This is a genomic window from Rhodococcus sp. OS5, from assembly GCF_056837585.1.
The window spans coordinates 1,016,751-1,132,093 of record NZ_CM166368.1; the positions used below are offsets into that span (position 1 = coordinate 1,016,751).

Here is a 115,343-nt window from a genome sequence, read left to right on the forward strand (position 1 = left end):
TCGATGTTCCGGTCGTCGTCCACGATCTCCGTGAACTCGACGACTCGGTTGCTCGTGAGCGTGCCGAGGCCGTCGCCGCCCAAGACCGAGTGACGCCATTCGACCTGACCGCGCCGCCGCTGTGGCGTATGAGTGTGCTGCATCTGCCTGGCGGCCAGGATCGTCTGGTGATCAACAGGCAGTTCCTGCTGTGGGACGGCTGGTCCAACGGCCTTGTCGTCAGTCAGCTTCTGGCGCTTTACGATACCGGCGGCGACGACAGCGCATTCGGCGAACCCGAGGGGTCGTTCGAGACATACCTCGCTTGGTTGGCCGATCGCGACGGTGCAGCCGCCGACGAGGGGTGGCGCGGAGCGCTCGCAGGACTCGAGGAGCCGACGCTTGTTGCCGAGCCGATGCCCGGCGTCGAAGTTCAGCTTCCGGATCGCCGCGATGCGGTTCTGTCGGAAACGCTTTCGCGTGCGTTGCGTGAGCGCGCTGCCGCGTCCGGCGTCACGTTCAACACGGTACTGAATGCAGCGCTGGCCCTCGTGCTGGCGTCGGCCACCGGTCGACAGGACGTCGTCTTCGGCTCCACGGTTGCCGGAAGGCCGCCGGAGGTACCGGGAATCGACACCGTGGTGGGCATGTTCCTCAACACCGTTCCCGTTCGGCTGCAACTGGATCCGAACGAGAGCGTCGAGGAACTTCTTCGTCGGACACAGGCGGATCGACTTTCGCTGATGCCGTTCGACTACCTCGGTTTGGCATCGATCCAGCGTGTTTCCGAGCATCGTCAACTCTTCGACGTGCTGATGGTCCTGCAGAACTTCGTGGACGAGAAGCAAGTCCACGCGCTCAACGCCGCTCACGACGTGAGTGGAAGCGACAGTATCGATCACACGCACTATCCGCTGACCGTCGTGGTCACACCGGGTGCCACCGTCAACGTCAAGTTCGAATTTCATCCGCATCTGGTGACCGCGCGCCGGGCCGAGGACCTACTGGGTCACTTCGTCGACCTGCTGCAGAGTTGGTCGCAGGACATGACGGGATCGGTTGTTGCGTCTCCGGTTCCCGCAGTAGCGCAGCAGACGCAGATCCGGGAGTTGCCGGAGCGCACCATTGCCGACCTGTTCGAAGAAGTCGCGTCGGCGCAACCGAACGACACGGCACTCGTGTTCGGGAAGCGCCGGATGACCTACGCCGATCTCGACGGCGAGATCAACCGGATGGCGCGGTTGCTGATCAATTACGGCGCCGGCCCGGAAAAGATTGTCGCTCTTGGCCTACCACGTTCGGTGGACATGGTCGTCGCGCTCTTCGCGGTATTGCGCACGGGTGCTGCCTACCTACCCCTCGAACTCGACCATCCGGCCGAACGGTTGGCCGTGATGATCGACGACGCGGATCCTGTCGTGTTGCTGACAACCGTTTCGGCCTCACCGAGGTTCGAAGGTGCGGACGTCCGCACTATCGTGATCGACGAACCCGATACAGCAGCAAGGAGACTGACGATCTCGGCGCGGGCACTCTCCGCGTCGGAACTCGGAGCATTCGCCCCGGGGGCACCGCATCGACTCGACCACCCCGCGTACGTCATCTACACCTCCGGTTCGACCGGCAAGCCCAAGGGCGTGGTCACCGGTTACCGCGGCTTGACGAACATGCAGTTCAACCACCGCGAGGCGATTTTCGAACCCGTGATCGCCGCGGCGGGCCGGCGCCTGCGGATCGCGCACACCGTGTCCTTCGCCTTCGACATGTCGTGGGAGGAACTTCTGTGGCTCGTGGAAGGCCACGAGGTGCACATTTGCGACGAAGATCTGCGTCGTGATGCCGAGGCGCTCGTTGCATACTGCGACGCACTGGACATCGACGTCGTCAACGTGACACCGACCTACGCGACGCACCTGATCGACAGCGGGCTTCTCGACGACGGTGTGGGACACCACCGCCCGCCGTTGGTCCTGCTCGGCGGTGAAGCCGTTCCGGATTCGGTGTGGAACAGGCTGCGCGACACCGAGGGAACCGTGGGCTACAACCTCTACGGTCCGACGGAATACACGATCAACACGCTCGGTGGCGGAACGTTCGACAGCGACACCCCGACCGTCGGCAAACCGATCTGGAACACCGCCGCGCATATTCTCGACGGCTGGCTGCGTCCGGTCCCCGATGGAGTTGCCGGCGAACTGTACATTGCCGGAGCCGGTTTGGCTCGCGGCTACCTCGGACGCTTCGCGCTCACGTCCGAGCGCTTCGTCGCAGATCCGGCTGGGACCGGTGGACGTATGTACCGCACCGGGGATCTCGTGCGGCGACGCGGTGACGGCAACCTGGACTTCCTCGGCCGCACCGACGATCAGGTGAAGATCAGAGGTCACCGCATCGAACCGAGCGAAATCGTCTCCGTTCTCGAATCCGACGAACATGTGCGGCAAGCGGCAGTGGTGGTCGACGTCGGGGCAGGTGGAGTCAAGAGGCTCGTCGGCTACGTGACGCCCGTGCGACTCGGCGCCGGGCACGACTACCGCGCGCAGGCGCGAGTTCTCCTACCCGACTACATGGTTCCGGCCGTGGTGATCGAGGTGGAGACGCTACCGATGACCGTGAACGGCAAGCTCGACGTCAAGGCACTGCCCACCGCTGATTCGGTGCTGGGGGAGCGGAGTGGGGAGTCGATCGCACCGCGTAACCACACGGAAGAGGTCCTCTGCGACCTCTTCTCCGACGTACTCGATGTGGGCGATATCGGGGTCGACGACAACTTCTTCGACCTCGGTGGGCACTCGCTTCTGGCCACCAAGCTGATCAGTCGAGCTCGGATCGCCATTCCGAACAGTCTGACCATGCGTGATCTCTTCGAAGCGCCGACGGTGGCGGAACTTGCGGAACGTATTGTGGCCGAGCAGGGAGCGACGCGACCGGTACTGGTAGCGAAGCCGCGGCCGGACCACCTTCCTCTTTCTGCCGCTCAACAGCGATTGTGGCTGATCGGACAGATGGAGGAGAACTCCGCGGCCTACAATTTCCCGATCGTGCTCCGTTTGGACGGCGCACTGGACGCGGACGTCTTCGCCGCGGCGCTCGGCGACGTCGTGGAACGACACGAATCCCTGCGTACGGTGTTCCGGTTGGTGGACGGATCGCCGGAGCAGATAATTCTCGAATCGGCGACGATTCCGGTCGAGACAGTTCATCGAGACGAATCCGGTGTCGCCGGTGAAATTGCCGTGGCAGTGGGTCGTCCGTTCGACCTGTCTGACGAGATTCCGATCCGCGCACGTCTGATCCGGGTGGACGGTGCCGAGGTGGACGGTGCCGTAGTGGTCGTGATCGTCCTGCATCACATCACTACGGACGAATGGTCCGATCGGCCATTCCTGCGCGATCTGATGTCGGCCTACTCCTCTCGGATCCAGGGCGAAGATCCAATTTTCGAACCGCTACCGGTTCAGTACGCGGACTACACCCTGTGGCAACGGGAATTACTCGGCAGCGCCGACGATCCGTCGAGCATCCTGAGCACGCAGTTGGACTTCTGGGCGAAGAGTTTGGACGGAGCCCCCGAAGAACTGCTGCTTCCCGCCGACCGGAGTCGACCGGCCAGACCGAGTTTCTCCGGTGGTGCAGTGGTGACACGGTTGGGCGTGGAGACAACTGCTGCACTGCGAGATCTGGCGCGCGAGAGCCGGAGTTCGATGTTCATGGTTCTGCACGCGGCGTCGGCGGCGTTGCTGACTGCGCTCGGAGCGGGTGAGGACCTTCCCCTCGGCGCTCCCGTCGCCGGACGTAGTGAGCATGGACTCGACGAACTGGTCGGCTTCTTCGTCAATACGATTGTGCTGCGCACGGATACGTCAGGTAATCCGACGTTCCGGGAGTTGGTGGATCGCGTTCGCGAGGGAGATCTCGAGGCCTTCGCCAACGCCGACGTTCCCTTCGAAACGGTGGTGGAGCGCCTCAATCCGTCGCGTACTTTGGCACGTAATCCGCTGTTCCAGGTCATGGTCGGCTATCACAGCCGCGAGGAGATGGGCGGCGATTCGTTCGAACTCGAGGAGTACACAGCCAAGTTCGATCTGGTGTTCAACGTCACCGAGTACCTCGGCGACGAAGGCTGCATCGACGTCCGGCTCGAGTACGGCAGCGACCTCTTCGATCGCGAAACGGCACAGCGAATTTCGAACCGATTGGAATCGGTGATCGCGGCCGTCGTGGAATCGGCCGACATCGAGATCGGTGATATCGACATCTTCTTGCCAGGCGAACTCGAGCAAGTTGTCACCTCGTTCAACGACACCGCCGTCGACGTGCCGGAAGAGACGTTCTACGACGCTTTCGCGCGTGGAGTCGTTGCTACGCCCGAGGCGATTGCGGTGCGCGACGAGGCGGGGCAGGCCACGTACCGCGAACTCTCCGAGCAGTGTGATCGGATCGCCGGCGTGCTGTATCGCCGCGGAGTGTCGGTCGAAGACGTGGTGGGGCTTGCCGTCCCGCGCTCGGTGGAAATGGTCGCGTCGGTCCTCGCCGTGCTCAAGCTGGGGGCCGCGTATCTACCCCTGGATTTGAGTCACCCGAGCGAGCGCATCACATACATGCTCACCGATTCCCGCGCCTCGGTACTTCTGTCCACTGCGGAGGAAAGCTCGCGGATCGAGGATGTGGTCGGCGTCGAGCGAATCCTCCTGGACGATCCGCTGATCCGTGCGGAACTGGACGAGGCAGTGATCGTCGAAACTCCCCGGCCACCAGTTGGCGTCAGCCACGCTGCCTATGTCATCTACACCTCGGGATCGACCGGCAAGCCGAAGGGAGCCGTCCTCTCCCATGACGGTATTCCGAGTCTTGTTGCCACAGCCGAGGTTCGGATGCGACTGGTATCGGGTTCGGTGGTGATGCAGTTCGCTTCGGTCGGCTTCGACGTCGCGGTATTCGAGCTGGCGATGGCACTGTGCACGAGCAGCACCCTGGTGATCGTGCCGCAGAATGCACGAGTTGCCGGTCCGGCGCTGACCGATTTCATGACGAGCAATCGTGTCACCCACGCGATCATCCCTCCCTCGTTGCTGGCCGCTCTGCCGGCAGGATGTGAAGTGCCGCAGGGCTGCACCGTGTTGGTCGGAACCGAGACGGTGCCACCGGAGCTGATCGGGCGATGGGCGGAGCGGCTGAATTTGCTTGCCGCGTACGGACTCACCGAAGCCACGGTGAACAACACACTGTGGCAGGCGGAACCCGGTTGGAACGGTCCCGTGCCCATCGGAATCCCTGACCCCAACGAACAGGCGTACGTGCTCGACGATCAACTCCGTCCGGTTCCGCCGGGAGTATCCGGCGAGCTGTACATCGCGGGACGCGGCCTGGCGAGAGGCTATCTGGGCCGATTCGATCTGACGGCACAGAGATTCATCGCCGATCCCTTCACCGCGGGCGATCGCATGTATCGCACCGGGGACCGCGCGCGGTGGCGCACTGACGGGAACATCGACTTCCTCGGCCGCGTCGACGATCAGGTCAAGATCCGCGGTTTCCGAATCGAGTTGGGCGAAATCATCGGAGCTCTCAGTGCCCATCCTTCGGTGAAGCAGGCAACGGTCGTCGCGGATCGGCAGGGCGAAATCACGCGCCTGGTCGGTTACGTGTCACCGGAACCCGGTGTCGTCGTCGACACGACGGCAGTGCGGAACCTCGCGGCAGTGTCGTTGCCCGACTACATGGTTCCGACCATGGTTGTCGCCCTTGACGGTCCGCTGCCGTTGACGCCCAACGGAAAGCTCGACCGCAAGTCGTTGCCCACTCCGGACTGGTCGGAGCTGGCGGGTGATGTTGCTCCTCGCACGGCAGTGGAGTCCACGGTTGCGGCTGCATTCGCGGAAATCCTGCAACTCCCGAGTGTCGGAGTCCACGACAGTTTCTTCGAACTCGGCGGCCATTCGATGGCTTCGATGAAACTGGTCGGTCGCATTCGGGAAGCGTTCGGCGTGGACGTCAGTATTCGAGACGTATTCGACGCGCCGAGTGTTGCGGAGTTGGCGGCCGTCGTCGCGCGTTCGGAAGGTGGGCGTCCGATCCTGGCGCCGGCGGTGAAACGTCCCGAGACGATGGGTCTGTCTGCGCCGCAACGTCGTCAGTGGGAGTTGTTCCGCGCGTCCGGCGCGCAACCGCAAGCAAGCCACGCTCTGGCGCTGACCCTGAAATCGAAGATCGATCCGGAGATTCTCGGGCACGCCTTGGACGATGTCACTTCGCGGCACGAACCCCTGCGAACCACCTTCGTCGAGGTCGACGGCATCGTCGTGGCAAGAGAATCGGTGCGTCCGACTGTCGATGTGGTCGATGTCGGCGCCGGCGATGTGGGTCGAGTGGTGTTCGAACTGGCTCAACTTCCGATGGATCTGCGTGAGGAATCACCGTTGCGGGTTCATCTGGTGCTCGGTGAAGACGGCTCTAGGACACTGCTTCTCGTCATGCACTACATCGCCGTCGACGAGTGGTCAGTAGTGCCGCTGTTGGGAGATCTGGTCTCTGCTTATGCAGCCCGGTCGCAGGGAGATCAACCGGTTTGGGACGAGCTTGCATTGACGTACGCCGATTACACCGTGTGGTCGGACGAGCTGTTGGGAGACCCCCGAGACGTCGACAGCCGTGCGTCGAAGCAACTTGCATATTGGCGGGATGCGCTCGACGGAATACCGACCAGTGTGAATCTTCCGTTGCCGGAAGGTGACTCGGAGCCTCGAGGTGACGTGATCGCCGTCGACATCGACGCGGGTCTGCACGCCGGAATCGACGCCCTGGCTGCGCGCACCGGCACGAGTATGTTCATGGTCCTGCAGGCCGCACTGGCCAGCGTTCTCACGAAGGCCGGCGCGGGTACTGATCTTCCCATCGGTTCATTGGTTGCGGGCAGGTCGGATCCCCGTCTCGAACCGATGATCGGATCGTTCTTCAATGTTGTTCTCCTGCGCACGGATACGTCCGGTAGTCCGACGTTTGCAGACTTGCTGGCTCGCATCCGGGAAAACAATCTGGAAGCGCTGAGCAATCAGGACGTCTCATATGTGTATGTCGAGCAGGCGCTGGGTAATCCGGCGTCCATGAGGCCTCAGGTGATGGTGATCCATCATCAACAGGCCGATTTGGACGGGCTCGGCGACTTCGGTTCTCTCGTACCGATTCCGGTGGGAGTGCCCGATGCGGATGTGACGTTGAGTTTTTACGAGCCGGTGGGCGATGGGCCTGTCTTTGCAACTCTCGGGTTCCGTGCCGACCGCGTCGATGCGGGTGCAGTCCGCGTATGGGCAGGTCAATTGGTCGACGTGATCGAGGCTGCAGTCGCCGCCGAAGGGGATGACGCGAGCGAGGGGGCAAAACTATGACATACGTCGCATCGCTCCGTGGGGTCGACCGCTATACGGGGGCTCACAGTGTTGATACCCTCACCTCATTAAGGGTAGCCTTTGCTACTTACTTCGGGACATCGATTGGCGGCCGTACCAGGTCGTTCCGTCGGGGATGGACTACCTGTAATGAGTGAATCACCAAGAGACTCCAGCGCCGAACCTGCCATTGTCGACATCGTCGGCGTCGGGTTCGGTCCGGCCAACCTCGCGTTGGCCATTGCTGTCGAAGAACACAATGCAAATTGTGCGGCCGTTGATCGGGTGAACGCGCGGTTCTTCGAAAAGCAGTCTCAGTTCGCGTGGCATCCCGGGATGCTGCTCGACGGTGCCACCATGCAGATCGCGTTTCCGAAGGACCTGGTGACGTTCCGGAATCCACAGAGCGGATACAGCTTCTTCTCGTATCTGTTCGAGCAGGGTCGACTGGTCGACTTCGTCAACCACCAGACCTTCTTCCCCACGCGCCACGAATTCAACGACTACCTGTGCTGGGCAGCTCGACGAGTCGACGCGGACGTGCAGTTCGGTACAACCGTCGACGGGGTCGAGGGCATCAAGAACTCCGACGGCGTTGTCGATCGCTTTGCGGTTCGCACCGCCGACGGTGAAACGGTGATCGCGCGCAACATCGTTGTCGGAGCCGGACTGAAAGAGCGGATCCCGGAGTGGGCGACGCCTTCGTCGCGGTGCTTCCACAATCACCAGTTCCTCTTCCATCTCGAAGCAATGCCGGAGCCCGTACACAACCGGTTCGTCGTTCTCGGCGCCGGCCAGAGTGCCGCGGAGATCGTGGACTACCTGCACGCGAACTACCCGAACGCCGAAGTTCACAGTGTTTTTGCCCGCTACGGCTACAGCCCGGCAGACGACAGCCCGTACGCGAACCGCATCTTCGATCCCGAAGCCGTCGATCAGCTGCACGGTGCAGACGCCGCGGAACGACGCCGACTGCTCGATCTGCACCGCAGTACCAATTACTCGGTCGTCGACATCGAACTGATCAACAAGCTGTATGCCACCGAATATCAGGAGATGGTTCGTGGGCCGCGGCGACTGTTCATGCGTCGGGCCTCGGAGATCACGAGTGCCGCGGAGACCGAATCCGGCATCGAACTGGCTGTCCGTAGCAATCTCGACGGCTTGACCGACACGCTGGCGTGCGACGCACTCATTCTGGCCACGGGTTTCACCCCGGCACCTCTGGACGATTTGTTGGGTGAACTCGTGCCGGATTCGTCCGTTCCGCGTAACGTCAGTCGGGATTATCGACTGGCTGTAACGGAGGACGTGACAGGCGGTATCTATCTGCAGGGTGGGACAGAACAGACTCACGGATTGACGTCGTCGCTGCTGTCGAACGTGGCAGTGCGGGCGGGGGAGATTCTGGCGTCGGTGCTGAGCCACCAGAACCGAACTGGTGCGCTTGCTAGTCTGGGCGCACAAGACACGTACGTAACGAGTGAGGCGAGATGAGCACTAACCCTTTCGATGACGAAGACGGCCGCTTCTACGTGCTGGTGAACGACGAGGACCAGCACTCGCTGTGGCCCACGTTTTCCGAGGTCCCCGCCGGCTGGCGAGTGGTGTTCGGTGAAGACAGCCGCAAGGCGTGCCTCGAATACGTCGAGGCCAACTGGACCGACATGCGTCCGAAGAGCCTGCGTGAGGCCATGGAAGCCGATCAGGCTGCCGGTGGAAAGCACGCAGTCGAGAGCTGATTCTCTCACCGCTCGGAACCCCCGAGTGAACAGAAAAGGGCTGGGCACCGTCAGGTGCCCAGCTCTTTCTGCTTGAACGACGCCTACTTCTCGGTGACGGGAACTCGACGCCTGCGCTTGCGGACCATCGGGCGACGTAGCGAGTCCACGCGCATCAGAATCCGTGGACGACGCAGCGTGCGCGCTCCCCATTCGCCGAGCGTGACGCCCGCGGCCAGGGCGCAGCCGATGCCGAAGGCCGACAGCAAGGCAGTCAATCCGATCAGTACCTGGTCGTTGAGCAGCGCGTACAGGCCTCGGTACAGCGACAGACCGGGGAGCAGCGGAGTGATGCCTGCGACCGCGACAACCAGCGGAGGCGTCAGTGCGCGGCGAGCCATCAGACCACCGGCAAGACCGACCACGGTTGCGGCGATTGCGGCGGCGATCACGGGACCGACGTCGAGTGTCTGCACGAAGATCGACACACCACTGCCTGCCGCACCGCCCAGGAACGCCGCGGTGAGTGCACGCCTCTCGGCGTAGCAGGCGAGCGCGTAGAACACCGACGCACACGCACCGGAGAGCATGAGGATCGGCAACTGCGTGATGGTGGAGACTTCCACATTGATCGGTGGAAGCGTCGAACCCAACATCCCGGTCATTCGCAACGAGATTGCGACGCCCGCGATGATGCCGCCCGTCATCATCACCACTTCGAAGAATCGCGCGACAGCTGTAATGGGTGCACCCATGATCGCGTCCTGGACCGAGCCCACCAACGACAGCCCGGACAGCAGAACGACCACTCCGGCCGCGATGACCAACGACGGCCGGATACTGATCCCCAGCTGGTCCTGAAATGTATAGAGCGTGGCGGCGGGCGCAGCCGCGATGAGACCACCGACAACCTGCTGGAAGAAGAACGGCAGGCCGAACCGGTTCAGTACGCGGTTGACTCGATCGATGACCATCGTCGTCAGAAACGCGACTGTGGCAACGAGGAACCCGCCGCCGAGCAGGACGGAGACCGAAGCCGCCATCGCAGCCCAGGCCATGGTCGCGGTCCATCGGTTGTACGGGTGCGGCGCCGTCGTGATGGCTGTGAGCGCGTCGTGCGCTTGGTCCGGTGTGATCGCCTCACGGCGGATACGACGTGTCAGACGGTCGACGGCCGCCAGCCGCGTGAAGTCCATCGAGCGGTAGTGGACGATGCGCATCGTGCTCGCCGGCGGTCGCGTCGGGCCGCGATAGGCAGAGAGCACAATCGAGTTGTAAGTGACGTCGACGTCACACTGGGCAAGGCCGTACGTGGCGGCGATGAACTGCACCTGCTCAGCGGTGTCCATGGCCGCGGTTCCGGATGCGAGGAGGACTTCGCCCACCCGAACCGCGAGGTCCAGGACCTCTGCGACGACGGCGTCGTCTGTCAGGTCGATCGGTTGAAGCGGTGCGGGAGCCGACGTGACCGTGTCGACGGTGGCTTGCCGGTTTCCCGTCAGGCGTGTGAGTACTTCGGTGAATTTCGCCATCAGGGGGCGGAGTGGGAGTTGCGCATGGGGCCCACGCTATCTAACGTGACCCGCGCGCGGCCACCGTGACGGCTTGGATATGATGGCTCCGCAAAGTCAGTCGCGGCAACGCGTCGGTCTTCGCCTCCTTAGCTCAGTGGTAGAGCACTCGCCTTGTAAGCGAAAGGTCGTCGGTTCAATCCCGACAGGAGGCTCCGAAAGAGGAGGCACTCACCAATGTGGTGGGTGCCTCTGTATTTGCTGAGGTGCCGATAGGCGCCCGGTTCAGTTGGTCTCGGGCTTGTTCGTAGCCTGGCGCGGGTCGATCGCGCCGTCGATGTACTGCTGGGCGATCACTCGCAGTTTGACGTTGCTGCGCTGCGAGTCCTGGATGAGAATGCGGAAGGCTCGGTCGGCGTCGACGTGGTGGGTGCCCATGATGATGCCCTTGGCCTGTTCGATGACGCCTCGCGATTCGAGTGCTCGCTCGAGGTCCATTGCGTGCTTTCTGGCGATGTCGAGGCGCTGCGAGCTGTGCAGCGCGTAGGCCGAGGTTACGGCGAACAGTTGGAGCAATGCCACGTCGGCGCCGGTGAAACCTCGGAGGTCGTGGCTGTAGAGATTGAGGGTTCCGAGCGGGCGTTCCCGGCCAGGCAGTGGCATGGACAAGAAGCTGACGGCGCCGACTGCCTTTGCCGCGCTTGCGAATTGAGGCCACCGGCTGTGGGCTTCGCTGGCATGTGCGCGGACAACGGTTCCCGTGCGTGACGACGTCACACTCGGTCCGTAGTCCAGTCGGAATTGGATCGAGTCGACGGTGCGAACAAGTTGGTGGGTGGCGGCGACGGTTCGGAATGTCGTGTCCGAACCGCCGATGGTAATTCCGGCCATGTCGGCGTCGGCGATGAGATCGACGGCATGCCTGCAGACTTGTTCGAGAAATTGCTCGGCCTGGGCATGTGGATCGAGGTGCGCGTACAGCGATTGCAGGGCGTCCGAGGCGGCGTCCAGGCTGTCCTGCGACGCGGAATTTCGGCCCCCGGTGGGGCCGCGGTGTCCTCTGGCGATGCGCGGCGCCGTCATTGTCTCAACCACCCTTCCCCATCACGTCGCAGGCATGTCCGATTCGTCTCATTGTTGCACCGGACTAACTGTTGTGCACTCTGTTTCGGTGGACAAGTGTCTGATGGGGCGGACGGTTATGTGAAGTGGTCTGCGTATGCCCAATCGTGATGTTTGATTCGGCCGTTAGCGGGTAGTGCGCCGATCTTGGAATTATGTTGTCCTGCAACAGTTAACGTGGAAACTGCGACCGGGGTACAAGTTTTCTCCGCAATGGCGCGCAGGTCACGAACTTGGCCTATTGTCAGCGCCAGCGCACAATCTTGTACGCGTAACCCGTAGACAGTGAAGGGGATACGACGATGAACGGACTGATCGCGGCTCTGAACAGTGGAATGACCGTTGGCTTGGCCAACACGATCCTGACTTTCGGCGGAATCATCATCAACCTCAACATCGTGATCAACAACTGACCGCGTAATCGGCGAGTAACCGTTTGTTATGCCGATTCGATCGGAAGGTCCGGCCCTGGGCGGTCGCTCTTGCTCTTGAGCCACCGATTGGGAAGTTTGCCGGCAAGTTCTCCGAGTGGACCGACTGCAGCGCTGAGGATTCCGACGGTTTCCTGAAGGACCTCGATGCTCGCGCTCATCCGCTCGAGGTTGGGGGCGAGGGAAGTCAAGGTGTCGGACAGTGCAACGATCTGGTCAAGCGGGCCGCCTTCGGCGATGAGCCGTTCGAAGGCGCCGTTCTCTGCCAGGAGTGTTTCGAGGATGCCGTTCTCGGCCAGTGCGCGATCGATGACACCGTCCTTGGCAGTCAGGCGTTCGACGGCACCGTCTTGCGCTGTCAGGCGTTCCAGCGGACCGTCCTCCGCCATCATTCGGTCGAGGAGACCGTCCGGCGCGAGCAAGCGTTCCAATGCGCCGTTCTCGGCGAGCACCCTATCCAGCGGTCCGCCGGGGGCAAGAAGTCTTTCGAGTGGTCCGCCGGGAGCGAGTAGTCGTTCGAGAGTGCCGTCGGGTGCAGTCAGTTTGTCGACCGGGCCGCCGGGAGAGAGAAGTCGATCGAGTGGCCCACCGGGGGCCAAGGCCTGCCCGATGGGCCGGTCGTCAGCGGTGAGCGATGACAACTGCTGGATCATCTGCATGGGTCCGCGGGGGCTTGCCAAGCCGGCAGCACCCGCCGTCACGGCGCCGGTATTACCGACGGCGATACGAACTGTCGTGACCGTCAGCTCGGCGATTCCCAAACTGATCTCTGCGGCTGCAATGCCCGCGCGTAGGGGAAGCGTGAGCATCTCCAGCAGTTTCATGCGTTAACTGTAACCGGTAACACACAAACACTCACCAGGATCGCCGGTCAGTGAAGGACCTTCAGACCGACGACACAGCCGACGATGCCCAGGATCAGCAGTATCTTGACGATCGACGTGGACTCCGCGCCAGTGATCATCGCATATCCCACGGTCAGGGCGGCGCCGATGCCGACCCAGACCGCGTACGCAGTTCCGATGGGAAGGGTGCGCATTGCATACGCGAGGCCGGCCATACTGACGATCAGGCCGAGGATGAAGACAACGGTGGGTGACATCTTGCTGAATCCGTCGGACTTACCGAGTGCGGTAGCCCAGACAGCTTCGAAAAGTCCGGAAATGACGAGCACGATCCATGCCATGGTGAACAACTCCCAAGGCACCGTCTTTTCGCTGGCCGGGTACGGTGCGCTCGTCCGGATGTCGTCGTTGACCACCCAACCATAGCAACAGAATTCTGCGTTCCGACCCGATCAGCTGGCGATTTAGGTCACCACCGCCGGTCGAACTCTCTTCAGATGGATGGTCGTGATGGCCACCACGATCGTCGCCGTCGCAGCGAGAACAGCCAAAGGAATCGGCGTGTCCACCGAGACGGGACCGTGTTCCTCGAGCGTATCGGTCGACCACCCGAATTCCTGCGAGACAGGGTCCAGGAAGGTCGCTGAAACCGAGAACAAGGTAAGAGCGAAGGGAAATACGGACCCGCTCGAGACTGCTCCGACGGCAACAGGCATGCATGACGTGACGGCCAGTCCCAGCGCAAGCGGGAGGACGAGGACGTAGGCAACCGTGGTCGGGGCGGCATCCAGCAATCCCGAGAGTGCAGTCACGGCAAGGAGTCCCAGCCCGAGTTGCGGCATCGGTCTTCTCCAGCCGACGACGACGCCCAACGCCAGGGCAGCAGCTCCCGCGGGCATCGCCCAGGTCCAGTCGGATGGAAAGGAAATCGAGCTGACCGAAACCGCACTGACTGCCAGTCCGACGAGTACGAAACGACCGTCGTGTGGCGGCAACCGCCAAGCCAGTGCGACGGTAACGGCAACCGCCAATACCACCGCGATCACCCATGACCCAGGTGATGTCGTCGAGCCCAACCACACATAGAGGGCCGTGAATACCAGGGGCAGAACAACTCCCAGCTTCACCAGGCGTGCGTCGATGTCGCCCGGCTCCTGATTCGGTCGTGCGAGTGCGGCGACTCCACCCACGAGAAGAGTTGCGGCGAGCAGAATCCAGACGGGAACCGTGGACGGCACGGGGTAGGAATCGCCCGGAAGTGTGAGCGACCACCTGGGGACGCGATCGCGCCATAAGTCCGCTGCGCCGAAGTACAGGGTCGTCGTGGTTACGCCGAGTCCGAGAGCGGTTTGTGCTCCGCGGTGACCCTTCGTCGGAAATGCCGCTGCCGCGAGGAAAGCGCCTGCTCCGATTGCGTTCAGAGTCACCGAAATCTGGGCGGAGACGGGGACGAATGCAGGTAGCGCGATGGCGAGGGCGCCGACTACAGCGAAGACACTCGCGAGACCGCCACGTCCCCAGCGATGCAGTAGCGCTACGCCGACGGCCGCAACCACCGCGGCAGTTGCTCCCGCCCACTGCGGCGTGATCACCACCGAGATAACGCCGGCGTCGGAGAAGGAGAAGTCGTCAACTCGGGACTCGGCCACTGCGTACGCGGCTACCACACCGCCGACCAGCGCGGACGCCACAGGACCGTAGAGCTGAGCGATTTGAACTGGGCTACGTTGCTGCATAATTCGTCGAATTTTTGCACAACTCGCCTATACGACTTATCGTCACATCGCCGTGCGGATCAATCCACACCGGTTCCCCGTCTCGAAGTCGAGGAACCAGCAGATGGCGTCCTCGACTCGGCCACTGAACGAAGTCGTAGCCGGCCAAATTTGTCTGAACTGCGTCGGCGACCCACACCGCAGCGTCCGCGAATGCAGTTTCGATCGACAGTGCGTTGAAGTAGCTGAATCCGCTGATGTCACGTGTGCCTTGCCAGCCGATCGTGACGTTGTAGTCGCTGTTGATCGAAAATTCCCAGATCAAACGGTCGACAACAACTTCAGGTCCGAATCGCAGGCAACGCAGATCTTGGGCAACACCTGCGAGGGCCTGTGCCCAAGACTCCGGTGGCGCGAAGCCGGGATCCTCGCCGGTATCGGAGTTGTTGGTGAACAGAGGAATACGCCAGGTCAAGCACTCCATGTTCCACAGTGGGGGTAGTGACATGCCGCATCCTTCCGATTCGTGGGCCTGCACCCCAGCTTTTCAGCTGCACCCGGCTTTTCAGCTGCACCCGGCTTTTCAGCTGCACCCGGCTTTTCACCTGTACCTAGTCCATCACATGCACTCGGCCGCTCACAGGAAGCTCCCAGGGAACATACAGCGGGAATCCAGTGGCAGGGGAGAAGATGGTTCTCGTGACCGACAAGACCCCCGAAGCCCGCATCCTCGTTGTCGACGACGAACCCACCATCGTGGAGTTGCTCTCCGTGAGCCTCCGATTCCAGGGTTTCGAGGTGGCAACTGCTTCGAGCGGCGCCCAAGGCCTGGACGTCGCACGGACATTCCGTCCCGACGCGATCGTTCTCGACGTCATGATGCCCGGGATGGACGGCTTCGGTCTGCTTCGACGCCTGCGCGCCGACGGTGTGGACGCGCCGGTCCTGTTTCTGACGGCGAAGGATTCGCTCGACGACAAGATCAGCGGCCTGACCCTCGGCGCGGACGACTACGTGACCAAGCCGTTCAGCCTCGAAGAAGTCGTGACGCGGTTGCGGGTCATCCTGCGCCGCGCCGGTCGCGGGGTCGCGCCGGAGCAGTCGCCGCGGGTGAAGTTCGCCGACATCGAACTCGACGACGACACCCGCGAGGTCTGGAAGAAGGGCGAGTTGGTTGCACTCTCGCCCACCGAGTTCACACTGCTCCGATACTTCATGGTCAACGCCGGGACGGTTCTCAGCAAACCGCGGATTCTCGACCACGTCTGGAATTACGACTTCGGTGGGGAGGTCGGAGTTGTCGAGTCCTACGTTTCCTACCTGCGGCGCAAGGTGGACACGGGGGAGACACCGCTGATTCACACATTGCGTGGGGTCGGCTACGTGATGCGTGAACCGCGGCAATGATCGCCGCCGCGGAAAACGATCAGCTTCCGAAGCGGGGTCGTTTCCGTCTCCATTCACTGCCGCTGCGCTTCACCCTGGTTGCGGCCTTGCTGGTGTTGGCCGCGCTGGGTCTGTTGGCGTCGGGTGTAGCGGTCACTTCTGCTCTCGAGAATTCACTGACCCAGCGAACCGACAAAACGCTGTACGAAGCGGTCGACGGTTGGGCAAAGCCGCACAGCAGAGATCTGCAGCCGCCCAGTGACGTCGGCCCGGGCACCCGCCCACCCAGCCCCTTCTTCGTTCGGACCGTGACCCCGGACGGACGGGTGATCATCCTGAACGACAAGTCGACGACGACCGAACCCGACCTGTCGAAAGATTCCACCAACGGCCCGATCACCGTCGGATCGAGCGACGGTTCGGACGTGAACTGGCGGGTTCTCACGACGGTCCGCGACGGCACGACCACGACTATCGGTGTGCGACTGACGGATAACGAGCAGACCGTCGACGACTTGGTCGGCCTGCAACTCGGCATCGGCCTGGTTGTCCTGCTGATCCTCGGCGGCGCAGCGTATTTCGTGGTTCGTCGGAGCCTCCGTCCGCTTGTCGAAGTGGAGGAAACTGCCGCTGCCATTGCCGCCGGCGACCTTCATCGACGTGTTCCGGAGCGCGATGACCGCACCGAGGTCGGTCGACTGTCCGTGGCGCTCAACGGAATGCTCGCGCAGATTCAGCACGCATTTGCCGCGACCGAGGCTTCGGAGGAATCGGCCCGGCGTTCCGAGGAGAAGATGCGTAGGTTTGTCGGCGACGCGAGCCACGAGTTGCGCACACCCTTGACGACTATTCGTGGGTTCGCCGAGTTGTATCGCCAAGGCGCCATGACTGATACGGAAACGCTGATGAACCGGATCGAGGGCGAGGCGTCGAGGATGGGACTTCTGGTCGAAGATCTGCTCATGCTGGCAAGACTCGACGAACAGCGTCCACTCGAGAACAAGCCTGTGGATCTGCTTGCAGTTGCGGCGGATTCGGTACAGGCGGCACGAGCGATCGCACCGGATCGAACTGTCGAACTTCAGATGACCGGCGGCCCAGGCCTGCCCGAAGTGCATGGTGACGAGGCCAGACTGCGTCAGGTAGTTGCCAATCTGGTGGGCAACGCGATCAAACACACGCCGCCGGATGCGCAGGTCACCGTTCGTGTCGGTACGACCGAGAACTCCGCGGTGGTCGAGGTTTCGGATACCGGTCAGGGTTTGAGTGACGAGGATGCCGCGCGGATCTTCGAGCGTTTCTACCGCGCCGACACCTCTCGCACCCGTGAGACCGGGGGCGCCGGTCTCGGCCTGTCCATCGTTTCGGCGTTGGTTGCAGCGCACGACGGAACCGTCAGCGTCGAGACCTCCCTCGGGCAGGGGACGACGTTCCGCGTCGAATTGCCGCGTGACCCGAAGGACGACTGACGCCGGATTACCGCAACCGGTCCCCTCAAAAGTAGGTGTGCACCGTGCCGACGACGCGGTAATCCGAATCGACCTCGGGAATCAGTGACCACTTGTCGAATGTGGTGCAGGGATGCGAGATTCCGCAACCGAGCAGATCGCCGACCTTCACGTCGAAGTCAGCCGGAACGTCGACGTACGCGTGCTGGTCGTTGAGTGCGGTGATCGTCAGCTCTCGCGCTGATCGGTTGGATCCGTCGCGTCGGCGCCACAGGACTATGGGAAAGCCTGCGTCGGAACCGACATCGCGGCGGCCGAAGCCCAGGATCACCCGTCCGGGTTCAGGTATGGAGAGCACTACACCCCAGACCTCTGCGGCTCCCTGCAGAGTTCGCGGACCGTCAGCCCACGGCGAAGTTTCGGCATAGAGACCGTGATCATGGGTGATATAGCAACCGCTGCGCAGCACGATGCGTACACCGTTGTCGAGTGCCCATCGGCCGGCCAGTTCGCGCACAACGAGATCGTGAAACGCACTGCCGCCGAAAGTGACCAGTGGCTGGGGAGCCTTCGCGGAGTTGTTCTCGAACAGGTTCTCGGCCACACAGATTTCCGTGAAAACCCGCGCGGATTTGAGATACGAATCGACGGAGATACGGCGGGCTGCTACCGAGGCTCCGGGCATCATGCCCTCGAACCCCTCGACTCCGGTGAGTATCAACGAAGGTGCCTGCGATGCTGCGCGTGCAACGTCGAGTGCTTGCTCGACAGTGCGAGCGCCCGCGCGTCCGCTGTCGTAGCCGAGTTCGACGAGAACCCGGATACGGCTGGCCGGTGAGACTTTCGCGATCAACTGTTCCATCAGGCGGACGCTCTCGACCGAGTCCACGAGGGTGGTGACGAAGAAATCGGGGTCGGTGGCCTGGGCGTCACAGATCCACCGAATACCGGCGGGATCGAGAACCTGGCTGGCGATGATGATGGTGTCCACACCGAACTCACGCAGAATGCGTGCCTGCGCAACGGTTGCCGCCGTCATCGCCCAAGCCCCGGCGTCGAGTTGCCGTCGAACCAGTTCGGGGCTCATCGTGGTCTTCGCGTGAGGCGCCAGATCCACATCGTGGTCGGAGCAGAACTGCGCCATGAGGTCGACATTGTGCGCGATCGCTGCACGGTTGAGTGTCATCACGGGTAGCAGGAGGTTGCCGTCGAGTGCCGAGATCCCCAGCGGCTCGAGGTCGGAACCGTCGCGACCTTCGAGGTCGGTGCCGAAGGCCTTGTGCTGCCAACCGATCGGGGGGTTCGCGAAATCCGTCATGGCATCGATTGTGCCGTTGATTGCAGACGATGTGTTCATGTGTGGTGACTTTCTGTCAGAACTATGCAGGTCAGAATGAGATCCGGCTACGAGCGGCGTACCGGGCGACCAGGCAACGCGTCCTGGACCACGACACCGTCTTCGACGACGGGTACTCCGCCGACCAGCACGCGGCTGATACCGGTGGAGGGGCGGGTGCCGTCGATGTACGTGGCGTTGTCGGTAATTCGCTCGGGGTCGAAAACGAGGATGTCCGCGTCGCTACCGGGGCTGATCCGACCTTTCGTCGCCATCGAGGGAACCGACTCCTCCAGAATCTGCGCAGGGATCAACGAGCAGCGCGCGATTATCTCCGACAGCGACAGCAGTCGACGCTCGCGGTACAGCGTACGAATCGCACGTGCATAGGTGCCTGCGCCGCGGGGGTGGCCGAGTGCCTTCTCCGGCAGTGGCCACTGCAATGAGTCGGCAGGCGAACGGCCGGGCCAGGTCAGTGGCATCGCGTCGCTCGCGATGGCGGCGCGATCGAAAGTCATCGCCCGTTCGAGGAATTCGCGCTGCACGGTGTCGTTCTCGTCGAGGAACTCCACCAGCACCAGTCCACCGGGGTCGGTGGCCCGAAGATGTTCCAGCTGCTTGCGGTCCGCGATACGTTCACCGGTGGGTACGAATGTCAGCGACCGTGGTGTCAGATTCATCAGGTGCAGCTTGTCGGGATCGAGAAATGCAGCTCCGACGGCCGTCGACCCGGAACCGTACGGATACGCCTCCGTCGTGACGCGCGATCCGGCTGCCTGAACCTGTGCCACCACCGACAGCGCGTGGTCGACGTGCATTCCCGAGGTGCTGTTGACGTGGCAGTAGTGCATGTGTGCGCCGGTTTCGGCTGCTGCACGGGCGATTTCGACGGCACCATCCACCGGGCTCGACGGATCGGCCGAGATGAGAGGGCGCGCATGGGTATAGGTGGGAACACCGGCTCGCGCCGCGAGATCCGCCACCTGTAGGTACTCCACCGGATCGGATTTCGGCGCGTACCCGACCACCACGCCGATGCCGAGAGCGCCTGCGGCCAGATCGTTTTCGAGGAGTTCGAGAATGTGGGCGCGCTGAGAGGCGGTGGGCTCGCCCTGCCAGCTCGGGGAACCGAGATGGTGCAGGAGCGTTCTGATGTCGCCGTCGGGATCGGCCCCTGAGAGTTCGATCATTCGGGCGTGCGCCCACGACGTCGCGTAGCCGTAGTTGATCGGGCGGCCCTCGGCGCCGGCCCGGGCATATGCCTTTGCAACAGGAATGACGCCGGCTTCCAGTTCGAGGGCCGTCGTGACTCCGTCCAATGCCTGAAGTCGCTGCTCGGCGATTTCCTGTCCGTGGCTGTGCAGGTCGATGAATCCGGGGCAGATGACCTGACCGGTCACGTCGATCGTCTGCCGGGCTTCGATCGCGTCGCGACCCCACGCCGAGACCTTGCCGTCGGTGATCGCGATGCCCCGTACCTCGTCTGTCCCCGATGCGGGATCGACGACACGGCCGCCGGTGAACACGATGTCGTGGACCTGCATCAGCGCTGCACTCCTGTCGTTGGTCGAACCGCCTGGCCCGGCGAATGTCCCGATGGTTTCACGGCTCGGGTATCGGATTCTGGTGTGAACGTCCCAAATGGAGGCCGACTCACCGTTCGAGCGGACAAGAAACGGATGCGCTCGAGTGTGAAGGTGAAAGCGAAGTTATCAATTCAGCCGATTGAGATCGATGGAGGACAGGAATGCACGTCTATATTTCGGTGGACATGGAGGGTATCGCGGGTATCGCGACGCTCGATCAGACGATCCGCGGCGGTGGCGGCTACCACCGTGCGCAGATGCTCATGACCGCCGAGACCAATGCCGCGATCGCCGGTGCGTTCGACGCCGGTGCGACGAGCGTCCTGGTCAACGACAGCCACGGAACGATGGACAATCTGCTTCACGCCGACCTGGATCCACGGGCGCGTCTGATCTTCGGAACACCGAAGATGCAGTGCATGGCGGAGGGACTGACGTCCGATCACGACGTCGCGCTGTTTGTCGGCTATCACGCACCCGCCGGTGGGCCCGGCGTCCTGGCGCACACGTTCTCGAGCTTGTTCGCCGACGTCCGCCTCGACGGCAAGTCCGTCTCGGAGACCGACGTCAACACCCTCTACGCTGCCACCCAGGGCGTTCCCGTCGGCCTGGTGACGGGTGACGACATCATCTGCGGCTTGGTCGACGCGGCCTCGCCGACAACCGAGACCGTCGAGGTCAAGAAGGCACATGGATGGTCGGCAACCAATTCGCTGCCGCCGTCGCTGGCGTGCGAGCAGATCCGAGCAGGAGCCGAGCGCGCAGTGCGTAAGGCCGACACACTGAAGCCGGTCGAGCTGCGTGACGAATGGACCCTCGAGATCGTTCACCCCACCACCACGGGAGCTGAACTCGCCGAGGCTGTTCCCGGCTCGCGACGGATTTCGGATCGTACGATTTCGCACACACTCGGCAGCGTCGACGACATTCTCGGTCTGATCACTGTCAATGCCCGGCTTGCAGCCGCAGGCGTCTCGACGATCGTGGCAGTCGCCAATCGCACGTAGTGAAGTAGCGACTCCATCGCGAAATGCCGCCGACGCCGTGTGCGCCGGCGGCATTTGTCATCTCTTGGGGCAGAACATGTTCCGACCGACCAATCGTTGCTTCGGCTATTGGTGAAACGGACCAATGCGGTAGACGTGTTCGCTGTCACACTTCATCAGTCTTTTCAATGTTCCAGTCCATGCGGCACAAGACAATTCGGGAGGCTTGATGAAGGCGGAACGCGTCACAGTGGAAGGACCGTCGCGGGCGAGCGACGGTCCGGTTCGAAATATGATGGACAACAGGTCGATTCGTCGTACGACCACCGTTACGGTGGGGCTGCTCAGTACCATCTGGTTGATCGACATGGTGGATCGCGTCATGATCGGGCTTGCGCTTCCGATGATCGGCGACGAATTCTCGCTCAGCAGTACGCAGTTGGGTGGCGTGGTCTCGGTATTCGCGATCTTCTACATGCTCGGGCAGGTCCCCGGCGGAATGTTGGCCGACCGCTTCGGACCCAGGCCCCTGTTGATCGTTGCTTTGATCCTGTGGTCGGTGTTCACAGCGTTGACAGGGTTCGCGTGGGGTCTCGTCTCGCTGATGGTCATGCGTGCGATGTTCGGCATCAGCCAGGGGCTCTTTCCAGCGGCGTCGTTCAAGGCTTTGGCTGAGCGGACGCGTCCGAAAACCAGAGCGACCGCGATGGGTTTCATGCTCGGCGCCAACAACCTCGGCCCCGGCATCGCACCGCTGATCATCGCGCCGGTCCTCATGGCCGTGGGGTGGCGTGACGCGTTCTGGCTGGTGGCGATCGTCGGCGCAGTGATCGGCACGGTGGTGTGGTTGGTGCTGCCCGCACCGCTGGACACGGAAATCTCGGAAGATCCCGAGGCAGCCTTGCAACCTCTGGCGAGCGAGCACTCTCGCGCCGCGGTGTTCAAGTCCGCGTCGGTGTGGAAGTTCGCGATTCTGTTCTGCCTGGCCAACATGTCCGCGTACGGGCTGATGACCTGGGTGCCGAGTTATCTGCTCAACGACAAGGGACTCTCGCTGATCGACACGGGAATCTTTGCCGCAATTCCCTTCATCGTCACGGCGCTGGCCACGATTGTGGGCGGGCGGTTGGTGGACAAGTACTTCCACGACCGGGCCAGGATCCTTCTGGTTCCGTGTATGGCCACGTCGGCAGTCCTTTTGTTCCTGATGACCACCGCTGACACCGTCGCGATGTTCACGTTCTACGAGACGTTGGCTCTAGGCATCAGCGGTCTGTGTTCGATGTCGATCTTCGCGATGCCGTTGCGGGCACTTCCGGCCGAATTCCTCGGTTCCGGAATGGGTTTGATCAACGGTTGTGGTCAGTTCGCCGGTTTCATCACCCCGCTCGTGATGGGATGGATGGTGGACCAGTTCTCGTACATGGCTGCATTCGGAGTCCTGGTCGGAGCGACGAGCGCTGCCGCATTGGTGGCCATGATCGTTCCGCAGACCCCGGCGAAATTCTGACAAGGAGACCGAAGATGTCGGCAACGGACGGCACACGAAAGATCGAAGACGACGTCGTCACCGATTTCTCCGGGAAGATGAGTTACGGGGCCTACCTCGGACTCGATACCCTCCTGGATTCGCAGCACCCGGTGAGCGAGCCGGAACACCACGACGAACTCTTGTTCATCATTCAGCACCAGACCAGCGAGTTGTGGCTCAAGCTGTTTCTCCACGAGATTCGGGCGGCCAGAGCAGCGATCGCTGCCGACGACATTCGGGTCGCGTTCAAGCGGATCGCACGTGTCAAACACATTCAGGCCACCTTGACCGAGCAGTGGTCGGTGCTGGCGACACTGACGCCGGCGGAGTATGCGGAGTTCAGGGGCGTTCTCGGCAACTCGTCGGGGTTCCAGTCGTACCAGTACCGCGCCGTGGAATTCGTGCTCGGAAACAAGAACGCGGGCATGCTGAAGGTGTTCGAATCGGATCCGTCCGCCCATCGATTGTTGGAGACCCTGCTCGGGGAGCCGACACTGTACGACGAGTTCTGGCGGTACCTGTCCAGGCAGGGGTACGACGTTCCGGCGTCGGCTCTCGAACGAGACGTCAGCGCGCCCTACGTGCGAAACGACGAACTGATTCCGCTGGTCAAAGCAATCTACGAGAACGTCGAACAGCACTGGACGGCGTACGAGGCGTTCGAGGAGTTGGTCGACCTCGAGGAGAGCTTTCAGCTGTGGCGGTTCCGGCACCTTCGGACCGTGCTGCGGGTGATCGGCATGAAGAAGGGGACCGGCGGTTCGAGTGGTGGTGCCGGCTTCCTGCAACGTGCGCTGGAGTTGAGCTTCTTTCCCGAGCTGTTTGCCGCCCGAACAGAGATCGGTACCTGACACACCTGCTTGATGACACCCAGCTGTTCGTGACACACGACGAATCCGAGCCCGAAGGACAGGAGTCTTGGACAAGATCCGACAGGGTCGCTTCGACCAAGCTTGACTGCGAAGTTGCAAGTCGGTGACAGGAGAGCGTCGGAGTGGACAAGAAATCAATGGTGGCAGACCTGGCGGCGTTGGTAACCGCCGAGTCGCCCAGTTCCGATCTCGGCGCAGTCGATGCATGTGCGGACGTGGTGGCCGAAATCGGCGAACGCCACCTCGGAAGCACCCCCGAACGTATCCGCATAGACGGGCGCCAGCACTTGCGTTGGTCGTTCGGCGCGGAGCCGAAGGTGATGCTCCTGGGCCATTTCGACACCGTCTGGCCGCTCGGAACGCTCGCGGAGTTGCCCTGGTCTGTCACCGACAACATCGCCACCGGACCCGGAGTCTTCGACATGAAGGCCGGCATCGTCCAGCTCTTCCACGCGCTCGCATCGCTTCCGTCGCTCGACGGGGTGGTCGTGCTCCTCAATTCCGACGAGGAAATCGGCTCCCCGACCTCGCGCGCACTGATCGAGGAGCAAGCACGTCAGGTCGACGCGGTGCTGGTCCTCGAAGCCGCAGCCGACGGCGCAGTGAAGACCGCGCGCAAGGGTATGTCGCTGTACTGCGTCGACATCGAGGGACGCGCTGCACACGCCGGACTGGAACCGGAACGAGGTGTGAACGCTGTAGTGGAGCTCGCACACCAGATTCAGGCCGTGGTGGAGCTCGCGGACCCGGCGGCGGGAACGTCGGTGGTTCCGTCCGTGATCAGTGGCGGCACGACCACCAATACTGTTGCAGCGCAAGCGCAACTGTGGTGTGACGTTCGCATGTGGTCGGCGAAGGAACAGGAACGCATCGACCGTTCGATCCGTGCACTGACACCGGCGCTGGCCGAAAGTCGAATTTCGGTGTCCGGAGGCCCCAACCGTGGACCACTGGAATCAGTGTCTTCGGAGAAGCTGTACTTTCTCGCTCACCAGGTCAGCAGTGAGAGCGGTTTGGGGATGCTGCGCGACTGCGCCGTCGGCGGTGCATCGGACGGAAATTTCACTGCCGCAGTAGGAACTCCCACGTTGGACGGCCTCGGTGCCGTCGGCGGTGGCGCCCACGCAGCGACAGAACACGTAGAGATAGATCAGATGATCCCGCGCGCCACCTTGTTGGCCGGTCTGGTGACTCGAATCCTGGAGGGAGGACTGTGACGATGACGTCGCCGAACAATGTCCAACGCAAGACCGTTCAACCATTCGGAGGTGTATCGCCTTCACGGATGCGGCAAGCAATCAGCCAGGCCGAGCAGGCCGCCCTGCTTGCATGTGTGACTATCGAAACCGTCACCGGGCATGCCGAGTTGGAACAGGTATTCGGTCTGTTCGAGAAGGTATGGCAGCCGGAGAGCGGTAACCCTCCCGTCCATCGGGACATGATGAAAGCGCTCGCACACTCCGGTAACTACGTCGCCGGCGCGTTTCGTGGTGGAGACTTGATCGGCGGCTCGGTTGCATTCTTCGAGGAACCGCAACATCGTTCTTTGCATTCACACATCACGGGGATCCTCCCGAACGTGCAGAACGGGCACATCGGCCTCGCGTTGAAACTGTTCCAGCGAGCGTGGGCACTGGAACGGGGAATTCTCCACGTGCGGTGGACTTTCGACCCGCTCGTCGCACGCAATGCCTACTTCAACGTCTCGAAACTCGGTGCGTTCCCGATCCAGTATCTGCCGCGTTTCTACGCGCCGATGAACGACAGTCTCAACGGCGGCGCAGACAGCGACCGATTGCTGATCGACTGGGAAATCGGTAGTAGCAAGGTTGCCGACGTCGTCGCCGGTTCGGGAGAAGTCCCGACTCCCGAGTCCTTGGGGGCGAGCGAACTGTTGTCGATCTCCGAAGCCGGCCTGCCCGTGTTGAAGTCGACCAAGAATCGATTCGTCACGGTGGCTACACCGAATGACGTGTACACACTGCGTAAGTCGGACCCGGCGGCGGCGAACGACTGGCGCCTGGCAGTCCGCGAGACTCTCGGTGGTGTGCTCGCCGAGAACGGAGTGGTTCTCGCAGTTACCAGAACCGGAAAGTACGTGCTGGACCGTGCGCCGGGAACACAGGCAGGCAGGACAACAGCGGAGGTTACATCGTGAAGATCGACGGAGTTGAATTACGCCGGGCGGCAATGCCGTTGAAAGCGCCGTTCCGTACCTCGTTCGGCACCGAGACCACCAAGGACGTGTTGTTCGTCAAGGTGGTCACCTCGGAGTCGGAGGGCTGGGGCGAGTGCGTGGCGATGTCCGAGCCTCGCTACTGCTCCGAATACACGGACGGCGCCGCCGAAGTCCTTCGTAAGTTCCTGATTCCGTCTCTGGGTGAACTCACCGATCCCGACGTGCACGCACTGAGCGCGACGATGGAACAGTTCGCCGGGCACCCCATGGCCAAAGCGGCACTGGAAACCGCATTTCTCGACGCCGAGTTACGGGCTGCCGGGACGAGCATGTCTTCGTACCTGGGCGCGGTAGTCGATCGCGTACCGGCGGGTGTCTCGGTGGGTATCAAGAATTCGATCGATGAGCTGCTAGAGGAGGTAGGCGGGTTCCTCGATGCCGGGTACCTGCGCATCAAACTGAAGATCGAACCGGGCTGGGACATCGAGCCGGTTCGCGCCGTCCGCGAGAGGTTCGGCGACGACGTACTCCTCCAGGTCGACGCGAACACCGCGTACACCCTGGCTGACGCCCGTCATCTTCAGCGACTCGACGACTTCGACCTCCTGCTGATCGAGCAGCCGCTTCCCGAAGAGGAACTGCGCGGCCACGCCAGGCTGGCCGAGATGATGCGGACGCCGGTCTGCCTCGACGAGTCGATCACCTCCGCGAAGGTCACGGCCGACGCGCTGGCCATCGGTGCGTGCAGCGTGGTGAACATCAAACCGGGACGTGTGGGCGGTTATCTGGAATCGCGTCGTATCCACGACGTCTGCAAGGCCAACGGAATTGCCGTGTGGTGCGGCGGAATGCTCGAGACCGGAATCGGCAGGGCCGCCAACGTCGCGCTTGCCGCGCTCCCCGGATTTGCCCTACCAGGCGATACATCGGCTTCCGACCGGTACTTCGCCGAAGACATCACCGAGCCGTTCGTACTCGACAACGGTTACGTGAAGGTTCCGGAAGGACCGGGCATCGGCGTCGAACCGATCCCCGACCTGCTCGAAGCAATTACCACGTCGGTCGAATGGATCGGCATGGATCGGCTTTGACGAATCACTATGACACACTTCGTTCACCGGACGAAGGAGTGATAGACGTGGGCACCGTACGACCTCGCATCAGTTTGGTGCGGCTTCTCGAAGACGTGGGAACTACGGTGCTGAATCCGGTTGTCGGCGACCCGGAGGCGGTCCAGGAGATCGCCTCGGTGGTCATTCACGACCCCGACGACGACTCACCCTCGACACCGGACTCCATGGTGCTGCTCGTCGGCGTCACCGGAGGCGAACGTATCGCGGAGTCCGTGGCCGGCCTGGCCGAGCGCGGAGTACGCGTGGTGGTCGCGCGAGTGACCACCGAGGTCAGCGATGCGGACCGCGAATCCGTCATCGCCTCGGGCGTCGTGCTGTTGGCCTTGGCGCGTGGAGTCTCGTGGGTTCAGCTGACAAGCCTGCTTCATTCGGTGCTCTCGGCCCGAAACGAAGTCGGGCACATCCACTCACGCGGAGGTGGCCCGGCCGGCGATCTGTTCGCCTTCGCCAACGCTGTCAGCGCACTTCTCGATGCGCCGATCACGATCGAGGACCGCAGCTCACGGGTCATCGCCTTCTCCGGCCGCCAGGAAGAAGGAGACGGTCCACGTATCGCGACCGTTCTGGAGCGGCAAGTTCCTGACCAGTACATTCGAGTGCTCGAAGAGGCCGGGGTCTTCGACCGGCTCTATCGCAGCGACGATCCGGTGTGGGTCTCGGCCGAGACCCTCGGTACCAAAATGGGTCGTATCGCCGTGTCCATCAGAGCCGGGGACGAGTTCCTCGGCTCCATGTGGGTGGCAACCGGTGAGCCGATGTCCGACGACCGGATGCGTGCTCTGCGCGATTCAGCCGGGTTGATCGCGCTGCAGATGTTGCGGTTGCGCGGCGGCGCCGACGCCGAGCGCCGACTGCGCGCAGACCTGATCGCAACCCTTCTCGACGGTGGGTCAGGTGCGGTCGACGCGATGAATCGCCTCGGCCTCGGGACCGGCCCCGCACTCGTGATGGCTTTGGGTCGTAGGTCTTTCGAAGGATCGTCGAAGCCGGACGATGCCGCCCACGTGGTGCGACTGACCGACGCTCTGGCCATGCACCTCGGCGCCGTCCACTCGCAGTCGGCGGCAGCCTTGGTCAACGGAACCGGCTACGCGGTGCTGTCTGTACGAGGGCATTCCCCGGCCGAAGCCGAGTTGCAGGCGTTCCGTGTGGCCTCGGACTTCCTGGACCGCACCGGAGCGTCCGGCGACACGATCATCGGGATCGGCCGGGTCGTGACCAGACCGGCGCAGCTGAGCCGATCGAAGCGCGACGCCGAACATGCCCTCGAAGTGTTGTTGGCGGGACGAGCGTCGGGCAGCGTCGCCACCTTCAGTAGCGTCCACGTCGATGCCATCCTGTTGGAGATCGCGTCGGAAGCTGCAGCCGAAGGGTTCTCGGACCTCGGACCGATCGAGGCGATCGCCAGCCACGACGCCGCTCATGCGACCTCGTTCGTGGACACTCTCGATGCGTGGCTCAACGCGTTCGGTGATGTCGGTGACGCCGCGGCGTCATTGCACGTGCACCCCAACACCTTTCGGTATCGCCTCAGCAAGTTGAAGGGTATGGCCGCGTTGGATCTCGACGACCCCAACGTCCGCTTCCGGTTGATGGTGCATCTTCGTCTGCGCGGTCCACGCTAGCTCGAAAGCCGAAAAATGCGGGTCGCACTGATTTCTCAGCGCGACCCGCATTCTTTGTCAGTGGGTTCGGATCAGCTGTTGTTGCGAAGTGCTTCGACAGCGATGCGGCCGACGGTTCCGATGGAGGCGTCGATCTTCGGGGCGCGGTGGGTGAGCTCGTGGGACTTGGTGAAGACACCGACGGCGTAGCGCTTGCCGTCCGGGTACGCCACGACGCCGGCTTCGTTTCGTACCAGTCCCAGCGTTCCGGTCTTGGCGGCGACAGTGACCTCGTCGGGGAAACCAGACGAAAGGCGGTGCGGCCAGACCTGCTTGCTCATGATGGTTCGGACCTCTTCACAAGCCGATGCGGGGCCGGCTTCGTCCCTCCAGATTGCAGCCAGCAACATTGTGATCTCACGAGGAGTACTGGAATTGGAGCGGGCGGGATCCATGACGGAAATTGTCCGAAGAATTTCGATGGGGGGCATTTCCAGCAAGGTGCCCTTGTCGACGCCGAGGTCGTCGTAGACCGTCTTGAAGAGGCCTCGGCAGTCACGGACCAAGTTGGTCTTCTCCAAACCGAGCCCGCGCAGCGTTGCGACGATGTTGTCGAGTCCGAGACGCTCGTACAAGAAATCCGTGGCGGCGTTGTCGCTGAAGCTCATCATGAGCAGAGCGAGGTCTCGCCAGCTTGCAGTCACGTCGTCGGCGCAGCCGCCGATACCGATGCCGCCGGAGCGGAACTCGGAGGTCACCGTGGCGTGCTCGGTCGGATCAAGGGTGCCTGCCGCTACTTCACGGGCGTACTGAAGCACAACAGGAATCTTGAAAACGGAGGCGAGGATGACACCTTCGTCCGCGCCGTAGCCGAACTCTTCGCCGGAATCGATGTCGCGTGCGTGGACGTAGGCATCGGTCTTCGCTTCGGCGAGTACAGCAGCGATCTCCTGCTGTGCGCTCTCAACGTACGTGGCGGTTTCGGTCATTCGAGAAGCCCTTTCGTCGGTATCCATGTATCTGGGTTATTCGTGGATCTGACGATAGTGAGTCGACGACGGGGGGTCTTGTACGAATCGACGAAGGTTGGCGCACGGTTCGGTGCTGATGCGCCGAATCATCCGGGCGTCGGGGTGTTCTCCGGATCAGGACGCATAAGTTTCGAGGCGACATCCGACCAGTTCGGCGACGTCGCTGCGTCGCTTGTCGGAGACCACGCCTGCCAACAGGAGGGTGAACAATTCGTCGATACGGTCGTTCAAATCGCTTCGTCTGGTGAGCACGTTCGAAACCAGTTGAACGCCGGTGAATGCCGAGATCACCACGCGACCCACCGATTCCGGCTCCACATTGTCGCGGATGTCGCCTTCGAGCTTCGCGGCCTCGGCCAGTTTTCGAAGCTCGCGGATCCACGCGACGTACGGGCCTTGCGAACCGTCGGCAGAGGCCAACTCGAGGGTAAGTCGGATTCCCGCACGAACAATAGGTTCTGCGACGAGTTGGCGGCCCATCTCGTGGCACACCATGACGAGCTGTTCCAGTGCCGGTGCGCCTGTGGCTGCAACTGCGGTGAAGGCACTGATCGAGATCTGGTGCTGTTCTTCGATCACCGCCTGAGCCAGTTCGTCTTTGGACGAGAAGTGAAAATAGACCGCGCCCTTGGTCATCTGCGCCGCGGACACGATGTCATTCATGCTCGTGCTGCCGTACCCCGTGACTTCGAACCGATCAGCAGCACCTTGAAGAATCTGTCGGCGACTGATCTTGGCACGTTCCTGCATTGCTCCCTTGTCCTCCGACTGTTAACACGTGAACCAGTTTTAGGGCCCTAGGTCCCGGACCAGCGACCCACGGTAGCAGCGAATCTCGTGCTCGCGCGACAGCGCGAAACGGACTGTTCGGTGTGCAATCGCAGGTCACGGTCGGTAGGAGCGACAAATGCGACCGCCGCAACCTCCGTTGGAGGCTGCGGCGGGGAGTCCAGTTATCGGCCAGCGAAATTCGGTCGAAGGTATGCGATCAACGAGTCGAGACAGCTGCCTCGAAGCCGAGGTCGCGTAGCGCCGACTTGAGTTTGGTCTGTGCCTCGTCGAGAGATTCGGGTGACGGCGAGGTGTCGGCGCCACTGATATCGAAGTTCCCCATGTCGTATGCGGGGAAAACATGAACGTGAAGATGCGGAACTTCCAGACCTGCGATGAGGAGACCCGACCGAGGCGCGTCGAACGCCTTACGCACGGCTTGGCCGAGGTTGCGGGCAACAGCGGTGACCTTGGCAAAGAGTTCAGGATCCACGTCCTGCCACTGATCGACCTCGGCTCGCGGAACCACAAGCACGTGGCCCTGCGTTACCGGCGCGATGGTCAAGAACGCGACGACGTCCTCGTCCTCCCACACGAAACGTCCTGGTAGATCCCCGTTGATGATGGCACTGAAGACTGAAGGCATACCCCGAGATTAGCCCGCGTCCGGTTGCCAGGAAACTCCCAGGCTGGACGCAGGTTCGTCGGAGCCGGCCCGACAAATCTAGGACGTATGACGACAGAAGCCATGCAGACCGCGGGCAGCACGGACGCAGAGGAGGTCTCCGCGACGACTGTAGTGCTGGACGTGGTCGTCCCGGTATACAACGAAGAGGCAGGCCTCGAGACGTGCGTGCGGCGCCTGCGCCGGCATTTACGCACGCAGGTGCCATTCTCTGCACGAATTACCATCGCGGACAACGCCAGTGTCGACGGCACGTTGGCACTCGCCCGTTCCCTCGCCGAAGAATTCGACGACGTCCGGGTCGTCCACCTGGATGCGAAGGGTCGTGGTCGAGCACTGCGGCAGGTATGGAGCGAGTCCGATGCCGACGTGGTCGCGTACATGGACGTCGACCTCTCGACCGACCTCAACGCCCTGATGCCGTTGATTGCTCCGTTGCTCTCCGGACACTCGGACATCGCCATCGGTTCCCGGCTGGCACGATCGTCCCGCGTGGTGCGCGGCCCCAAGCGTGAGTTCATCTCACGTAGCTACAACCTCATCCTCCGAAGCGCACTGCATGCTCGCTTCTCCGACGCCCAGTGCGGATTCAAAGCCATGCGCATCGATGTTGCACGCCAACTACTTCCGCTGGTGGAGGACACCGGGTGGTTCTTCGATACCGAATTGCTGGTGCTGGCCGAGCGAGCGGGCATGCGGATTCACGAGGTCCCCGTCGACTGGGTGGACGACCCGGACAGTCGGGTGGACATCATTGCCACGGCAGTTGCCGACCTCAAAGGTGTGGTCCGTGTCGGGCGAGCACTGTCTACCGGTTCCCTTCCATTGGCCGAGCTCAGGGCAAGTTTCGGACGTGAACCGTTGGTTCCCGGAGTTCCTCGAGGAATGGTCGGGCAGCTCTTACGCTTTGCCCTGGTGGGAGTCATTTCGACGCTCGCGTACGCGCTGCTCTACCTCGCTCTGCACTCGATCATGGGTGCGCAGTGGGCCAACGCCGTCGCATTGCTGGTGACCGCGGTATTCAACACCGCCGCCAACCGGGCCTTCACCTTCGGGATCCGAGGGTCGGAAGGATCCGCTCGTCACCAGATGCAGGGCCTGCTCGTGTTCGGGTTCGGTCTTCTGCTCACCAGCGGATCGTTGTTCGTGCTCGACGTCATGGCGCCCGATGCTTCCAAGCACGTGGAGCTTGCCGTACTCGTCATCGCCAATCTTGTTGCCACAGTCAGTCGATTCATCGCACTGCGCTGGGTGTTTCGCACCGCACAATCCGTAGGAGCCAATCGATGACCGCCACTGCAGAGACACTCGCCGCGCCGCTGCCAGCGCCGGAACCGCAACGTCAGGTGCGCTGGGAACCGTGGGCACTGGGAGTGTTGTTGGTGGGCACCGGAGTCGCCTACATCTGGGGCCTGGGTGCATCCGGATGGGCCAACTCGTTCTATGCCGCTGCGGTACAGGCAGGTTCGGTGTCGTGGAAGGCTTTCTTCTTCGGCTCCTCGGACGCTGCAAACTCGATCACCGTCGACAAGCCGCCCATGTCCCTGTGGTTGATGTCGCTGTCGGTTCGCATCTTCGGACTCAATTCCTGGGCGATGTTGGTGCCGCAGGCACTCCTCGGGGTCGGATCGGTTGCACTGTTGTGGGGAACGGTTCGACGGTATTTCGGTGCGGCCGCCGGCCTCCTCGCGGGCCTGGTACTTGCGCTCACACCCGTAGCGGCGCTGATGTTCCGGTTCAACAACCCGGATGCTCTGCTGGTGCTCCTGATGATCGCAGCAGTGTGGGCGATGATGCGCGCCGTGCAGGACGGCCGCACCCGCTGGCTCGTGTTGGTCGGTATCTTCTGCGGATTCGGTTTCCTGACAAAGCAATTACAGGTCATGTTGGTGGTTCCACCGCTGGCGCTCACCTATCTGATCGCCGGACCGCCGAAACTGGGTAAGCGCGTACTCCAACTGTTCGCGGCACTGGGCGGACTGATCGTCTCCGCCGGATGGTGGTTGGCAATCGTCGAACTGTGGCCGGCCGACTCGCGTCCGTGGATCGGTGGTTCACAGAACAATTCGATTCTCGAACTGACGCTCGGCTACAACGGGCTCGGGCGCTTGAGCGGCAACGAGACCGGAAGCGTCGGCGGCGGCGGAATGCGCGGTGCTGGTGATGCTGCGGCCGGCGCTGCTGCGGGCGGTTTCCCCGGCATGGGCGAGGCCGCAGGTGGTATGGCCGGGGGAGGTATGGCACCAGGTGGTGGGGCCGGCGGTGGTATGTGGGGGAGTACCGGCATTACCCGACTGTTCGAATCGGCCCAGGGCGGACAGATCGCCTGGTTGATTCCTGCTGCGCTGATACTTCTGGTGGCTGGAATCGTGCTGCGAGGCAGGGCACCCCGCGCTGATACACAGCGCGCGTCATTCATCGTCTGGGGACTGTGGCTGTTGGTGACCGGACTGACCTTCAGTTTCATGGCGGGAATCTTCCACGCCTACTACACCGTTGCGCTGGCGCCGGCGATCGCCGCGCTGATCGGTTCAGGATCGGTAGTGGCGTGGCGTCATCGTGACGTCCTCTGGGTTCGCATCATTCTGGCGGTGTCCTTGGCCGCAACCGTCGCGATGGCGTGGGTACTGCTCGGACGCTCGCCTACGTTCGTACCGTGGCTTCGCTGGACCATTCTGGTGGTCGGCATCGTCAGTGCCGTGGCAGTGCTGATTCCGGCAGTGACGCGAGGTCGATTGGCTGTGGCAGTGATTCTCGCAGCGATCTTCACCGGTCTGGCAGGTCCGACTGCATACGCGATCGACACGATCAACACTCCGCATGCCGGTTCCATAGTTTCGGCCGGACCGAGCGTCGAAGGTGGAATGGGTGGGCCCGGCGGTGGCCGCGGAGGCTTCGGTGGATTCGGTGGCACGGCTGATGGCGGTAACCGTCGGACTGACGGGGCTGGGACCGGAATGCCGGGCACGCCCCCTGTAGGAATGGGTCAGATGCCCGGTGGTGCAACAGTTCCGGGCGGTACCACGCCGACCACCGACGGAACGCGGGGCGCAATGGGAGGCGGTGCCGGTGGTCTACTGCAGGGCAGCACGCCGGGAGCCGCTGTTGTGTCCACACTCGAAGAGAACTCCGACCAGTTCACGTGGGTAGCCGCGGCAATCGGGTCCAACAGCGCCTCGGGTTATCAGCTTGCGACGCAGTCACCGGTCATGGCTATCGGAGGGTTCAACGGGAGCGATCCGTCGCCGACGCTCGCGCAGTTCCAGCAGTACGTGGCAGAGGGCAAGATTCACTTCTTCATCGCAGGCGGTGGGATGGGTGGCGGTATGAACGCCGAAGGCACCGCTACCGCTATCTCGACGTGGGTGACCGAAAACTTCACCGCCACAACGGTAGACGGAGTAACCCTCTACGACTTGACGGTTGCAGGCTGACCATAATGAACGCACGCCAGGTCCGCATCGGAGGTGCTTCCTCCGATGCGGACCTGGCGTGAAGTTGTATGCCTGAGGTTCGTCCTCAGGTTTTGAAGGTGGTGTTCGCCGGCCGCGGGTGCTGCTGCGGGTCGATCGAGGGTGGCGGGATGAACCAGGGTTTGTTGTCGACTCCTATTCGGATTTCCCATTTGCCGACGAACCCGGATTTGCGGTGCATCAACCGATGATGTGAACGGCACAGCAGGACCAGGTTGTTCATCACCGTCGGGCCACCGTTGGCCCAGTGCCGGATATGGTGCGCATCAGTCCAGGCGGGCACGCATGTGCAGCCCGGGAACGCGCAGCCTCTGTCTCGGGCAATCAACGCCACTCGCTGTTCGGCGGTGACCAACCGTTTTCCTGGTTGCGCATCGAGCGGTGCCCCATGATCGTCGAGCAGAACGGTCGACAGGAAACAATCACACCCGAGAAGCCTGGTCTGCGACACCGACAGCGGTCCGAGCCAGGGCATGTGCCCGACATCGAGATCCGACACAGCCATTCCACCACCATCGGGCGAGGGTGTGGCGGCGCAGTCACGGTGCTCCGCCAGATCCCGAGCATTGATGTGCACATTCACATGCGGACGCTGACCACCATCGGTACCGGTCTTGGCGCAATCGAGATAGCGGCGAATCAGTTCGGTGAACCCATCCGCAGTCCGCTTCGCCGCCGACCGAGAATCCGGGGTTCCGTCCGGTGCTGGGGTGGGCATCGTCAGATTCGACAGGGCCGAGAGCAGCATTTCTCCGGTGAGGGCGTCGAAATCACCGCGCACCACCACCCGACCGTTCAATGTCGAGGCGATGCGGAGCTCGTTCCGGTCGATGTCTTCGGCGGGCGGGATCTCATCGGATTCGAAGATTCGCTCCAAGGTCGCGATCGCGTTCCGCACTTTCGTGGTCGTCGCTTCCACACCCGACGCAGCCGCAAGCAGTAGGTCGATACAGCGAGGGAGCGCGGCGTCTGGCATGCCTTTCGGTGGTGATTCGCAGAACGCCACGATCAACACGGCGTGCTCGAAGGAGCAGTCCCCGCCATCGAACCGAGCCGCCACCGCCGGAAACGGCCGCAAAGCCGCACCCAGGGCGGCGATCTTCTTCCCGTCCCGAACCTGCAGCATCGTGTTGGCCGCCAACCAGGACCCCACTCCGCGGCTCGCGATCACCTGATCATCCGGGCGCAACGACAACTCGTCGACCACGGCCACTCGAACGGCTTCAAGACGCAGAATCTCCGCACTCGCCGACACCGCAGCAGCACGCAACTCGGCAGCAGTCAACCGCCACAGGCGTCCGCGTAACCCCACCGCAGAACCAGACACCACGTCCGACAACAAGACACTCATTGAATCCCCCGATCCCCTGCCCAAATCACACTCGAACATACGTTCGGGTCAAGGGTCGATTTCGCAGGGGCTAAGCGCTGATACTGTCGAGGTCGTGGACCACGTCGCAGCAGGCGCCGAGTAATTCGCGATCATGGCTGATGAGTAATACACCGACGCCGGTTTCGGCGGCGCGACTCTCGATCAACCGAATGAGCGCGGCCGTCGTGGCGGCGTCGAGCATCGCCGTCGCCTCGTCACAGATGAGGTATTTCGGTTGTTGCGCCAGCGATCTCGCCAGGCAGGCGCGCTGTAGTTGGCCGTCGCTCACCTGGTGTGGTCTGCGCGACAAGAGATCGGGAGTGAGGCCCACTTCTGCTGCCAGCGCGGCCACATCGATTGACCTACTGGCAATGTCACCGGGTTGGCCGATGATCGAGGCGAGCGTCTGCCGAGGGTCGGTCGATGCGCGAGGTGACTGAAACAGCATGGACACCGTGCCGCGTAGTGCCGCGGGTACCGAGAATTTGGTACCCACAACGGGTGATCCGTCGATCCGCACTTCGCCTGACCACGGTGCATCCAGCGAAGCGAGAATCCTTGCAAGTGTTGATTTTCCGGTGCCCGAAGGCCCGGTCAGGCCGATCAGCTTTCCCGACGGAATCTCGAGCGAGACGTTCTCGAGAACTGGCCGGTTGCGACGGTAACCGCTGGTGATTCCCAGAGCTTGCAGACTCATGTCAGCCCACCTTCCGCAGCGTTCGGTACGTGCGGTCACCCAATGTGACGAGTTCGGTCGGGCCACCGGATTGTTTCGACTCCGGGCGTCGTAGGTGATAGACGCACTCCTCGGGGAGATCGGTGAGTTGCGGTGGCGATCCCGGCATGGGAGTCAAACCTCTGGAAGGTAAGGCGCCGAGAAGGTCTCGGGTGTAATCGTGAAGCGGATCTTGGAACACCAGCGCGGCCGGACCGGTCTCCATGATGCGTGATGCGTACATGACGGCAAGTCGATCCGCGACACCGTTGCGGGTAAGGGATGCCAGGTCATGGGTGATGAGCAGGACCGCCGCTCCGGCGTCCGCGCACTCTCGAAGTAATCCCATGACGTGGTCGGTGAGTTCGCGGTCGAGGTTGGCGGTGGGTTCGTCTGCGACGATCACCGACGGATTCCCGGCCAGCGCACCGGCAATGGCCACGCGTTGCGCCATGCCGCCCGACAGTTCGTGCGGGTAGCAGTCCAGGGCCGACGGTTCGAGTCCGACGCGAAGTGCCAAGGCATCGCAAGTGTGATCGCTGCCGAGTGCGTCGATCGTCTCCTGTAGCTGCGATCGCGCAGTGCGGACGGGGGTGAGATGTGTTGCGGCGGATTGTGGAACGAGAGCCACGTGCCGCCCACGGAACGCGGTGCCGGAGAAGACGTCGATCTCGAGGTCCGGTGTTCCGACGGTGACCGTTCCGGTTCGAGAAGCATTCGGCGGCAACATGTTCATGACCGAGGTGGCGATGATCGACTTGCCACACCCCGATTCCCCGACAAGTGCGGTCACCGTGCCGGCTGGAACGGCGAGGTCGATGTCGCTCGCAGCGTGAACTACCGATCCTCCGAGTAGAGGGATCCTGACGGTGAGAGATTCGATGCGCAGGCCGTGGTTCACAGTCGCAACTCCGAAGGTCGAGGGGGCGTGAGCATCGACCGCAGGGCCGAACCGGCGACGGCAACTGCGACGGTGGCGATCACGAGAACTGCGGCGGGGAATGCCAGCGTCCACCAACCGCCGAGGAGCAGAGAACTGCGTGCCTCTTCGAGAAGCGTCCCGAGACTGGGCTTGTGCGGGGGAAGGCCGAATCCCAGGAAGGACAACGTCGATTCGTGCCAGACGGCGTGGGGCAGTAGGAGAACGACTGCGATCAAAGCCTGTGGCGCCGTCGCCGGCACGAGGTGGCGCATGATCACGTGACGTCGACTGGCTCCCGCGAGAATGGCGGCGTCGATGTAGGGACGCTCGCGCAGACTCAAGATCTCGGAGCGGATGATCCGGGCCACTTGGGTCCAGTGGGTCAGTGCGATCGAAAGCACGATGGCGGCAATGCTTCCACGGAACATCGCGACGATGACGATGCCGAGCAACAGGTGGGGGAGTGCGTTGACGGCATCGGTGCCGCGCATGACGAACCTGTCCACCCAGCCGCCGACCAGTCCGGCCGTAGTGCCGACGGCGACGCCGATCACCGTGGCGAGCAGCGCGCAGGCGAGTGCGATCAGAAGTGAGGTTCTGATGCCTGCAGCTATGCGCACGAATAGATCTCGGCCCGCCGAGTCAGTTCCGAACGGGTGATCGAACGACGGAGCCAGGCGAGCCGCCGAGAAGTCTGTGACTCGGTCGTCGACGTCGGCCAACCATGGGACCAACGCCGCGTACAGCGCCACGAGGATCAGCACGCCGAGGGCGATCTTGAAGCGTCGTTCAGCCATCGGTACTCACTCTCGGGTCGAGTACTGCAACGAGGACGTCGGCAAGCAGTGAGCCGAGCATGACCGTCAATGTCGTACCGACGGTGAGGAACGCGAGCAGTGCCATGTCGAGGTCACGGGCTGACGAGACGATGGCGCCGGCGATCCCTGGCCAACTGAAGACCTCTTCCACCAGCACTGCCCCGACTATCAGCTCGGGCAGTCGCACGCCGACGATGTTGACGAAAGGCGCCAGTGAGGTCGGCAGTATGTGGCGTTTCGTGATGGTCGGCGTCGGGATTCCGCGTGCTACCGCACCCGCGACAAATCCCTCACTTTTCGAACCCACGACGGATTCTCGGACCGCGAGTAGGAGCCACGGCATCTGCGAGATGGAGAGGACCGTCACCGGTAGGACCAAGTGCCGGATCACCTGTCCCGGTGTGGGATCGGCACCCCCGTCGGTCAACCCGGCGACCGGGAGCCAGCCGAGTGTCAACGCGAAGAGCGCGATGGCACCCAGCGACAAGACAAACGGCGGAAGTCCTTGGACCACGACGCTCAGCCCGGACACGGTCTTGTCCAAGAATCCTCCACTGCGGATTCCGGCGAGAACACCGAGTGTCAGCGAGGCGAGAATCGCGATGAGGAGTGAGATACCGACCAGCAGCAGGGTCCATGGCAGACGCTCGGAGATAACTTGGGAAACAGGCTGATTGAACGATCTGGAGATCCCGAGATCACCGGTGAACACACCCTGGAGCCAATTCCAGTACGTGCTGTACCAGGGGTTGTCGAAACCCATCTGATCGGCGATCAACGCTTTGTCCGCGTCGCTGGTCGTCATGTATCGCGTGCCCAGGTAGCCGACAAGTGGATCGAACGGTGAGATCGCGGCGGCGGCAAAGAGTCCCGCGGACACCACGGCGATCACCGGCACGATGAACAACGCCCGCCGACCGACCATCGTGAGGATGGCCTTTCGGCGGGAGTTGCCACGGTGGTCGAGCGATTGCCGCGCGTCTACCCGAACGTCGACCGCTGTCATTGCCCTCTGGCCCACGTCTGCAGTGACCACCACGGGCCCCAGGTCACACCGTGTGAGTGTGGCTCGAGTACAGGTCCGGATATCTGCCAGTCGGAATCCTTCGAAACGTACGTATGGTCGAGGAATACAAGGATGACAAATCCGGGATCCTCGACGTACGCCTGCTGCACGTCGCGATACGCGGCGTCACGCGTTGCCTGATCCAGGCTGCGGCGTCCTACTTCCAGGCCTGCGTCGACTGCTGGATTGGAGTAGTCGCTGGCGTTGTCGTAGATGCTGCCGACCCCGGGCGCTATGTACTTCGAGTTCAGCGCGTCGTACGCCTGCGTGTCTGGATCGAAAGGTTCGTCTCCACCACCGAGAAGCGTCGAATCCTGGTTGATTCGAGGGTCTATGCGGTCCCAGGAGAGCGCTTCGAGATCCACCTCGATGCCGACAGCGAGAGCATCGGAGGCAAATGCCTGAGCGAGATCACGTCGAACGGTGTCGACGGAGTTGTACATGATCGTGAACTGCGCCCGCTGACCGTCTTTCGAACGGATTCCGTCGGCACCTTCGATCCAGCCCGCTTCGGTGAGAATTCGCTCGGCCTCGGCCGGGTCGTAGGCGAAGGTTGCGTTCGGGTTGTACGAATCGCCGTAGACCTCGGGGATCGGAGTGGCGGCGACGCGGCCGTGTCCGCCCAGGACGTTGTCGATCATCGACTGGCGATCGGCGGCGAGGTTGAGCGCCATCCGTACGGCTTTGTCGCCTGCCACGGGATTGTTCGTCGGAAGTGAGAGACCGCGCCAGTCCGCTGACTGATGGGCAGTCACCGACATGTTGTCTTTGCCCGAGAACGTATTGGCAAGCAGTGGAGGGAGATTGGTTCCGTCGATCTCGCCCGACACCATACGTTGGGCGCGGGTGTTGTCGTCCGGAACGTAGAGGAGAGTGAGCTTCTTGATCTCCGGTGCACCGTCCCAGTAGTTCTCGTTCGCCTCGAAGACCGCTCGATCCGGTGAGAGATCGACGAGTGTGTACGGACCCGTACCGACAGGCGCGGTGTTCAACGGCGATTCGGCGGCAAGTCCGGGTGTCGCGAGGGATTCCGACGGGACCATGCCGATCAGCATCTTCGTCAGCAGGGGCGCATACGAGTAGGCGAGACGAAACTCGACTGTGCTGTCGTCGACGGCCACGACGTCGCTGATCATGTCGTACGACGAACGCGCTTCGGAGGCGGAAGCGGGATCGAGGATCGCCTTGTACGTGGCAACCACGTCGGCGGCGTCGAAGGTCGATCCGTCGGAGAAGGTGACCCCGTCGCGGAGTTCGACCGTCCAGACCGTCGCGTCGGCGTTGGCAGTGGGCATCTCCGCGGCCAGAGACGGCTCGAAGCCCGGCATGCCGGTCCCTCCGGTGAGCCGGACGAGGCCGTCGTACATCTTGGCCTCACCGGCAGCGCCGAAGCCTGCGACCGGGTTGTAGCCGCCCAGCTCGTAGCCGTCGGCCAAGACCAGGCCGTCGCTGTTGCCCGAGGAGTCGGTGCCAGTCGGGCTACTGCACGACGTGATCAGAAGTGCGCCGATTGCGGCGGTTGCGGTGAGCGTCAGAACGCCTGGTTTGTGGAGTTTCACGGGTGTCCTTTCCTTGGTGGACAGGTATCCGAAAACATCTGTTCACCTATTCAGGTATTCATATGATCTCATCTCGAAACGGATATTTCGCACAAAGGCCGAACGCTGGGACCTTGGCCCCGCCAGTGGCACTCCGAGAGCCCTGTTATCGCAGGCCGTAGTCTGTTCACCGTGCGCGTACTAGTAATCGGCTCCGGAGCCCGTGAACATGCCCTCCTTCTCTCTCTTGCTCGCGATCCAGGTGTCACGGCCCTGATCTGCGCGCCTGGCAATGCCGGGATCGCAAAAATCGCCGAGCAGCACCCCATCGACGTCGCTTCGGGTGACGCGGTTACCGCGCTGGCCCAGAAGGTCGAAGCCGACCTCGTCGTCATCGGACCCGAGGTTCCGCTGGTCCTCGGTGTCGCAGACGCGGTGCGCGCAGCAGGTATCGCCTGCTTCGGGCCTTCGGCCGACGCCGCCCGCATCGAGGGATCGAAGGCTTTCGCCAAGGACGTGATGGCTGTCGCCGGCGTCAAGACCGCTCACAGTGAGATCGTCGACAATCCGGCCAAGCTCGACGAAGCACTCGACCGCTTCGGTCCCAACTGGGTGGTCAAGGACGACGGATTGGCCGCGGGTAAGGGCGTAGTCGTCACGACGGATCGTCTCGCCGCGCGCGATCATGCCGCAGAACTGCTCGAGACCGGACACCCGGTTCTCCTCGAGTCCTTCCTCGACGGTCCGGAAGTTTCGCTCTTCTGCCTCGTCGACGGCGAAACCGTGATCCCGCTGCTCCCGGCTCAGGACCACAAGCGAGTAGGCGACGGAGACTCTGGACCCAACACCGGCGGCATGGGCGCGTACACCCCATTGCCGTGGCTGCCCGACGAGATGGTCACGCAGATCGTCGACGACGTCGTCAAGCCTGTCGCTGCCGAGTTGGTCGCGCGCGGTAGCAGTTTCTCCGGCCTTCTCTACGCCGGTCTGGCGATCGGTGTCGACGGCCCGGCCGTCGTCGAATTCAACTGCCGGTTCGGTGACCCCGAAACTCAGGCCGTGCTTGCTCTCCTCGAAACGCCGCTGGGCGGTCTACTCAATGCGGCCTCGACCGGAACACTCGATTCGGTCGGTCCGTTGCAGTGGCGCGACGGTTCCGCTGTCACGGTCGTGATTGCCGCGGAGAACTACCCGTCAACCCCACGCACCGGCGACGTGATCACCGGAGCCGACGCCGACGGAGTCCTGCACGCCGGTACCAAGAAGCGTGAAGACGGTGCCGTCGTCTCGGCCGGCGGGCGTGTGCTGAGTGTTGTCGGAGTGGGCAAGGATCTGACCGAAGCTCGCGACGACGCCTACGCAAAGATCGCCGACGTCAAGCTTCCCGGCGGTCATTTCCGCAAGGACATCGGACTCGGCGCCGTCGAAGGTCGCATCTCAATTCCCTGACTCGTTCTTTCGGAGGGCCGGTGAACTTTCTGTTCATCGGCCCTTTTCATGGAAAATCAACGGTTCCTCGAAGTTACCCACGAGTATGGACTTCTCGTTCGGTTTCTCCCGGTATATCTCAGCGCGGGGGTCACGGAAAGAGAAGGGCACACTTGAGCATTCGCGCTGGATCCAACGAACGGCACGCACGTACCAATTCCACGCTCTCGCGTAGAAACTTCTTGGCAGCAACAGGATTAGCTGTGGGGGCCGCCGCACTCTCGTCCTCGTGGACCACGGCGGCCGCTGCGCCCAGACGTGCATTGAACGACGGAGACCGTGTCCCCGCGCTCGTGATCGGCAGTGGATACGGCGGTGCCGTTGCGGCACTTCGCCTGACACAGGCCGGTATCGACACGCACATGGTCGAGATGGGGAAGTCGTGGACCACACCAGGGTCCGACGGCAAGATCTTCTGCCCGATGCTCTCGCCCGACGGTCGGTCCTTCTGGCTCAGAGACCGTACAGTTCAACCGGTTTCACACTTCTCCGGCGGCTCGGTGGACAAGAACATCAGCCGCTACGTCGGTGTTCTCGACGCCGAGGATTTCGGCGGGATCAAGGTCTACCAGGGCCGAGGGGTCGGCGGTGGGTCGCTGGTCAACGGCGGTATGGCCGTCACACCCAAGCGTAACTATTTCGAAGAGATCCTGCCCGGTGTCGATTCCAACGAGATGTACTCGACGTATTTCCCGCGCGCGAACGCTGCGCTCGGAGTCAACAACATCGACCCGGCCTGGTTCGAATCGACCGAGTACTACAAGTTCGCGCGGACGGGGCGAAAGACCGCTGAGAGATCCGGTTACACAACAACGTTCGTGCCGAATGTCTACGACTTCAACTACATGAAGCAGGAAGCTGCCGGCCAGGTCACCAAGTCTGCTCTGGTCAGTGAGGTCATCTACGGCAACAATGCCGGAAAGAAATCTCTGGACAAGACGTACCTCGCTGCGGCATCCGCCACCGGCAAGCTCACCATTTCAGCTCTGCACGTCGTGACCTCGGTTGCCCCGGCCGCGACCGGCGGTGGCTATCAAGTGGTGATGAACCAGATCAACGAGCAGGGCAATACCGTCGGCACCAAGACAGTGACGGCGGACAAGGTCTTCTTCGCGGCCGGCAGTATCGGGACCAGCAAGCTCCTGGTCGCGATGAAAGCGCAAGGGCAGCTGGCGAATTTGCCGGGTGCAGTTGGACAGGAATGGGGTCACAACGGCAACGTGATGGTGGGCCGCGCCAATCACATGTGGGACGCCACCGGTGCGAAGCAGTCGGCGATCCCCGTGATGGGTATCGACAACTGGGCCGACACATCCGCTCCCGTCTTTGCGGAAATCGCACCCTTCCCGGCCGGTACCGAACTGTGGGTCAGCCTGTACTTGGCGATTGCCAAGAATCCGCAACGCGCTCAGTTCCAATTCAACTCGGCAACAGGCAAAGTCGGATTGAACTGGCAGCGCTCGCAGAACCAGCCGTCGATCGACATGGCGAAGAAGCTCTTCGACAAGATCAACAAGAAGGAAGGCACGATCTACCGGACCGACCTCTTCGGCCCGACGCAGACGTGGGGCGATCAGTTGACGTACCACCCCCTCGGCGGTTGTGTGCTCGGCAAGGCGACCGACGGCTACGGTCGTCTGCCGGAGTACCCGGGTCTGTACGTCATGGACGGATCCCTCGTACCGGGCAATGTGGGAGTCAATCCGTTCGTCACCATCACCGCTCTGGCCGAACGGAATATCGAGAACATCATTGCGAACGACATGAACTAGGGCGGTAACTCGTCAGCAGGTGCGGTGCGGTGCGGCAGGTGCTGCACCGCACCGCTTCTGTGTGTCCCGGAGTGTCACCGCGGTGCGTGATCTCGCAATGATCGATTGACCCGGTCGAGGATGTCGATGGCAGCGGACAATGTGTCGAGGTCGCCCTCGTCGAGGGACGCCAATTCTTCGGCGAGAACGCCGATGCGTAGTTCGGATCGACGGTCTCGTCGCGCGCTTCGCTCGTCCTTCAGGAAAAGTGTGCTCACTCGGCCGTCCGTGGGATCGGGCCGTCGCTCGATCAGATCTTTGTCGGAGAGTGTGCGCACCAGTGTGCTGACGGTGTTCGGGCGTCTGGAGAGACGGTCGGCGACAGCCCCGATGCGAGTGCCCGGGTGTTGTGCGACATCGTGAAGTACTTCGGATTGTGCCTCGGGCAAAGTCGCGTCGGTGCCTGACGTAGCCATGTATTCCCGCAGCGCTCGACGCAATTCGAACGCCGCAGCGATGAGTGATCTCGATGCTTCTTCCGCGGTGGGCACGTGATCAGAGTAGCGATCGACCCCGTGTGATCCACGCCCTGGAACTGTATCTGACACAGATATAGTTTACAGTTCTTCAAAGGGTAGGGTCACCTAACCATGACGGAAGATGAAGCTGTCATGCTTCACGACGTACGGGACACGATCATGAATTTTCGAAAGAAGTCACGCAGTGTAATGCTGATCGGCGCACTGACATTGGTGGCAGCTCTCAGTGGCTGCTCGAGCGAGGACGCGTCGCCCACAGATGCCGAGATCAGTGCGTCAGCTCCGGCGGACTCTGCGTTTGTCGCTCCGCGAGAAGTCCCGGTTGGAATGGGGAGCGGAAAGTCGGACGGCGAGTTCCCTCGTACCGTCTCACACTTCAAAGGGGACACCACGATCGAATCGCAGCCCGAAAAGGTTGTCGTCATCTCGACCGGGCAAGCAGATGCTCTCCTGTCGCTCGGTGTCGTGCCCGCAGGTTCGACGCGTGGTGACGGTGCGGACCTGGTGCCTCCGTACTTGTTGTCTGCATACCCCGAATTCCGTACTCAGCTAAGTGATGTCGTTGACGCAGGTGGACGCTTCACACCGAATTTCGAAGCGATCGTCACGCTCGATCCTGACCTGATCTTGATGAATGTTGCAGGAAAGGACGCTGATTCGCTGTACGACCAGCTTTCTGCCATCGCACCCACGGTGGCAACACAGGGAACCGGCGTCTACTGGAAGCAGGACTTCCTGCTGGTTGCCGACGGGGTAGGTAAGACGCAGCAGGCGACGGTACTGCTGGATACCTTCAATACCGATGCCGCGGCCCTCGGTGCTTCCCTCTCGTCGCCGCCGACGGTGTCGTTCACGCGCCAGAACGGAAATCGTCTGCGCATCTTCGGTATTCCTTCGTTCACCGGCAGTATCGCCGAGGATGCCGGCTTGACCCGTCCGCAGTCGCAGCAGTTCGACGACACTTCCCGAGACATCAGTGAAGAAGAGTTGAACGTGGCGGACGCCGACTGGATCTTCTACGGCGTGCAGGGCGGGGACCCGGCGACATTGACGAACGCGCCGTTGTGGGCGCAGTTACGTGGTGTGGTCGCCAACCACGCCGTCGCTGTTGACGATGACGTCTTTTACCTCAATACCGGGCCGACTGCGGCTCGTGAAGTGCTGAAGGTTCTGCAGAGCGCATTGCAGCAGTAGTCGATTCAGCTTGGTTGTGAGTGCCGACGAATCGGAAGAGGGCTCCACCCACCGTGACTGCAAGCGTCGCGAGAATGGCTCCGGCGATGACGTCGGTGAGCCAGTGCGCACCCAAGTAGAGGCGAGTCAGCGCGACGACGACGGTGACCGTCACGGCGAGGAGCATCAGAAGGCGTTTGACGGCCGGTGTTCGGTCGACGCTCACAACGAGAACGGCAATGCCGAACAGCGCTGCTGTGCCCGTCACGTGACCGGAGGGGAACGAGTGGCCGGTCTCGAGAAGAACCTGGATGTTGGTCGGCGGACGTTCGCGACCGACGAGCGCTTTGATTGCCGTGCTGGCGACCGCCGCCCCGCCAACGGTTCCGATCACGATCAAGCCCGGAACGACCGAACGCGCTCGCCATGAGATGAGCACTCCGCAGGTGATCCCGAGCAGCGCGGTGGCGACCGGGCTACCGAGATCTGTGACGGCGACCGCGATCTGGTTCAGGGCGCCGCTCCGATGATCGACCATCCAGTCGGTCACCGGCCCGTCGAAGCTCGTCAACCACCCGCTTCCATACACCTGGATCGACAGCGTCACCAGTGCAAGCACGAGTCCGCACGTGCGAAGGGCTGTAGACCGAACGCCGGAAGCTCGGTAGATCGAACCGAACGCGAACAGAGCTGCGGCCACCACGATTGCGGCAACCGCGATCTCTGCGGTGGTGCTCTCGGTCAGGACTTCGGTGACCACGTTTCGCACGGTCGACACAGTTGCAGGCATGAATGCAGTGTGACGAGCCGAAGCTGAAGAAACGCTGAACGGAACTCGGCTCTGGGTCTACCGTCTGCTCTACTGGGTGCATCCGAACAACTGCGTGGCGACGAAACGGGGCCGGTGGTGCGAGTACTGGTGGTCGAAGACGAAGTGCGCTTGGCCGAGACGATCCGGCGGGGATTGGTGGCCGAGGGATTCGTGACCGCCGTCGAACTCAACGGTGACGACGGATTCGCGACTGCGTGCAGTGACGAATTCGACGTGATCGTTCTCGACATCATGTTGCCGGGCAAACACGGGTACGACATCGTGCGGGATCTACGCGCCCGGGAGATCTGGACGCCGATCCTCATGCTCTCGGCAAAGGACGGCGAATACGACCTGGCCGATGCATTCGATCTCGGCGCCGACGACTACCTGGTCAAGCCATTCTCGTTTGTCGTGCTTCTCGCTCGGCTGCGCGCACTGGTGCGTCGCGGCGCTCCACAACGTCCGGCGATACTCTCCGTTGGAGACCTGTCCCTCGACCCGGCCAAACATCAGGTGAGCAGAGCGGGAATCGAATTGACCCTGACGCCGCGGGAGTACAGCGTTCTCGAATTCTTGATGCGCAACAATGGTGTGGTGGTCACGAAGACCGAGATCGTTCGCGCTGTCTGGGACACCAACTACGAAGGTGACGAGAACATCGTCGAGGTGTATATCGGTTACCTTCGTAAGAAGCTCGACCTCCCGTTCGGAACTCAGAGCATCGAAACGGTCCGAGGCGTCGGGTACCGCTTTGTCGGCACTGCCTGATCGTCAGTCGTTCGGTACCGGAATCGTCACCTCGAATCTACTTCCACCGCCCGCCCTCTCGCTGACGGAAATGGTTCCGTGGTGCGCCGCAACTATTTCCGACGCGATGGCGAGTCCAAGTCCGGACCCGCCTCCCTGCCTCGACCGTGGCTGGTCCAGGCGGACGAAGCGTCCGAAGATTCGTTCGCGTTCTGCTGCAGGGATTCCGGGCCCGTCGTCCTCGATCACGATGTGGGCTTCGTTTCCGGCTTCGGAGCACTCGAGATACACGAGGGTCTCCGCATGCCGCACTGCATTGTCCACGAGGTTTCGCACCATCCGCGTCAATGCTCTCGGGTCTCCGGAGACCCGAACCGGAGCCACGGCAGCGGCGACCGTAACTGCGGAGATACCGTCGATCCTTTTCTGCTCGGCGAACAAGATGTCATCGAGGTCGACGTCGACGACGATGCCGAACTTTTCGAGTTCGCTTTCGTCAGAGCGCGCGAGAATCAACAGGTCTTCGATCAACTGCCGCATCCGGCGCGCCTCGGGAAGTAGTGCGTCTTCGATCAGCGCGTCGTCGAGGAGATCCGGGCGTCGGTGTGCCAGTTCGAGGGCCGTCGTGATCGTGGACAGCGGACTGCGTAACTCGTGTGAGGCATCGCTGACAAATCGTTGCTGGGCCAGCGCACCTTCGTCGAGGCGCGCCAGCATGTCGTTCATTGTTGTTGCCAGTCGGGCTATCTCGTCGTTCCCTGACGGGACAGGCACTCGTTCACCTTGACGCCCACTCGAAATCGATGCTACCCGAGCGCGGATGCGTTCGACGGGAGCGAGGGCCGAACCGACGAGGCGGTAGGTGGCAAACGCTGCCAGCCCCAGGACCAGAGGTCCGACGATGGCCAGCAGAACGGCAACGGTCGTCACCACGGTTTCAACCGGTTCGCGGTCGGCGCCGACGAAGACGGTGACTGGTCCGGTCGCCGTCTGAGCGCCTCGCCCGATCAGCCAGTAGTCCTCGTCGTCGGACTTCTTGACCCTTCCGAGAGCGTCCGACTCGTCAGGGCCGAGAAAACGTTCGGACAGGAGGTCGCTGTCGGTTCCAGGTGATTGGGCGACTATTCGGTGATCGGCGTCGACGATCTGCACGATTCCGATCTGACTGTCTGTGGACAGAAGCGAAGGGTCGAGATCGGCCGGGTTTTTTCCGTTGAGCTGCTGGACCAATTGCGTGGCGCGAGCGTCGGAGCTGTTCAGCGCGGACAGATGCAGGGAGTTTGCCAGCACGAAAACCAGTGCAAGCCCGGCGATCACCAGGCAGAAGGCGATCACGAGTGTCGATGCCACGGTCGAACGGGCACGCACGCTCCACCGGGAGGGGTGCAGAAGCGACTCGCCGATGAAGTTCATGGCGTCCAGTCTGTACCTTCTCGGCTGTGCATTTACGAAGACGGGTGACGCGGTCCCGTAATCGGACCGCGTCACCCGTCTAGAGGATCAGGCCACTCGCTTGGCGGTGCGGCCGCCGAATTCGAGCATCACGGCGCGACCGGTGTCGTCGGTGACGAAGCGTCCCAACGCCCGGGTGGTGTCGGCGCGCGCAGCGAAGTCACGGTCGTTGAGGAAGGCGATCGGGATTGCCGGCGGCCAGACGATGTCCTCGTATTCACCGAGATCCTGCGCGCTGCCCATCCGGATGCCGATTCCCTCGTCACCGGGGGCGACGGTCATCGTCAGTGAGCCGGCCTGATACTTGCCCAGGACTGCGTCGACGGCAGCGGGTTCGGGCTCGACCACGTCCAGGGATGCCGGCGTGGGTAGTTCAGTGAGGTTGGCCATGCACCAGTCGACGATCTTCTTGCCGATTCCGCCGCCGAGGGCGTTGGTCAGCACGGTGACGGCGAAGTTCTTCTCGGGCACTGTCATGAACTCGGAGACCTGGAGGTTGCTCACGTTTCCGCCGTGCCGCACTACCTGTGTGGTTCCGTATCGAGTCAACAGCCATCCCAGGCCGACTTCTTCGAACATCATCGCGGCGGGACGCTGCGGCCTCTGCATCAACAACCGGGTGGACTCGTCGAGCGGCTGTCCTTCGCCGGGGTGTTCGCCAGACAGTGCGTAACGTGCCCAGACGAGTTGGTCTCGCACCGAGGACCACATTCCGCCGCAAGGGATCATGCCGCGGTCCAGCCCGGTTTCGTTGGACACGAACGGCACACCGTCGCGGATGTAGTGACCGAGTGCGAACCGGTGGGTCATCACGTCCCAGGGCAGGAAGGCCGAGTTCTTCATTTCGAGGGGGTCGAGCACGCGCTGCTTGACCAGCTCTTCGAAGGTCAATCCGCTGATCTTGGCCACGACATGTCCGGCGAGAACGAATCCGGAGTTGCTGTAGGAGAAGACTTCTCCGACGGGAAATTCTTGTCGCAGTTCGTTCAGCCGTGAAACCGAGCGTCCCAGGGCGTCTTCGCCCCAGCCTGCCGAGAGGCCGGCGTCGCCGGTGAATCCGCCGGTGTGGGTGAGGAGGTGACGCATCGTGACTGTGCGCGTGGCTGTTTCGTCGGCGAAGGTCAGTTCGGGGACGTACTCGACCAACGGGGTGTCGAGATCGAGTAGGCCGTCCTCGACGAGTGCCATCGCGGCTGTTGCGGCGAACACCTTTGTGGTGGAGCCGATCATGAACATCGTCTTGTCGGTGACCGGGAGTTGGGTTTCGACGCTCTCGATGCCACTGGTGACGACGATGTCCTTGTCGCCGTGCACGATGCCGACCGAGACGCCGGGGATGTTTGCCTCGACCCTCCACTGATCGACGAGTTCTTGAAGCTGTTCTTGCATCTTTGATTCCTCGAGTTCGCTGGCGTTCTGTGTTTCGGCGTTTTGTGTTTCCGTCATCGTATGTGTATCGGTCATCGTCACGCGTTAACCCGTGGTAGGAAGCGGAATCCGACGTACACTCCGTCTCGGTGCGGCCGTACCGTCGTCCAACCGGCGGCCCCGGGTTGACGGGTGGTCCAGGTCCCCGGGATCTGCGACGGTACGAGAGTGGCTACCGTTGCAGGCTTCTTCGGAGCTGTTTCGTCTTCCTCGGGATTCGGGATTACGTCGCCGATGACGGTGATCACGGCCTCGTCAGCGGACTCTCCACGACGGAACTCGATTGCTATTCCGCCCGAGCTGTACTTTCCCAGAACCGAATCCGGAATCGACTCCACACTCGCGGGGTTCGGGGCGAGGGCTTGCGGAGGTTCGAGTCCGACCAACGCGGCCGCGGCTTCGGTGAAGAGATCACGGTAGAGGCCGTCGGCCTTGCCGCCGCTGGTCAGCAGTGCGATCGCGACATTGTGGCGGGGGAAGATACGCAGATATGCGTGCTGCCCGATGGTGCTGCCGTCGTGCCCGAAAATCTCTTCGCCCGACCAGGTTTCGTGGAACCAGCCCAAGCCCCAACCCGACTTGTCCGGGAACAGTTCGCTGATGTCGATTTCGGGTGTGCGCATCGCGGCGGCCGATTTTTCCGACACGATCCGTACGCCGTCGACGCTCTGTCCTTCGAGAAGACCGAGTTCCGCGAACGTGAGTAGATCTCCGATGCTGGCAGTGATGCAGCCGGCGGGCCCCATCGAGCGGGTGATCGGCCAGACGGGCATCACGACGGAGTTCCCCGTATGACCTGCTGCCACAGAGTATCTCGGTGTATCTCCGGTCAACGTGAGTGTGTGCGCGAGGCCGAGCGGATCGATGATCCGCTCCTTGAGGATGTCGTCCCAGATGCCGCCGCGAAGAACCTCGACGATACGAGCTGCAAGGACGTACGCGGAGTTCGAGTACGCGAAGCCGTCTTCGAGTGGATGAACCTGACGGAAGTCACGCAGGCCCTCGACGTAGCGTTCGACGACGTCGTCGCCGCGACCCTTGTCGATGAACAGGTCACCGTCGATTCCGTTGCGATGGTTCAGAAGTGCGCGAACCGTGATGCGGGCAGCTGTTTCCTCGTCCTGCAGTGCGAAGTCGGGCAGGATCGACCGGACGGTTGCGTCCAGGTCGAGCAAGCCCTCGTCGACCAGCTGCATGACCAGCATCGCGGTCCACACCTTGGTGATGGATCCGATCTGGAACAGGGAGTCGGTGGAGACCTCGACCCCGGTGTCTGCGTTGATCACGCCGGAAGCAACCGTCGTGCGGGTGATTTCCTTCCCGCTGGAATCGAGTGTGAGAATACCGAATTGAGCACCGGTGACGCCGTAACGCTCACACAGTACGTCCAGCGAACGCTTCCACGCGTCGGCTCCGGCAGATGCGTTGGCCAGGCCGGTCTTGGGCAGCTTCGCGGAGGTGTATCGCTTGACCCATTCGATGAGTCGTGTGCTGTAGTCGATTCGGTGCGAGATCGAGCCGTTGACGAGGAACCCGTGGCTTGCACCGGGATACGCCACCAGACGGGTGGGTACGTGCTGCTGGCGCAGTGCGGCGAACCAGGCCTCGGCTTGACCCAGCGGGCACCGCTCGTCCGACTTTCCGTGCAGGATCAGCGTCGGGGTCACCACGTTCTTCACGGCGGCGAGCGGTGAGGCTGCCAGGAGCCCCGCGGAGTTCTCGGGAACAGTCGTGCCGGTGGCGAGTGACGCGAGGTGCGGACCGAAATCGCAGACTCCGGCCATGGCGTTGAAATCGCAGATCAGCCCGCCGGCAACCGCAGCGGCAAAACGATCCGTCGCGGACGTCAGGTGACACGTACTGTATCCGCCGTAGCTGTACCCGGTGATCGCCAGACGGTCCCCGTCGACAAGTCCCTCGGCGACAAGCGCGTCGATCGGCTCGAGGAAGTCGGCTTGGTCGGAGGTACCCCAGGCGCCGTTGACGGCGTACATGAAGTCTGCGCCGTACCCGTCCGACCCACGTGGATTGAGGGTCAGGATGCGCCAACCCTGGGCGGCGAGAACCTGGTGGGCGGGGTGATAGGTATCTGCAACGCCGGTCCACGCGTTGTGCGGTCCGCCGTGAATGTCGAGCAGAAGGGGTGCGGCACCACTGGTTTCGGGAGCGGACAGCAACCAACCATGCACGGTGCGGCCGTCGGAGATGGTGAACTCGCGTTCCTCGGCGGCAAACAGTGTCACCTCGGGGAGTGCTTCTGCGGTGAATTTCGTCAGCGTGGTGACCGCGCCGCTGTCGAGATCGACGAGTGCGACCTCGCCGAAGGACTGCTGCGTGGTGACGATGACGGAGGCGACGCGGGCGTCACGGGCAACGGAGAGCGCCGAGACGACCTCGTTGGGATTGGCGACGAGGGATCGAGAGGTGCCGGTTTCGATGTCGGCCGCGTACAGATGCGTCCATCCACGATCGCGTAGGCAGAACACGATTTCGTCGCGAGTATTCGACAGTGCCGGTGTGCCGCCGGGGTAACCGGGTGCACCGGGCATCACGTTGCGATCGAGATGAGCTGTGAGGGTGACGTCGACCGGTGTCTCGGTTGGGCCGGGGACGGACAGCCGGATCAGGTCTGCAGTTCCGACATGGACCTCCGGAGTGCCGATGGCGACGACCGAATCTCCCTGCGGATGCCACAGTGTGGAGCCCTGCACTCCGGTGGCATGACCGAGTCGCTGCGGGGGAACCGACAGATCGTCGACGAGGATGCGGTAGGCGCTGAACGTGAGGTTCAGATCGCTGTCCGGTTCGAGATTCGCGGTGAAGGCAAGAGCCGTGCCGTCGGGCGACCAGGACGGAACGTCGGCATTCCAATCACCGTCGGTGAGCCGTCGAACTGCCTTCGTCTCCAGATCGACGGTGTGAAGGTGGCGACGGAAGGTGCCGAGCCAACCGGCACCGTCCACCTTGTATCCGAGTCGGTCGGTGACGATGGGAGCATTCGGATCGGCGGAGTCCGAGCGTGAGACCACAGCGGCGAACGCGATGGCATTTCCGTCCGGGCTCCAGGCTGCTGCACCGGCGCCGAGGGGGAGTGATGCTGATGTGGTGAGAGTTTCGGCCTCGCCACCGGCGAGCGGGATCAGGTGCAGCTGCGCGGAGTCGCCGACCTTACGCAGGAAGGCAATCGAGGTTCCGTCCGGAGAGAACCGAGGGGCAGAATCGGCGGGCCCTGCGGTGAGGCGGCGAGCCCGGGAATCGCGGGACACCGCCCAGAGCGATGTAGTTGCCTTTCCGGCAACAATTTCCGAGCGAACGAAGACGACCACGGTGCCGTCGGGAGAGATTGAGGTCTCAGTGGGTGTGACCACACGGTGGAGGTCGTCGAGAACAAATGGACGGTCAGTCATGTAGATCCTTCGAATCGGAGAAATAGATGCAGACGTAAAGCTTTGTCTTCCGGCTTATTTCAGAACGCGAATGCCAGGGCCGGCCAGGGTGCCGCCAACTGGTGCATACAGGGCCGTTGCGCCGTTGAAGAACATGAAGTTCGGCGACGTGGACACCGGAATGACGTCGGACGAGGTGAACAGTGCTTGTTCCGCTTCCTTCCACACCGAGCAGGATTCCTGCCCGGGCAGAACCGAGGCCTTCGCCGCCAGTTCGGCGTACTTTTGATTGTCGATCGATGCGAAGTTGACACCCGACGGTGGGGTGGGGCCGGCGAAGTACGGAACGAAGATGCTGGGGGTATCGCTCTGGACGGTCAGTCCGATCGAGATCGACCATGACGTCAGGTCTTTCGCTGCGAATGTGTTGGAAATGATGAAGTTGTTGTCACCACCACGAAGCTCTACCTTCGCACCGAGCTCCTGCCACTGCTTCATCGCGTATTCTGCTGCTGCAGAGGTGGTGTCGCGGTAGTTGGCAAAGATGACCGTCAATTGCAGCGCTTGACCGTCCTTGGTCAGGACACCGTCGGATCCGGGCTTCCAACCGGCGTCCGCAAGAGTCTTTTTCGCAGCGGCCATGTCGAACTTCGGAACTACACCGGTAACGCTGTCGAAGTCACACGCCCGCGGATCGACTACTGCCAGTGCCGTAGCTCGTGAGCCTTTGCCACCGGTGTTGATGTCCGTGTAATCGTCGAGATCGATCGCCTGCACGAGTGCGGTGCGTACGGCCTCGTCCTTGGTGGGGAGAGCCGCATTGTGGTTGAAGATGAACTGTCCGCTCAGGGTGTTGGACGTCATCGACTCGAGGCCTGAAGCTTCCACACGTTCGATATCCGCGCCGGCAACCGGGGCCGCGTTGACCGTTCCGGTGAGGACGAGATTCGCCGTCGTCGCGGCGTCGGTCACGACCTTGATCGTGACCGTCTTGGGCACTCCGAGCGTGTCCGACGTGGTTTCGCCGTTCGGCCCCCAGTTGTATCCGTCGCGGCGTTCGAGCGTGACGTGATCGTTGGCCACTACTTCGGTGATCTTGAACAGTCCGGTTCCGTTGCTGCTGCCTCGAACACTGGCAGGGTCGTCGAGGGCTGCCTGGCACGCCATCTTGAGAGCGCCGATGCGCTCGAGGAGGAAGGGCGCGGGTTCCGTTGTCTTGATCGTGAGCTCGTCACCATCAGCGGTTGCTACCGCAGTTTCGGGTACGGATGCTCCCAACCACGGCGAGCCGTTGGTCGTGTCGACGACCCAGTTGATGTTGTTTGCCGCTGTCTGGGCAGTGAAGGTCGTGCCGTCTTCACACGTGATCCCCTTTTTGAGGGTGAAGTTCAGCGAAGTTCCGTTCTCGCTCCATTTTTCGGCCAGATACGTGCCCGCTGCGCGGGTTTTGGGGTCGATGGCCAACAACGAGTCGTTCGTATAGCTGTTGATCGCCTGCGTGGCAGTCAGATTGGTGATCAGGGGATGAAGGTTGCCGGGATCGGTGTTCACGATCGTGGTGAAACTGCCGTCCTTCGCGTAGTCGCCGGAAGAATTGCCGCCAGGATCAGAGGTGCTTCCGCACGAGGCAACCGTGAGAACGCCGATCGTGACCAGAGCCGCAGTGGGCACTGAGCGAGCTTTCATCTGATGCACCTTTTGATCGAAGGAAGTCGTTGATCAATGTTGCGCGAGGGACGTGGCCCAGGTCTCGTTGAATCGACTCATGCTGAGCGCCTGAATCTGTCGGATCGTCACAATGGGTGGTCGTCGTTTCTTGCCGCACCACGGTTCGACTACCGTCGGAGTGTGCGCTCAGAATCTCGTCGATCAGATATCCAGACCTTCCATGTCATGGATGTATGGAAGGCCGCGACCGAACGTCAGCGGACACATGGTGACGTCCTGACCTTGGCGGCAGGTCAACCGTCGACGCCCGCGCCGGCACCGGTGCTACGTGCGACGCGAGAGATTCTGGGCACCGAACTACTCGGGTATACCGAGACTTTCGGGATCCTGCAGCTACGCGAGGCTATTGCGCGCTACCACAGCGAGCGATCGGGAATCGCCGTCGACGCCGAAGACGTGGTGGTGACGACCGGTTCGTCCGGGGCGTTCACCTTGCTCTTCCTGGCCGCGTTCGACGAGGGCGACACCGTGGTGGTTGCTCGACCCGGATATCCCGCGTACCGCAATACCCTTGCCGCTCTCGGCTGCAACGTCGTCGAACTCGACTGCGGGCCGGCAACTCGATACCAGCCGACAGTGGAAATGCTCGAGGCTTTGCCGTCGCCGCCTGCCGGTCTGATCGTCGCGAGCCCGGCAAATCCCACGGGCACGGTGATCTCGCCCGAGGAGCTCGCTGCATTGGCGACGTGGTGCGAGCAGCACGGAACTCTTCTGATCTCGGACGAGATCTACCACGGCATCGGATACGGCGATCAGCACACGTCGAGCGCCTGGGAGACCTCACGCGAATCCGTCGTGATCGGCTCGGTGTCCAAGTACTTCTCGATGACGGGTTGGCGACTCGGGTGGATGTTGGTGCCGACCTATCTTCGGCGCCCGCTGCAGAGACTCGCGTCGAACATGACCGTGTGTCCGCCCGCGATCTCTCAGTACGCCGCCGTCGAGGCGTTCTCGGACGAGGCGAAGGTCGAGTTGGACGGGCACGTTCAGCGGTACGCCGTCAATCGTGAACTGTTGTTGACCGGGTTGCCGAAACTGGGCATCACCGAGTTGGCTCCCGCCGACGGTGCGTTCTACGTCTACGCGGACATCGGCCATCTGTGTGACGACGAGGGCGCCACCGCGTGGTGTGCCCGGTTGCTGACAGATACCGGGGTCGCGCTGGCACCTGGAATCGATTTCGACACCGTCCACGGAAACCGGATGGTCAGACTCTCGTTCGCGGGTGCGACAGCCGACATCCAGGAGGCACGGGCCCGCCTCGAGAAGTGGCTCGGGTAACAAACAGCAGGGTCTTCGAGCTGTTTCGCCATGCGGAGGTGCCCTCTGCTGGCACGATGTCGTGGTGTCTTCTGCAGCTACGCCCAAGGGCGAACGACGTCGCCAAGCTCTGGTGGCGTCCGCTGCTGAACTTTTGCTGGAGGGCGGGTTCGACGCCGTTCGTCACCGAGCGGTGGCAACCAGAGCTGACCTTCCACTGGCTTCGACGACCTATTACTTCGACTCACTCGACGATCTGATCGCGTGTGCCGTCGAGCTCAACGGCAACGCCGACATGGAAGCGATGCGCGCCAGAGTGGCTGCGGTGACCCAACGTCGGCGGGGCGCGGAATCAACCGTCGAACTGTTGGTCGAGCTGCTGCTCGGAGACGAAGAGAAGCGGCCGGAGAGCCGCGAGCGTTTGATCTCGCGCTACGAACGATTTGTGGCATGTGCCCGTCATCCCGCACTTCGTGACGTGCAGTTGCGCCTACGAGCCCAGCTCGACGACCTGTTGACCGATGCGCTTCGACGCTCGGGCCGGTCGGCTCCCGAGGGGCAATTGCGCCGTCTTGTCGCGATGGTCGACGGTGCGATGATCACGGCTCTGGGGGAGTACGACCCGGACCCACGGGGGTTGGCCAGGGGAATGCTCTTGGAATCGATCGACGTGATGGCGCCGCCGGTCTAGCTCGGTCTCTATCGGGGGTAACGGCACTGCTCGGCCACCGTTAGACTGAGGCCTCGTGAGCCGCATCCCGAATGTCCTTGCCAACCGCTACGCCAGCCCGGAGCTCGTTGCTCTGTGGTCTCCCGAGTACAAGATCGTGCTCGAGCGTCAATTGTGGGTGGCGGTGTTGCGTGCGCAGGCAGAGCTGGGCATCGACATTCCGGCCGACGCCATCGACGACTACGAGCGTGTCATCGACAACGTCGACCTCGAGTCCATCGCGGACCGCGAGCGGGTCACCCGCCACGACGTGAAGGCACGCATCGAGGAATTCAACGCACTCGCCGGACACGAGCAGGTCCACAAGGGCATGACCAGCCGCGACCTCACCGAGAACGTCGAGCAGCTGCAGATCGTGCGTTCTCTCGAACACGTCTACAACCACGGCATCGCCGTCGCCGCCCGTCTGGGTGAGCGCGCTGCCGAGTACTCGTCCATCGTTATGGCCGGCCGCTCGCACAACGTCGCAGCTCAGGCCACCACCTTGGGCAAGCGTTTCGCTTCGGCCGCCGACGAGCTGCTGGTTGCACTGACGCGTCTGCGCCAGCTGATCGACCGGTACCCGCTTCGTGGGATCAAGGGCCCGATGGGGACCGCTCAGGACATGCTCGACCTCCTCGACGGCGATGCGGCCAAGCTCGAGCAGCTCGAAGCGAAGGTTGCGGAGCACCTCGGATTCGCTCACGTGTTGACCAGCGTCGGCCAGGTGTACCCGCGTTCCCTCGACCACGACGTCATCTCCGCGCTCGTTCAGGTCGGCGCGGGACCGTCGTCGTTTGCACACACGATCCGCCTGATGGCCGGCCACGAGTTGGTCACCGAAGGCTTCCAGCCCGGCCAGGTCGGCAGCTCGGCGATGCCGCACAAGATGAACACCCGCTCGTGCGAGCGAGTCAACGGACTTCAGGTGATCCTGCGCGGATACGGCTCCATGGCAGCCGAGCTTGCGGGTGCGCAGTGGAACGAGGGCGACGTCTTCTGCTCCGTCGTGCGCCGCGTCGCGCTTCCGGACGCGTTCTTCGCGATCGACGGCATGTTCGAGACCTTCCTGACCGTGCTGATCGAGATGGGCGCGTACCCGGCCGTCATCGAGAAGGAACTGACCAGGTATCTGCCGTTCCTCGCCACGACGCGCGTGCTCATGGCCGCCGTCCGCGCCGGCGTCGGACGCGAGACCGCACACGAGGCGATCAAGGAGAATGCCGTCGCAGTTGCGCTGGCGATGCGTGAAGAGGGCAAGGAGCCCGACCTGCTCGATCGCCTTGCCGCCGACGACCGTTTGCCGCTCGACCGCGTTGCACTCGACGAGGCCCTGGCCGACAAGGCTGCTTTTGTCGGTGCCGCTTCGGCTCAGGTCGATGCCGTTGTCGCCGAGGTGCAGAAACTTGTCGACGCCAACCCCGAAGCTGCGGCGTACGCGCCGTCGCCGATTCTGTAAGGGCTACGCCCCGTGCGCCTTTTCGGTGGTCACCACTACCGAAAAGGCGCACAGGGGCCGGAGACCATGGACTGCATCTTCTGTTCCATCATCGCCGGTGAGGCCGAGGCCAGCGTCGTCTACGACGACGCGAATGTCCTTGCCTTCATGGATATTCGGCCGTTCACATCCGGCCATCTCCTGGTCGTGCCGAAGCGCCACGCCAGTGGATTGTCCACGCTCGATCCCGACGACGGTGCCAGGATCTTCGCCGTCGCGCAGAAGATCGCCGCGGCGATGCGTACCGGATCTCTTCCCGTCGACGGAGTGAATCTGCACCTCTCCGACGGAGCTGTTGCGGGGCAGGAAGTCTTCCATGTTCATCTGCATGTCATTCCGCGAAATCGCGGCGACGGCTTCGGCCTGCGCGCCCTACCTCGCACGCCCAATCGGACAATCCTCGACAGCACGGCTGCCGTCATTCGAGGCGCACTGAACTAGAGGTTCACCCGGTGTGGGTGATTCGCGCCGAGGTTTCTCCCAGCACCATCTGGGTATGGCCGACATCGAACTGACGTATTCCTGCGGACTTGTCCCGAGGGACGGAGAGCTTCCCGCTCGCGAAACCATCGCAACGGTCTTCGACGAGCTCGACTTCCAAACAGCAGTGCAGGCGTACTTGTGGGCCATACCCATCGTGTCCTGGGCTCAGTGGATGGACGTGCATACCAACATCTTCGGAGCAACTGCCTCCGATATCGTCGTCTACCGCTCATATCGTGACCGACTAGGCCTGATCACCGCCAACGCGACGACTCCGTACATCTTGAACTTTTTCGATCTCGGTGCAACGGGGCCGTTGGTGATCGAATTGCCGCCAGGGCCGACCGCCGGGGGCATCGCAGATTTCTGGCAACGAGAATTCGCGGTGCTCGGTGAGATGGGCCCCGATGCAGGCAAGGGTGGCAAGACCCTGGTAGTCGGCCCAGGCCAGAGTGCCGAGGACACAGGTGATTACACCGTTGTCCACTCCCCGATGATGCACATCATGTTCGGCTTCCGCACGCTCGATCCCGACCCGGCGCGCTCGGACGCGTTGGTCGACGCCGTCCGGGTGTACCCGTACTCCGATCGTGAGAATCCGACTCCGACGCGTCTGGTCTCACCGGACGGCAAGCCCTGGAGCGGAATTCAGCCGCGAGACCTTCGATACTGGGAACTCCTGCACGACATCGTGCAGGACGAACCTGTCGAAGAGCGCGACCGCTTCCCGATGGCGTGGCTTCGGCAGCTGGGGATTGAGAAGGGCAAGCCATTCGCCCCGGATGATCGAGCGAGAAAGATCTTGCAACGGGCCGTCGAAGTGGGGGAGGTGTTCGCCCAGGCGAATGCGTTCGTCAAACGCTTCCCCGGTTCGCGCTACTGGCCGGATCGCCAGTGGGACTTGGCGATTGTCCTGGACAACTCAGCTCAGCGAGGGGACAACTACGGCGAGTTCTACGAACGCGCGTCGTGGTTCTACGAGGCGGTCACCTTCTCCGAGGCGATGAAGAGTACGACGCCCGGACTAGGGCAGGCATATCTGGGTAGCTACGCCGACGCCGAGGGGCACTGGTTGGACGGAGGAAAGAGTTACACACTCCACGTACCCGCCGATGTCCCGGCAAAGTTGTTCTGGTCCGCGACGGTCTACTCGGTCGACACACGCTGCCTTGTCGACAACCAGCAGGGCCGAGGCGACCGTGGCTCGCGAGATCCCGATCTTGTTGTCAACGAGGACGGTTCGGTGGATCTCTACTACGGACCTACAACTCCGGTAGGGAAGGAACCCAATTGGGTTCAGACCATTGCGGGTCAGCACTGGTTCTCGTACTTCCGCTTCTACGGACCGCTCGAACCATATTTCGATCGGACTTGGAAGCTTGGTGACATCGAGCCGGCCTAGAGCGTGGTCTGTCTCACGGACTGCCGATCAGTTCGACAACGGAGTCCAGAAGGACACTGCGCCAGCACAACCAGTCGTGGCCGCCGTCGAAGATCCGACACGACACTTGCGCTCCTGCGGCCTCCAGCGCCTGTGCGACCGCTGCGCTGTGCCCGACCATGTCGGACTCGTGCTTACCTACTTCGAGGACAACGCGTAATCCGTCCGGTACGCCGTCGCGCTCGATGCGTGCGGCTATGTCTCCACCCGGCGGGCCGTCTTCCCCGCGCTTCAAGCCGGTTGGCCACCAGAACGAACCGGACCCGCTGGCGACCAGCGCGAAGTGTTCGGGGAATTCGAGTGCTGCGAACATCGAAGCCAGGCCGCCGAAGCTCTGCCCCGAGACCACCGTTCGCGTTCGATCAGACGAGAAAGGTGTGACGGCGCGCACCTGCGGAAGCAGTTCGTCGACGACTGCACTCCAGTAGTCGCGGTTGCACGGCAATTCCTGCGAACGGCGTTGATTGTCAACGGAATCGATGGCCAGCAGAACGCAGGATTTCAGTTTGCCGGTCTGGACCGCACGATCGAAGGCGGCGCCTGCCGGCATGACCTCGGCCCAGTGACGCCCGTCGAGAAGTATCACGAGCGGCCGTTCTTCGAGCGGTGTCAATCCGTCGTCCACGGTCTCGTAGATCCACACCGGCCGCTCGACGTCCAAAGTCGAACTAGCCCAGGTGAGCTGTACCGACTTCCTGAAAACTGGAGCATCCCAACCGAACTGGACCGGCGCCAAGGGCATCTCGGCGACGGAACGCCTTGTGTTCACACCTGCGGAAAGCGGATTGAGTGGGTCGGCAATTCGGTGCTCGAGCAACCCCAACCAGCGTGTGCGGCGGGTCGAGTCTTCCTTGCCTGCTCCCGGATAGTCGAACTCGTCGACTACGGACTTCGGTACCGGGATGATGCTGTAACTGCTACGCCAGGTGTTCGAGACTTCGGCGGTGTAGAACCACACCGGACTGTCTCCGAGTCGCTGCATCACGCTGAGTTGTTCTGCGTGATGGTCGGTCAGCGAATTTGCATCCAGGTAAACGCGCTCGACCTCGGTCTCCTCGGGCTGACGCCAGAGGAACGTAACTCGAACAGTCTGTGTATCAATGCTTTCGATGATCGGCGTTCCTTGTTGCACTATCCGATTCCAGGACGTCTCGATGTCGGGCGAGGCCGCGAGGGTAGCGGACAATTCGGTCACCGCCTGAGTTAGCATGAGCACAGCCTAACCTAATTTGATGGGCTTTTGAATTCGAGGAGTGGTCCGCCAGTGGGCGTCACAATGAAAAAATCACGCACCCTGAAGGTGCTCTCCGCAGTCTTGGTAGCAGGGTTCGCCCTCGTCGGTTGTAGTTCTGCGGATGCCGATTCCGATGCTGACTCAGCTGCATCGCAGGGTAATTGGCCGCGTACCGTGGAAACGCCGAAGGGGCCGGTGGAGATCACGTCGAAGCCGGAGAGGATCGTCTCGACCAGTGTGACGCTGACGGGCACGCTGTTGTCGATCGACGCTCCGGTGGTGGCTACCGCATCGACGGGACCGAACACCGATGTCTCGGATGCGCAGGGGTTGTTCACACAGTGGGGCGACATAGCAGAAGAACGCGGACTTGCAGTGTTGCCGATGGGCGGTGCGAACGCGGAATCCGTTCTGGCGCAGAACCCGGACCTGATCGTCGTCTCGGCAACTGGAGGTGACTCCGTCGTCGATCTGTACGAACAGTTCACGGCCATCGCGCCGACAATCGTGGTGGACTACGGCGGAAGTAGTTGGCAGGAAGTCGCCGCTGTGCTGGGTAAGGCGACAGGTCTCGAAGACAACGCGGCGGCCACGGTCGCGAAGTTCGACAGCGCAGTAGAGGCCGCGAAGGCCAAGATCACACTTCCCCCGCAGCCGACCACTGCGCTGGTCTACTACGAGGACGGCAGCGGCGCCAATATCTGGACGCACGAGTCGGGGCAGGCGAAGTTGCTCACGGCGATGGGTTTCACGGTCGCCGACATTCCCGAGTCCGCGAAGAGCAGTGAATCCATGGGTAAGCGCAAGGACATCATTCAGGTCTCGGCGGAGAACCTCTACGACGGTATCGCGGGCAACACCCTGATCTTGGTCAGTGCCGACGACGGTGCGGTGAAGGCGGTCGAGGCACTTCCACTGTTGGCCCAGCATCCGGCAATTCGTGATCACCACGTCTATGCCGTGGGTCTGGACACCTTCCGTCTCGACTACTACAGCGCAACCAACATGGTGAACCGGTTGGTCGAGCAGTTCAGCTGAGCCATAAGTACTAGGCCTTTCACCTTCAACTAGTGCTTTGGTAGGAGTCGGGAATCGAACATTCCCTTCACGTTCGCCGAATGTGGGACCAAGTGGTGCGCGCATGCCACCATGAACGTCAATCATCGGATGCGGAATGGGGAGTGGATGTTCGACTCGGCTGGTCAGAATGCCCCGGGGCAAGCCCTGGCATCGCGAGGGTGGGGACGTTTCAACCTGAACAACCCGGCCACGGCGGCCGTGATCGTCGGCCTGCTGAGTGTGCCGTGGGTGTTCGGTCTCGCCAGTCTCAAGACTGAACCCGAGACGAGCAATCGAGTGCTGAGCGATCCGGGAACCGTCGTCGGCATCATTGGTTTCCTGACGGTGTTGACCGTTGTGGCGTGTGCGCGCCGGCGGTACCCGATCGCGTACTACCTCCTGACGTTGGCAGGATCCGGCGGATTGATGCTCTTCCTCGGCAGTCGATCGCTGGGGGCCACGCCGCTTTTTTGGTTCGCGATCATGGCAGTGTCCATCCGAGTGACAGGCATGCGCCTGGTCGGACTGCTGGTCCTCGGAATGGCGATGGACGTGATCTTGGCGATGTATCTCACCGAACGGGACGGGCTGACGGTCGCCGAGGTTCAGGTGGGGGAGTTGCCTCACTTGTTCCTCGAACCGGCGGCAAACACCGTCACGAGTTTTCTGGTCGTCGCAGCCATGGGAAAGATCGTCGCGCGCCTGCGAAAACAAGCAGTGGAGAACAGTCAGGCAGTAGCGGATCTGCACCGGGACCGCGAACGCAAGATCGCGAATGCCGTTGTCGCCGAACGGCAGGACATGGCACGTGAACTGCACGATGTCGCTGCCCACCACATGACCGGCATGATCATCCAGGCTCGTGCCGCCGACAAGTTCTTCTCGAGCAATCCCGAACAAGCACAAGCCCTTCTGGGGGGCGTCATCGAGCAGGGTCAGCGGGCCCTCAACAGCTTGCGGCAGATCGTGGGGATACTTCGCCTGGGTGAGGAAGACCCCGATTTCCCGACGCCCATGGTCTCCGACATCGACGAGTTGGTGGACGACTGCAAGCGCACCATCTCGTCGATCTCGTTGGAGAAGGTCGGCCGCTTCGACGACCTGGACAGCGGAGTCCAGTTGACGTGTTACCGCATCGTGCAGGAGGCGTTGTCGAACGTCCTTCGCCATGCGCCGGGTAGCGAGTCCAAGGTGTGTCTGAGTCGAGAAGCCGGTGCGGTGAGGGTACGGGTGGTCAATACTCTCGGGAATGCTCGCCCGGCCTCCGACGGGCAAAACCTCGGAATTGTGGGAATGCGCGAACGCGCGACGCTCATGGGTGGTCAACTGGACGCCGGACCGAATTCGGAAGGTGAGTGGGCTGTGCAGGCACTGGTGCCGGTGAACGGAAGGATCAACGCATGATCGATGTCCTTATTGCAGACGACCAGCAGGTGGTACGGCAGGGGTTCGAGCTGTTTCTCTCCGGTCACCCCGAGATTCGCGTCGTCGGGCATGCCAAGACGGGAGTCGAGGCGTACGAGCAGGTGCGTGCACTGCGACCGGACGTCGTGCTGATGGATATCCGAATGCCGCACGGCGACGGGTTGACTGCGACTCGGGAGGTCCTTGCCGAGTTTCCCGGGACCCGCGTCATCGTGATCACCACGTTCGATCTCGACGAGTACGTTTTCGAGGCGCTCGACAGCGGTGCCGCAGGGTTCTTGCTCAAAGACGCCGATCCCGAAGAGCTCTCGTCGGCAGTGTTGACCGTGGCCGAAGGTGGTTCGGTGCTCTCGCCGAGATTGACGTCGAGACTGATCGTGGAGTTCGCGAGGCGCAAGCCGGCACCGATGTCCACGGCGCGCTCCGGATCGGATCACGGTCTCAGTGCGCGTGAGATGGATGTGGTGCAGTTGCTGTCACAAGGCTTGGGAAACAACGACATCGCAGATTCCCTCAGCCTCGAACAGAGCACGGTGAAGTCGCACATCAGCAACATCTGCAAGAAGCTGCAGGTGCGTACCCGTGTGCAGATCGTCATCTGGGCGTACCGAAACAACGTGATCGCCGTATCGCGCTGACGCACGGGACGCTGCGGCGCATCCGCCGCGGCACGGGCAGAGAAGTACACGTGCCCCGGGTCCGATCCCTCGTCGAACCCGGGGCATCCGTGCCACTCAGCCCAGCAGTTTGGCTTTGAGCGTCATGACAGTCGCCGGGCTCAGACCCAGGCCCTCGGTCAGGTACCGATCGACCGACCCGTAGGTCTGGTCCAACTGGGCGAGACCGGCATCGAGATAGCTTGCCTCGACACCCAACAGAGGCTCCATGTTGACGGCCATCTGTTCGCCCAGGCTCGCCGCGATGCCCGCGCGCGTGGCCTTCATGCCTTCGGCTGTGTACTCGTTGGTCAGCAAGTAGTCGTTCATGATCACCGAGCGGTCGACACCGGCGATACTCAGCAGCAGAAACGACGTCCAGCCGGTGCGGTCTTTGCCTGCGGTGCAGTGGAAGACCTGTGCACCTTCGGTTTCCGCGAGACCCGTGAGCAACTGCGCGAACCCGGCTCGCTCCGTCGCTCCGGTGACGAAGGCGCGGTTCATGTCCTGCATCATCGATCGTGAGTCCTCGGGGGACTTGATCTTCGCGATCATCTCGGCGATGTTCCCGGACAGGATCGGAATGTTCTCGTACGCAACCCCGTCGGGCAAGACATCGGGCTTACTGGCGATCTCGGGTTCAGTGCGCAGATCGTAAACCTTTGTCAGTCCCAGCTTTTCGAGATTGCTCATGTCATCGCCCTTGGGCGTGATCGCGTTCGCGCGGTAGAAGACTCCCTTGTTCACGGGCAGGCCGAAAGTCCCCGAGTATCCGGCGCCGGTGCCTGCGACGTCGCGGAAATTGTCGATCCCGGTCAGCCGCGGCGCATCTGGGGTCTGCTCGGAACTGCCGAGGTTGCTGGATCCGAAATCCAGCGAGCCGAACAGCGGAGCCGAGGGGCCAGGTTCGGCCTGCGCGATCGAGGCGCCGAAACCGGTGATGAGAAAGCTACTGGTCAACGCAATGGCCGCGGCAGACCGTAGTGAGCAGGTACGGGTGGATCGGGACATGTGTGAGCCCTTCGTCGAGCGGAGAGAGTGGCGAGTCGATGAGGTATCGCGAAGGCAAGGTAGCGAGTTCGCGTGTCCGATTCGAGAGGAATCTTGCTTTGCTCCCTCTCAGTGGGAGGCGTGCTGCTGTGAGCGTGGGCGGCTCGGGAGGCGCAGTTCATTCCTCGGGACCTGTGTTTGTGTAAAGGTCCAGTGCCCTGATATTGGTTAGCCTCACCAAATCAATTCCGGAGCAGTCCGGTGCGTTCAGATGGAGTTCAACATGCGGGTTCAAGGTCTGTCGCGGTTTCGCCGCGCAGTGGTGATCGGCGCAGCAGCTGCGCTGGCGGTCGGCGTCGCCGGCTGCAGCAACTCCGAGGAGGCGTCGTCCGAATCGTCGACGACAGCCGCGAGCTCGCAGACCCGTGTCTTCGAGGCACAGAACGGATCCATCGAGATCCCGAGCGACCCGCAACGGATCGTGGCCTGCGGATACGCAGTTCTGCCGCTGATTCAGGCGGGAGCGAACCTGGCAGCAGTATGCGAGTGGACCCGTGAACTCGGCAACATGGACGACAAGACCAAGGCCGCTTACGAAGCTCTGCCGAAGGTCGCGCCCGACGGCAACGTCTCCCAGCTCAACTACGAGGGAATCGTCGCTGCCGAGCCCGATCTGATCATCATGGGTGTTCCCGCTCGAGTCGAAAGCCAGCTGGACATGGCGCAGCTCGAGGCGGCCGCTCCCGTCGTCTTCCTGGGACCGACGGTTCCTGCTGATTGGCGAGTGCTGGGCGAGCAGTTCGCCGATGCCGCGAATGTCTCCGGCACCTACGGCGAGTTCAAGGACGACTACGACGCCAAAACCGCCGAACTGGCCGCGAAGTACAAGGACAAGCTCGGCTCGTTGACCTTCGGCGGCGTGTGCAACGTCTGCAAGCCGGAGGCCGGCACCTTCTCACGCGAGTACGCGTCTTCGTACACGACCAATCTCTTCGACGGACTCGGACTGCAGTTCCCCGGCACCCCCGCAGACCCCGCCGACATCCACGTCGAACAGGTATCCATCGAGAAGATCGGCGAAAATCTCGGAAATGTCGACGTGATCGTCTACGGCCTCAACGCCGACGGCTCGATGTCTCCGCAGTTGCAGGAGCTGGTCAATTCCGAGCTGTGGAAGGAATTGCCCGCAGTGAAGGCCGGCACCGTCGTCCAGGTCCAGCATTCGCTGGCCGCGACCTATCAGACGGCTCTTCTGACGCTGGATTCGATCGACGAGGGCCTGTCGAAGCTGCCCGCAAACCAGTAGTTCATCGACTGTGACGGTGGCCTCTCGCCTGCTGGCGAGGGGCCACCTGCATATCCGGATGAGCAGGGCGGACAGCTCTCCGATCGGCGAGGACGCTTACCTGTCCCGGCTACCGGGGTTCTGTACGAACTGCGAACGCCCGATAGGGTGACCGGGTGCGTCCTACACTTGATTCCTACACTCATCTGGCCGGTGGCAAGGTCCGTGACCTTTACACGATCGACGACGAGCATCTGCTGCTTGTCGCGAGTGATCGGATCTCGGCCTACGACCACGTGCTCAGCACGCCGATCCCGGACAAGGGTCGCGTGCTCACCGCGATGAGCGTGTTCTTCTTCAACGTCCTCGGTGGCACCAACCACCTGGCCGGCGAGCCCGACGACGATCGCATCCCGGAAGAGGTTCTCGGCCGCGCTCTCGTGGTGCGCTCCCTCGACATGGTTCCCGTCGAATGCGTCGTTCGTGGCTTCCTCACCGGCTCCGGCTTGGTCGACTACAACAACACCGGCGCAGTGTGCGGCGTCGCGTTGCCCGAGGGCCTCGTCGAGGCCTCGCGTCTGCCCGACCCGATCTTCACCCCGGCGTCCAAGGCGGCTCTCGGGGATCACGACGAGAACATCAGCTTCGATCAGGTAGTGGAGAAGGTCGGCCAGAAGCTGGCAGTGCAGCTTCGCGAGGACACTCTCGACGTCTATGCCCGCGCCTCCAACTTCGCAGCCGATCGCGGAATCATCCTTGCCGACACCAAGCTCGAATTCGGTCTCGACTCCGCTGGAAACCTCGTGCTCGCCGACGAGGTGCTCACCCCCGACTCGTCGCGCTACTGGCCTCTCGAAGGCTACGAAGCGGGCAAGGTGCAGCCCAGTTTCGACAAGCAGTTCGTGCGCGACTGGCTCACGAGCCCTGAATCCGGCTGGGACCGTAGCTCGGACACGACACCGCCGCCGTTGCCGCAGGAGATCGTCGACGCGACCCGTGCACGCTACATCGAGGCGTACGAGCGCATTTCCGGTCTGTCCTTCGACGATTGGGTCGGTCCCAGCGCATGAGCCTGATCCCGCCGGTCGCAAAGAAGGTCCCCACCGAACGTACCCATCACGGACACACGTTCGTCGATGACTACGAGTGGCTGCGGGACAAGGACAACGCCGAGGTAGTCGCATACCTCGAAGCCGAAAACGCGTACACCGACGAGCAGACGGCCGCGCTCGAGCCGTTGCGCGAGAAGATCTTCCAGGAGATCAAGTCGCGGACGCAGGAAACCGACATGTCGGTGCCCACTCGCATGGGTAAGTGGTGGTACTACTCGCGCAGCGTGGAAGGCAAGTCGTACACCGTCCAGTGCCGGTGCCCCATCGCCGGTGAAGACGACTGGACTCCGCCCGACCTGACGCCCGGCGTCGAGCTGGCCGACGAGCAGATCCTCATGGACGGTAACGTCGAAGCCGAAGGGCACGAGTTCTTTTCGCTCGGCGCGTTCTCCATCAGCGAGGACGGCACGTTGCTCGCGTACTCGGTGGACATCGTCGGCGACGAGCGGTACACCTTGCGGTTCAAGAACCTCGAGACCGGTGAGATGCTCGCCGACGAGATTCCCGATACCGCGCCTGGCGCCACCTGGGCGATCGACCACAGTCACGTCTTCTACATGACGGTCGACGACTCCTGGCGTCCGGACACGGTGTGGCGTCACAAGCTGGGAACGCCGCAGAGTAAAGATGTTTCGGTGTTCCACGAGCCTGACGAACGGTACTGGGTTTCGGTGGGGTCCACCCGCAGTGAGAAGTACCTGATGATCTGGGTCGGTTCCAAGGTGACCAGCGAAGGCTGGATGCTGGAATCGGCGAACCCGGAAGGCGAATTCCGCGTCATCATCCCACGTCGCGAGGGCGTCGAGTACGGGGCCGAGCACGCCGTGATCGGGGGAGAGGACCGTTTCCTCATTCTCCACAACGACGTCGTCGACGGCATCAAGGCCGAGAACTTCGTGTTGGTGGAAGCTCCCGTGTCGGATCCGACGAACATGACGACGCTGATCGAGCACAGCGCAGACGTTCGTCTGGAAGAAGCCGAAGCCTTTGCCGGACACCTCGTCCTGAGCTACCGCCGCGAGGCGCTCACTCGGGTTGCCGTGTGGCCGTTGACGGATGACGGCTACGGCGAACGCCACGAAATCGACTTCGACGAAGAACTCTTCAGCATCGGCATGGGGTCCAACCCGGAATGGGCGCAGCCCACCATCCGGCTCGGATTCACCTCATTCATCACTCCCGGGCAGGTGTACGACTACTACGTCGCCAGTGGTGAACTGGCACTGCGTAAGTCGCAGCCCGTTCTCGGAGACTTCGATGCGAGTAACTACGAGCAGCGTCGCGACTGGGCAGTAGCCGACGACGGAACCCGCATTCCGCTCTCGATCGTGAGGCGCGTAGGTGCGCCGGAAGGTCCCGCGCCGCTGCTGTTGTACGGCTACGGTTCCTACGAGGCGAGCATCGACCCGTCGTTCTCGGTTGCCCGCTTGTCGTTGCTCGATCGCGGTGTCGTCTTCGTCGTCGCACACGTGCGCGGCGGCGGCGAGATGGGCCGTCACTGGTACGAAAACGGCAAGACGCTCACCAAGAAGAACACCTTCACCGATTTTGTCTCTTGCGCAAAGCATTTGATCGACACCGGTGTCACGTCGGCCGACCGGATGGTTGCCGACGGCGGTAGTGCAGGTGGATTGCTGATGGGCGCTGTCGCCAACATCGCTCCGGAACTGTTTGCCGGCATTCTCGCCAATGTTCCGTTTGTCGACCCGTTGACGTCGATTCTCGATCCGTCGCTGCCGTTGACGGTCATCGAGTGGGACGAATGGGGAGATCCGCTGCACAACAAGGACGTCTACGACTACATGCGCTCGTACAGCCCGTACGAGAACGTGGAAGCCAAGGACTATCCCGCCATTCTTGCGATCACGAGCATCAACGACACCCGTGTTCTGTACGTGGAGCCGGCCAAGTGGGTCGCAAAACTGCGCGCCACCAAGACCGGTGATGCGCCGCTACTTCTCAAGACCGAGATGAGCGCCGGGCACGGCGGTGTCAGCGGTCGGTACGAGAAGTGGAAAGAGGTCGCGTTCGAGTTCGCCTGGGTGTTGGACACCGTGGGCGCGAACTAGCTCCGGTGTCAATCTGGTTCTGTGTCAATCAGGTTCTGCGGTAACGAACCTGAGGGCGCCCAGCGCGCCCGTACTCGGTCTCCCGGGTGAGCATGCCGTCGTCTGCCAGCTTTTCCAGGTAGCGCCAGGCTGTCACCCGGGACACGCCGACCGATGCTGCCACCTCGGCGGCGGTCACAGGACCTTCCGAATCCCGGACGGACGCTGCGACGAGTCCGAGTGTTTGAGACGCAAAGCCTTTCGGTGCCGCTGCTCGATCGTCGGACGTTCGTAGCGCGGACATCGCGCGGTCGATGTCGTGTTGACTGACCGCAGACTCTCCAGCGGGAAGCGCTGCACGATATTCGAGGTAGCGCTCGAGCTTGTCGCGGAATGCTGCGAAAGTGAACGGCTTGAGAAGATAGAGGACGATCCCGCGAGCCACGGCGCTTCGGACCACCTCCAGATCGCGCGCCGAGGTAACCGCGATGATGTCCGGACTGGGCCGCAAACCGCCCAGGGCGGAAGCCACGTCGAGACCGCTGGCGTCGGGCAACCCGATGTCGAGCAGGACCAGGTCGATGGGCTGGTCGGTGGCGTTGGCCGCCGTAACTGCACGCACGGCGGCGTTCCCGGAATGAACCACGCCGTGGACCACGAATTCCGGCACACGCTCGACGTACGAACGGTGCGCCTGGGCGATCAACGGTTCGTCGTCGACTATCAGCACACGGATCATCGCGGTGCTTCCACCTCGCGCAGCGGGATACGGACAACCAGCATGGAGCCCATCGCCGGCTCGCTGGTGAGCGTGCCGCCGTGCCGTTTCACAACTTGAGAGACCAGTGCGAGACCGAGTCCGCGAGAGCCGGATTTTGTGGAGTAGCCACGGCCCTTGGCCTTTTCGAGTGCTTCGGGTGTCATTCCCGGGCCGCTGTCGGCGACGGCAACAACCATCATCGAATCCTCTTCCATTACCGTCACTTCCACCCACGGAGACTCGCTCGCGCGCGATGCGTCAATAGCATTGTCCACGAGATTGCCGACCAGCGTGACCAACTCGCGTGCATTGAGCGAAGGAACCGGACCGAGCGCGGTGTCTTCGGTGATGGTCAGGTCGACCCCGCGTTCGGCCGCTTCACTCATTTTCCCGAGCAGCAGTGCGGCGAGCGCCGGCTCGTGGACCGCATTCATCAGACGATCTATCAACTGTTGGGACACTCGCAATTCATTGGTGGCGAAGGCCACTGCGTCTTCGTTCCGGCCCAACTCGACCATCGTGATGATCGTGTGAAGACGATTTGCACTCTCGTGGGCTTGCGATCGAAGCGACTCGGCAAAACTGCGTACCGAATCCAATTCCCCGAGTACGTTCTGCAATTCGGTGTGATCGCGAATTGTCAGCACGGTGCCAATTCTGTTGCCCTCCCACTCAACCGGGTGTTGGTTGACCACCAGCACACGCTTGTCGGTGAGGTGCACTTGATCCTTCGCGGGAGAGGCGTCGTCGACTCGCATGGTCTCGGGGATGGACGAAAGTGGCACGGGCCCGTCCGGTAGATCGAGGAGGCGACGCGCTTCGTCGTTGACGATATCCACTCGCGCATCTCTGCTTCGGCCTCGCCCGATCACCACCAGACCCTCACCGATGCTGTGCAGGACGGCGTCGTGGTGTTCGTACATGGTGCGCAGTTCATCCGGCGCCATCCCCAGGGTCTGTCGCCGGATACGCCGACTCACCAGAAGTGAACTCAGGAGGGCGGCAAGAAGACCGCCGCCGGCAACGAACAGGATGACCGGAACACTTTGGGCGAACTGCTTGCTGATCTGCTCGCGGGTGACACCGGCAGAAACCAGACCGACCAGGGTTCCGCCGGAATCGTAAACAGGAGTGACTGCGCGGATCGACGGCCCCAGCGACCCGGCGTACGTCTCCGTGAAGGTCACGCCGGCAAGTGCGCGGTCGATGTTCCCGGTGAAGAGTTGACCGATCAGCTCCGGGCTCGTGTGGGTGAACCGAGTGCGATCAGGCGCCATCACCACGATGAAATCGACGCCGGTTGCCTGTCGGATCTTCTCGGTCTGTGGTTGCAGAATCGCGGTCGGGTCCGGACTCGTCAGGGCTGCCGCCGTCGAATCCGACAGGGCGAGAGTCTGCGCTATCGAGCTCACCTGCCTGCGGATCGCGTCGTCGCTGTCTCGGCGTTCGTCGACAACTGCGAGCGCGGCCCCCACACCGATGACCAGCGCCAACAACGCCAATTGCAGAAGCAGGATCTGCCTGGCGACGCTCATACGTCGGCCGGTCTTTCGTTCGACCATCGAGCGCCTCCTGAACGTAATGAACACAAACTTCCGGGCCCACCTGTTTGCAACAAGAATTCTCCACGACTCGAAGTGATCCCGATCACTTCACAGATATCCGATCCAAAGGACACCCCATGAGCAGCACGGCAACAGGGACAGTAGACGGTTCCCCACAGCCCGAGGGCACCAAGGCAAAGCGCGACAAGACGCATTGGCTCTACATGAGCGTCATCGTCGCGGTCATCGGCGGCATCCTCGTCGGTTGGCTCGCACCCGAGTTCGGTAAGTCCGTCGGTGTACTCGGCACGTTGTTCGTCAGCCTGATCAAGATGATGATCAGCCCGGTCATCTTCTGCACCATCGTGCTCGGCATCGGCTCGGTTCGAGCGGCGGCCAAGGTCGGCAAGGTCGGCGGCCTCGCACTCGCCTACTTCATCGGGATGTCCACCATCGCACTCGCGATCGGCCTGGGCGTCGGCAACCTGCTCAACCCCGGCAGCGGCCTGAACATCACGCCCAATGCGGCCTCCGTGGCCAAGCTTGCAGATCAGGCCCACAGCGCGGGCGGTACCTGGGACTTCATCGCGTCCATCATTCCGACGTCGATGCTGTCCTCCCTCACAGCCGGCAGCGTGCTGCAGACTCTGTTCGTCGCCCTTCTGGTCGGCTTCGCGATCCAGTCGCTCGGCAAGTCGGGTGAACCGATCCTCAAGGCCGTCGGATACATCCAGAAGCTTGTGTTCAAGATCCTGACGATGATCCTCTGGCTCGCCCCGATCGGTGCTTTCGGTGCCATCGCCAGCGTCGTCGGCCAGACCGGTTTGAACGCCGTCGTCCAGCTCGGCACCCTGATGATCGGCTTCTACCTGACCTGCCTGATCTTCGTCTTCGGTGTTCTCGGAACGCTGCTGCGCGCCGTCACCGGATTCAACATCTTCAAGCTGGTCAAGTACTTGGCCCGTGAGTACCTGCTCATCTTCGCCACGTCGTCCTCCGAATCGGCACTGCCGCGTCTGATCGCCAAGATGGAGCACGTAGGCGTCGAGCGCACCACGGTGGGCATCGTCGTTCCCACGGGCTACTCGTTCAATCTCGACGGCACCGCGATCTACCTGACGATGGCCTCGATCTTCATCGCCGACGCCATGGGACAGCCACTCGGTTTCGGTGAACAGCTCTCGCTGCTGGTGTTCATGATCATCGCCTCCAAGGGCGCTGCCGGAGTCAGCGGCGCCGGTCTGGCCACGCTGGCAGGCGGACTGCAGAGCCATCGCCCCGAGCTTCTCGACGGCGTCGGACTCATCGTCGGAATCGACCGCTTCATGTCGGAAGCGCGAGCGATCACCAACTTCTCGGGCAATGCGGTTGCGACTCTCCTGGTCGGCGCCTGGACCAAGACGATCGACAAGGAACGCGTCGTCGAGGTACTCGACGGGAAGATTCCGTTCAACGAAGCCACGATGCTCGACGACGAGGACGAAGAAGAGCAGCACAAGCTCGAAACGGCTCCGACCGGCACCAAACAGTCGTTCGTGAGCCATCACTAGAAACGTCCGCTCTGCTGAACGTTTGACTGCGCTGCAGGCGCGGAACCCGATCTACGATCAGTGATCCTGGTCGTAACGATGAAAGAGACCGCCGCACCAACCGTGCGACGGTCTTTTTCTGTTCGTGGCTAGGTGTACCAGGTCGGTTCGGGAATCTCGCCGGTCAGAAAACGACTACCGACTTCACGGCGCTTGTACGCGAGCGGATCGTGAAGGGTATGCGTCCGGATGTTGCGCCAGTAGATGTCCAGGCCGACGTCGTTGGACGTGGCTCGGGCACCGGTCAGTTCGAAGATCTTGTTGCTGATCTCCAAGGAGACGTCGGCGGCGCGAAGTTTTGCGGCCGCAATGCGTACGGCGAGGTCGCCGCGAGCCTGCTCGGTGAGGTTTTCGCGAGCGTCGTGGAGCACGGCGTCGGCCTCACGGCTGACCTGATCCACGAAGGCCTCCGCTGCCCACAGCTTGGATTGCAAGTCGCCGTAGCCCTCACGGAGGTACCACTCGTCGGTTGCGATTTCGCGGTTGTCACCGCCGTACGGCCATGGACGCGTACGGGTTCGGGTGTACTCGGCGGCAGTGTCCAGTGCGCCACGAGCGATCCCGAGGTAGAAGTTGGCGAACACGATCTCGATCGCCGGGAAGTTCAGGGTGTTGTAGACCAGAGGTTGGAATTCCTTGTCGACAAAGCCTGCCGCACTTGCCCAGTCGACCTCGACGTCGTTGATCTCGACACTGCCGGAATCGGTGAGGCGCTGCCCGAGATTGTCCCAATCACCGCGGAAGACTATGCCGTCCTGAGCAGTCGGCACGATTGCGAACACATGCGTCGCAGTTCCGTCGATGATTCCTTCGAGCACCGTGAGGTCGGTGACTCGGCCGCCGGTGGAAAACGACTTCACACCGTTGAACACCAGGGTGTCTCCGCGGTCCGCGACGGTGAGGTCGGTGTCTCGAGGGTTGACCGCGCCGCCGAAGAAGAATCGGTTGCTCGTGTACAGCTCCTCGACAGCGGAGATCTGCGGATCGGTTCCGACCAATCTGGCTGCCCATGCCCACAGGTAGTGGTATCCGAGCAGTTGTCCGATGGAGCCGTCGGCGCGGGCGATCTCCCGAACCACCTTGTAGGCGGTCTCCCATCGCTGCCCGCCGCCGCCGAACTCGACCGGGCCCAGGAGCGTCACAAGACCACTGTCCTTGAGCAGCTGAACTTCTCGGAACGGTGGTTCGCCGGCTCGGTCGCGGGCGAGTGCGTCGGCGGCAAGGATGTTGCTCACCTCGCGAGCCCGGTCGATCCAGCCTTCGGATGTGTCGGGAACGCCGACGAAGACTTCGGTTTCACTGGTCACGGTCATGCCTGTTCATCCTTTTCGGTCGGTGCGGTCCCGATGGCCCACACGTAAATCGGTTCGGTTCCGTTGATTTCGTAGTCGCCGACAACTTTGGATTTGAAGACGACCGGATTGTGGCTGGCGACGGTGCGGGCGTTGCGCCAGAATCGATCGAGATCGAGGTCGCGGCTGACTCCGGAGGCACCGAGTGCGTCGAAGATCTTGGCCGTGGCCGGCACGACGAGTCCGATCGAGGCGACTTGCCCTCGCCCCGAATCGATTTCGGCTGCGATGTTGGCGGCCTTCTCTTCCTCCGGCGAGCCGGAGAATGCGGCTTCGTAAGCCCATTGGGACGACTGTGCTGCGTGCAGTGCAACGGCCTCGGCTGCAAAGGCGGCAGAGGACACCTCGCCGACAACTTGCTGGATCTGCGAATCCTGCGCGTATCTCGGAGCGTTGCCGTGACTGAAGGTTCGAGTACGAGAGGCAACTCGACGAGAGATTTCGATCGTAGCAGCCTTGGCGATGCCGGCGAGAGTGGCGAGGTGGAACAATTGGTAGAACGCGGTCTGGTATTTAAATCGTGTCGAGAAGTCGAAGATGTTCTCCGGCTGTACAATTGCGTCCTCGTAGACGGACGAACCGGAGCCAGTCGTCTGCTGACCGAACCCGTTCCAATCGTCACTGTGTGTGACACCGGGTTGTCTCGCCTCGACCGCCGCGATCACGAATGCGCCGGTGTCGGTGCGCTGCGAGTACAGGTCGATCCAGTCGGCGAAGATGGAACCCGTGCTGTAGAACTTTGCCCCGTTCGCCAGGAAATGGTCGGCATCGGGTGCGGGCGAGACCTTGGTATTGGCTTCGCCCAATGCAACGTCGCCGATTTCGGTCCATGCGTTGCCGACCAACTGTCCCTCCGCGAAGCGTCGGAGCCAGATGTCACGCTCCGGGCCGGGGTCGGCGACCAGTCGGTCTTCGACAAATGCGAAATGTCCGCGCAGGGCCTGGGTGATATTGGAATCGGCGCTCGACAGCTCGACTAGTAAGCGGATCAATTGCGGGATGCTCGCACCGGATCCACCGTGTGTTGTCGGCACCCGAACGGCGCCGAAGCCTGCATTCTTGAGTGCGTCGATCTGTTGGAAGGGAAGTACGTGATCGCGTTCGCGTTCGACGACGCCTTGTGCGACGTCCGCGAAGATCGGACGGAATTTCTCTGCCAGTATTTCGTAGTCGACCTCACTTTTGATCGGATCAGCAGACCGGGGTACGGCATTCGGCGTCAGTGCGGTGGTCATGGGAAGAATGCAAGCTGTAAACACCAGGGGCGTCGATCCTTCATCGCGACCTGATTCGAAGTGTTGTCAGTCCGCGCAAATCTCGGTTCGATGGCCTGCCGGGCACTCTTGTGGAAATCGAGTGGTCAGTGGGGTTGCTCGCGAACGTGCTCGACGGTCCATCCGCTCCATTCGACGGTCCCTCCGGCACCACAATCATGTCGGAACGGCAGCCCTGGAGGACCGGAGCGAACGACGACGCGAAAGTCTCTCCCCTCCAACCGAAGATCGACAGTCGTGTGTTCTCCGTCGACACTCTCCCTGATGCTCTCGAGTGCGTCCGTGGCGACGATGTCGGTGGCGCGTCGGACAGCATGTTCGGCTGCCTGAGCGGCCTGTGACAGTGCCGCCCGGCCGCGCAGGTGCAGCAGCTCCAATTCTCCGGCTCGGTATTTCTCGGCAGCATCGATTGCGGAGTTGCCGTCCAGTCGGCTGAAATAGACTGCGGCAGGCCACGCAATCATGTTGGCCGCGAAACGATCTCCGCCGATGTGACTGCATTCCCACACATCTGCGATCTGTGCCGCGTTCAGTGCCGACGCGACCGGGCGGCCGAGTTCCGCGCAGCACGCATCCTTCTTTCCATGCGTGCAGACTGCGAAGAGCGGTTCCGTGCGGGAGCGGCCGAAGTCGGGTTCCGCTCCGGTGGCCATCGATTCGAACGGCAGTACCGACAGGTCCTCGTATCGGTCGACCGCCCCTTCCCGCATCCATTGGCGTGTGCCGTCCGTCCAGGCGAGTACACACGTCGGGGTGAGCACCCGGCGGTTGCGGGTCCGCCGGATCACCACGACACGGATACGGCCCTGCGCTGCGTAGATCTTTTCGGTGAGCGCGACGGGGAGAACGTCGTCAGGGGCGGACGCCGGCCAGGGGCCGGGATGCTCGATCAATACCCACAGATGTGTCATTCCGGCGCGACCGACCATAGGTTCGCCGGCGGTCGACGACTGCCGTGTACAGGCGTGAGGGCGTCGACTGGTTTGCGGATTGGCGACAAATTCCGGAAAGCACTGCATAGATCCTTTCCCCAGGACACCGTCGCTGTGGCAGGGGAGGGAAGACATGATGAGGCTCCAGTCTCGTAGGTTAGGCTCACCAGACTATTGGATGGTGAATCCTTTGCTCAGCCGCGGTGAATGCACGTGGCTGTGACGGTCGGAAGCAGTCGGTAACAGGAGTTTGTGAATGAAACGCAGTAACTCGCGGACGAAGTACATGCTGGGTGGTTTTGTCCTCGCCGCCATAGTGGCAACGACAACGGCGTGTGGCAGCGACGACAAGACGGATACCGGCAGTCAGTCTGCCGACACCGTGCACGCGGTCACCCACGCCCGTGGAACTACCGACGTACCGACGGATCCGCAGCGAGTTGTCGTGCTCGAGCCGGTTCAGCTCGACACGTCGGTAGCGCTGGGCGTGATTCCCGTGGGCACCGCGGTACTCAGCGAGACGACCGGCGTTCCGGCGTACCTCGGTGAGAAGGCGGCGGAGATCGAGATGGTCGGAACCGTCGCGGCACCGAACCTCGAGAAGATCGTCGCACTGAGCCCGGACCTGATCATCGGAACGGAATCGCGGCACGGTGATCTGTACGAGCAGCTCGCTGCCATCGCACCGACCGTCTACATGGCAACTCAGACCGATCCGTGGCAGGACAACGTCCAGTTCGTCGCAGAGGCGTTGAACAAGACCGATCAGGCAGGTGAACTGCTCGGTGACTACACGGCACGCTGCGAGGAAGTGGCGAGCAAGCACAGCACCGAGGGCAAGACCGCTCAGCTGATCCGCCCACGCGACGACGTTCTGACGCTGTACGGACCCACGTCGTTTGCCGGAAGCACTCTCGAATGTGCTGGACTCACGATTCCCGCACGCGACTGGGAGAACTCGATCTCGGTGGACCTCTCCCCGGAATTCGTCTCCGGAGCCAACGCCGACCTCATCCTGGTCACCTCCGCGAAACCGGCCGATGCCGGCACGATGCCGAAGGCCGTGGCCGACAACGCCGGATTCTTCCCGAACCCGCATCTGGTGGACATGTCCTACTGGATCACCGGCGTCGGACCGCTCGGCGGCCTCACCGTTCTGGACGACCTCGATCGCATTCTCGGAGCGTCGAATTAGCAGTGCGCGAAGGAGCAGTGCGTGAGAGAGTCGCTAAGTTGGAGCCTATGACAACTCCAGTACAGAACATCGCGATCAACACCCTCGGTGGCGTGCCCACCTCTTTGGGTGAATACGACGGCCGCGCCGTCCTCGTGGTCAACGTCGCGTCCAAGTGTGGACTGACCCCGCAGTACGCGGCGCTCGAGAAGCTGGCCAGCGAGTACGCCGATCGCGGTCTGACCGTGATCGGTATCCCGTGCAACCAGTTCATGGGGCAGGAACCGGGTACCGCCGAAGAGATCGAGACGTTCTGCTCCACTACCTACGGCGTCACGTTCCCGCTTCTCGAGAAGATCGAGGTGAACGGCGAAAACCAGCATCCGCTGTACGCCGAGCTCACCAAGGCGGCCGACGCCGAAGGCGCTGCGGGAGACATTCAGTGGAACTTCGAGAAGTTCCTGATCGGACCGGACGGCACCGTCGTCAACCGCTTCCGTCCGCGGACCGAGCCTGACGCACCCGAGGTTGTCGCCGCGATCGAAGCTGCGCTTCCCAAGAACTAGAGGTTTCCAAGAACCAGTAGGTGCGCTGAAAACTGCCGCCGGATGATCATCCGGCGGCAGTGTGCTGTTCACCCACAGCTGCCACTATCGGAGTATGTCCGCAGAACTGATCGTGTCGGTATCCGGAATTAGAGACGAGACATGTTATCTCGCTGCCGGATTCGCAGACGAGATGGACACTCGAGGTGTCCGCTTGTCGCTCCTGGTGGCGCCGCGACTGAAGGACAAATACCGACTGGCCGACGACGCGGTGACGACGGCTTGGCTGCGTGAGCGTCGCGAGCACGGCGATGCCATCGTTCTGCACGGCTACGACCAGGCCGCGACCAAGCGTCGCCGAGCCGAGTTCGCCACTCTGTCGAAGCACGAAGCGAAACTGCGACTACTCGCTGCGGACCGCGTTCTCGAGCATGCAGGCCTTCGGACCCGGGTGTTCGCACCGCCGCGCTGGGTGGCATCGCCCGGTGCCATGTCGGTGTTGCCGGAGACGGGCTTTCGCACGATGGCAGGCCTCGGGGCAGTACATGATCTGACCCGCGGAACCTTGCAACGGGGAAGGGTTTTCGGGATCGGCGAAGGCTTCAAGGCCGAGCCGTGGTGGTGTCGCGCATTGGTTCTCGGAGCCGGGCGTGCCGCCAAACGTGGGGGGCTGGTCAGATTGTCGATCACGGCCAAGCAGTTGGGAAACGAGGGCCCACGTCAGGCCGTCCTCGACGCCGTCGACCTTGCCCTCTTCCACGAAGCCGACTCGCAGGTGTATCGGTGGAACTCCCCGTCTCAGGAGCTCGGCGCTGCCTGAATTCGGCAGTTGGCAACTATTTGATAGCTACGAGACTATGTCGTCTGTCCGGGTTGTCCGAGCGGGCAGACTCTTCGCGTTTCTCCACTTCCTTGCTGGTAGTAGTGCAGAGTGGGTCAAAATCGCATAAAACGGACGATTAATTAGAGCGCTGGGTCAGCCAACTCCCCCACTGCTAGAGTGCGTGCAGTTAATCTGCCGCTAGTAGATGGGATTGGGATCTCGCTATGCGCACGAGAGTGTTCTCCAAGTCGGCCGAGGGTCTTGTCGCCGTGGCTGTGGGCGCAGTCGTCTGTGCTGCGTTCGTTCCGGCGCTCGCGTCTGCCGCTCCGACCGGCGCGGTTCACACGCTGCCGACGGGCAGTGTCGACGGCGGGTCGAGCGGATCGAGCGGATCGAGCGATGGCGTCCGCACCGCAACCGTCGACGATGAAGGTGAGCAACTCACACTGCGCCTTCACAAGATGAACCTGCGGGGATCCGAGTTCTCGATGGCTGTGCAAGACAGCGACGGAGAGCTGACCGACGCGGTGATCCCGGCGCCCCGTTCGTACATCGGCAGCGTGGAAGGGCGTCCGGACGCAATCGTCTCGGCCATCGTCGACTCCGCCGGAACACTGCGCGGGCAGGTGATTTTCGATCGTGGTGTTTCGATAGAGTTCGTCGGATCCGAGGTGGTCGGTCGCAGCACGGCGCCGATCGACGCAAAACCCAAGTGGCCCACCGCGGCCATTGCGCCGGCCTCGGCCGCAAGGGTCGGCAAGACGGTCAAGCAGTTCGTGGTCGGACTGGACCTCAGTGGCGAGTGGTACTCCGCGCACGGCGCAGGCAGTGCCGCCGTCGCTCTGGATCGGGCCGAGGAATCAATGGCCCGCACCGCTGCCATCTGGATCAGAGACGTCGGGATTCGGCCGGTCCTCGGTCGAGTTGTCCTGCGGGCAGATTCCGCCGGCGATCCGTACTCGAGCAGTTGTGAAAATCTCGAGCAGTTGGAAGATCTGTGGTCCGATCAGGTCGGGTCGAGTGTCGATCAGGCAACCGTCGTGTGCGCATCCGGTGGCGGAAATGCCTACTACTCGAAGTTCGAACTCGACCACAGCTACGCGCATGTCGGTGCCGAGTCCGACGGCAACTTCAGCCGCGTTCTCCGCCACGAGTTGGGCCACAACTTCTATGCCGACGACTACCACGGCGGCGGCGCCGAGGGATCGACCATCATGAACGGTAACGACCTCTCGCGCTTCGACGGCACCGAATTCGCTGCCATCGTCGATGCGGCGGAGGTTGCCTCGGCTCGACTCGACGACGTCGGTCGGTACACGGCAAGCCCGATCCCGCCGTACGCCGCACTCGACACCGCGCGGGTCCGCTCAGGCGGCACAGTCACCGTCGACGCCGTCGCGAATGATCATGACAGCAACGGAGATTCGATCAAAGTGACCGGCGTCGGGGCGACGTCACTTCTCGGTGGCACCGTGAAGCTCGAAAACGGCGAAGTGGTGTTCGAAGCCGGAACGAAGGCAGGCACCGACAGGATTCTCTACACACTCACCGACGCAGCCGGTGGCACGAGCACCGGCTGGATCATCGTCGATGTGAGTGCGTGAGAACCGAATCAGGCGACTTCGACGCTCGACTCCTCGTCGAGAACTCGGAACTCGGTGCCGTCGGCAGCCATTTCCGAGTAGCGACCGTAGAAGATGCCTGCGGCCTCGTCGCGGATGATCGCTTGATGAATGGGAACCGCAACGCGCGGCGCCACCGCGCGGAGGTAGTCGATGGCCTCCGAGATCTTGAGCCACGGTGCGGCGGCGGGGAGGGCGAGAACGTCGATCTTTTGTTCGGGGACGTAGAGGGAATCGCCGGGATGCATGAACCGTGCCGGGTTGGTGGCGTCACCGAGGAGGAACGCGGTGTTGTCGATCATCGGTAGGTCCGGATGGATGATTGCGTGCTCTCCGCCCGTTCCGGTCACCTCGACGTCGCCGATGCTGAACCGGTCGCCCGGCCGGACGCCGGTCCAGCGCCCACCGAGCTTTTCAGCCGTCTGCGGATCGCTGTAGAGCACGGCGTCGGGATTCGCTTCGGCCAGTTCGGGCAGCCGCGCAGGGTCGGCGTGATCGGGGTGTTGATGTGTCACGAGGATGGCGTCGAGGCCGGTGATGCCTTCGAATCCGTGCGAGAAGTTGCCGGGATCGAAGAGGATCTTCGAGCCGTTCAACTCCACGAGCACACAGGAATGGCCAAAATGTGTCAGTCGCATGATTTCGAGTATGCGCCGCCCCGAAAAGACTCGCAGGCGGGTTTCACAGGTGGTCGCCGTCACGCCCCGATCACTCGATGCGAACCATCTCGGGTCCGCCCGGTAAACTGGCCATCACCCGAGCGTTTCACTCCGGGTTCGCGCACTAGTACCGAGGAGCAGCACGTGGCCCGTGTCGTCGTCGAAGTCATGCCCAAGGCCGAGATTCTCGACCCCCAGGGACAGGCAATTGTCGGGGCACTGTCTCGCCTGGGCTTTGCAGGAGTATCCGATGTCCGTCAGGGCAAGCGGTTCGAGTTGGAGATCGACGGCAGTGTCGAAGACGCCGAACTCGAGAAGATCGCCGAAGGCCTGCTGGCCAACACGGTGATCGAGGATTGGACCGTCAGGCGAGTCGAGGCATGAGCGCACGTATCGGAGTAATCACTTTCCCCGGCACGCTCGACGACATCGACGCGGCGCGGGCAGTGAACCTGGCCGGCGGTGAAGCTGTCGAACTCTGGCACGGCGATGCAGACCTCAAGGGTGTCGACGCGGTCATCGTTCCCGGCGGATTCTCGTACGGCGATTACCTTCGTTGCGGCGCGATCGCACGTTTTGCTCCCGCGATGGGCAAGGTTGTGGAAGCAGCCAAGGGCGGCATGCCGGTCCTGGGCATCTGCAACGGTTTCCAGATCCTCTGCGAAGCAGGTTTGCTCCCCGGTGCCCTGACCCGTAACCAGGGTCTGCACTTCATCTGCCGCGACGAGTGGTTGACGGTCGAAGCCAACAACACGGCGTGGTCCTCGCGATACGAGGCCGGCGCGCAGATCCTCATCCCCCTCAAGTCGGGTGAAGGTCGCTTCCAGGCGTCCGAGAAGGTTCTCGACGAACTCGAGGGCGAAGGCCGCGTCGTCTTCCGTTACTCGGAGGAGAACCCCAACGGCTCGCAGCGTCGTATCGCCGGTATCTCCTCGGCCAACGGCCGGGTCGTCGGTTTGATGCCTCACCCCGAGCACGCCACCGAGGCTCTCACCGGTCCCAGTGACGACGGATTGGGCTTGTTCTACTCGGCCCTCGACGCGATCGTCACTGCCTGATCGCCTGCTGATTTTCACCACTGAACGCCGACCGGAAATCCGGTCGGCGTTCAGTCGTATGTGGGCCCGGTACCCAGGGCTACTGGCTGTAGGAACTGAGGAAGTTGCCGAGTCGCTCGAGTGCCGTCGAGAGATCGTCGGTGTTGGGGAGAGTCACCAACCGGAAGTGATCGGGTTCGATCCAATTGAACGCGCGACCGTGGCTGACAAGAATCTTCTCCGATTCCAGTAGATCGAGAACGAACCTCTCGTCGTCGACGATGCCGAACTTGTCGACGTCGAGCTTGGGGAACAGGTACAGCGCCCCGTCGGCCTGTTGGCAACTGATCCCGTCGATGCTGTTGAGCGTGGTGTGTGCGAGATCGCGCTGGGCCGTCAGCCGACCTTGTGGAAGCAACAGGTCCTCGATGGACTGGCGTCCACCGAGTGCAGTCTGGATAGCGTGCTGCGCCGGCACGTTGGCACACATTCGCATGTTGGCCAGCAATTTGATGCCTTCGATGAAGCTCGACGCCCGCTCGAGTGGTCCGGTGATGGCCAGCCATCCGGCTCGGAATCCGCACACGCGGTAGGCCTTGGACAGTCCCGAATACGTCAGACACAGAACGTCTCGCCCGGTCATCGTCGCAAGGTTTGTCATGGATCGGCCGTCGTAGACGATCTTTTCGTAGATCTCGTCGGCGAAGAGCATCAGATCGTGTTTGCGCGCTAGATCCACGAAGCGTTGCAGCACCTCCGTCGAGTAGACGGCGCCCGTCGGATTGTTGGGATTGATGACGACAATCCCTCGGGTGCGCGGCGTGATCCGAGCTTCCAGATCGTCGAAGTCCGGTGCCCAGCCTTGGCTTTCATCGGTGAGGTAGTGGACGGGCGTGCCGCCGGCAAGTGAAACCGAAGCCGTCCACAAGGGATAGTCGGGAGCGGGAATCAGGATCTCGTCCTCTGGATTGCAGAGGGCCTGCATCGTCAGAGTGATCAGTTCGGACACACCGTTTCCGAGATAGATCTCGTCGACGGTGACGTCGGTGATACCCCGCGTCTGGTAGTACTGGACCACCGCAGTGCGCGCCGAATACAGTCCGCGAGAATCGCAATATCCCTGCGCGGTAGGGAGATTGCGGATCATGGCCATCATGATTTCGTCCGGAGCTTCGAATCCGAAGGGGGCCGGATTGCCGACGTTGAGTCGCAGGATCGTGTGTCCCTGATCCTCGAGTTCTTCGGTCTTGTCGAGAATTCGCCCTCTGATGTCGTACCTGACATTCTCGAGCTTGCGGGCCTGATCGATGGGTGTGTTCACGCGGTTACGTACCTCTCCGGTTCGGGTGGGTGAGTTGTGTTTCAGATGAGAAGGGCGCCTCAGGGTTCGGTCTGGAAACGGACATTGATTTGCGATAGCGCTAGCGGCGAAAGAGGAGTAGCGCTACTATGATTCGACATGTCCAATGATAGCAGTTCGAGGATTGTCGCAGCCTTGCGTGAGTGGATCGCGACGGCTCCTCCAGGCGCGAAGCTTCCGTCCACTCGGTCGCTCGTCAGCCTGCACGGGGCGAGTCCGGTCACCGTGCAGAAGGCGCTGCGAACACTGGTATCTCAGGGGGTTGTGGAGGCTCGTCCCGGTGTGGGGACCTTCGTGCGCGCGGCGCGCGTCGTGCGACCCAATGACTACGGGTGGCAGACAGCGGCGCTCGGATCGCCGAACTATCGTCTGCAGTTGCCCATGGCGCTGCAGTCCACCTCCAACGACGTGATCGCGCTGCATTCCGGCTATCCGGCCCGAGAGCTGTTGCCGGAAGGTCTGGTTCGTGCAGCCTTCACCAGGGCGACGCGAACCGACGCCGTGTTCAATCGGCCCCTCGCTGCCGGGCTTCCGGAACTGCAGTCCTGGTTTGCCTCCGAATTGGGTTCCGCCACTCCTGCCGGGATCACGCCGCCGGGGCCGAACGACGTGGTTGTACTTCCCGGCAGTCAGGGTGGGCTTGCGACGTCCTTTCGCGCGTTGGTGGGGGAGGGGCGTCCGTTGCTCATGGAGTCGCCGACCTACTGGGGTGCGATCCTGGCCGCCGCGCAGGCAGGAGTCACGGTCATTCCGATCTCCAGCGGCGCCAACGGGCCTGATCCTGAAGAGCTTTCGCGTGCATTCGAACAGACCGGTGCCCGTGCGTTCTACGCACAACCGAGCTTCGCGAGTCCGACGGGAGCGCTGTGGTCGCCGTCGTTGGCTGACAAGGTTCTCGACACCGTCCGTCGGCACGGCGCATTCCTCATCGAGGACAGTTCGGCGCTCGACTTCGGAATCACCGCAGATCCCAGCCCCATCGCTGCACGAGACGACAGCGGTCACGTCGTCTACCTTCGTGCGCTGACCAAGAGCGTGTCCCCATCGGTGCGAGTTGCCGGATTGATCGCTCGGGGTCCGGCGTACGAGCGGATTCTGGCTGATACACAGGCAGATTCGATGTATGTCAGCGGGATGCTGCAAGCGGTAGCGCTCGACGTCGTGACCCAACCGGCCTGGCGAACGCACTTGCGTAGGCTTCGTCACCAACTCGAGGCCAGACGCGACCTCCTCGTCTCGAGTCTGCGCGAGCACGCACCGGACGCTCACCTCGACGCCGTACCGAAAGGCGGACTTAACCTCTGGCTTCGGCTCCCGGACACCACGAACGTCGAACGCGTGGTGCAGGACTGCCGGTCGGCCGGCGTCATCGTCGGGGTCGGTGACGATTGGTTCCCGGCAGAACCGACTGGAAAGTTCTTGCGGCTCAACTACGCCGGACCGAACCCGGGTGAGTTCCCCGACGCCGCCCGCATTATCGGCCGAGCAATCACGCAACATATGTAGAACTTCACCTCGCTGGTGGTTGACCTGAACTTCCGTTGAGGTTTTATCGTCGTGTGCATGAACAAACAAGCGATGCAGCCACCGGCCAACCAGCCGATCGGATTCTGGACCGCGCGAGCCGGTGAAGCGATTCGCACGCGCACGCGCGGAGCACTCGAAGCGATCGGCGTCACCCAGCCGGGGTGGTGGGTCCTGCACCAACTTTCGCTGCACCCTGAAGGAGTGGAGCGCGCTGTCCTCTTGCGGACGATCGGTCCGAACGAATCCACCGATGTGATCGATGACGCCGTCGACTCTGCCCTCGAACTGGGGTGGGCGCGCGAAGACGGGTCTGTCCTTCGCCCGACTGATGCGGGCTCCGAGCAGTTCGATCGCGCCGCGCGGGTACAGCAGATGCTGCAGGAAGAGCGGATGCAGGGAATCACCGAAGAGGAGTTTGTCACCACCATCACTGTGCTGCAGCGAACCATCAAGAATGTGGGCGGCGACGCCTGGCACTGGTAGCAGACATTATCCGGGCCCGCTGCCGGGTAGAGCGGCTTCGATCAATTCGACGGCACGGGACACACCGCCCGCCGCTGCGAGTTCTTCTGCCAACTCCGCGCTGCGTCGGCGGAACTCGTCGGCGCTCACCAGAGTCAGCGCCTCACGAAGCTCTACTGCCGTGACGGTAGCGCTGTCGACGCGTACTGCGACACCGGCGTCGACGAGCGAGTCGGCGTTGCCGAACTGATCGACGGCTTGCGGCACTGCGATCATGGGTGTCCCGGTCACGAGTCCCTCGCTGGATCCGCCCATACCCGCGTGGGTCACGAACACGTCGGCCTGCTGCAGAATCGCGAACTGCGGTACCCAACGGTGTATTTCGACGTTGTCGGGCAATGGTCCGAGATCTGAGATCTGCACCTGCTTTCCGATCTGGAGGACGACGTGCCAGCCGTCCATCTGGCCGAAAGCCTCGACGCAGGTGCGGTAGAAATCCGGATGATCGGTGAATGCTGAACCCAGCGAGATCAACAAGAGCTTGCGTTCGGGATCCGGGTTCACCCAAGGTTGACTGCTCGGTTCGAGTGCGGGGCCGACGAACGTGTAGACGTCGCGGTTCACGCGATCGGCGTTGGGCTGCATCGATTCTGCGATCAGCACGATTGCACGGGGTGGGCGTCCGGTGAACTCACGTGGATCGACCTCGACGCCTTCGGCGCGGAAGAACCGGGTCTCCCGATCGAGCAGGTCGACGCCTCTCGGATCGGAACGAATTTCGTCGTACATCGGTGCGGCGTCGGCTTCGTAACCGTCCCAGGCAACGTACGTCGGCGACAACTGGATGATGGGAACGCCCCACTGCTGAGCCAGTATTCGTGCCGGAATGCCGGCGATGTCGTAGAGAAAGAGGTCAGGGCGATCGTCTTCGTAGATTCGGCGTAGCTGCGGCAGCATCGACTCGTAATCGTCCTGGAAAATCGTCAACTGATCGATCAGATCCCCGTCCCAGCTCTTCTCGGGTTCGGCGCCGTCGGGAGAAGGGACGAGGCTGGGCAGCGTGGAGACGTACGGTGCGAATTCGGCCCCGGTCGCCTCGATGATCTCACGCATCGACTCGTCGTTGGCATAGGTGACGCGGTGACCGGCGGCGACGAGACGCGCGATGATCGCCAGGCTCGGATTGACGTGGCCCGGTGCCGGAATGCTCACCATGGCTATATGTCTGCGGGTCATCGATCACTCCTGCCGTCTGACTGTTCTGGAACAACTCCGGATACGGGACCGAGACTATCCACCAGGATGGGTGACGGCATCTGATTTTTGCCGGGGAAGTACCGTGCGCACTCGAGTAGGACTACGCATCCGAGTGCCGGGATGGGCGAGCAGACTTCGAAGCATGAGCACACCGACAACACCCTCGAAGACCACTGCAGCCTTCTATCTTCAGGCCGGAATAGCCTTTGCCGTCAGTTTTGTCGGCACCCTCCTCGGAATTGCGTATCTTCCGATCGATGCGTGGCAACGCGGATTTCTCGGAATGTCCTTGCTGTTCTTGGTCACCAGTACGTTCACGTTGGCCAAGGTGATTCGTGATCAGCAGGAGGCATCCACTGTCAGGGTTCGAGTGGACGAGGCTCGACTCGAGAAGCTGATCGCCGAGCACGATCCGTTCAAAGCGGCAGCCTGAAACCTGTCGGCAAGGTGAGGATCAGCGTGCTGCCGAGAGGTTGCTCGTTTCGGAGCGCCGACAGATCGCCGCCGTGTGCGAGCGCGAGGCTGCGCGCAATCGTGAGCCCCAAACCGGAACCGTCGGATCGATCACCGCGATGGAAACGGTCGAAGACTGATTCGAGTTGGTCTGCGGGAATTCCGTCACCGGTGTCGGTGACGGACACCGAGAGGTGGTCACCTTCCCGTGCGAGTGTCACCGTCACCGAACCTCCGCTCGGAGTGTGCCGCAACGCGTTTTCGAGCAGATTGGCGAGGATCTGTTCGATTCGTTGGCGATCGACCTCGGCCGTGATCGGTTGCGGAGGTAGCGCGGTCGTCAATTCGACTCCACGATCGGCGAAACGTGGCGCCGCTGCTGCCGTTGCGCTGCAAACGATGTCGTCGATCTTCTCGTCTCGGCGATCGAGTTCGAGAGCGTGTTCGTCGGCCGCGGAGACGTCCGCCAGATCGCAAGAGAGCCGACGCAGTCTTTCGAGTTGATCGCGCATGACCAACCATGAAGAGTTGTCCGTGGGGAGGACGCCATCCTCGATGCCGTCCACGTACGCAGCCAAAGTCGATACCGGAGTGCGTAATTCGTGGGCAAGATCGGCAAGCAGGCGTTTGCGGACCCGATCCGAATGATCAAGGCATGCCGCCATGTCGGCAAAGGCAGTTTCGAGACGCGTGAAATCGGCATCTACGTCGGACCTGCCGATAGTCACGTCGAAGTTCCCGTCTGCGACGCTTTGAGCCGCCTCCGCCAGCGTTGAGATCGGGGCCGTGATGCGTCGGACGATGTAGACCGCGGCGATGCTTGCGCCCACCAGTGCGACCGCGATCCCGCACAACAGTGCGATGGTCATGGTCTGAGCGAATGCCTCTTCGGTGTGGGTACGGACATTCGAGTCTTCGATGCCGGCCATCATGAGGTGGTTGTGAAAGAGCGGGGCAGCGACGGCAATGGCGACTGCGGCGATGGCGAGGCAGGAGACGAACAGGACGGCAAGCTGCGCCAGCAGCAGTTTTCCGCGTAGCCCGAGTTTCTTCATGACGACCCCGTTCATGACGACCGCGTTCATGACGACCTCAGGGAGTATCCGACGCCCCTGACGGTTCTGATGAACCGAGGATCGGTCGCGTCGTCGCCGAGTTTGCGGCGTAATGCACGCACATGGACGTCGACGATGTGCTGGTCCCCGAACCAGGACGAGCCCCACACCGAGGTGATGATCTCGGCCCGACTCCAGGCAGCGTCGGGTCGGGATGCAAGCGCGGACAACAGGGTGAACTCGGTGGGAGTGAGATCGACCAGGGTGTCGTCGACACGGACCGTGCGGGCCAGGACGTCGATGTCGAGACCGGGAGGCGTCGGCAGCACTTTTGGCAGCAAACTCGACGCGCGTGGCCGTCTGAGCATTGCTTTCACTCGCGCAACCAGTTCGCGGGGGCCGAAGGGTTTGACCACGTAGTCGTCAGCGCCGGCCGCCAGACCCGTCACCTTGTCCGACTCTTCACCGCGGGCGGACAGCATCAGGATGTACGCATCGGAGAAGGTACGGATTCGTCGGCAGACTTCCATGCCGTCGAAGCCCGGGAGCATTAGATCGAGCACTATCAGCGCGGGCTCGAATTCGCGCACCGAACGTACTGCGCTCGGCCCGTCGTGGGCGAGGCGCACGGTGAATCCTTCGCGTGTCAGATAGTTGGCGACAACCTTGGCGAGGGCAGTCTCGTCGTCGACGACAAGAACGCGCCCCGGTTCCTCGCCAGGTCGTAGTTCGGCGCTCATCAGACCGAGGTTAGTCGACTGCGTGTCTGCATTGCTGTCGCGTGGTGGTTTCCACTCGACTGTGAAGATTCGATGAAGGAAGCCTGTTCGAGCCGGTTATCGGGCTTCGCGGTGGATTTTCGCCGGTAACGTGGCAACTGTGCATGTGCAGCACTCTTGTCAAATCAATTGTGGTGCAGTGCATATCGAACAGAATCAATTCTCGGGAGTGAAAACATGTCTTTGACGGTCAGGAAGAGCGCCGCGCGGTTCGTTCCGGTTGTGGCAGCGGCAGCACTGTTGATTGCCGGATGCTCGGACAACTCCGGGGAGAGCATCAACCATTCTTCCGAAACAACCAGCGTCGCAGCACAGTCGGAGATTCCTGCGGGTGTCAATGCCGCCGACATCGAGTTTCTCGAAGGAATGTACCCGCATCACGCGCAGGCATTGGACATGGCCAGAATGGTCGACGGTCGAACCGACAATGCCGAACTTCTCTCTCTTGCAGCACAGATAGAGGCAGCGCAAGGCCCGGAGATGGCTCAGATGACCGAATTGTTGACGGAGTGGGGACGCCCCGAGCCTTCGTCGAGTTCGATGGAGGGCATGGATGAGTCGGCGCACGCGGGACACGGCGTCGGGATGGCCGAGATGCCGGGAATGATGTCGGCCGACGACATGACCGCCCTCACCGATGCCAGTGGCGCGGAGTTCGACAAGTTGTGGCTGACGATGATGATCGAGCACCACAAGGGTGCCATCACCATGTCCCAGACCGAACTCGACAACGGGCTCGACCCGTCGGCGGAGAAGATGGCAGAAGCGATCATTGCCGGTCAGCAGGCGGAAATCACTCAGATGGAAGCGATGTTGAAAGGGAGTTGAACAGGAGGCCTTGGCCGCGTGACCTTGCTCGGGTGGCTACCTGGGCATACGTTCGAGGCTGATGGCTTGACCGGTGCTGTGCTGCAATCACACGCGAGGGGATGACCGCCACATGGATCACAGTCAGATGGACCATGGCCAGATGGACCATAGCGAGATGAGCCATGGCCAGATGGAGCATGGGGCACACGGTGGTCACGGGGATCACGTCGCACAGTTCCGGACGTTGTTTGCAGTCATGCTGGTCATCGCGGTTCCGGTCGTTGCGGCAGACGCGATGTTCGCTGATCTGGTCGGGTACACACTGCCGGAAAACTCTCTGGTGGAATGGATCTCACCGGTACTCGGCACGGTGATGTACTTCTGGGGTGGCAAGCCGTTCCTCACCGGCGCTGTTGCCGAAATCCGTTCTCGGCAGCCGGGAATGATGCTGTTGATCGCGCTCGCGATCACCGTGGCCTTCTTCGCGTCATGGGCTGCGAGTCTGCACTGGGTGGATCACACTCTCGATTTCTGGTGGGAGCTCGCGCTTCTGATCGTGATCATGTTGTTGGGCCACTGGATCGAGATGCGTTCGCTCAGTCAGACATCGAGCGCCTTGGATTCACTTGCCGCTTTGCTGCCCGACGAGGCAGAACGGGTGGTGGGGGAATCGGTGGAAACCGTGCCCACCGCAGCTCTGGCGACCGGCGACCTGGTGATAGTTCGTCCCGGCGCCCGTGTTCCCTCGGACGGAACGGTGGTCGAGGGAAGCGCCGACATGGACGAATCCATGATTACAGGCGAGTCGAAGACCGCCCGCCGGACTGTCGGAGATCAGGTGGTGGCCGGCACGGTAGCCACCGACTCGGCACTTCGGCTTCGAGTCACCGCCGTGGGAGAAGACACCGCGCTCGCCGGTATCCGGCGCCTGGTCGAGCAAGCCCAGAACTCGTCGAGTCGCGCGCAGGTGTTGGCGGACAAGGCCGCTGCTCTGCTGTTCTGGTACGCACTCGGCGCGGCAGTGCTGACCGCGATCGCCTGGAGTATCTGGGGCACCCCGGAGAGCGCAGTCACCCGGACGATCACCGTTCTGGTGATCGCCTGCCCGCACGCGCTCGGGTTGGCGATTCCACTGGTCGTCTCGATCGCGACGGAACGGGCGGCTCGGGCTGGGATCTTGATCACCGACCGCATGGCCCTCGAGGCGATGCGTAACGTAGACACCGTTCTCTTCGACAAGACCGGCACTCTCACCAAGGGGGAGCCCGCAGTGGTCGGTGTACGCGGTGTCGACGGGTATTCCGACGACGAAGTTCTCAGCGCAGCGGCTGCCGTCGAGTTCGACAGCGAACATCCACTCGGGCGCGCCGTCGTCGCGGCGGCGCGGGAGTTGTCGCTCGAATTCACTTCGGGTTCCGACTTTCAGGCGCACAACGGGATCGGGGTTGCTGCGGACGTCGCCGGTGCACGCGTCGGTGTCGGCGGACCGGGGATGCTGCGATCGGTCGGGGCCACCGCGATCCCGGGGACCGAAGAGTGGCTCAGTGACGGGTCGACCGTCCTGCATGTAGTGCGTGACGAGAAGGTAATCGGCGCATTGGCATTGGCCGACGAGATTCGCCCGGAATCAGCATTGGCCGTCGACGCCCTCCATGCTCGCGGTGTGAGGGTGGCCATGGTCACCGGAGACGCGGAGGCCGTGGCCCATTCGGTGGCTCGCAGGCTCGGGATCGACGAAGTTTTCGCCGAAGTGCTTCCGCAGGACAAGGGAGCGCAGGTATCTCGGCTTCAGGCTGCGGGCCACCGCGTGGCGATGGTCGGTGACGGGGTCAACGATGCGCCGGCACTCGCCCAGGCGGATGTGGGTATCGCGATCGGTGCCGGAACCGACGTGGCGATCGCGTCGGCGGGAGTTGTTCTGGCCAGCGATGATCCGCGTTCGGTGAGCTCGGTCATCGAGCTCTCCCGCGCCACCTACCGGAAGATGGTTCAGAACCTTTGGTGGGCAGCGGGATACAACGCGATCTCGGTTCCCCTCGCTGCGGGAGTACTGGCGCCCGTCGGGTTCGTGCTGCCGATGGAGGTCGGAGCAATCCTGATGTCGGTATCCACTGTGGTCGTTGCCGCGAATGCCCAGTTGTTGAGGCGCTTGGACTTACGGCAACCAACGGTGACCGCGCTGGAGTCGAGAGTGCTCACATCGCAGTAGTGAGCGGTTGAAGGTGGACTACTGTCGGCTCAGGAACGGAATGAGCGCACGCAGTACAGCATCGGAGTCTGCGACTGCGCTTGCGTGGTCAGCCCCTTCGATCACAGTCAAGGCACTGTCCGGGATCAGCGACGCGAGATGCTCGGTATCCGGCAGGCGCTCGCGATCTCTCGATCCGACGAACAACAACGCCGGTGTGGTGATCCGTTGCAGCACGGCGTCGTCGATGCCGTGCTCCTTCTCTGCGCGGCGCATGTAGGCAGCGAGCGCGAGGGCATCATTGATTCGGAAGGCAGTCGCAGTCTGAGGATCCACCGGTTTGCCGCGCCTCACGCCCCAACCGGTCAGAAATCCCTCGATACCGCCGCTTTCGAGTACGTCGATGCAACCCGGGAAGAACAATGCGTCGAACGCGCCCGTCATCGGTCGGCTGCTACCGCCCCCGACGGTCAGCGATCGCACCCGTTCGGAGTGCTCGACTGTCAGCGACATCACCGAACGTCCGCCGAACGAGTATCCGAGGACGTGTGCCGGCTCGAACGGAGACTCCGTGTCGAGGATCTCCAGGAGATCGCCGACCACCAGATCCATTGCATACGAATCGGAGTCGTGTGGTTTGTCACTGCGGCCGTGACCCCGCATGTCGACGAGGATCAGACGATATTGCTCCTGAAGTGCCTTGACGTACCCGAAGCCACGCCAGATGGAGCGCGACAACGCTGTGCCGTGCACCATCAACAGGGGTGGGCCATCGCCCACGATCTGATAGGTGATCCGCGCACCGTCCACCGGATTTCTCACGTCGTGCAACACCCGTCCAGTATGGGTGCCAGTTGCTACGCACGTGAACTCGAGTAGTCGTCCGGTCCCATTCGACGGATGGCGTGGACTCTCACGAACAGTCGGGCCGTCAACTCGGCCTCCCCCAGAGCTACCGGTCACTGCCCGGCGGGGCAGTACCCACTGTTCCAAGCAATGCATCGGTGGAGGGGTCTGCAGTGCTGACGCCTGCGGCTATGCCCCGAATCAGAGCCTCGAAATCAGCGGCGACGATGGTGACCTCCTCGAACTCCGGCTCTCCTCCACGGACAACGTGACCGTCGGGTGCGAGCGCCAAGTACTCGTACCCATTGCGCACCGACAGCAGGACCGGGAGGTGAGTGGACCAGAAGGCGTTGATCGCCGCGCGCTCCGCCGGCCCGGAAGCGACCGCCAGGCTCTCGTGCCGGAACGCATTCCAGGGAAACGCCTCATCGCTGACGCCAACGCCACCGGCATAGTTCTCCGCCGAGAGAAACCACACCTGGTCGTCGGAACTGGCAAGTACGGAGAACGAACTCGCCCACACTACGAGTTGGTCACAACCGCCGACCAGTGGTTGCGGAACTGGGGCAGAGGCCGATCGAGTGGGTTCTTCGCGAACCCAACCTGCGAGCGACAGCGCGGCGGTTGCGTCGAGGTGAAGGCACATCGCCCCACGGTAGGCCAGACCGTCGAGCACCGATAGCGTCAACCGTCGGCCTACTCGGGATCGATGTCTCGAATACCATTCTCGTCCATGCTGATCCACCGCGTTATACCGATGTCGCGCAGAAACGGCAGATCGTGACTCACCACCACCATGGCGCCGCGAAAATCGGAAAGTGCCTGCGTGAGGTGGGCGAGACTCGGTAGGTCCAGGTTGTTGGTCGGCTCGTCGAGAAGAAGCAGCTGGGGCGCGGGTTCGGCCAGCAGGATCGTGGCTAACGCCGCACGCAATCGTTCACCGCCGGAGAGTGCGGATGCCGATACGTCGGAATCCGTTCCCCGGAAAAGGAACCGTGCCAACTGCCCGCGAATTTCCTCGGCTGTCGCGTGTGGCGCGGCCAACGCGACGTTGTCCGCCACCGAGAGGTCCTCGTCGAACACGTCGAGACGTTGGGGGAGCGCACGAGAGGCTACGAACGGAGTCGACGCGGCGAGTGCATCGAGCAACGTCGTCTTGCCGATTCCGTTGCGTCCCACTATCGCAATCCGCTCCGGCCCGGTGATCTGGAGCGATACCACTTGGCCGCTCTGCAACGGCACCTCGTCGAGCCGCGCAACCTGCCGCCCCGGATGAACCTCTGTAGCAGGCAGATCCAGACGAATCTCGCGATCGTCTCGAAGGAGTTCCTCTGCCTCCGACAGGACAGACTTGGCCTCGTCCACCTTCCCGATATGGTTGAGGGCCAGCTTTCCCGCTGAAACTTGGGCCTGACGTTTTCGTGTCTGCGCGATGATCGGCGGCATCCGCTTGTTCTCGAACATCTTCTGCCCATAGCGCTTACGCCGGTGCAGTTTCGTTCGAGCGTCGATCAGCTCGCGGCTCTGCTTTGCCAGATCGGCCTTGGCGTCGCGAACGGTGGCGAGTGCGTTTTCCTGCTCAGCGGTCACGACCTCCTGGTAGTGCGAGTAGTTGCCGCCGAACACGCGTAGATCCCCCCGACGTAGTTCGATCGTGTACTCCGCGGTGTCGAGCAGTTCCCGGTCGTGGCTGACGATCAGCACGGTTCCCGGAAACTGTTGGACTGCAGCATGAACTCGTGATCGAGCGTCGCGATCCAGGTTGTTGGTCGGCTCGTCCAGGAGAAGTACCTGTGGATTCTTCAGCAGCGTTGCGGTCAGGCCGAGTAGGACGGTCTCTCCGCCGGAGAGGGTGCCGACAGTTCGGCTCAATGCTGCGGTATCCGGAACCACCTTCTCGAGGCCGAGTCGATGCAAGGTGGAGAGAGCGCTCTCCTCGATATCCCAGTTGTTGTCCACGAGCGCAAAGTCGGATTCGGAGCCGTCGCCGGTTTCGATGCGGTGCAAAGCGTTTCGGAGTTCGTGGATACCGAGGATGTCATCCACCCGAACGCTCGGATCGAGTGTGATGTCCTGACGGAGGTAGCCGACCTCGCCGGAAGCGGTCACGGATCCGGATTCCGGTGAGAGCTCTCCCGCGATCAATCGCAGCAGAGTCGACTTTCCCGATCCGTTGAGTCCCACGAGACCGACACGGCCACTGGGGAATACAAAATTGGTGTGGGAAAAGACTGATTCGCCGTCCGGCCAGATGAAGGTGAGATCCGAGAGCGACAGAGAAAGATGGGATTGGGTCATGAGTACTCCAGAGGGTGCTTGGACTGTGCGCCCGGCTCAGCAAGTGCTGATGGGTGCGAGTGCCTTCGCGTGATGAACCTCTAGAGGAGCAACGGCCCGTTTCCTGTTCTGTCGGGAATGATTCGTGTTCCAGGTTAGAACACTCGAACGGTCCCGTGCAATCGAATTATTCTGTGCTGTCGGTCTCGTCGGTGCTCAGATTTTCGGGCCGTCAGATTTTCGGACCCTCGGATCGGAGGTCGTCGACCTTCGACATCGCTTCGCGGAGTTCGGTGAGCCATTGTTCGCTGTGCTTGCCCGCCAACCGGACTGTCCACATGAGGGCGTCCGCTCGCGAACGAGCAACACCCGCGTCCACCAGAGTGTCGAGAACCTTGCGTTCGGGCTGACGTAGTCGTGTCATCACCGGAACTGCGAGATGTGTGAACAGGACGGTCTTTTCGTCCAGACGTACACCCCAGGCGACCTTGCGCCCGTAGCGAGCCTCGGCCTCGTCGGCGATGCGCATCCGGTCGGCGCGCGTGGTTTCGCGAAAGCGTGAGATCCTTCCGTCCGCGGCGGCCTCGCCACCGTCGACTGCCGGGAGTTCACCGATCACGACGATTTCTTCGCGGTCGACCTGGACGTCGGCCGTTCCGGTGAACCAGTCATCTGGAAGTCGACCGGCAAACCAGTCGGACGCATCACTCGCGTCGGGAACCGACGCCTGTTGCCAACCTCCGGGACGGCCGAACCTGCGGTCGCCGGAGTTTTGTGAGTTCTTCATGGCGTTCTCCTCGGAGAGTTGGTGGAGTGTGTCGTGCGTTTATTGCACTGATTACATGATTACACCGATAGTCGAACTGGCGCCACAAATTCGGGCATGATCGGAGTCGTGCGCCTTTCACACGCTCGTCAGAGCTTCCGAACTTTCCGTCGTCCCGTGGCTGCCGTGGCTCTGGGGGTATTGGCCGCAGGATCGGTAGTTGCCTGCAGTTCTGGCCCTGACCAGCCGAAATCAGTGGCAGAGGAGTTCGCCTCCGCGCTCACGTCCGATGACGTGCAAGCGGCGGCAGCCCTGACCACCGATCCGGCGGCGGCGTCGACTGCGATTTCGGCTCTGATCGACGGGCTGGGCAAGGACGAGGGAACATTCACCGTCTCCGACGCCACCGAGTCCGGTGATTCTGCGGGGACGTTCACACTCGATGCGGCGTGGAAGTTCGGTGAAGGTCAGGACTGGAACTACTCGACGCAGGGAAACGCGTCGAAAAGCGGGGACAACTGGCTGATTCAGTGGGACCCGGCGCTGTTGGCTCCGGACCTGACCTCCTCGACGACCTTGCGCTACACACCCACCACCGGTGCTCCGCCGTCGGTGCTGGACGCGGCGGGCCAGCCGATCATGGAGCAGCAGGTGGTGACGCTGGTCAATCTCGATTCCGCCGCGGTGCCCCCGGTGGACACGGCAGCCGTGGCGGCCCTTCTCTCGCCCATCGCACCGACGATCACGGCGGCATCGCTGAGCGGCGATCTTGCGTCGGCAAGTGGGAAGCCGGTCACCGCAATCACTTTGCGGGCCGAGGATCTTGCACCGATCGAGGAGAGGTTGGCGGCGATTCCCGGAGTGAGCTTGGCGCCGCAGGCTCGGCTGCTCTCGGTGGACAAAACTCTGGCGTCGCCGACTTTCAGTGGGTTGTCCGATCTGTGGCAGGAGGGGCAGGACAAGTCCGCGGGCTGGGCGGTACAGCAGGTGAAGCAGAACGGAACCGTCACCACCGTCGCCGGCCAAGACGGGCCGGTTGCTCCGAACATCGCGACAACGATCGACCGACCGATGCAACTCGCGGCCGAGAATGCGCTCGCCGGGGTGACACAACAGGCGGCGATCGTTGCGCTGCAGCCGTCGACCGGAGCGGTGTTGGCGGTGGCCCAGAACGCCCCCGCCGACGCACAGGGCCCGATCGCTCTGACCGGCCTGTACCCACCGGGTTCGACGTTCAAGACCGTGACGACGTCCGCGTCCCTGCAAGCCGGCGTCGCTACACCGGACACCGTTCTGCCGTGCCCGGGTACCGAGAACATCGAGGGCCGTCAGATTCCCAACGACGACGAGTTCGACCTCGGATCGGTTCCGCTGCACACCGCGTTCGCGAAGTCGTGCAACACCACAATGGCGAGGATGGCCGTCGGTCTGCCCGCCGATGCTCTGCACAAAGCGGCGCTGCAGTTCGGGCTCGGCGTCGACTACGTCACCCCCGGACTCACGACGGTGACGGGCAACGTCCCTGACGCGAACACCCCCGCCGAACGCGTCGAGTCCGCGATCGGACAGGGCACGGTGACCGCCACGCCCTTCGGGATGGCTCTCGTGGCGGCCTCGATCGCCAACGGAACGACACCCGCGCCGATGTTGGTCAAGGGACAGCCCGGCGTGGCAGATCAGACCGTTGCACCGGCTCCCGCGGAGGTGACCGAACAGTTGCGGGTGATGATGCGCGAGACCGTCACAGGCGGTACGGCGACGTCGTTGCAGGACATTCCGGGGCTTCTCGGCAAGACCGGCACGGCCGAAACCGAGGGTGGCCCGGCACATGGGTGGTTTGTCGGAATCAAGGGAGACCTCGCATTTGCGGTATTCATCGCGGGTGCGGACAGCTCTTCGCCTGCAGTGCAGGTAGCGGGCACTTTTCTGCGCTGAAACCTGTTTTCCATTGCAGTTGGATCACACCGTCGTAGCTTAACTGTGACACGTTCGTAGGCATCCCGTGCTTGTTACTCGTGTGACAGAAGTAAAGAGTTACATGCATGGGGCCCGGAGGACAGCACAACCGTCGTGGAAAATATGTCGTTGCGTCGATAACTGCTGTCGTTCTGACAGTGGCGCTCGCGTCGTGTGTCATCGGTGGGGAGAAGAAATCCGACGCCGCCTCGGTGGTGGAGGACTTCGTCACCGCCCTCAACAACCACGACGCCGAAGCTGCTGCGGCGCTCACGTCGTACCCCAACGCGGCGCGGCCGTCGATCCAGCAGATGTTCGACGGACTGGCCGCCAAGTCCACCGACTTCGACGTCGCTCAGGTCATGGATCTGGGTAGCGACTCCGGACTCTTCACACTCGACGCGTCCTGGAACTTCGGCGAAGGCAAGGACTGGAGCTACCAGTCGCAGGGTGAGGTTCGTGATCTGTCGGTCGGCTGGCGTGTGTCCTGGGACCCGTCGGTCCTCGTCCCCGACCTCGGCAACGGTCGCACCGTTTCGTACACCCGCACGGACGCAGCGCCGCCGAAGGTAGTCGACAGCACCGGCACCCTGCTCATGAACGAGCAGACCATCAACGCGATCACTCTTGACCCGGCCACCATGCCGGACCCCGTCGACACCACTCGTCGCCTCGCCACGGTGCTCGAACCTGTCGCACCGTTGGTCACTTCGGAGTCGATGTTGGCCGACCTCGCCGCAAACCCCGGCAAACCCGTCACCGCCGTACTGCTCCGCGATCCCGACTACGCCTACCTGGAAAGCGATTTTGCGATCCCCGGTGTCGTCGTGGTCAAGACACCCAAGCTGATCGCCTCCGACCGTCGCATCAACTCGCCGTTGCTGGACCCACTGCGGACCGTGTGGCAGGCCAATCGCGACGCCACCGCCGGCTGGGCGGTCAATCTGGTCGAGCCCAACGGATTCCCGATCAAGCAAGCCGGCTTCCAGGGACCTCCCGGCCCCGACGTCGCCGCGACCCTCGATTCGCACGCTCAACTCGCCGCGATCGAAGCTGTCGTCAGTGCAGGTACTCCTGCGGCCATCGTCGCGATCCGCCCGTCGGACGGCGCCATTCTGGCTGCCGCACAGAACAATCAGGCCATCGAACAGGGCCCGATCGCCTTCACCGGGTTGCGCCCGGCCGGCGGCGCCCTCGATCTGGTCCGTCTCGCATCGTCGATGCAGAACGGCGTCGACCCCGGCGCCGTGTCACCCGAGCAGTTGGCCGACACCGGGCAGCAACTCGGACTCGGCAACGGCTTCCACATTCAGGGACTCGAACAGCAGACAGCAGTGCTTGCCGCGAACCGCCCCGGCGTGGACCAGGCGATGAACAACGTCATGGCCAACAAGACGTCCAACGACGCGAGCGCACCGACGGTAACTCCGTTCGGAATGGCGATGCTCGCGGCATCGATTGCCCGCGGCAGTGCCCCGATGCCGATGATGGTCTTCGGACAACCGGCTACCGCCGACGTCACGCCGACGGCGTTGCCCGGCGACGTCAACAATCGTCTGCGTGACGCCATGCGAGGCGCCGGCGGACTGGCTGGGTACCCGGACATGATGGCGGCCGGTGCAGCGAGCGGTGACGATCGCTGGTTCTACGGATCACGCGGAGACTTCGCGTTCGCGGTGTTCGTCGCAGACGCCGACGGCGGCGATCGAGCAATGCAGATGACGGACAAGCTCTTCCAGGAACTCGGCAAGCCTGCCGACAAGTAGTACCGGGCACCGCGAGTAGATTCCTGGTTCGTGAACCTGCTCGATTTCCTTTTCCTCGTCGTAGCGGGTTTCTTCAGCGGTCTAGTCGGTTTTGTCACCGGTCTTGCATCGATCGTTTCGTATCCGGCGCTGCTGAGCGTCGGGCTCTCACCGGTCAGCGCGAACATGACCAATACCGTCGCGTTGGTGGCCGTCGGCGTCGGAGCGTTGGCGAACTCGTCCCGTGAAGTTGCCGATACCGGTCCGAAACTTGTTCGCTGGTCTCTCTATTCGGCGGCCGGTGGCATCATCGGTGCCCTCATCCTGTGGCTGGCACCGGAAGGTTCGTTCGAATCCGTTGTGCCGGCGATGGTCGTGTTCGCCTCGCTCGCGCTGCTGCTGCAACCGAAGATTCGTGAGTTGTCCGGCGGCGGTGACCGCCCCGGAATCTACTCGGCAGCACTGTTCGCCGTCGCGGTTTACGGCGGCTATTTCGGTGCCGGTGCCGGAGTCATCTTCCTGGCTGCGACGCTCATCCTCACATCCGAAACGGTGTGGCGTGCAACGATCCTGAAGAGTTTCTTTCTCGGCATCGCCAATCTTGTGGCTGCACTCATCTTCACCTTCTCCGGACAGGTGCATTGGGTGGCCGCGTTGGCGATGGCGCTCGGCGCGTTGGCCGGAGGTTGGTGTGGCCCGCCCGTCGTCAAGAAAATCCCGCCACCGGTACTGCGTGTGGCAGTAGCGATAGCGGGATTCGTGTTGGCTCTGTGGTTGTGGGTGAAGTGAGCCCGTCTACTTCACGCCCTGCATCAGCTTCTTGATCCACGGTGAGGCAAGAGCAAGAATCACTCCGATTCCGATCGACGAGAAACCGATGATCAGGAAGAACGGGCGACTGTCGTCGATGTCGAAGTAACCGGCCAAGGTTCCCGCCATCGAAGAACCCAATGCAACGGACAAGAAGAACAACGCCACCATCTGAGTGTGGAAATGCTCGGGCGCGAGTTTGGTTGCAAGGGAAAGGCCGACGGGGGACAGGAAGAGTTCGGCGAAGGTGAAGAGCAGAAGCACACCGGCAAGGCCGAGGAGCGGTGCACTGTTCGGTCCGCCCCCGGTGATCGGGATGAACGCCAGGAACGCCAGACCCATCGTGCCGGTACCGAGCGCGAACTTGATCGGCGACGACGGCTGACGGTCACCGAGTTTGGTCCACATCGCTGCGAACACACCGGCAAAGATGATGATGAACACCGGATTGATCGACTGCACCCACGTCGGCGGGAAGTCCCAACCGAAGAGATTGCGGTCCAGGAGCTTGTCTGAGATCACCGGCACGGTGGTGAACTGCTGCTGAAACAGCGACCAGAAGGCCGCGCTCGCGATGAACATCGGGATGAACGCAAAGACTCGACTGCGTTCGACCTTGGTGACCTTCTTGCTGGTGAGCATGAGGAGGAAGTAACCGACCGACGCGACGATCGTGAGTCCGACAACGACGTCGGACATGTTGTCCGCCGTGATCAAGCCGGTGACGGAGGCGACCGCGACGACGACGATCGCGGCAATGCCGATCCCGATGTAGAGTGCGCGCTTGTCCGCGGGCAACGGGTTGCCTGGTTCGGCACCGATTCCGTGAAGATGCTTGCGGCCCAGCGTGTACTGGATCAGGCCGAGCGCCATGCCGACGGCAGCGAGAGCAAAACCGGCGTGGAATCCCCAGGCGTCCTGGACGGCTCCGGTGAGCAGCGGACCGACAAGACCGCCGATGTTGATGCCCATGTAGAAGATGGAGAATCCGGCGTCGCGGCGAACATCCTGTTCGGAATAGAGATCTCCGACCAGAGAGGTCGCATTGGCCTTCAAGCCGCCGCTGCCGAAGGCGACCATGACGAGGCCGACGCCGACACCCCACATGCCGGGAAGAACCGACAGTGCGATGTGGCCGGCCATCACCAGCGAAGCACTGTAGAAGAGCGTGCGCTCGGAGCCGAGCAGTCGGTCGGCCACCCACGCCCCGAGAATCGTCGACAGGTAGACGGTGCCGCCGTACGCGCCGACGATGCTGGTCGCTGCCGCCTGGCTGATGCCGAGGCCGCCGTCGCTGACGCTGTAGTACAGGTAGTAGATGAGGATGCCTTGCATCCCGTAGAAGGAGAATCTCTCCCACATCTCGACGCCGAACAGGTTCGCCAGCGCAAAGGGTTGGCCGAAGAACCCCCGGTCTTCCTTCTCGCTACGTTCGACGGGCTCCGTAGTGTTGCTCATCCGAAAAGTGTCCTACGTGCTCGGGCATTTCGGGTGGTTCCGAGCCGTGGAGTTTGGTTACGGCTCGGTGCGGATTCTCACTACCAGCGGAGCGAGTGCGCGCCAACCGAGAAGGAACGCGCCGAGGACCAGCGTCGCGACGACGATGAAGCTGAACTGGGTGCCCTGGCCACTCAACACTCGCAGGATCATCCCGATGACGACGGCGCCGATCCAAACGACAACGCCGGTGGGAACAAGGAGAACGGCGTTGAACTTGTCGCGGTAGAGCGCGAACGTGGCAGCCCATCCGATCACCAGGCCGGTCAGGAAGGGCCAGGATGTCTTCGCCAGACCGGCGAGCGCATTGGCTTCTTCGTGGGTACGGCGCCCTATCGCGCAGAAGATTATGACAAGAATGGCGTCGATCAGCAGGAATGGTGCGTACTTCTTCACGCTCACACCATACGACTGTGCGCCTTTATTAACCGCGGGCGGTTAATAAAGGCGCACAGTGCTGTTAGGCCTGGAGGCCGGCTTCGATCTCGAGGGTGATCGTGATCTTGTCGCCGACAACTGCTCCGCCGCCTTCGAGGGGCATCTCGATGGAGATGTCGAAGTCCTTGCGGTTGATGACGGTGGTGGCCTCGAATCCGGCGACGGGGCCCTGGCCCATGCCCGGGTTGACGCCGTTGAACTCGAGGTTCAGCTCGACCTCGCGGGTGACGCCGTGGAGCGTGAAGTCGCCGGCGAGGACGAAGTCGCTGCCCTTGGAGCGCACTGCGGTGGACTTGAAGGTGGCCTTCGGGAACTTCTCGACGTCGAAGAAGTCAGCGGACTTGATGTGGCCGTCGCGCTGCTCGTTCTTGGTGTTGATGGAGTCCACGGAAATCTCGGCCTCGACGGCGGGGGTTCCGTCTTCGGCAACGGTGATCGTTCCGGAGAACTCGTCGAACGTTCCACGAACCTTGGAAACCATGAGGTGGCGAACCGAGAATCCGACAGTGGAGTGGACGGTGTCGATGACCCAGGTTCCGGCGGTCAATGCGGGCAAGGTTGCGGTGGTCATGGAAGCTCCTGAATAAGTAGTTGAATGTTCAAGTTCTTGTAGCTTCAACTATGGACCCCAGGAAATCCTTCCGCAAGATCATGTGAGCTGCATCACAGTGTTTGTGCTTGCGGCGTAGACCGCGTGAAGCGCCGACGCTGTCACCGACTGATGCACCGCAATGCCCCAGCGCCCTTCGGCGTTCACCACGCACTCTGCAATGGTGACTGCCGAATTCGCACTCCCGGAAGAATTCGGGTTGCGGGGCAGTGAATGCTGGGTGAGCGAGACGACCTCGACGGCCGAGCCCTGTTCGGTCAGGATTTTGCTCAATGCCTCGACCGGCCCGGACGCACTGGCCGCGGCGGTGACCTCGCGCCCGTCGCGATCGATGGCAACGAACAACTGATCACCGTCGGCGGTGTGTTCCAGTGAGTACCGACGCACTCCTCCGTTGTACCCGTATTCGCGCAGCAGCAGTTTCCACAGTTGGTCGGCAGTCATTTCGGTGCCCGAGTCGTCGGTTTCGAGCTGCACCCGCGAGGCGAAGTCGATCTGCAGGCGCCGGGGGAGTTCGACGCCGTACTCGGTCTGCAGCAGATATGCGATTCCGCCCTTGCCCGACTGGCTGTTCACACGAATGACCGCCTGGTAGTCGCGGCCGACGTCGGCGGGGTCGATCGGCAGGTAAGGGACCGCCCACGGCGCCGATCCCGGATCGACGCCGGCGGCCTCCGCGCTCTCGTAGTGATGCGCGAAGCCCTTCTTGATCGCGTCCTGGTGGGTTCCGGAAAATGCCGTGTACACGAGATCGCCGCCGTACGGGTGGCGTTCGTGGACGGGAATTCTGTTGCAGTACTCCACCGTTCGACGGATCTTGTCGATGTCGGAGAAGTCGATTTCCGGATCGACGCCCTGTGCATGCAGATTCAGCCCCAGCGTGACCAGGTCGACGTTGCCCGTCCGCTCGCCGTTGCCGAACAGGCATCCCTCGACGCGCTGCGCGCCGGCCAGCACTGCCAGTTCGGCGCACGCAACGCCGGTGCCGCGGTCGTTGTGCGGGTGGACCGAGAGGATCACCGAATCGCGTCGGGCCAGATTCTGGTGCATGTATTCGATCTGATCGGCATAGATGTTGGGGGTGGCGATTTCGACTGTGGCAGGGAGGTTGTGGATGACCGGGCGATCGGGGCTGGCGTCCCAGAGTTCGGTGAGACTGTTGCAGACCTGCAGGATGTAGTCGGGTTCGGTGAGGTTGAAGACCTCGGGTGAGAACTCGAATCGCCAGCCGTCGTGGCCTTCGCCGCCACGAGCAACGTCTTGCGCGGCGCGGAAAATCATGTCGTGCAACTCTTCTCGCTCCTTGCCGAGAACGACGTTTCTCCACGTCGGCGCAGTCGCCGTGTACATGTGGACAACCGCGTCAGGCAGCCCCTCGATCGATTGATATGTCCGTTCGATCAAATCCGTACGCGCGGCAGTGAATACGACGATAGTGACGTCGTCGGGAACGAGATCGAAGCGCACCAGGTCGCGAACGAAATCGAAATCGGTCTGACTCGCGGAGGGGTAGCCGACCTCGATTTCCTTGTAGCCGATTGCCACCATCAGTTCGAACATTCGACGCTTGCGTTCGGGGTCCATCGGTTCTGCGAGGGCTTGGTTGCCGTCACGCAGATCGACGGGCACCCACAGGGGCGCCGCGGTGGTGCGATTGGACGGCCACGTCCGCTCGAAAGTCGGAATGTCGACGCGATCCCACGCGGCGCGATAGCGCTCGGACGGCATGGGTGACGGCTTCTGGTTGTTCCAGCGGTTGGCTCGGGTAGTACTCATCTTCGGTTTCTCCTGCGGTCGAGTCGAGAGACCGGCATGGCGAAACCCCGCGGAGGGGTGCCGGTCTTTCAGGCCCCGCCGCGGCAGTCGAGAAGGAGTGCTCCTGTAGCCATGCGGGCTACACTAGAACGAAATCACTTATCAGACAACCTGAGGAGTTCACGTGTCCCCGATCGTCGAGCGTCGGCTGCTCACCGACCAGGCCGCGGAGTTGCTACGCGCGCGGATCGTGAGCGGTGAATGGGAAGTCGGCGCCAAACTTCCAGGTGAAACCACTCTTGCTGCGCAGTTGGGTATCGGGCGGTCCACTATCAGGGAAGCAGTGCGGACTCTCGCGGGCCTCGGCATGCTCGAATCGCGGCAGGGCGCCGGGGTCTTCCTACGGAGTACGACGCCTCCGGATCAGTGGCCCCGAGTGCTCGAAGCCGAGGCGATCCTTCACGTCGTCGAGGTGCGCAACGCGGTCGAGATCGAAGCAGCTCGCCTCGCCGCGCAGCGGCGCGATGCCGTTGACGTCGCGGCTCTGCGGCAAGCGCTCGACGGTAGAACTGCCGCAGCGCACTCTGGCGACGCAGCGTTCGTCGACGCCGACATCGCCGTCCACCGAGCAGTGGTGGACGCGGCACACAATCCCGTGCTGTCGGAACTCTTCGAGACCTTTGTACCGCGTCTGCGGGCGGCGTTGATCGAGTTGATCGCGGTTCTGGACCTGCATCCCCACAGCCAGCCCGACGCGGACGAACATCGAATGTTGGTGGACGCCATCGAAGCCGGCGACGCGGAGGCAGCCGTACGGATCAGTCGGGCACACCTCGACGACATGGCAGCAGCGTTGCGACGCTAGACGCCCGGCTGTTCTCGGCGTTCGAACTCGAGGTCCATCTCGAGGTCTTCGTGGTGGGTTGCACGGAAAGTGATCAAGAAGACGATCCAACCGACGACAGCGACCATGACGAGGCTGACCATCCGATACACGAACACCGACGCGATTGCCTGCGCTCCGCCGGCCCCTGCGATCGTCAGCGCGGTGACCAGAGCAGCGTCGACGTAACCCAGCCCGCCGGGAACCAGCGGAATGCTGCCGACTGCTTTTGCGGCGGCGAAAGCGATCAGGAGCCCAGCAAAAGAGGGCTCCGCGCCAACAGCCCAACATGCGAAACCCAAACAAGCGACATCGGCGACACGATGGATGGCCGACCACCCGAATGCGATGACCGAGTCGGTGCGGCTGAGCTCGACCGTATCCAGTTGCTTCAGGATCTCGGACCAGCGTCGCATCCCGTGGCCGAGCGGATTCTTGCGAATTCGGTTGTAGCGGGCTAGGACTCGATGCCCGATTCGCTCGATACTGCCGGGATTCTGGGCTATGTATCGCAACGCCAGGAACAGTGCCGCCATGCCGATGATCGAGATCGTGAGCGTTATAGGGCTGACCTTGGTGCCGAAGGCAAACGCGCCCGCGGCACCCAACAGCGCCAAAGTCGCCGCAGCGATCACTCCACACACCGCCAACTGCCAAGACGCGACAACTGGTGTAGCGCCCCACTTCCGAGTCTGCTTGTAGGTGAATGCGGTCGAGAAGACCTGGCCGGCTGGCAACGTCAGCGCCATCGCGGTGCTGGCGTAGATGACCGAGAGGTTCTTGAGGTGACCGGCAATCACACCGGCGGCATTGAGAAGACGTTGCTGAACGGACGCGTATCCGCTGAGCGAAATGAGTTGCGCCGCGACGCACGCGGCCACCCAACCCCAATGGATTTCGGTCAAGGCTTGCCAGGACTCACTGAGCTTGGACCACAGAATTGCACCTTCGACGATCAGAAGAGCGATCAGAGCCACCCCGAGCAGCCACTTCAGCCACCAGAAGCGCCCTCTGACCCGACTGGTCTCGGCCACGGGCGAGCGTGGTCGTCTCAGTCGCCGTGGGGTGTTTCCAGGCTGAGCCATCGACTCACCCTAACCAATTTGATCCGGATCGACCTCTGGATACTTTTCCGGCCACGCCAGATGCGTCAGTCGTCGGCGCCCACGCAGTTGGACTTGCTCTCCGAGTTCCCACTCGGCCTGTTCCTCTTCGTCGGCGAAGTACAACGCGCTCGTCGACGCCAGCACCCGGCTGGGCCGAAGTTTCGCGAGCTCGGTGAGCCGTGACGCCTCGTTGACCGGATCACCGATCACGGTGTACTCGAAACGTTCGGCAGCACCGATGTTGCCGGCGACCGCGAGCCCCGCGCTCACACCGATTCCGACGTCGAGGCCGGTGATGTCGTTGAGCTTGAACCGCAGCTCGCGAGCCGCAGCGAGGGCTGCCGTCGGAGCGTCGGGTCGATCGAGTGGTGCACCGAAGATGGCGAGCGCTGCATCACCCATGAACTTGTTGACAAAACCATGGTGACGATCGATGACGTCGACGACCACACGGAAGAACTCGTTGAGCAGTTCGACCACTTCACCCGGCGGGCGCTCGGCCGCGGCACCGGTGGATCCGACCATGTCGACGAACAGAACTGCCACGAATCGAGTTTCGCCGCCCAGCTCGGTACCGAACTTCAACGCGCGCCGGGCCACATCCTCGCCGACGTGCTGACCGAACAGCTCACGCAGCAGACGACGCTCGTCGGACTCTTTCATCATGCGGTTGAAGCCGACCTGCAGCCGGCCGATCTCACTGCCGTCGAACACCTCGACGCGTACGTCGGTGGCGCCGCGCTGCACCCGCTCGATGGCGCGTCGCAGTTGGCGGATCGGATCGGAGATCTGGGTAGCCGTCAGCATCGACAGCGCAAAGGCCTGCACGATCGCCATGATCGAGATGAGCAGGATCGCCCACGCGAGAGAGTCGGGGGAGAACTCGAGATCGGTCGTGAGCTGCGTCGAGCACAGCAAGATGATGCCTGCGACGGGCATCAGCGTGCCGAGACCCCAGGTCATCGCCAGCCGGGTTCCGACGCCAGGCGCCATGGTCCGATCGAATTCGCCCTCGCTCAAGGCCTGGGCGGCGACCGGACGCAAAATGCGCTCACCGAGCATGTAGGTGAACCCGAAGGTCGTGGTCGCGGCCATGCAGACCGTCACGATCACGGCGATCGCGAGTCCGGGCATCTCGGTGATGGTCAGGAACACGAAGATGATGCCCCCCAGAATCCACAGCACCAGGTGGACGATGGCCTGGCGAAGCGGCGCGTGCAGTGCCGCCATCTGCTCGGACCTCGTGGGTGGACCCCCGCGCAGCCGCCAGCGAATGACCGACTTCAACATCATCGCCGCCGCCGTGAGGCTGACGGCGCCGGCGAATGCCAGGTACACGCCGAAGATCGCGAAGTTGCGGACCCGGTCGGCAACTATCGCGTCGGACTCCTGGATCGGCACGCCGTACCGGACGAAGGCAAAGACCAGTACCGCGCCGATCAGATTGGCTGCGAGCATGGAGAGCATATAGAGGGGCCACCGGCTGCGGATGGTCACCGCTATTGCTCTGTATGAGGCCCGCACAGGGTTCAATTTAGCTGGCAGAGGTCGAAGTGTTGGTACGCGCGTCCGATTATTCGTCCGCTCACCTGTGTCGGCCGGGCCGGTTAGGCTCGCGATGTGAACGCAAACAGGGGGCGTGCGGAGCGAGCATCGAGGATGAACAAACCCATCTCCGCCGACGCTCGGGCGGTGCATCCCGGCGTGCGCATCGCTGCGGAATGGTCGTGGCGCCTCATTGTGATCTTCGCCGGACTGTTGGTTCTCGGGTACGTCGTACTCCGCCTCGAAACCGTGCTCATCCCGGTGGGGCTGGCTCTGCTGGCATCAGCTCTGCTGATCCCGATTGTCGATCGGCTACAGGTGTGGGGTGTTCCCCGCTCGGCAGCCGTCATCGTCGTTCTGCTTGCCTCGATCGGGCTGGTCGCGGGAATCATGACGTTTGTCGTCGAGCAGTTCATCGACGGGTTGCCCCAGCTCACCGACCAGTTCACGGCCAGCGTCACGCAAATTCAGAACTGGCTCACCAGCGGTCCGCTGCACTTCAGCGAGGATCAGATCCGCCAGGCAGGTGATTCGGTCGTCAAGTCGGTGCAATCCAATCGTGAGTCCCTGACCAGCGGCGCTTTGACCACGGCGACAGTCATCGGCGAGATCTTCACCGGGGCATTGCTGACGCTGTTCACTCTCATCTTCTTCCTCTACGGCGGCGATCAGATCTGGCAGTTCGTCACCCGGATAGTTCCCACCGACGCGCGTCGTCGCGTACGGATCGCCGGTTCTGCAGGTTTCGGGTCGCTGATCGGCTACGTGCGCGCCACGGTCGCGGTTGCCGCCGCCGACGCGATCGGTATCGGTGCCGGCCTGGCGATCCTCGGGGTGCCGCTCGCCCTGCCGCTGGCGTCGTTGGTGTTCATCGGCGCGTTCATTCCGATCGTCGGTGCATTTCTGACCGGTTTTCTCGCGGTGCTTGTCGCTCTGGTCACGAAGGGTTTCCTGACGGCGCTGATTGTCCTCGGCATCATCATCGGCGTCATGCAGCTCGAAGCGCACGTGATGCAACCGCTGTTGTTGGGTCGCGCTGTTCGCCTGCATCCGCTGGCAGTCGTTCTCGCCATTACAACGGGCATCGTTCTCGCTGGAATCGTCGGCGGGCTCTTGGCTGTTCCGATCGTCGCGGTCCTGAATACCGCTATTCGTTCCCTCCTCGCCGACGACCCGGACATCGCGTACGCCGAACTGCACGTCGAAGATCCGGACACCCCACTGTTCCCCGCCGAACCCGATGAGCCGCGCGCCGAGCCTCGCATCGTGAACCCCACTCCTCCCGATGACTGAGCCCACCCGCCGTCGTCGGCTGCACTATCAGCCGACCGTTCGCGAGGCGTCGGGCGTCGACACCGACCCTGATGCCCCGCTGTGGCGGGCGGCGCAGGCATTTCGGCTCGTCACGCTGGTGTACGCGATCAGCTACCAGTTCGCCTCGGCCTCCGACTACACCAACTCTCGGCTCAGCTGGTTCTTCGTCGCTCTGATGGCCGTGTGGACCGGGGTGTCGGCACTGTTGCTCGGGACATCCGGTGCTTTGTTCGGGAAGAAGCTGCCGCGGTATCAGGTGGTGATCGCCGATCAGGTGGTCGTCATCTTGCTGATGGCGTCGACGAGGCTGGTCTCCGACCACGAGTGGTATCAGAATCACCAGACGCTGCCCACCACGCTGTGGGCCACCAACGCGGTCATCTCCGCGGCAATTCTCGGCGGGCCGTGGCTCGGTATGGCGTCCGGAGTTGTCATCTCGGCGGCCAGCGCGATCATCCGCGACCAGGTCAACCTGGACCTCTGGCGCGATGCGACGGCTCCCGTGCTCGTATCGGTCGGTCTGGCGTTGGGCTTGGCCACCACCACCGCTCGGCGCTCGCATCGACAACTCGAGCAAGCCGTCCGTCTGGCGGCGGCCACCGAAGAGCGCGAGCGTTTGGCACGCGAAGTACACGACGGCGTTCTGCAGGTGCTGGCGATGGTGCGCAGGCGAGGTGCGGCACTCGGCGGCGAGGCAGCTGAACTGGCTGCTCTGGCCGGTGAGCAGGAGGTCGCCTTGAGAATGCTGATCTCCGAGCAGGTTTCGGGCGCCGCGGCAGACGTCGGCGGACAGACAGTGGATCTGTGTCCGCTGCTGACCACGCAGGCAAGCACGTCGGTGTCGGTGTCGACGCCCGCGCACCCCGTCGTGATCGAGCGTGATCGAGCCATCGAACTGGCAGCCATCGTCGACAATGCTCTGTCCAATGTCGGGCTGCACGCCGGGCCCGCGGCGAAGGCATACGTATTGCTCGAAGATTTGCCGGACGAGGTGATCGTCAGCATCCGCGACGACGGCGTCGGAATCCCCGAGGGTCGCTTGGCGCAGGCCGAAGCCGAAGGCCGCATGGGAGTATCGAAGTCCATTCTCGGTCGAGTGCAGGTGCTCGGCGGCACTGCAGTCCTGCAAACCGGGCCGGGGGAGGGCACCGAATGGGAGATCAACGTTCCGAAGGGGAAAAGTGAGCGTGGCTGACGAACATGGCGAGAATCCGGTGACGGTGATGGTCGTCGACGATCACCCGATGTGGCGCGACGGTGTCTCCCGGGACCTCGAAGCTGCCGGCTTCACCGTGAGCGCCACGGCGGAGGGTGTCGAGAGTGCGCGCCGCCGGGCCGCCGCCGTGCAACCGGCGGTGGTTCTGATGGACATGAACCTGCCGGACGGAAACGGTGCCGACGCCACCACCGCAGTTCTCGAGGTTTCGCCGAAGAGCAAGGTACTGGTGCTTTCGGCCTCTGCCGAACGTGACGACGTCCTCGACGCGGTCAAAGCCGGAGCGTCGGGTTACCTGGTCAAGAGTGCTTCGGTGGCGGAACTGCTCGAGGCCGTGCGAGCGACTTTCGACGGACAAGCCGTCTTCACCCCCGGCCTCGCCGGATTGGTGCTCGGTGAGTACCGCCGGATGTCGACGGCACCGGCCGACGATCGCGCACCCGAGCTGCCTCGGCTCACCGACCGTGAGACCGAAGTGCTCCGTCTTGTCGCCAAGGGGCTGAGCGCAAAACAGATCGCCACGAGGCTCTCGCTCAGCCACCGGACCGTCGAAAACCATGTGCAGGCAACGCTTCGGAAGCTTCAGTTGGCCAATCGCGTCGAGCTCACGCGATACGCGATAGAACAAGGTCTCGAATAACGTTTATCCTGGAAATCATGGAGGCCAGGAATCTACGCGTATCCGATGCCGAACGAGAGCATGTCGGCGAGCTGCTGCAGAAAGCTGTCGGTCAAGGGATGCTCTCGCTCGGTGAGTTCACCGAGCGCATGGACACTGCCTTGGCCGCAAAGACACGAGGTGAGCTCAACTCGGTTCTCGCCGATCTTCCGGGCATCACACTGATCTCCGACTACGACCCACCCGCGTATCCCAATGCGGGTCAGCCGATGTACCAAGGCCAGCCCTACCCGGCGCCGACGTACCAACCCCAACCGCCGCCGGTTCACCCGAGCCCGCCTTACCGCGCTCCCGTCGGGGCTCCGGTTGTAGGTACTTACGGAGCGGCAAATGCTGCCGTGATCCGTGGACGAATGGCGACGGTGACGCGGAACGGTGCCTGGATCGTTCCACCAGCTGTCGTGGTCGACACCAGAATGTCCAGTGTGACTATCGATTTCACGCGTGCGGTGATGCAGACGCAGGTCGTGAACATCTCGATCGACGACTACGCCAGCTCGATTTCACTGATCGTTCCCGAAGAGGCGACGGTGGACATGAACGGTGTCGAGGCAGTCGGGGGAAGCGCGTCGAACAAGGTTCGTTCCGGCCCACAGATGGGCCCGCTGCATCTGGTGGTGCACGGCAAGGTGCGATTCGGCAGTGTCACCGCGAAGCATCCCTTCGGTACCACGATCCGAAAGATGTTCGGCTCCTGACCTTTCAGTGATACGCGCGGGTCAACATCTCGGCGACGCACACGGGCTTGTCACCGTGTTCTCGTTCGAACGTCTGCGTCACCGTGATCTGGACACCGCCGTTGATCGGTTCGACTTTGCTCAACGTCGCGCGCATGCGGACACGAGAGCCGACCGGAAGCGGAGCGGGCAACCTGACCTTGTCGAATCCGCAGTTGAGAGCAAACGCAAAACCTTCGAGCGAGAACATTGCGTACGAGAACTTGGGGCCGAGTGAGAGCGTGTAGTTGCCGTGCGCGATGGTTCCGCCGAACGGCGACTCCTTCGCGCGATCCACATCGACGTGAATCCACTGATCGTCGCCGGTGACCCGGGCGAACTCGTCGATGGACTCCTGGGTGACATCGTGCCAGTCGCTGACGCCCAGCTCTTGGTTCAGGTTGGCGCTGAGGTCTTCTGCTCCGGTGAGTACAAGCATGAATTTTCCTTCGATCGGTAGGTGCTGACAGTCGGTCAGTGACTTTCGATGCCGAATCCCACACCGTGTGTCTGTGCGATCTCGGCGGTGGCAATGAGATCGAATTCGATCCCGAAGTCTGCTTCTACCCGCGCTGCAACCGATTCCGCGGCGGAACCTGCTTCGGCCAGTAGTTTCGGCATCAGTTCGAACAGGTCTTCCATCCCTCCGGGCGTGATGATTTCGAGAATCCGTGCTGGAGCGTCGTCGGGATTCCACACGGCGTGCCACTGGCCACGCGGTTTGAAGATCATGGCGCCGGTCTCCGCGTAGACGACCTCGTCTCCGACCATCGCTGCGACGCGGCCACTTTGAACCACCGTGTACTCGTCTTCCCGGCTGTGGCGATGGACCGGTGAGGTCATCGAATGCGGAGCGATGCGGTGTTGTACAAGAGAGAAACCTCCCTCGGTTTGTTTGTTACGAACCATCATCCGGACGCCGGTGGCCGCGAGGGTCCCGGCGAGGTCTTCGTCCGGTCCGAGGACGGTCGTGGTGGTGTTGTTCGGGGAATTCGGTGACATCGATTCAGTCCTTCGTCGTCGTGAGCGTCGTTGGCCGTGCTCCGGGTTGTTGATTCCCGAATCATGTACCAATCGGTCTAGTGATGCAAGGTTTTGACAATTGATGCACTGCA

At 62.5% G+C, this 115,343-nt stretch carries 96 protein-coding genes, 1 tRNA gene and 1 riboswitch (1 of these 98 only partly in view); of the genes, 50 read left to right on the forward strand and 47 right to left on the reverse strand.

The features are described from left to right. From ACVZUB_RS04730 to ACVZUB_RS04740, 3 genes are all read left to right on the forward strand, one after another. On the forward strand, positions 1–7,364 hold the 3' portion of the coding sequence (locus tag ACVZUB_RS04730; RefSeq protein ID WP_482628173.1) for an amino acid adenylation domain-containing protein. Its footprint begins 9,346 nt before the window's first position; the window shows 7,364 of its 16,710 coding nt (coding positions 9,347–16,710); the start codon falls outside the window, past its left edge; its stop codon occupies positions 7,362–7,364. Positions 7,365–7,514: 150 nt separating this feature from the next. Further along, on the forward strand, positions 7,515–8,861 hold the full coding sequence (locus ACVZUB_RS04735) for a lysine N(6)-hydroxylase/L-ornithine N(5)-oxygenase family protein (protein WP_482628174.1): 1,347 nt from the start codon (positions 7,515–7,517) through the stop codon (positions 8,859–8,861). After that, positions 8,858–9,106, forward strand: a complete 249-nt coding sequence (locus ACVZUB_RS04740) for an MbtH family protein (RefSeq protein WP_003945538.1) — start codon at positions 8,858–8,860, stop codon at positions 9,104–9,106. Before ACVZUB_RS04735 ends, ACVZUB_RS04740 begins: the two co-directional genes overlap by 4 nt. 83 nt (positions 9,107–9,189) lie before the next feature. On the opposite strand, the gene ACVZUB_RS04745 is transcribed toward ACVZUB_RS04740, so the two are convergent. Continuing rightward, positions 9,190–10,617, reverse strand: a complete 1,428-nt coding sequence (locus ACVZUB_RS04745; protein ID WP_007734361.1) for a threonine/serine exporter family protein — start codon at positions 10,615–10,617, stop codon at positions 9,190–9,192. 122 nt (positions 10,618–10,739) lie between these two features. On the opposite strand from ACVZUB_RS04745, the gene ACVZUB_RS04750 reads away from it, so the two are divergent. After that, positions 10,740–10,811: transfer RNA gene (locus ACVZUB_RS04750), tRNA-Thr, on the forward strand. A gap of 70 nt (positions 10,812–10,881) precedes the next feature. On the opposite strand, the gene ACVZUB_RS04755 is transcribed toward ACVZUB_RS04750, so the two are convergent. The 5 genes from ACVZUB_RS04755 to ACVZUB_RS04775 all read right to left on the reverse strand — a co-directional run bounded on the left by ACVZUB_RS04755 (position 10,882) and on the right by ACVZUB_RS04775 (position 15,217). Then, on the reverse strand, positions 10,882–11,679 hold the full coding sequence (locus ACVZUB_RS04755; RefSeq protein WP_003945473.1) for a GAF and ANTAR domain-containing protein: 798 nt from the start codon (positions 11,677–11,679) through the stop codon (positions 10,882–10,884). Between the two features lie 478 nt (positions 11,680–12,157). Continuing rightward, positions 12,158–12,973, reverse strand: a complete 816-nt coding sequence (locus ACVZUB_RS04760) for a hypothetical protein (RefSeq protein WP_003945831.1) — start codon at positions 12,971–12,973, stop codon at positions 12,158–12,160. A gap of 47 nt (positions 12,974–13,020) precedes the next feature. Then, positions 13,021–13,335 (reverse strand): DMT family transporter, encoded by a 315-nt coding sequence (locus tag ACVZUB_RS04765; protein ID WP_058039307.1) that lies wholly within the window; start codon positions 13,333–13,335, stop codon positions 13,021–13,023. Between the two features lie 14 nt (positions 13,336–13,349). Further along, positions 13,350–13,415, reverse strand: a riboswitch (guanidine-III (ykkC-III) riboswitch). Positions 13,416–13,458: 43 nt separating this feature from the next. After that, positions 13,459–14,730: a hypothetical protein gene (locus ACVZUB_RS04770; RefSeq protein WP_482628175.1), complete on the reverse strand. Its 1,272-nt coding sequence runs from the start codon at positions 14,728–14,730 to the stop codon at positions 13,459–13,461. Then, complete coding sequence (locus ACVZUB_RS04775) at positions 14,717–15,217, reverse strand: hypothetical protein (protein WP_482628176.1); 501 nt, start codon at positions 15,215–15,217, stop codon at positions 14,717–14,719. Before ACVZUB_RS04775 ends, ACVZUB_RS04770 begins: the two co-directional genes overlap by 14 nt. 182 nt (positions 15,218–15,399) lie before the next feature. Here ACVZUB_RS04775 and ACVZUB_RS04780 point away from each other — a divergent pair, with 182 nt between their 5' ends. Together ACVZUB_RS04780 and ACVZUB_RS04785 are read left to right on the forward strand one after the other, a co-directional pair. Beyond that, on the forward strand, positions 15,400–16,116 hold the full coding sequence (locus tag ACVZUB_RS04780; RefSeq protein WP_007734368.1) for a response regulator transcription factor: 717 nt from the start codon (positions 15,400–15,402) through the stop codon (positions 16,114–16,116). Next, positions 16,113–17,564 (forward strand): sensor histidine kinase, encoded by a 1,452-nt coding sequence (locus ACVZUB_RS04785; protein WP_003945873.1) that lies wholly within the window; start codon positions 16,113–16,115, stop codon positions 17,562–17,564. The genes ACVZUB_RS04780 and ACVZUB_RS04785 overlap by 4 nt, the downstream gene beginning before the upstream one ends. Positions 17,565–17,589: 25 nt before the next feature. Here ACVZUB_RS04785 and ACVZUB_RS04790 read toward each other — a convergent pair whose 3' ends face one another. Together ACVZUB_RS04790 and ACVZUB_RS04795 are read right to left on the reverse strand one after the other, a co-directional pair. Continuing rightward, a complete protein-coding gene (locus ACVZUB_RS04790) occupies positions 17,590–18,900 on the reverse strand; it encodes an alanine racemase (RefSeq protein WP_047269583.1) in 1,311 nt (436 codons plus the stop codon). A gap of 47 nt (positions 18,901–18,947) precedes the next feature. Continuing rightward, the gene (locus tag ACVZUB_RS04795; protein ID WP_058039182.1) at positions 18,948–20,423 is read right to left on the reverse strand and encodes an amidohydrolase family protein; all 1,476 of its coding nucleotides are present in this window, start codon (positions 20,421–20,423) and stop codon (positions 18,948–18,950) included. Between the two features lie 203 nt (positions 20,424–20,626). Between ACVZUB_RS04795 and ACVZUB_RS04800 the strand changes: the two genes are divergently transcribed. The 7 genes from ACVZUB_RS04800 to ACVZUB_RS04830 all read left to right on the forward strand — a co-directional run bounded on the left by ACVZUB_RS04800 (position 20,627) and on the right by ACVZUB_RS04830 (position 28,791). Then, positions 20,627–21,472, forward strand: a complete 846-nt coding sequence (locus ACVZUB_RS04800) for a M55 family metallopeptidase (protein WP_007734371.1) — start codon at positions 20,627–20,629, stop codon at positions 21,470–21,472. A 208-nt stretch (positions 21,473–21,680) separates the two neighbouring features. Next, the gene (locus tag ACVZUB_RS04805) at positions 21,681–22,961 is read left to right on the forward strand and encodes an MFS transporter (RefSeq protein WP_037132270.1); all 1,281 of its coding nucleotides are present in this window, start codon (positions 21,681–21,683) and stop codon (positions 22,959–22,961) included. A gap of 14 nt (positions 22,962–22,975) precedes the next feature. Then, the gene (locus tag ACVZUB_RS04810; protein WP_003945883.1) at positions 22,976–23,833 is read left to right on the forward strand and encodes a tryptophan 2,3-dioxygenase; all 858 of its coding nucleotides are present in this window, start codon (positions 22,976–22,978) and stop codon (positions 23,831–23,833) included. A gap of 143 nt (positions 23,834–23,976) precedes the next feature. Next, entirely contained in the window at positions 23,977–25,071 is a 1,095-nt protein-coding gene (locus ACVZUB_RS04815; RefSeq protein WP_003945833.1) for a M20 family metallopeptidase, read from the forward strand. Positions 25,072–25,139: 68 nt separating this feature from the next. Next, positions 25,140–26,012, forward strand: coding sequence for a GNAT family N-acetyltransferase (locus ACVZUB_RS04820; protein WP_312638434.1), 873 nt, complete (start codon positions 25,140–25,142; stop codon positions 26,010–26,012). After that, positions 26,009–27,124, forward strand: a complete 1,116-nt coding sequence (gene menC / locus ACVZUB_RS04825) for an o-succinylbenzoate synthase (RefSeq protein WP_218695516.1) — start codon at positions 26,009–26,011, stop codon at positions 27,122–27,124. Before ACVZUB_RS04820 ends, menC begins: the two co-directional genes overlap by 4 nt. A 47-nt stretch (positions 27,125–27,171) precedes the next feature. Next, complete coding sequence (locus tag ACVZUB_RS04830) at positions 27,172–28,791, forward strand: PucR family transcriptional regulator (RefSeq protein ID WP_003945928.1); 1,620 nt, start codon at positions 27,172–27,174, stop codon at positions 28,789–28,791. A gap of 71 nt (positions 28,792–28,862) precedes the next feature. On the opposite strand, the gene ACVZUB_RS04835 is transcribed toward ACVZUB_RS04830, so the two are convergent. From ACVZUB_RS04835 to ACVZUB_RS04845, 3 genes are all read right to left on the reverse strand, one after another. Further along, on the reverse strand, positions 28,863–29,759 hold the full coding sequence (locus ACVZUB_RS04835; RefSeq protein WP_054188096.1) for a serine hydrolase: 897 nt from the start codon (positions 29,757–29,759) through the stop codon (positions 28,863–28,865). Positions 29,760–29,915: 156 nt separating this feature from the next. Then, positions 29,916–30,551 (reverse strand): ScbR family autoregulator-binding transcription factor, encoded by a 636-nt coding sequence (locus tag ACVZUB_RS04840; RefSeq protein ID WP_482628177.1) that lies wholly within the window; start codon positions 30,549–30,551, stop codon positions 29,916–29,918. A gap of 238 nt (positions 30,552–30,789) precedes the next feature. Further along, positions 30,790–31,218 carry an HIT family protein gene (locus ACVZUB_RS04845; RefSeq protein ID WP_482628178.1) on the reverse strand — a complete coding sequence of 143 codons (429 nt, stop codon included), beginning with the start codon at positions 31,216–31,218 and terminating at the stop codon, positions 30,790–30,792. 87 nt (positions 31,219–31,305) lie between these two features. Here ACVZUB_RS04845 and ACVZUB_RS04850 point away from each other — a divergent pair, with 87 nt between their 5' ends. Continuing rightward, positions 31,306–32,547, forward strand: coding sequence for a bifunctional glycosyltransferase family 2/GtrA family protein (locus tag ACVZUB_RS04850; RefSeq protein WP_482628179.1), 1,242 nt, complete (start codon positions 31,306–31,308; stop codon positions 32,545–32,547). Then, positions 32,544–34,691, forward strand: coding sequence for an ArnT family glycosyltransferase (locus ACVZUB_RS04855; RefSeq protein WP_482628180.1), 2,148 nt, complete (start codon positions 32,544–32,546; stop codon positions 34,689–34,691). Before ACVZUB_RS04850 ends, ACVZUB_RS04855 begins: the two co-directional genes overlap by 4 nt. A gap of 85 nt (positions 34,692–34,776) precedes the next feature. Here the strand turns inward: ACVZUB_RS04855 and ACVZUB_RS04860 are convergent, their stop codons facing one another. The 6 genes from ACVZUB_RS04860 to ACVZUB_RS04885 all read right to left on the reverse strand — a co-directional run bounded on the left by ACVZUB_RS04860 (position 34,777) and on the right by ACVZUB_RS04885 (position 41,182). Further along, positions 34,777–36,081, reverse strand: a complete 1,305-nt coding sequence (locus ACVZUB_RS04860; protein ID WP_404649622.1) for an HNH endonuclease signature motif containing protein — start codon at positions 36,079–36,081, stop codon at positions 34,777–34,779. A 70-nt stretch (positions 36,082–36,151) separates the two neighbouring features. Next, a complete protein-coding gene (locus ACVZUB_RS04865) occupies positions 36,152–36,799 on the reverse strand; it encodes an ABC transporter ATP-binding protein (protein WP_003945821.1) in 648 nt (215 codons plus the stop codon). A 1-nt stretch (position 36,800) separates the two neighbouring features. Continuing rightward, positions 36,801–37,718 carry an oligopeptide/dipeptide ABC transporter ATP-binding protein gene (locus ACVZUB_RS04870; protein WP_482628181.1) on the reverse strand — a complete coding sequence of 306 codons (918 nt, stop codon included), beginning with the start codon at positions 37,716–37,718 and terminating at the stop codon, positions 36,801–36,803. Continuing rightward, entirely contained in the window at positions 37,715–38,536 is an 822-nt protein-coding gene (locus ACVZUB_RS04875; RefSeq protein ID WP_020906350.1) for an ABC transporter permease, read from the reverse strand. The genes ACVZUB_RS04870 and ACVZUB_RS04875 overlap by 4 nt, the downstream gene beginning before the upstream one ends. Next, a complete protein-coding gene (locus ACVZUB_RS04880; protein WP_082654891.1) occupies positions 38,529–39,563 on the reverse strand; it encodes an ABC transporter permease in 1,035 nt (344 codons plus the stop codon). Before ACVZUB_RS04880 ends, ACVZUB_RS04875 begins: the two co-directional genes overlap by 8 nt. Continuing rightward, complete coding sequence (locus ACVZUB_RS04885; protein ID WP_482628182.1) at positions 39,560–41,182, reverse strand: ABC transporter substrate-binding protein; 1,623 nt, start codon at positions 41,180–41,182, stop codon at positions 39,560–39,562. Before ACVZUB_RS04885 ends, ACVZUB_RS04880 begins: the two co-directional genes overlap by 4 nt. Before the next feature lie 171 nt (positions 41,183–41,353). Between ACVZUB_RS04885 and purD the strand changes: the two genes are divergently transcribed. Together purD and ACVZUB_RS04895 are read left to right on the forward strand one after the other, a co-directional pair. Further along, positions 41,354–42,610, forward strand: a complete 1,257-nt coding sequence (gene purD, locus ACVZUB_RS04890) for a phosphoribosylamine--glycine ligase (RefSeq protein ID WP_007734401.1) — start codon at positions 41,354–41,356, stop codon at positions 42,608–42,610. Positions 42,611–42,762: 152 nt separating this feature from the next. Continuing rightward, positions 42,763–44,421, forward strand: a complete 1,659-nt coding sequence (locus tag ACVZUB_RS04895) for a GMC oxidoreductase (protein ID WP_039973389.1) — start codon at positions 42,763–42,765, stop codon at positions 44,419–44,421. Positions 44,422–44,495: 74 nt separating this feature from the next. Here ACVZUB_RS04895 and ACVZUB_RS04900 read toward each other — a convergent pair whose 3' ends face one another. Beyond that, on the reverse strand, positions 44,496–44,951 hold the full coding sequence (locus tag ACVZUB_RS04900; protein ID WP_482628183.1) for a MarR family winged helix-turn-helix transcriptional regulator: 456 nt from the start codon (positions 44,949–44,951) through the stop codon (positions 44,496–44,498). Between the two features lie 99 nt (positions 44,952–45,050). Here ACVZUB_RS04900 and ACVZUB_RS04905 point away from each other — a divergent pair, with 99 nt between their 5' ends. Then, on the forward strand, positions 45,051–46,133 hold the full coding sequence (locus ACVZUB_RS04905) for an ABC transporter substrate-binding protein (protein ID WP_231917208.1): 1,083 nt from the start codon (positions 45,051–45,053) through the stop codon (positions 46,131–46,133). Here the strand turns inward: ACVZUB_RS04905 and ACVZUB_RS04910 are convergent. Beyond that, positions 46,069–46,902, reverse strand: coding sequence for a phosphatase PAP2 family protein (locus tag ACVZUB_RS04910; RefSeq protein ID WP_233405651.1), 834 nt, complete (start codon positions 46,900–46,902; stop codon positions 46,069–46,071). The genes ACVZUB_RS04905 and ACVZUB_RS04910 overlap by 65 nt on opposite strands. Positions 46,903–47,019: 117 nt before the next feature. Between ACVZUB_RS04910 and ACVZUB_RS04915 the strand changes: the two genes are divergently transcribed. After that, entirely contained in the window at positions 47,020–47,694 is a 675-nt protein-coding gene (locus tag ACVZUB_RS04915) for a response regulator transcription factor (protein ID WP_063315150.1), read from the forward strand. Between the two features lie 3 nt (positions 47,695–47,697). On the opposite strand, the gene ACVZUB_RS04920 is transcribed toward ACVZUB_RS04915, so the two are convergent. The 4 genes from ACVZUB_RS04920 to ACVZUB_RS04935 form a co-directional block, all read right to left on the reverse strand. Beyond that, on the reverse strand, positions 47,698–49,086 hold the full coding sequence (locus ACVZUB_RS04920; protein WP_063314979.1) for a sensor histidine kinase: 1,389 nt from the start codon (positions 49,084–49,086) through the stop codon (positions 47,698–47,700). A gap of 87 nt (positions 49,087–49,173) precedes the next feature. Further along, positions 49,174–50,571 (reverse strand): serine hydrolase domain-containing protein, encoded by a 1,398-nt coding sequence (locus tag ACVZUB_RS04925; protein ID WP_482628184.1) that lies wholly within the window; start codon positions 50,569–50,571, stop codon positions 49,174–49,176. Positions 50,572–50,591: 20 nt separating this feature from the next. Further along, a complete protein-coding gene (locus ACVZUB_RS04930; RefSeq protein WP_482628185.1) occupies positions 50,592–53,960 on the reverse strand; it encodes a serine hydrolase in 3,369 nt (1,122 codons plus the stop codon). 54 nt (positions 53,961–54,014) lie between these two features. Next, positions 54,015–55,625, reverse strand: coding sequence for an ABC transporter substrate-binding protein (locus tag ACVZUB_RS04935; protein WP_039973390.1), 1,611 nt, complete (start codon positions 55,623–55,625; stop codon positions 54,015–54,017). A 207-nt stretch (positions 55,626–55,832) separates the two neighbouring features. On the opposite strand from ACVZUB_RS04935, the gene ACVZUB_RS04940 reads away from it, so the two are divergent. From ACVZUB_RS04940 to ACVZUB_RS04960, 5 genes are all read left to right on the forward strand, one after another. Then, entirely contained in the window at positions 55,833–56,948 is a 1,116-nt protein-coding gene (locus tag ACVZUB_RS04940) for a pyridoxal phosphate-dependent aminotransferase (protein ID WP_482628186.1), read from the forward strand. 64 nt (positions 56,949–57,012) lie between these two features. Then, a complete protein-coding gene (locus ACVZUB_RS04945; RefSeq protein WP_003945736.1) occupies positions 57,013–57,618 on the forward strand; it encodes a TetR/AcrR family transcriptional regulator in 606 nt (201 codons plus the stop codon). Positions 57,619–57,673: 55 nt separating this feature from the next. Further along, entirely contained in the window at positions 57,674–59,095 is a 1,422-nt protein-coding gene (gene purB / locus ACVZUB_RS04950) for an adenylosuccinate lyase (RefSeq protein WP_003945775.1), read from the forward strand. Between the two features lie 66 nt (positions 59,096–59,161). Beyond that, positions 59,162–59,575, forward strand: coding sequence for an HIT family protein (locus tag ACVZUB_RS04955; protein WP_042920316.1), 414 nt, complete (start codon positions 59,162–59,164; stop codon positions 59,573–59,575). 55 nt (positions 59,576–59,630) lie between these two features. Further along, positions 59,631–61,019, forward strand: coding sequence for a DUF1254 domain-containing protein (locus ACVZUB_RS04960; protein WP_338927653.1), 1,389 nt, complete (start codon positions 59,631–59,633; stop codon positions 61,017–61,019). A 13-nt stretch (positions 61,020–61,032) separates the two neighbouring features. Here ACVZUB_RS04960 and fes read toward each other — a convergent pair whose 3' ends face one another. Further along, the gene (gene fes, locus ACVZUB_RS04965) at positions 61,033–62,268 is read right to left on the reverse strand and encodes an enterochelin esterase (RefSeq protein ID WP_165638629.1); all 1,236 of its coding nucleotides are present in this window, start codon (positions 62,266–62,268) and stop codon (positions 61,033–61,035) included. A gap of 66 nt (positions 62,269–62,334) precedes the next feature. Between fes and fepB the strand changes: the two genes are divergently transcribed. The 3 genes from fepB to ACVZUB_RS04980 all read left to right on the forward strand — a co-directional run bounded on the left by fepB (position 62,335) and on the right by ACVZUB_RS04980 (position 65,414). Continuing rightward, on the forward strand, positions 62,335–63,330 hold the full coding sequence (gene fepB / locus ACVZUB_RS04970) for a Fe2+-enterobactin ABC transporter substrate-binding protein (RefSeq protein WP_037132295.1): 996 nt from the start codon (positions 62,335–62,337) through the stop codon (positions 63,328–63,330). A gap of 111 nt (positions 63,331–63,441) precedes the next feature. Next, positions 63,442–64,755, forward strand: a complete 1,314-nt coding sequence (locus ACVZUB_RS04975) for a sensor histidine kinase (protein WP_482628187.1) — start codon at positions 63,442–63,444, stop codon at positions 64,753–64,755. Further along, complete coding sequence (locus ACVZUB_RS04980; RefSeq protein WP_003945911.1) at positions 64,752–65,414, forward strand: response regulator transcription factor; 663 nt, start codon at positions 64,752–64,754, stop codon at positions 65,412–65,414. Before ACVZUB_RS04975 ends, ACVZUB_RS04980 begins: the two co-directional genes overlap by 4 nt. Before the next feature lie 96 nt (positions 65,415–65,510). Here ACVZUB_RS04980 and ACVZUB_RS04985 read toward each other — a convergent pair whose 3' ends face one another. Next, positions 65,511–66,443 carry a tyrosine-protein phosphatase gene (locus tag ACVZUB_RS04985; protein WP_007734429.1) on the reverse strand — a complete coding sequence of 311 codons (933 nt, stop codon included), beginning with the start codon at positions 66,441–66,443 and terminating at the stop codon, positions 65,511–65,513. Between the two features lie 250 nt (positions 66,444–66,693). Between ACVZUB_RS04985 and ACVZUB_RS04990 the strand changes: the two genes are divergently transcribed. From ACVZUB_RS04990 to ACVZUB_RS05000, 3 genes are all read left to right on the forward strand, one after another. After that, complete coding sequence (locus tag ACVZUB_RS04990) at positions 66,694–67,728, forward strand: ABC transporter substrate-binding protein (protein WP_482628188.1); 1,035 nt, start codon at positions 66,694–66,696, stop codon at positions 67,726–67,728. 155 nt (positions 67,729–67,883) lie between these two features. Further along, positions 67,884–68,777 carry a phosphoribosylaminoimidazolesuccinocarboxamide synthase gene (locus ACVZUB_RS04995; protein WP_003945463.1) on the forward strand — a complete coding sequence of 298 codons (894 nt, stop codon included), beginning with the start codon at positions 67,884–67,886 and terminating at the stop codon, positions 68,775–68,777. After that, positions 68,774–70,888 carry a S9 family peptidase gene (locus ACVZUB_RS05000; RefSeq protein ID WP_215515663.1) on the forward strand — a complete coding sequence of 705 codons (2,115 nt, stop codon included), beginning with the start codon at positions 68,774–68,776 and terminating at the stop codon, positions 70,886–70,888. The genes ACVZUB_RS04995 and ACVZUB_RS05000 overlap by 4 nt, the downstream gene beginning before the upstream one ends. A 28-nt stretch (positions 70,889–70,916) precedes the next feature. Here ACVZUB_RS05000 and ACVZUB_RS05005 read toward each other — a convergent pair whose 3' ends face one another. Both ACVZUB_RS05005 and ACVZUB_RS05010 read right to left on the reverse strand, forming a co-directional pair. Beyond that, entirely contained in the window at positions 70,917–71,606 is a 690-nt protein-coding gene (locus ACVZUB_RS05005) for a response regulator (protein WP_003945570.1), read from the reverse strand. Beyond that, positions 71,603–73,189, reverse strand: coding sequence for a sensor histidine kinase (locus ACVZUB_RS05010; RefSeq protein ID WP_064688544.1), 1,587 nt, complete (start codon positions 73,187–73,189; stop codon positions 71,603–71,605). Before ACVZUB_RS05010 ends, ACVZUB_RS05005 begins: the two co-directional genes overlap by 4 nt. Positions 73,190–73,308: 119 nt before the next feature. Between ACVZUB_RS05010 and ACVZUB_RS05015 the strand changes: the two genes are divergently transcribed. Further along, entirely contained in the window at positions 73,309–74,721 is a 1,413-nt protein-coding gene (locus ACVZUB_RS05015; RefSeq protein ID WP_007734438.1) for a C4-dicarboxylate transporter DctA, read from the forward strand. Between the two features lie 128 nt (positions 74,722–74,849). Here the strand turns inward: ACVZUB_RS05015 and ACVZUB_RS05020 are convergent, their stop codons facing one another. From ACVZUB_RS05020 to ACVZUB_RS05030, 3 genes are all read right to left on the reverse strand, one after another. Further along, a complete protein-coding gene (locus ACVZUB_RS05020; protein ID WP_054188015.1) occupies positions 74,850–76,073 on the reverse strand; it encodes an acyl-CoA dehydrogenase family protein in 1,224 nt (407 codons plus the stop codon). Then, positions 76,070–77,347 (reverse strand): acyl-CoA dehydrogenase family protein, encoded by a 1,278-nt coding sequence (locus tag ACVZUB_RS05025; protein ID WP_482628189.1) that lies wholly within the window; start codon positions 77,345–77,347, stop codon positions 76,070–76,072. The genes ACVZUB_RS05020 and ACVZUB_RS05025 overlap by 4 nt, the downstream gene beginning before the upstream one ends. Positions 77,348–77,472: 125 nt before the next feature. Beyond that, the gene (locus ACVZUB_RS05030) at positions 77,473–78,297 is read right to left on the reverse strand and encodes a sucrase ferredoxin (protein WP_482628190.1); all 825 of its coding nucleotides are present in this window, start codon (positions 78,295–78,297) and stop codon (positions 77,473–77,475) included. Between the two features lie 277 nt (positions 78,298–78,574). Here ACVZUB_RS05030 and ACVZUB_RS05035 point away from each other — a divergent pair, with 277 nt between their 5' ends. From ACVZUB_RS05035 to ACVZUB_RS05050, 4 genes are all read left to right on the forward strand, one after another. Further along, entirely contained in the window at positions 78,575–79,513 is a 939-nt protein-coding gene (locus ACVZUB_RS05035; RefSeq protein WP_042452648.1) for an ABC transporter substrate-binding protein, read from the forward strand. Between the two features lie 47 nt (positions 79,514–79,560). Then, a complete protein-coding gene (locus ACVZUB_RS05040) occupies positions 79,561–80,058 on the forward strand; it encodes a glutathione peroxidase (RefSeq protein ID WP_064074139.1) in 498 nt (165 codons plus the stop codon). 94 nt (positions 80,059–80,152) lie between these two features. Further along, the gene (locus ACVZUB_RS05045) at positions 80,153–80,857 is read left to right on the forward strand and encodes a DUF2334 domain-containing protein (RefSeq protein WP_007734443.1); all 705 of its coding nucleotides are present in this window, start codon (positions 80,153–80,155) and stop codon (positions 80,855–80,857) included. A gap of 227 nt (positions 80,858–81,084) precedes the next feature. Further along, positions 81,085–82,464, forward strand: coding sequence for an Ig-like domain-containing protein (locus ACVZUB_RS05050; protein ID WP_039973421.1), 1,380 nt, complete (start codon positions 81,085–81,087; stop codon positions 82,462–82,464). An 8-nt stretch (positions 82,465–82,472) separates the two neighbouring features. Here ACVZUB_RS05050 and ACVZUB_RS05055 read toward each other — a convergent pair whose 3' ends face one another. After that, positions 82,473–83,120, reverse strand: coding sequence for an MBL fold metallo-hydrolase (locus ACVZUB_RS05055; RefSeq protein WP_054781003.1), 648 nt, complete (start codon positions 83,118–83,120; stop codon positions 82,473–82,475). A 165-nt stretch (positions 83,121–83,285) separates the two neighbouring features. Here ACVZUB_RS05055 and purS point away from each other — a divergent pair, with 165 nt between their 5' ends. Together purS and purQ are read left to right on the forward strand one after the other, a co-directional pair. Further along, entirely contained in the window at positions 83,286–83,525 is a 240-nt protein-coding gene (purS, locus tag ACVZUB_RS05060; RefSeq protein ID WP_003945817.1) for a phosphoribosylformylglycinamidine synthase subunit PurS, read from the forward strand. Further along, positions 83,522–84,199 (forward strand): phosphoribosylformylglycinamidine synthase subunit PurQ, encoded by a 678-nt coding sequence (gene purQ, locus ACVZUB_RS05065; protein WP_003945887.1) that lies wholly within the window; start codon positions 83,522–83,524, stop codon positions 84,197–84,199. Before purS ends, purQ begins: the two co-directional genes overlap by 4 nt. A 79-nt stretch (positions 84,200–84,278) precedes the next feature. Here purQ and ACVZUB_RS05070 read toward each other — a convergent pair whose 3' ends face one another. Beyond that, the gene (locus tag ACVZUB_RS05070) at positions 84,279–85,499 is read right to left on the reverse strand and encodes a pyridoxal phosphate-dependent aminotransferase (protein WP_003945423.1); all 1,221 of its coding nucleotides are present in this window, start codon (positions 85,497–85,499) and stop codon (positions 84,279–84,281) included. Between the two features lie 138 nt (positions 85,500–85,637). On the opposite strand from ACVZUB_RS05070, the gene ACVZUB_RS05075 reads away from it, so the two are divergent. Then, positions 85,638–87,044, forward strand: a complete 1,407-nt coding sequence (locus tag ACVZUB_RS05075; RefSeq protein WP_482628191.1) for an aminotransferase-like domain-containing protein — start codon at positions 85,638–85,640, stop codon at positions 87,042–87,044. Positions 87,045–87,101: 57 nt separating this feature from the next. Further along, a complete protein-coding gene (locus ACVZUB_RS05080) occupies positions 87,102–87,548 on the forward strand; it encodes a MarR family winged helix-turn-helix transcriptional regulator (RefSeq protein ID WP_007734451.1) in 447 nt (148 codons plus the stop codon). Positions 87,549–87,554: 6 nt separating this feature from the next. On the opposite strand, the gene ACVZUB_RS05085 is transcribed toward ACVZUB_RS05080, so the two are convergent. Next, positions 87,555–88,763 (reverse strand): macrolide family glycosyltransferase, encoded by a 1,209-nt coding sequence (locus ACVZUB_RS05085; protein ID WP_064443159.1) that lies wholly within the window; start codon positions 88,761–88,763, stop codon positions 87,555–87,557. A gap of 163 nt (positions 88,764–88,926) precedes the next feature. Between ACVZUB_RS05085 and ACVZUB_RS05090 the strand changes: the two genes are divergently transcribed. Next, complete coding sequence (locus ACVZUB_RS05090) at positions 88,927–89,217, forward strand: YiaA/YiaB family inner membrane protein (RefSeq protein WP_003945505.1); 291 nt, start codon at positions 88,927–88,929, stop codon at positions 89,215–89,217. Here ACVZUB_RS05090 and ACVZUB_RS05095 read toward each other — a convergent pair. After that, the gene (locus tag ACVZUB_RS05095; RefSeq protein ID WP_482628192.1) at positions 89,201–90,322 is read right to left on the reverse strand and encodes a sensor histidine kinase; all 1,122 of its coding nucleotides are present in this window, start codon (positions 90,320–90,322) and stop codon (positions 89,201–89,203) included. The genes ACVZUB_RS05090 and ACVZUB_RS05095 overlap by 17 nt on opposite strands. Next, positions 90,319–91,032: a response regulator gene (locus ACVZUB_RS05100; protein ID WP_482628193.1), complete on the reverse strand. Its 714-nt coding sequence runs from the start codon at positions 91,030–91,032 to the stop codon at positions 90,319–90,321. The genes ACVZUB_RS05095 and ACVZUB_RS05100 overlap by 4 nt, the downstream gene beginning before the upstream one ends. 216 nt (positions 91,033–91,248) lie before the next feature. Here ACVZUB_RS05100 and ACVZUB_RS05105 point away from each other — a divergent pair, with 216 nt between their 5' ends. Then, positions 91,249–91,899: a DUF305 domain-containing protein gene (locus tag ACVZUB_RS05105; RefSeq protein WP_054188009.1), complete on the forward strand. Its 651-nt coding sequence runs from the start codon at positions 91,249–91,251 to the stop codon at positions 91,897–91,899. 142 nt (positions 91,900–92,041) lie between these two features. Then, complete coding sequence (locus tag ACVZUB_RS05110; protein WP_482628194.1) at positions 92,042–94,090, forward strand: heavy metal translocating P-type ATPase; 2,049 nt, start codon at positions 92,042–92,044, stop codon at positions 94,088–94,090. Positions 94,091–94,108: 18 nt separating this feature from the next. Here ACVZUB_RS05110 and ACVZUB_RS05115 read toward each other — a convergent pair whose 3' ends face one another. From ACVZUB_RS05115 to ACVZUB_RS05130, 4 genes are all read right to left on the reverse strand, one after another. Then, the gene (locus tag ACVZUB_RS05115; RefSeq protein WP_003945805.1) at positions 94,109–94,879 is read right to left on the reverse strand and encodes an alpha/beta fold hydrolase; all 771 of its coding nucleotides are present in this window, start codon (positions 94,877–94,879) and stop codon (positions 94,109–94,111) included. Between the two features lie 142 nt (positions 94,880–95,021). After that, complete coding sequence (locus ACVZUB_RS05120) at positions 95,022–95,603, reverse strand: hypothetical protein (RefSeq protein ID WP_482628195.1); 582 nt, start codon at positions 95,601–95,603, stop codon at positions 95,022–95,024. An 8-nt stretch (positions 95,604–95,611) separates the two neighbouring features. Continuing rightward, positions 95,612–97,213 (reverse strand): ABC-F family ATP-binding cassette domain-containing protein, encoded by a 1,602-nt coding sequence (locus ACVZUB_RS05125; protein WP_482628196.1) that lies wholly within the window; start codon positions 97,211–97,213, stop codon positions 95,612–95,614. 211 nt (positions 97,214–97,424) lie between these two features. Then, positions 97,425–97,979: a hypothetical protein gene (locus tag ACVZUB_RS05130; protein WP_003945732.1), complete on the reverse strand. Its 555-nt coding sequence runs from the start codon at positions 97,977–97,979 to the stop codon at positions 97,425–97,427. A 96-nt stretch (positions 97,980–98,075) separates the two neighbouring features. Here ACVZUB_RS05130 and ACVZUB_RS05135 point away from each other — a divergent pair, with 96 nt between their 5' ends. The 3 genes from ACVZUB_RS05135 to ACVZUB_RS05145 all read left to right on the forward strand — a co-directional run bounded on the left by ACVZUB_RS05135 (position 98,076) and on the right by ACVZUB_RS05145 (position 102,448). After that, a complete protein-coding gene (locus tag ACVZUB_RS05135; protein WP_482628197.1) occupies positions 98,076–99,893 on the forward strand; it encodes a penicillin-binding transpeptidase domain-containing protein in 1,818 nt (605 codons plus the stop codon). Between the two features lie 107 nt (positions 99,894–100,000). Then, on the forward strand, positions 100,001–101,680 hold the full coding sequence (locus ACVZUB_RS05140; RefSeq protein ID WP_007734469.1) for an NTF2-like N-terminal transpeptidase domain-containing protein: 1,680 nt from the start codon (positions 100,001–100,003) through the stop codon (positions 101,678–101,680). Between the two features lie 30 nt (positions 101,681–101,710). Continuing rightward, positions 101,711–102,448 carry a sulfite exporter TauE/SafE family protein gene (locus ACVZUB_RS05145; RefSeq protein ID WP_482628198.1) on the forward strand — a complete coding sequence of 246 codons (738 nt, stop codon included), beginning with the start codon at positions 101,711–101,713 and terminating at the stop codon, positions 102,446–102,448. Positions 102,449–102,454: 6 nt separating this feature from the next. On the opposite strand, the gene ACVZUB_RS05150 is transcribed toward ACVZUB_RS05145, so the two are convergent. The 4 genes from ACVZUB_RS05150 to ACVZUB_RS05165 form a co-directional block, all read right to left on the reverse strand. Beyond that, a complete protein-coding gene (locus ACVZUB_RS05150; RefSeq protein ID WP_003945468.1) occupies positions 102,455–103,927 on the reverse strand; it encodes a peptide MFS transporter in 1,473 nt (490 codons plus the stop codon). A 57-nt stretch (positions 103,928–103,984) separates the two neighbouring features. Continuing rightward, positions 103,985–104,362, reverse strand: a complete 378-nt coding sequence (locus ACVZUB_RS05155) for a DUF3054 domain-containing protein (RefSeq protein ID WP_482628199.1) — start codon at positions 104,360–104,362, stop codon at positions 103,985–103,987. Between the two features lie 64 nt (positions 104,363–104,426). Further along, positions 104,427–104,975 (reverse strand): YceI family protein, encoded by a 549-nt coding sequence (locus ACVZUB_RS05160; RefSeq protein WP_003945643.1) that lies wholly within the window; start codon positions 104,973–104,975, stop codon positions 104,427–104,429. A gap of 78 nt (positions 104,976–105,053) precedes the next feature. Further along, a complete protein-coding gene (locus ACVZUB_RS05165; RefSeq protein WP_042920290.1) occupies positions 105,054–106,790 on the reverse strand; it encodes a 2-isopropylmalate synthase in 1,737 nt (578 codons plus the stop codon). 163 nt (positions 106,791–106,953) lie between these two features. Between ACVZUB_RS05165 and ACVZUB_RS05170 the strand changes: the two genes are divergently transcribed. Beyond that, entirely contained in the window at positions 106,954–107,634 is a 681-nt protein-coding gene (locus tag ACVZUB_RS05170) for a FadR/GntR family transcriptional regulator (RefSeq protein WP_007734477.1), read from the forward strand. On the opposite strand, the gene ACVZUB_RS05175 is transcribed toward ACVZUB_RS05170, so the two are convergent. Both ACVZUB_RS05175 and ACVZUB_RS05180 read right to left on the reverse strand, forming a co-directional pair. Continuing rightward, positions 107,631–108,737: a lysylphosphatidylglycerol synthase transmembrane domain-containing protein gene (locus ACVZUB_RS05175; RefSeq protein WP_042452628.1), complete on the reverse strand. Its 1,107-nt coding sequence runs from the start codon at positions 108,735–108,737 to the stop codon at positions 107,631–107,633. The two genes, ACVZUB_RS05170 and ACVZUB_RS05175, sit on opposite strands and share 4 nt — an antisense overlap. A 9-nt stretch (positions 108,738–108,746) precedes the next feature. After that, positions 108,747–110,225, reverse strand: a complete 1,479-nt coding sequence (locus ACVZUB_RS05180; RefSeq protein WP_003945952.1) for an adenylate/guanylate cyclase domain-containing protein — start codon at positions 110,223–110,225, stop codon at positions 108,747–108,749. Between the two features lie 192 nt (positions 110,226–110,417). On the opposite strand from ACVZUB_RS05180, the gene ACVZUB_RS05185 reads away from it, so the two are divergent. The 4 genes from ACVZUB_RS05185 to ACVZUB_RS05200 are packed head-to-tail and all read left to right on the forward strand — an operon-like array spanning position 110,418 to position 114,210. Then, positions 110,418–111,596 (forward strand): AI-2E family transporter, encoded by a 1,179-nt coding sequence (locus ACVZUB_RS05185; protein WP_063314966.1) that lies wholly within the window; start codon positions 110,418–110,420, stop codon positions 111,594–111,596. Next, the gene (macS, locus tag ACVZUB_RS05190; RefSeq protein WP_007734482.1) at positions 111,589–112,812 is read left to right on the forward strand and encodes a MacS family sensor histidine kinase; all 1,224 of its coding nucleotides are present in this window, start codon (positions 111,589–111,591) and stop codon (positions 112,810–112,812) included. The genes ACVZUB_RS05185 and macS overlap by 8 nt, the downstream gene beginning before the upstream one ends. 28 nt (positions 112,813–112,840) lie before the next feature. Beyond that, entirely contained in the window at positions 112,841–113,473 is a 633-nt protein-coding gene (locus ACVZUB_RS05195; RefSeq protein ID WP_047269712.1) for a response regulator, read from the forward strand. 17 nt (positions 113,474–113,490) lie between these two features. Then, positions 113,491–114,210, forward strand: coding sequence for a DUF1707 SHOCT-like domain-containing protein (locus ACVZUB_RS05200; RefSeq protein ID WP_007734485.1), 720 nt, complete (start codon positions 113,491–113,493; stop codon positions 114,208–114,210). A gap of 4 nt (positions 114,211–114,214) precedes the next feature. On the opposite strand, the gene ACVZUB_RS05205 is transcribed toward ACVZUB_RS05200, so the two are convergent. Both ACVZUB_RS05205 and ACVZUB_RS05210 read right to left on the reverse strand, forming a co-directional pair. Beyond that, a complete protein-coding gene (locus tag ACVZUB_RS05205; protein ID WP_003945664.1) occupies positions 114,215–114,667 on the reverse strand; it encodes a MaoC family dehydratase in 453 nt (150 codons plus the stop codon). A gap of 35 nt (positions 114,668–114,702) precedes the next feature. Then, complete coding sequence (locus ACVZUB_RS05210) at positions 114,703–115,230, reverse strand: cupin domain-containing protein (RefSeq protein ID WP_482628200.1); 528 nt, start codon at positions 115,228–115,230, stop codon at positions 114,703–114,705. Between the last annotated feature and the right edge of the window lie 113 nt (positions 115,231–115,343).

What these genes read in the sequence shown, in the direction of transcription:
- ACVZUB_RS04985 (WP_007734429.1), bottom strand. Translation starts at nt 66,443, where the DNA reads ATGTCCCGATCCACCCGTACCTGCTCACTACGGTCTGCCGCGGCCATT.
- ACVZUB_RS04935 (WP_039973390.1), bottom strand. Translation starts at nt 55,625, where the DNA reads ATGAAAGCTCGCTCAGTGCCCACTGCGGCTCTGGTCACGATCGGCGTT.
- ACVZUB_RS04735 (WP_482628174.1), top strand. Translation starts at nt 7,515, where the DNA reads ATGAGTGAATCACCAAGAGACTCCAGCGCCGAACCTGCCATTGTCGAC.
- ACVZUB_RS05185 (WP_063314966.1), top strand. Translation starts at nt 110,418, where the DNA reads ATGAACAAACCCATCTCCGCCGACGCTCGGGCGGTGCATCCCGGCGTG.
- ACVZUB_RS05050 (WP_039973421.1), top strand. Translation starts at nt 81,085, where the DNA reads ATGCGCACGAGAGTGTTCTCCAAGTCGGCCGAGGGTCTTGTCGCCGTG.
- ACVZUB_RS04930 (WP_482628185.1), bottom strand. Translation starts at nt 53,960, where the DNA reads ATGACTGACCGTCCATTTGTTCTCGACGACCTCCACCGTGTGGTCACA.
- ACVZUB_RS04905 (WP_231917208.1), top strand. Translation starts at nt 45,051, where the DNA reads ATGACGGAAGATGAAGCTGTCATGCTTCACGACGTACGGGACACGATC.
- ACVZUB_RS05180 (WP_003945952.1), bottom strand. Translation starts at nt 110,225, where the DNA reads ATGCTCTCCATGCTCGCAGCCAATCTGATCGGCGCGGTACTGGTCTTT.
- purQ (WP_003945887.1), top strand. Translation starts at nt 83,522, where the DNA reads ATGAGCGCACGTATCGGAGTAATCACTTTCCCCGGCACGCTCGACGAC.
- ACVZUB_RS04835 (WP_054188096.1), bottom strand. Translation starts at nt 29,759, where the DNA reads ATGACCGAAACCGCCACGTACGTTGAGAGCGCACAGCAGGAGATCGCT.
- ACVZUB_RS05045 (WP_007734443.1), top strand. Translation starts at nt 80,153, where the DNA reads ATGTCCGCAGAACTGATCGTGTCGGTATCCGGAATTAGAGACGAGACA.
- ACVZUB_RS04865 (WP_003945821.1), bottom strand. Translation starts at nt 36,799, where the DNA reads ATGAGTCTGCAAGCTCTGGGAATCACCAGCGGTTACCGTCGCAACCGG.
- ACVZUB_RS04840 (WP_482628177.1), bottom strand. Translation starts at nt 30,551, where the DNA reads ATGCAGGAACGTGCCAAGATCAGTCGCCGACAGATTCTTCAAGGTGCT.
- ACVZUB_RS05020 (WP_054188015.1), bottom strand. Translation starts at nt 76,073, where the DNA reads ATGACCGTGACCAGTGAAACCGAAGTCTTCGTCGGCGTTCCCGACACA.
- ACVZUB_RS04800 (WP_007734371.1), top strand. Translation starts at nt 20,627, where the DNA reads ATGCACGTCTATATTTCGGTGGACATGGAGGGTATCGCGGGTATCGCG.
- ACVZUB_RS05110 (WP_482628194.1), top strand. Translation starts at nt 92,042, where the DNA reads ATGGACCATAGCGAGATGAGCCATGGCCAGATGGAGCATGGGGCACAC.
- ACVZUB_RS05210 (WP_482628200.1), bottom strand. Translation starts at nt 115,230, where the DNA reads ATGTCACCGAATTCCCCGAACAACACCACCACGACCGTCCTCGGACCG.
- ACVZUB_RS04940 (WP_482628186.1), top strand. Translation starts at nt 55,833, where the DNA reads ATGGATGTATGGAAGGCCGCGACCGAACGTCAGCGGACACATGGTGAC.
- ACVZUB_RS05090 (WP_003945505.1), top strand. Translation starts at nt 88,927, where the DNA reads ATGAGCACACCGACAACACCCTCGAAGACCACTGCAGCCTTCTATCTT.
- ACVZUB_RS04960 (WP_338927653.1), top strand. Translation starts at nt 59,631, where the DNA reads ATGGCCGACATCGAACTGACGTATTCCTGCGGACTTGTCCCGAGGGAC.
- ACVZUB_RS05100 (WP_482628193.1), bottom strand. Translation starts at nt 91,032, where the DNA reads ATGAGCGCCGAACTACGACCTGGCGAGGAACCGGGGCGCGTTCTTGTC.
- ACVZUB_RS04760 (WP_003945831.1), bottom strand. Translation starts at nt 12,973, where the DNA reads ATGAAACTGCTGGAGATGCTCACGCTTCCCCTACGCGCGGGCATTGCA.
- ACVZUB_RS05000 (WP_215515663.1), top strand. Translation starts at nt 68,774, where the DNA reads ATGAGCCTGATCCCGCCGGTCGCAAAGAAGGTCCCCACCGAACGTACC.
- ACVZUB_RS04820 (WP_312638434.1), top strand. Translation starts at nt 25,140, where the DNA reads ATGCGGCAAGCAATCAGCCAGGCCGAGCAGGCCGCCCTGCTTGCATGT.
- ACVZUB_RS04880 (WP_082654891.1), bottom strand. Translation starts at nt 39,563, where the DNA reads ATGACAGCGGTCGACGTTCGGGTAGACGCGCGGCAATCGCTCGACCAC.
- ACVZUB_RS04990 (WP_482628188.1), top strand. Translation starts at nt 66,694, where the DNA reads ATGGAGTTCAACATGCGGGTTCAAGGTCTGTCGCGGTTTCGCCGCGCA.
- ACVZUB_RS04975 (WP_482628187.1), top strand. Translation starts at nt 63,442, where the DNA reads ATGAACGTCAATCATCGGATGCGGAATGGGGAGTGGATGTTCGACTCG.
- fes (WP_165638629.1), bottom strand. Translation starts at nt 62,268, where the DNA reads ATGCTAACTCAGGCGGTGACCGAATTGTCCGCTACCCTCGCGGCCTCG.
- ACVZUB_RS04810 (WP_003945883.1), top strand. Translation starts at nt 22,976, where the DNA reads ATGTCGGCAACGGACGGCACACGAAAGATCGAAGACGACGTCGTCACC.
- ACVZUB_RS04770 (WP_482628175.1), bottom strand. Translation starts at nt 14,730, where the DNA reads ATGCAGCAACGTAGCCCAGTTCAAATCGCTCAGCTCTACGGTCCTGTG.
- ACVZUB_RS05140 (WP_007734469.1), top strand. Translation starts at nt 100,001, where the DNA reads ATGGGGCCCGGAGGACAGCACAACCGTCGTGGAAAATATGTCGTTGCG.
- ACVZUB_RS05005 (WP_003945570.1), bottom strand. Translation starts at nt 71,606, where the DNA reads ATGATCCGTGTGCTGATAGTCGACGACGAACCGTTGATCGCCCAGGCG.
- ACVZUB_RS04910 (WP_233405651.1), bottom strand. Translation starts at nt 46,902, where the DNA reads ATGCCTGCAACTGTGTCGACCGTGCGAAACGTGGTCACCGAAGTCCTG.
- fepB (WP_037132295.1), top strand. Translation starts at nt 62,335, where the DNA reads ATGAAAAAATCACGCACCCTGAAGGTGCTCTCCGCAGTCTTGGTAGCA.
- ACVZUB_RS04860 (WP_404649622.1), bottom strand. Translation starts at nt 36,081, where the DNA reads ATGAGTGTCTTGTTGTCGGACGTGGTGTCTGGTTCTGCGGTGGGGTTA.
- ACVZUB_RS04795 (WP_058039182.1), bottom strand. Translation starts at nt 20,423, where the DNA reads ATGCAGGTCCACGACATCGTGTTCACCGGCGGCCGTGTCGTCGATCCC.
- ACVZUB_RS05030 (WP_482628190.1), bottom strand. Translation starts at nt 78,297, where the DNA reads ATGACACATCTGTGGGTATTGATCGAGCATCCCGGCCCCTGGCCGGCG.
- ACVZUB_RS05055 (WP_054781003.1), bottom strand. Translation starts at nt 83,120, where the DNA reads ATGCGACTGACACATTTTGGCCATTCCTGTGTGCTCGTGGAGTTGAAC.
- ACVZUB_RS04855 (WP_482628180.1), top strand. Translation starts at nt 32,544, where the DNA reads ATGACCGCCACTGCAGAGACACTCGCCGCGCCGCTGCCAGCGCCGGAA.
- ACVZUB_RS04745 (WP_007734361.1), bottom strand. Translation starts at nt 10,617, where the DNA reads ATGGCGAAATTCACCGAAGTACTCACACGCCTGACGGGAAACCGGCAA.
- ACVZUB_RS05095 (WP_482628192.1), bottom strand. Translation starts at nt 90,322, where the DNA reads ATGAACGCGGTCGTCATGAACGGGGTCGTCATGAAGAAACTCGGGCTA.
- ACVZUB_RS04850 (WP_482628179.1), top strand. Translation starts at nt 31,306, where the DNA reads ATGACGACAGAAGCCATGCAGACCGCGGGCAGCACGGACGCAGAGGAG.
- ACVZUB_RS04755 (WP_003945473.1), bottom strand. Translation starts at nt 11,679, where the DNA reads ATGACGGCGCCGCGCATCGCCAGAGGACACCGCGGCCCCACCGGGGGC.
- ACVZUB_RS05200 (WP_007734485.1), top strand. Translation starts at nt 113,491, where the DNA reads ATGGAGGCCAGGAATCTACGCGTATCCGATGCCGAACGAGAGCATGTC.
- ACVZUB_RS04980 (WP_003945911.1), top strand. Translation starts at nt 64,752, where the DNA reads ATGATCGATGTCCTTATTGCAGACGACCAGCAGGTGGTACGGCAGGGG.
- ACVZUB_RS04765 (WP_058039307.1), bottom strand. Translation starts at nt 13,335, where the DNA reads ATGGCATGGATCGTGCTCGTCATTTCCGGACTTTTCGAAGCTGTCTGG.
- ACVZUB_RS05080 (WP_007734451.1), top strand. Translation starts at nt 87,102, where the DNA reads ATGAACAAACAAGCGATGCAGCCACCGGCCAACCAGCCGATCGGATTC.
- ACVZUB_RS05105 (WP_054188009.1), top strand. Translation starts at nt 91,249, where the DNA reads ATGTCTTTGACGGTCAGGAAGAGCGCCGCGCGGTTCGTTCCGGTTGTG.
- ACVZUB_RS05040 (WP_064074139.1), top strand. Translation starts at nt 79,561, where the DNA reads ATGACAACTCCAGTACAGAACATCGCGATCAACACCCTCGGTGGCGTG.
- ACVZUB_RS05135 (WP_482628197.1), top strand. Translation starts at nt 98,076, where the DNA reads ATGATCGGAGTCGTGCGCCTTTCACACGCTCGTCAGAGCTTCCGAACT.
- ACVZUB_RS05015 (WP_007734438.1), top strand. Translation starts at nt 73,309, where the DNA reads ATGAGCAGCACGGCAACAGGGACAGTAGACGGTTCCCCACAGCCCGAG.
- ACVZUB_RS05160 (WP_003945643.1), bottom strand. Translation starts at nt 104,975, where the DNA reads ATGACCACCGCAACCTTGCCCGCATTGACCGCCGGAACCTGGGTCATC.
- ACVZUB_RS04740 (WP_003945538.1), top strand. Translation starts at nt 8,858, where the DNA reads ATGAGCACTAACCCTTTCGATGACGAAGACGGCCGCTTCTACGTGCTG.
- ACVZUB_RS05165 (WP_042920290.1), bottom strand. Translation starts at nt 106,790, where the DNA reads ATGAGTACTACCCGAGCCAACCGCTGGAACAACCAGAAGCCGTCACCC.
- ACVZUB_RS04805 (WP_037132270.1), top strand. Translation starts at nt 21,681, where the DNA reads ATGAAGGCGGAACGCGTCACAGTGGAAGGACCGTCGCGGGCGAGCGAC.
- ACVZUB_RS05010 (WP_064688544.1), bottom strand. Translation starts at nt 73,189, where the DNA reads ATGGTCGAACGAAAGACCGGCCGACGTATGAGCGTCGCCAGGCAGATC.
- ACVZUB_RS04790 (WP_047269583.1), bottom strand. Translation starts at nt 18,900, where the DNA reads ATGAACACATCGTCTGCAATCAACGGCACAATCGATGCCATGACGGAT.
- ACVZUB_RS05075 (WP_482628191.1), top strand. Translation starts at nt 85,638, where the DNA reads ATGTCCAATGATAGCAGTTCGAGGATTGTCGCAGCCTTGCGTGAGTGG.
- ACVZUB_RS04780 (WP_007734368.1), top strand. Translation starts at nt 15,400, where the DNA reads ATGGTTCTCGTGACCGACAAGACCCCCGAAGCCCGCATCCTCGTTGTC.
- ACVZUB_RS04875 (WP_020906350.1), bottom strand. Translation starts at nt 38,536, where the DNA reads ATGGCTGAACGACGCTTCAAGATCGCCCTCGGCGTGCTGATCCTCGTG.
- ACVZUB_RS05085 (WP_064443159.1), bottom strand. Translation starts at nt 88,763, where the DNA reads ATGACCCGCAGACATATAGCCATGGTGAGCATTCCGGCACCGGGCCAC.
- ACVZUB_RS05175 (WP_042452628.1), bottom strand. Translation starts at nt 108,737, where the DNA reads ATGGCTCAGCCTGGAAACACCCCACGGCGACTGAGACGACCACGCTCG.
- macS (WP_007734482.1), top strand. Translation starts at nt 111,589, where the DNA reads ATGACTGAGCCCACCCGCCGTCGTCGGCTGCACTATCAGCCGACCGTT.
- ACVZUB_RS04955 (WP_042920316.1), top strand. Translation starts at nt 59,162, where the DNA reads ATGGACTGCATCTTCTGTTCCATCATCGCCGGTGAGGCCGAGGCCAGC.
- ACVZUB_RS05205 (WP_003945664.1), bottom strand. Translation starts at nt 114,667, where the DNA reads ATGCTTGTACTCACCGGAGCAGAAGACCTCAGCGCCAACCTGAACCAA.
- ACVZUB_RS05025 (WP_482628189.1), bottom strand. Translation starts at nt 77,347, where the DNA reads ATGACCACCGCACTGACGCCGAATGCCGTACCCCGGTCTGCTGATCCG.
- ACVZUB_RS05195 (WP_047269712.1), top strand. Translation starts at nt 112,841, where the DNA reads ATGGTCGTCGACGATCACCCGATGTGGCGCGACGGTGTCTCCCGGGAC.
- ACVZUB_RS05125 (WP_482628196.1), bottom strand. Translation starts at nt 97,213, where the DNA reads ATGACCCAATCCCATCTTTCTCTGTCGCTCTCGGATCTCACCTTCATC.
- ACVZUB_RS04775 (WP_482628176.1), bottom strand. Translation starts at nt 15,217, where the DNA reads ATGTCACTACCCCCACTGTGGAACATGGAGTGCTTGACCTGGCGTATT.
- ACVZUB_RS04845 (WP_482628178.1), bottom strand. Translation starts at nt 31,218, where the DNA reads ATGCCTTCAGTCTTCAGTGCCATCATCAACGGGGATCTACCAGGACGT.
- ACVZUB_RS04925 (WP_482628184.1), bottom strand. Translation starts at nt 50,571, where the DNA reads ATGACGGAAACACAAAACGCCGAAACACAGAACGCCAGCGAACTCGAG.
- ACVZUB_RS04785 (WP_003945873.1), top strand. Translation starts at nt 16,113, where the DNA reads ATGATCGCCGCCGCGGAAAACGATCAGCTTCCGAAGCGGGGTCGTTTC.
- ACVZUB_RS04920 (WP_063314979.1), bottom strand. Translation starts at nt 49,086, where the DNA reads ATGAACTTCATCGGCGAGTCGCTTCTGCACCCCTCCCGGTGGAGCGTG.
- ACVZUB_RS05150 (WP_003945468.1), bottom strand. Translation starts at nt 103,927, where the DNA reads ATGAGCAACACTACGGAGCCCGTCGAACGTAGCGAGAAGGAAGACCGG.
- ACVZUB_RS05130 (WP_003945732.1), bottom strand. Translation starts at nt 97,979, where the DNA reads ATGAAGAACTCACAAAACTCCGGCGACCGCAGGTTCGGCCGTCCCGGA.
- ACVZUB_RS05035 (WP_042452648.1), top strand. Translation starts at nt 78,575, where the DNA reads ATGAAACGCAGTAACTCGCGGACGAAGTACATGCTGGGTGGTTTTGTC.